General features: G+C 64.9%; 66 protein-coding genes and 1 tRNA gene. 32 read left to right on the top strand and 35 right to left on the bottom strand.

All coding sequences use genetic code 11. From position 1 onward, the window contains the following. Positions 1-174: 174 nt before the first annotated feature. The 5 genes from G8O24_RS23780 to pncA form a co-directional block, all read right to left on the bottom strand. A complete protein-coding gene (locus tag G8O24_RS23780) occupies positions 175-1374 on the bottom strand; it encodes a DUF1236 domain-containing protein (protein ID WP_244645968.1) in 1200 nt (399 codons plus the stop codon). A gap of 150 nt (positions 1375-1524) precedes the next feature. Further along, positions 1525-1908, bottom strand: coding sequence for a GrlR family regulatory protein (locus G8O24_RS23775; RefSeq protein WP_188103554.1), 384 nt, complete (start codon positions 1906-1908; stop codon positions 1525-1527). A gap of 37 nt (positions 1909-1945) precedes the next feature. Further along, a complete protein-coding gene (locus tag G8O24_RS23770) occupies positions 1946-3979 on the bottom strand; it encodes an NAD(+) synthase (protein WP_188103552.1) in 2034 nt (677 codons plus the stop codon). 143 nt (positions 3980-4122) lie between these two features. Next, positions 4123-5181, bottom strand: coding sequence for an alpha/beta fold hydrolase (locus tag G8O24_RS23765; protein WP_244645967.1), 1059 nt, complete (start codon positions 5179-5181; stop codon positions 4123-4125). Positions 5182-5254: 73 nt separating this feature from the next. Then, a complete protein-coding gene (pncA, locus tag G8O24_RS23760; protein WP_188103548.1) occupies positions 5255-5881 on the bottom strand; it encodes a bifunctional nicotinamidase/pyrazinamidase in 627 nt (208 codons plus the stop codon). A gap of 272 nt (positions 5882-6153) precedes the next feature. Here pncA and glk point away from each other — a divergent pair, with 272 nt between their 5' ends. From glk to G8O24_RS23745, 3 genes are all read left to right on the top strand, one after another. Then, a complete protein-coding gene (glk, locus tag G8O24_RS23755; protein ID WP_188103546.1) occupies positions 6154-7122 on the top strand; it encodes a glucokinase in 969 nt (322 codons plus the stop codon). A gap of 121 nt (positions 7123-7243) precedes the next feature. Beyond that, the gene (locus G8O24_RS23750; protein ID WP_188103544.1) at positions 7244-7447 is read left to right on the top strand and encodes a hypothetical protein; all 204 of its coding nucleotides are present in this window, start codon (positions 7244-7246) and stop codon (positions 7445-7447) included. Between the two features lie 158 nt (positions 7448-7605). Then, entirely contained in the window at positions 7606-7761 is a 156-nt protein-coding gene (locus tag G8O24_RS23745; RefSeq protein ID WP_188103542.1) for a hypothetical protein, read from the top strand. Positions 7762-7859: 98 nt separating this feature from the next. Here the strand turns inward: G8O24_RS23745 and G8O24_RS23740 are convergent, their stop codons facing one another. Together G8O24_RS23740 and G8O24_RS23735 are read right to left on the bottom strand one after the other, a co-directional pair. Continuing rightward, the gene (locus G8O24_RS23740; RefSeq protein ID WP_188103540.1) at positions 7860-8237 is read right to left on the bottom strand and encodes a response regulator; all 378 of its coding nucleotides are present in this window, start codon (positions 8235-8237) and stop codon (positions 7860-7862) included. 124 nt (positions 8238-8361) lie between these two features. Next, entirely contained in the window at positions 8362-9192 is an 831-nt protein-coding gene (locus G8O24_RS23735; protein ID WP_188103568.1) for a Spy/CpxP family protein refolding chaperone, read from the bottom strand. A 480-nt stretch (positions 9193-9672) separates the two neighbouring features. On the opposite strand from G8O24_RS23735, the gene G8O24_RS23730 reads away from it, so the two are divergent. The 6 genes from G8O24_RS23730 to G8O24_RS23705 all read left to right on the top strand — a co-directional run bounded on the left by G8O24_RS23730 (position 9673) and on the right by G8O24_RS23705 (position 15778). Further along, the gene (locus G8O24_RS23730; protein ID WP_188103538.1) at positions 9673-11013 is read left to right on the top strand and encodes an ABC transporter substrate-binding protein; all 1341 of its coding nucleotides are present in this window, start codon (positions 9673-9675) and stop codon (positions 11011-11013) included. A 133-nt stretch (positions 11014-11146) separates the two neighbouring features. Then, complete coding sequence (locus G8O24_RS23725) at positions 11147-12085, top strand: carbohydrate ABC transporter permease (protein WP_188103536.1); 939 nt, start codon at positions 11147-11149, stop codon at positions 12083-12085. Beyond that, positions 12082-12993, top strand: coding sequence for a carbohydrate ABC transporter permease (locus G8O24_RS23720; protein WP_188103534.1), 912 nt, complete (start codon positions 12082-12084; stop codon positions 12991-12993). The genes G8O24_RS23725 and G8O24_RS23720 overlap by 4 nt, the downstream gene beginning before the upstream one ends. Before the next feature lie 20 nt (positions 12994-13013). After that, positions 13014-14114, top strand: coding sequence for an ABC transporter ATP-binding protein (locus G8O24_RS23715; protein WP_188103532.1), 1101 nt, complete (start codon positions 13014-13016; stop codon positions 14112-14114). A gap of 34 nt (positions 14115-14148) precedes the next feature. Next, the gene (locus G8O24_RS23710) at positions 14149-15138 is read left to right on the top strand and encodes a hydroxyacid dehydrogenase (protein WP_188103530.1); all 990 of its coding nucleotides are present in this window, start codon (positions 14149-14151) and stop codon (positions 15136-15138) included. A 169-nt stretch (positions 15139-15307) separates the two neighbouring features. Next, the gene (locus tag G8O24_RS23705; protein ID WP_188103528.1) at positions 15308-15778 is read left to right on the top strand and encodes a hypothetical protein; all 471 of its coding nucleotides are present in this window, start codon (positions 15308-15310) and stop codon (positions 15776-15778) included. 71 nt (positions 15779-15849) lie between these two features. Here the strand turns inward: G8O24_RS23705 and G8O24_RS23700 are convergent, their stop codons facing one another. Then, complete coding sequence (locus G8O24_RS23700; RefSeq protein WP_188103566.1) at positions 15850-16347, bottom strand: DUF1993 domain-containing protein; 498 nt, start codon at positions 16345-16347, stop codon at positions 15850-15852. A 126-nt stretch (positions 16348-16473) separates the two neighbouring features. Between G8O24_RS23700 and G8O24_RS23695 the strand changes: the two genes are divergently transcribed. The 4 genes from G8O24_RS23695 to G8O24_RS23680 all read left to right on the top strand — a co-directional run bounded on the left by G8O24_RS23695 (position 16474) and on the right by G8O24_RS23680 (position 19391). Next, entirely contained in the window at positions 16474-17256 is a 783-nt protein-coding gene (locus tag G8O24_RS23695; RefSeq protein WP_188103526.1) for a transporter substrate-binding domain-containing protein, read from the top strand. A 4-nt stretch (positions 17257-17260) separates the two neighbouring features. Then, entirely contained in the window at positions 17261-17761 is a 501-nt protein-coding gene (locus G8O24_RS23690; RefSeq protein ID WP_244645966.1) for a hypothetical protein, read from the top strand. Positions 17762-17937: 176 nt separating this feature from the next. Then, a complete protein-coding gene (locus tag G8O24_RS23685; RefSeq protein ID WP_188103524.1) occupies positions 17938-18840 on the top strand; it encodes a DUF2147 domain-containing protein in 903 nt (300 codons plus the stop codon). Positions 18841-19034: 194 nt separating this feature from the next. Next, positions 19035-19391 (top strand): hypothetical protein, encoded by a 357-nt coding sequence (locus G8O24_RS23680; RefSeq protein WP_188103522.1) that lies wholly within the window; start codon positions 19035-19037, stop codon positions 19389-19391. 12 nt (positions 19392-19403) lie between these two features. Here the strand turns inward: G8O24_RS23680 and G8O24_RS23675 are convergent, their stop codons facing one another. After that, positions 19404-19808, bottom strand: coding sequence for a (R)-mandelonitrile lyase (locus tag G8O24_RS23675; protein WP_188103520.1), 405 nt, complete (start codon positions 19806-19808; stop codon positions 19404-19406). Between the two features lie 17 nt (positions 19809-19825). Next, on the bottom strand, positions 19826-20524 hold the full coding sequence (locus tag G8O24_RS23670) for a ribonuclease activity regulator RraA (RefSeq protein WP_036012452.1): 699 nt from the start codon (positions 20522-20524) through the stop codon (positions 19826-19828). A gap of 248 nt (positions 20525-20772) precedes the next feature. Here G8O24_RS23670 and pxpB point away from each other — a divergent pair, with 248 nt between their 5' ends. Genes pxpB through G8O24_RS23655 form a run of 3 tightly spaced genes read left to right on the top strand, consistent with a single transcriptional unit; the run spans position 20773 to position 23339 of the window. Further along, the gene (gene pxpB / locus G8O24_RS23665) at positions 20773-21504 is read left to right on the top strand and encodes a 5-oxoprolinase subunit PxpB (RefSeq protein WP_188103518.1); all 732 of its coding nucleotides are present in this window, start codon (positions 20773-20775) and stop codon (positions 21502-21504) included. Then, the gene (locus G8O24_RS23660; protein ID WP_188103516.1) at positions 21501-22538 is read left to right on the top strand and encodes a 5-oxoprolinase subunit C family protein; all 1038 of its coding nucleotides are present in this window, start codon (positions 21501-21503) and stop codon (positions 22536-22538) included. The genes pxpB and G8O24_RS23660 overlap by 4 nt, the downstream gene beginning before the upstream one ends. Before the next feature lie 30 nt (positions 22539-22568). Then, entirely contained in the window at positions 22569-23339 is a 771-nt protein-coding gene (locus tag G8O24_RS23655; protein WP_188103514.1) for a LamB/YcsF family protein, read from the top strand. Here the strand turns inward: G8O24_RS23655 and G8O24_RS23650 are convergent, their stop codons facing one another. The 7 genes from G8O24_RS23650 to G8O24_RS23620 form a co-directional block, all read right to left on the bottom strand. Beyond that, positions 23340-23510, bottom strand: coding sequence for a hypothetical protein (locus G8O24_RS23650; protein WP_188103570.1), 171 nt, complete (start codon positions 23508-23510; stop codon positions 23340-23342). Between the two features lie 262 nt (positions 23511-23772). Further along, positions 23773-25377, bottom strand: coding sequence for a sulfite reductase subunit alpha (locus G8O24_RS23645; RefSeq protein ID WP_188103513.1), 1605 nt, complete (start codon positions 25375-25377; stop codon positions 23773-23775). Continuing rightward, the gene (locus tag G8O24_RS23640; protein ID WP_188103562.1) at positions 25374-27149 is read right to left on the bottom strand and encodes a NirA family protein; all 1776 of its coding nucleotides are present in this window, start codon (positions 27147-27149) and stop codon (positions 25374-25376) included. The genes G8O24_RS23645 and G8O24_RS23640 overlap by 4 nt, the downstream gene beginning before the upstream one ends. Before the next feature lie 335 nt (positions 27150-27484). Continuing rightward, complete coding sequence (locus G8O24_RS23635) at positions 27485-28648, bottom strand: CmpA/NrtA family ABC transporter substrate-binding protein (protein WP_188103511.1); 1164 nt, start codon at positions 28646-28648, stop codon at positions 27485-27487. Further along, positions 28645-29235: an ANTAR domain-containing response regulator gene (locus G8O24_RS23630; RefSeq protein WP_188103509.1), complete on the bottom strand. Its 591-nt coding sequence runs from the start codon at positions 29233-29235 to the stop codon at positions 28645-28647. Before G8O24_RS23630 ends, G8O24_RS23635 begins: the two co-directional genes overlap by 4 nt. 176 nt (positions 29236-29411) lie before the next feature. Beyond that, positions 29412-30005 (bottom strand): hypothetical protein, encoded by a 594-nt coding sequence (locus G8O24_RS23625; protein WP_188103508.1) that lies wholly within the window; start codon positions 30003-30005, stop codon positions 29412-29414. Between the two features lie 92 nt (positions 30006-30097). Then, positions 30098-30739 carry a hypothetical protein gene (locus G8O24_RS23620; RefSeq protein ID WP_188103506.1) on the bottom strand — a complete coding sequence of 214 codons (642 nt, stop codon included), beginning with the start codon at positions 30737-30739 and terminating at the stop codon, positions 30098-30100. Between the two features lie 221 nt (positions 30740-30960). On the opposite strand from G8O24_RS23620, the gene rimO reads away from it, so the two are divergent. Next, complete coding sequence (gene rimO, locus G8O24_RS23615; RefSeq protein WP_188103504.1) at positions 30961-32280, top strand: 30S ribosomal protein S12 methylthiotransferase RimO; 1320 nt, start codon at positions 30961-30963, stop codon at positions 32278-32280. A 231-nt stretch (positions 32281-32511) separates the two neighbouring features. On the opposite strand, the gene G8O24_RS23610 is transcribed toward rimO, so the two are convergent. Continuing rightward, positions 32512-33453: a hypothetical protein gene (locus tag G8O24_RS23610; protein ID WP_188103502.1), complete on the bottom strand. Its 942-nt coding sequence runs from the start codon at positions 33451-33453 to the stop codon at positions 32512-32514. A gap of 123 nt (positions 33454-33576) precedes the next feature. Between G8O24_RS23610 and G8O24_RS23605 the strand changes: the two genes are divergently transcribed. From G8O24_RS23605 to G8O24_RS23595, 3 genes are all read left to right on the top strand, one after another. Further along, positions 33577-34734, top strand: a complete 1158-nt coding sequence (locus G8O24_RS23605) for a tetratricopeptide repeat protein (RefSeq protein WP_244645965.1) — start codon at positions 33577-33579, stop codon at positions 34732-34734. A 110-nt stretch (positions 34735-34844) separates the two neighbouring features. Then, the gene (locus G8O24_RS23600; protein ID WP_188103500.1) at positions 34845-35486 is read left to right on the top strand and encodes a hypothetical protein; all 642 of its coding nucleotides are present in this window, start codon (positions 34845-34847) and stop codon (positions 35484-35486) included. 278 nt (positions 35487-35764) lie between these two features. Beyond that, a complete protein-coding gene (locus tag G8O24_RS23595; RefSeq protein ID WP_188103499.1) occupies positions 35765-36955 on the top strand; it encodes an acetylornithine transaminase in 1191 nt (396 codons plus the stop codon). A 49-nt stretch (positions 36956-37004) separates the two neighbouring features. On the opposite strand, the gene metG is transcribed toward G8O24_RS23595, so the two are convergent. From metG to pcsA, 4 genes are all read right to left on the bottom strand, one after another. After that, complete coding sequence (gene metG, locus G8O24_RS23590; RefSeq protein ID WP_188103497.1) at positions 37005-38687, bottom strand: methionine--tRNA ligase; 1683 nt, start codon at positions 38685-38687, stop codon at positions 37005-37007. 242 nt (positions 38688-38929) lie between these two features. Beyond that, positions 38930-39904 (bottom strand): quinone oxidoreductase family protein, encoded by a 975-nt coding sequence (locus G8O24_RS23585; RefSeq protein WP_188103495.1) that lies wholly within the window; start codon positions 39902-39904, stop codon positions 38930-38932. A gap of 60 nt (positions 39905-39964) precedes the next feature. Continuing rightward, on the bottom strand, positions 39965-40711 hold the full coding sequence (locus G8O24_RS23580) for a TerC family protein (protein ID WP_188103493.1): 747 nt from the start codon (positions 40709-40711) through the stop codon (positions 39965-39967). After that, positions 40708-41433, bottom strand: coding sequence for a phosphatidylcholine synthase (gene pcsA / locus G8O24_RS23575; protein WP_188103491.1), 726 nt, complete (start codon positions 41431-41433; stop codon positions 40708-40710). The genes G8O24_RS23580 and pcsA overlap by 4 nt, the downstream gene beginning before the upstream one ends. 128 nt (positions 41434-41561) lie before the next feature. On the opposite strand from pcsA, the gene G8O24_RS23570 reads away from it, so the two are divergent. Next, positions 41562-42746: a UbiH/UbiF family hydroxylase gene (locus G8O24_RS23570; protein WP_188103489.1), complete on the top strand. Its 1185-nt coding sequence runs from the start codon at positions 41562-41564 to the stop codon at positions 42744-42746. 3 nt (positions 42747-42749) lie between these two features. Here the strand turns inward: G8O24_RS23570 and G8O24_RS23565 are convergent, their stop codons facing one another. Then, entirely contained in the window at positions 42750-43703 is a 954-nt protein-coding gene (locus G8O24_RS23565) for an AEC family transporter (RefSeq protein WP_188103487.1), read from the bottom strand. Positions 43704-43809: 106 nt separating this feature from the next. Here G8O24_RS23565 and hspQ point away from each other — a divergent pair, with 106 nt between their 5' ends. Continuing rightward, positions 43810-44142, top strand: coding sequence for a heat shock protein HspQ (gene hspQ / locus G8O24_RS23560; RefSeq protein WP_018317973.1), 333 nt, complete (start codon positions 43810-43812; stop codon positions 44140-44142). On the opposite strand, the gene G8O24_RS23555 is transcribed toward hspQ, so the two are convergent. Beyond that, the gene (locus G8O24_RS23555) at positions 44139-45476 is read right to left on the bottom strand and encodes a serine hydrolase (RefSeq protein ID WP_188103485.1); all 1338 of its coding nucleotides are present in this window, start codon (positions 45474-45476) and stop codon (positions 44139-44141) included. The genes hspQ and G8O24_RS23555 overlap by 4 nt on opposite strands. Positions 45477-45626: 150 nt before the next feature. Further along, positions 45627-46445: an invasion associated locus B family protein gene (locus G8O24_RS23550; protein WP_188103483.1), complete on the bottom strand. Its 819-nt coding sequence runs from the start codon at positions 46443-46445 to the stop codon at positions 45627-45629. Between the two features lie 257 nt (positions 46446-46702). Here G8O24_RS23550 and G8O24_RS23545 point away from each other — a divergent pair, with 257 nt between their 5' ends. The 3 genes from G8O24_RS23545 (at position 46703) to G8O24_RS23535 (ending at position 51378) form a co-directional block, all read left to right on the top strand. Continuing rightward, positions 46703-48562: an extracellular solute-binding protein gene (locus tag G8O24_RS23545; RefSeq protein ID WP_188103481.1), complete on the top strand. Its 1860-nt coding sequence runs from the start codon at positions 46703-46705 to the stop codon at positions 48560-48562. Positions 48563-48566: 4 nt separating this feature from the next. Continuing rightward, positions 48567-50069 carry an AMP-binding protein gene (locus G8O24_RS23540; protein WP_188103480.1) on the top strand — a complete coding sequence of 501 codons (1503 nt, stop codon included), beginning with the start codon at positions 48567-48569 and terminating at the stop codon, positions 50067-50069. 85 nt (positions 50070-50154) lie between these two features. Then, entirely contained in the window at positions 50155-51378 is a 1224-nt protein-coding gene (locus G8O24_RS23535) for a GGDEF domain-containing protein (RefSeq protein ID WP_188103478.1), read from the top strand. A gap of 116 nt (positions 51379-51494) precedes the next feature. Here G8O24_RS23535 and mfd read toward each other — a convergent pair whose 3' ends face one another. Together mfd and G8O24_RS23525 are read right to left on the bottom strand one after the other, a co-directional pair. After that, on the bottom strand, positions 51495-55013 hold the full coding sequence (gene mfd / locus G8O24_RS23530; RefSeq protein ID WP_188103476.1) for a transcription-repair coupling factor: 3519 nt from the start codon (positions 55011-55013) through the stop codon (positions 51495-51497). Continuing rightward, a complete protein-coding gene (locus G8O24_RS23525) occupies positions 55010-55300 on the bottom strand; it encodes an FAD assembly factor SdhE (protein ID WP_188103474.1) in 291 nt (96 codons plus the stop codon). Before G8O24_RS23525 ends, mfd begins: the two co-directional genes overlap by 4 nt. Before the next feature lie 185 nt (positions 55301-55485). Between G8O24_RS23525 and recG the strand changes: the two genes are divergently transcribed. Further along, complete coding sequence (gene recG, locus G8O24_RS23520) at positions 55486-57594, top strand: ATP-dependent DNA helicase RecG (RefSeq protein WP_188103473.1); 2109 nt, start codon at positions 55486-55488, stop codon at positions 57592-57594. On the opposite strand, the gene panE is transcribed toward recG, so the two are convergent. The 4 genes from panE to glmS form a co-directional block, all read right to left on the bottom strand. Beyond that, positions 57591-58520: a 2-dehydropantoate 2-reductase gene (gene panE, locus G8O24_RS23515; RefSeq protein ID WP_188103471.1), complete on the bottom strand. Its 930-nt coding sequence runs from the start codon at positions 58518-58520 to the stop codon at positions 57591-57593. The two genes, recG and panE, sit on opposite strands and share 4 nt — an antisense overlap. 55 nt (positions 58521-58575) lie before the next feature. Further along, positions 58576-59430: an NAD(P)-dependent oxidoreductase gene (locus G8O24_RS23510; RefSeq protein WP_188103469.1), complete on the bottom strand. Its 855-nt coding sequence runs from the start codon at positions 59428-59430 to the stop codon at positions 58576-58578. Positions 59431-59535: 105 nt separating this feature from the next. Next, a complete protein-coding gene (locus tag G8O24_RS23505; protein ID WP_188103467.1) occupies positions 59536-60306 on the bottom strand; it encodes a DUF502 domain-containing protein in 771 nt (256 codons plus the stop codon). Between the two features lie 79 nt (positions 60307-60385). Further along, positions 60386-62212: a glutamine--fructose-6-phosphate transaminase (isomerizing) gene (gene glmS, locus G8O24_RS23500; protein ID WP_188103465.1), complete on the bottom strand. Its 1827-nt coding sequence runs from the start codon at positions 62210-62212 to the stop codon at positions 60386-60388. 224 nt (positions 62213-62436) lie between these two features. Between glmS and G8O24_RS23495 the strand changes: the two genes are divergently transcribed. Then, entirely contained in the window at positions 62437-62655 is a 219-nt protein-coding gene (locus G8O24_RS23495) for a hypothetical protein (protein ID WP_188103463.1), read from the top strand. Between the two features lie 152 nt (positions 62656-62807). Here G8O24_RS23495 and glmU read toward each other — a convergent pair whose 3' ends face one another. Next, the gene (glmU, locus tag G8O24_RS23490; protein ID WP_188103461.1) at positions 62808-64163 is read right to left on the bottom strand and encodes a bifunctional UDP-N-acetylglucosamine diphosphorylase/glucosamine-1-phosphate N-acetyltransferase GlmU; all 1356 of its coding nucleotides are present in this window, start codon (positions 64161-64163) and stop codon (positions 62808-62810) included. Positions 64164-64344: 181 nt separating this feature from the next. Here glmU and G8O24_RS23485 point away from each other — a divergent pair, with 181 nt between their 5' ends. After that, positions 64345-65730 carry a hypothetical protein gene (locus G8O24_RS23485; protein WP_188103459.1) on the top strand — a complete coding sequence of 462 codons (1386 nt, stop codon included), beginning with the start codon at positions 64345-64347 and terminating at the stop codon, positions 65728-65730. Positions 65731-66123: 393 nt separating this feature from the next. Next, positions 66124-66504 carry a hypothetical protein gene (locus G8O24_RS23480; RefSeq protein ID WP_188103457.1) on the top strand — a complete coding sequence of 127 codons (381 nt, stop codon included), beginning with the start codon at positions 66124-66126 and terminating at the stop codon, positions 66502-66504. Here the strand turns inward: G8O24_RS23480 and G8O24_RS23475 are convergent. Further along, a complete protein-coding gene (locus tag G8O24_RS23475) occupies positions 66464-68023 on the bottom strand; it encodes a glycoside hydrolase family 17 protein (protein ID WP_311972321.1) in 1560 nt (519 codons plus the stop codon). The genes G8O24_RS23480 and G8O24_RS23475 overlap by 41 nt on opposite strands. A 330-nt stretch (positions 68024-68353) precedes the next feature. Between G8O24_RS23475 and G8O24_RS23470 the strand changes: the two genes are divergently transcribed. The 3 genes from G8O24_RS23470 (at position 68354) to G8O24_RS23460 (ending at position 72246) form a co-directional block, all read left to right on the top strand. Next, on the top strand, positions 68354-68950 hold the full coding sequence (locus G8O24_RS23470; protein ID WP_188103455.1) for a beta-1-3, beta-1-6-glucan biosynthesis protein: 597 nt from the start codon (positions 68354-68356) through the stop codon (positions 68948-68950). Positions 68951-69164: 214 nt separating this feature from the next. Beyond that, positions 69165-71834 (top strand): glycosyltransferase, encoded by a 2670-nt coding sequence (locus G8O24_RS23465; protein ID WP_188103453.1) that lies wholly within the window; start codon positions 69165-69167, stop codon positions 71832-71834. Between the two features lie 336 nt (positions 71835-72170). After that, positions 72171-72246: transfer RNA gene (locus tag G8O24_RS23460), tRNA-Lys, on the top strand. 123 nt (positions 72247-72369) lie between these two features. Here the strand turns inward: G8O24_RS23460 and G8O24_RS23455 are convergent. Continuing rightward, a complete protein-coding gene (locus G8O24_RS23455) occupies positions 72370-74025 on the bottom strand; it encodes a ShlB/FhaC/HecB family hemolysin secretion/activation protein (RefSeq protein WP_188103451.1) in 1656 nt (551 codons plus the stop codon). Beyond that, on the bottom strand, positions 74022-91964 hold the full coding sequence (locus G8O24_RS23450; protein WP_210324908.1) for a hypothetical protein: 17943 nt from the start codon (positions 91962-91964) through the stop codon (positions 74022-74024). The genes G8O24_RS23455 and G8O24_RS23450 overlap by 4 nt, the downstream gene beginning before the upstream one ends. Between the last annotated feature and the right edge of the window lie 110 nt (positions 91965-92074).

Genomic DNA, 92074 nt, shown 5'->3' with positions numbered 1-92074 from the left:
ACATGGGGCGGGGGATTGAAGGCTGGGGCAAGGTGACGAGGTCCGGACTCCTAGGCACTCCGGACCTCGGAACTTTCAAGATTGAACGCAATTTCGCGCCGCGGGCTTTATGAGCCACGCGGCGCGAAGTCGTTTTGGTATCACCTTGTTGGTACCGTCTTGCCGATCCAGCGCTCAGCGCGTTTGCGGCTCGATGGTCACCGTGCAGTCGCCCTGCCCTTGCGTCGCAACCACGATATCGCCAGCGGCGGCACCGAGCGGAATCGGCGCGGACGAGCCGCCCCCAGGCAACTGCACCGTCACGCTCAACGAATCCGTGCGCGCGCTCGAGCCGACCGTTGACGGTTCGGCCTCGGCCAAATTGCCCGAAGCATCACGCCGCATGATCCGGCAATTCACATTGCTACCACCGGCGCTACTGCCGGCCGCGGCCATGCTCGTCGATGCGCCGCCGCTCATCTCCGCGCGGGCTCGCGACGGATCGCGCGGAACCTGGCTGACGATGCGATGTGTCCGCGGCTCCACAATAACGACGTCATCATCCGTCGCGAAATACTCGTAGTCCCGATACTCCGGCTCGATCGAGACGATCTCGGGCGGCAGCTGATAGAGACGCACGCGCGGAGGTATCGTCTCGCCGACGCGGATCGAAATGTTCAGATTGCGCTCCGGCTCAGCCAGACGCTCGCGGCTCAGTCGTTCCGAGATCTGCACCTGCCTTTCGGGGTTCACACGGGTCTGCTGGCTGACCTGCGTGTTGGTCTGGGTGGTTTGATTGGCTTGATTGGTCTGCGTCCCGGTGGCGGGCGGTGCGCTCTGTGCGTTGTTGGTTGGAGGCGTCCGGTTTGCGTCGGTTGCGGTGGCCGGCCGATGGCCCTGTTGCGGCGGTTGCTGCTCCGCTGCGTTGCGCGGAGGTTGGCTCTGGTTACGCTCGCCCTGGTTGGCCGCCGCTCCCGTGCGCTCGTTCTGCTGGCCAGCCGGACCGCTCTTCGACTTCTCCGACTCGGCCGTTGATTTCTGCGGCGCGGACTTGTCCGACTTCGTCTCTGCACGGCTCTTGTCGGCGTCGTGTCCCGACTTGGCGCTCTCCGCCTCCCGGTTGCGATCCTTCGAGGGCTCGCGAGATTCTTGTGCCTGCTCCTTGGTGTTCGGCGCGCTGTGCCCGGCAGCGCTGGCCGGCTCGCGGCCTGCGCCTTGCAATTTTTCCTGTGCGCCCTGGGCACGCTCTTGAACGCGCTCTTGAACGCGCTCTTGGCCGTGCTCCTGGGCAGCGCCACCGCGCTGCGGCAGAGCGCCCTTCGCCGGTTCCTCGGTCCGCTTCGGCTCCTCCTTGCGCTCCGGCGCCTGCGCGTAGGCCACGCCGGATGCGAGCATAAGTCCGATCGCGGCGGTCGATAACATCAAGTGCTTATGCATGGTCCCTCTCCCGAACAAATCGCAATGACAGACGCGAACGCATCGTCGACGCGAATGTTCCTGAGCCGGGAACGGCGCTATTCACCCGAGGGACGATCAGATCGCGCCCTACATCGGATCCTGCAGCGTCAGCCGCGCCGTGAAGGTCACGGCGGTCTTGCCGACGAGTGCCATGCCTTCGACCTCCGCTCCGCCGGCCGAGTAGTCCCCGGAAAAGCCGCAGGTGACCTCGCGGCCTGCGAACGCCAGTGTCCTGCCGACCGCTTCGGTGTGCTGGTTGACGATCATGTCGCCGCGCCACTTGCCGTTTCGGAAGGTGTAGCTGCCCGTATAGTAGAAATAGCTGTCGCCACCCATGATGCGTCCGTCGCACAGCACGACCACGCCTCTCGCCTGGCCGCGCTTGCCATCACGCATCTCGATGTCGAAGATGTAGAGGCCGTTGACGACCCTCGCCTCCTCGCCCGCTTCCGACCCGTCCCCGGCCGACATCAGATCGTCTCCCCAGCCATGCCGATCCGTCACACCCTCAGCCCGGCACGTTTCGTTCCAGATCCTCGAGCCAGGCCGCCGCACTGGAATCCGACGGCGCACGCCAGTCGCCGCGCGGCGACAGCGAGCCGCCGGCCGAGACCTTCGGTCCATTCGGCATCGCCGAACGCTTGAACTGGCTGAAGGCGAAGAAGCGGCGCAGGAACACCTCCAACCAGCGGCGGATCTCCGCAAGATCATACGCCTTGCGCTTGTCGGCAGGGAATGCCGGCGGCCATTCACCCTTGGCGACGTCCTTCCAGGCCTGAAACGCCATGAAGGCGATCTTGGACGGGCGCATGCCGAAGCGCAGCGTGTAGAACAGGTTGAAATCCTGCAGCTCGTAGGGCCCGACCGAAGCTTCGGTGCTCTGCGGCTTCTCGCCCGGCTTGACCGGAACCAGCTCCGGCGAGATTTCGGCCGCCAGGATCGAGGCCAGCGTCCCGTTCACCGCGCCGCTGAACTGCTTTGACGCGATCACCCAGCGGATCAGATGCTGGATCAGCGTTTTCGGCACGCCGGCATTGACATTATAGTGCGCCATCTGGTCGCCGACGCCGTAAGTGCACCAGCCGAGCGCGAGTTCGGAGAGGTCGCCAGTACCGATGACGATCCCGCCGTGATGGTTGGCAAGGCGGAACAGATAGTCGGTGCGCAGGCCCGCCTGCACGTTCTCGAAGGTGACATCGTAGACCTTCTCGCCCTTGCCGAAGGGATGGCCGATATCCTTCAGCATCTGCGTGGCGGTGGTGCGGATGTCGAGTTCCTGCCAGGTCGTATTGAGCGCCTTCATCAGCGCCAGCGCATTGGTCTTGCTTTCGCTGCCGGTGGCAAAGCCCGGCATGGTGTAGGCCAGAACATTCTCCCGCGGCAGCCCGAGCAGATCGACCGCCTTAGCGGCGACGATCAGCGCATGGGTGGAGTCGAGGCCGCCGGAGACCCCGATCACGACCCGCATGGTGCCGGTGGCGCGCATGCGCTGCACCAGGCCGGCGACCTGGATGTTGTAGGCCTCGTAGCAATCCTGCTCGAGCAGGCTTTCATCGCTCGGCACGAACGGAAAGCGCTCGACCTTGCGCAGGAAACCGATATCGGCAACCGGCGGCTTCAGGGCGAAGCTGATCTTGCGGAATTTACCCTCACGCTGCCGCCTGTTGTCGTCGAACGTGCCCATCAGCGCGCGCTCCTGCCTGAGCAGGTCGAGATCGACGTCGGCGTAGGTGACCTGACCGCCCTGGCGAAACCGTTCGCCCTCCGCGAGCAGCACGCCGTTCTCGTAGATCGATGTCTGGCCGTCCCAGGCCAGATCAGTGGTGGATTCCCCAGCGCCTGCGGCGGAATAGACATAGGCCGCGAGGCACCGCGCCGAGGTCGACTGGCACAGCAGCGCGCGCGAGCGCGCCCGGCCGATGGTGATCGGGCTGCCCGAGAGATTGATCAGCACGCTGGCGCCGGCAAGGGCGAGCTCGGAGGCCGGCGTCACCGGGATCCACATATCCTCGCAGATCTCGACGCCGATGGTCAGACCCGGAACATCCTCGGCCGCGAACAGAAGGTCGACCCCGAACGGAGCATGCAGGCCGCCGAACGTGATCGTCTCGCCGGCGACCCCGGCGCCGGAGGCGAAATGGCGGCCTTCGTAGAATTCGCGATAGGTCGGCAGATAGCTCTTGGGCACGACGCCCAGCACGCTGCCGCGATGGATGACGACGGCGCAATTGTAGATCCTGACGCCGAAACGCAGCGGCGCACCGACGATCAGGACGGTCATGAACGCCGACGAGGCGTCGACGATCGTGGCAAGGCCGCGCTCGACCGCGTCGAGCAGCGGGTCCTGCTTCACCAGATCTTCGATCGCGTAGCCTGACAGGCACAGCTCCGGAAACACGGCCACCGCCACCGACTGGTCATGGCAGGCGCCCGCCGCCGCCAGGACGGCCTTCGCATTGGCCGTCGGATCGGCCACATGAGAGGTGGTGACGCAGGCCGCCACGCGCGCAAACCCATGGGCATAGATCGAGTGGAAGCTCATCGCGCAAAGGACCCTTGAATCTTGTCGGACCCGGCTGCTGCCTGCCGGCTCAGGACTCTATGTAGCCCATCGCCATGGCCGCGTGCAGGCCATCCGCCATCATGCATAACGGATTTGCAGCTTCGCGGGCCTGTTCGGCAGCATCAGGCGCTTCGTGCCAGCACGCTGGTGAGGTCGTCCCGCAGCCATTCCGCAATCCGGGGCCAGGCATGGACGTGCGTCCGCGCGCCCATGAACAGGCCGAGATGATCGCTGGGCTCGGACGCGGCGGCAACGAACGCCGGCGGCGTGCCGATGAGGCCGGCGGTTGCAAGCGCCTGCGCCGCCGGCACGACCTCGTCGTCGAGCCCGGCCAGCAGAAACACCGGCGCCTTGATGTCCTTCAGGTCGATGACCCGGCCGAGAGCGGTGAAATTGCCTGAAGCGATGCGGTTCTCTCGAAAGATCCAGTTGACGATCTGGAGATAGTAGGTCCCCGGCAAGTTGAGCGTTTCGCTGTTCCAGCGGTCGAAGCGCGCGAGCAGGACCGCCCCCTCCTCGTCCGAAAGGTCTCTCTGCAGCGCCGTCGCGATGTCGTCACGGCTTGGCGCCTTCGACCAGACGTGCAACATCTCCTCGCCGTTGACATTACCACCGCCGCGCGCGACGAGCTGGTCGTAGACCATCCCAGGTGCGCTGCGGGCAAGTTGCGACAAGCGGGAATCGATCGAGAGATCAACCGGCGCTCCGACCAGGACGAGCCGGCGCACCTTGGCCGGAAAGCGCGCCGCATAGAGCAGCGACAGCCAGCCGCCCTGGCATAGGCCGATCAGATCCACCGGCGCGCCAATCTCCTCGACGGCGAGGTTGAGATCGCCGAGATAGGTGTCGATCGAGAGATAGCGCATCTCGGGCGAGGCCGAACGCCAATCGGTGAGATAGACCCGATCGATGCCGCCCTGTTGCAGCGACTGCACCACGCTGTGGCCGGGCGCGAAATCAGCGATCTGGGCGCGATGCAGCGCATAAGGCGCGCAAATCAGCGCCGGCTGGCCCGATTGCGTCCGTGAGCAATCGCGCAGGCGCATGGTGGCCAGCTCCAGCGCCAAAGCGCCCGGCGTCGTCCAATCGAGCTCACGCTCGCCCTGCGCCACGGGGCCGCGTTCCAGCCACCAGAAGCAGGCATCCATGGCGAGCCTTGCCGCCGCAAACGGCCACAGCATGGGCTCGTCGGCAGCGCGTTCCGACCCGCGGGGCTGTGGTCCGCTCTTCTCCACCGCCATTATCGTGGGATCCTCACAGGAATGCCTCCAGGCTGACGACGGAAATGCCGAGCTGGCGAAAACTCTGATGGGTCGCCGCGATCGAGCCGTCGAGGTCGATGCCGCGGCAGGCGTCTTCGATCACGGCAACCTCGAACCCCGCCTTGCGCGCATCCTCCGCGGAAAAGCGGACGCAGAAATCGAGCGCGAGGCCGGCGACGAAAACATTCTTCAGCTCGCGCTCGCGCAAATAACCGAGCAGGCCGGTCGGCGTGCTCTTGTCGTTCTCGAACAGCGCCGAGTAGGAATCGATCGCGCGGCGAAAGCCCTTGCGCACCACGAGGCTGGCACGCGTGAGCTCGAGATCGCGGTGGAATTCGGCGCCGGCCGTGCCCTGGACACAATGCGCGGGCCAAAGCACCTGGGTGCCATAGTCGAGCTCGATGGTCTGGAACGGCTGACGGCCCGGATGGTTCGGCGCGAAGGAGACATGGTCGGGCGGATGCCAGTCCTGCGTCAGCACCACATTGGTGAATTTTTGGGCGATCCGGTTGATGGCAGGCACGACCTTCTCACCGCCGGGAACGGCGAGCGCCCCGCGTGTGCAAAAATCGTTCTGCACGTCGATCACCAGCAGCACGTCGCGGTCGGATATCTTCATGCGGGAGGCCCCATGGCGACCGTCCGGCGCAGATGGCGCCGGCCGGTCTTTGCAGTCTCGATCTTCCTGCGCTGCTTCGCAACCACCCGCGCCTGCAACAATGTCGCGCGAAGGCCCGGCAGCCCCGCCCCGGATGCAACGCTTTGGCTTCCTTCGTGTTGACTAGCCGCATCCGAGAGCGGATTCTGCTGATGTCCGCGGCATGTGGTGCGGGGTCAAGGAGTGGAGGAGAAGGTTCCCGCGGCCGACAAGGTCACGGCAGCCAAACGGTCATGAGTGTCGGCAAGACAGGAAATATTCTTCTCGCCGACATCGGCGGCACCAATGCGCGCTTTGCGCTGAGCAACGGCGAGCAGATCGGACCGATCGACTATGTGAAGGTCGCCGACCACCCGACGGTCCGCGAAGCCGTTGCGGACGTGCTCCGGCGCGCCGACGGCGAGAAGCCGACCAGAGCCGTTCTCGCCGTCGCAGGTCCCGTCACCAACAACCGCTGCGTCATGACCAACAGTCCATGGGTGATCGACGGCAACGAGCTGCAGCCGGCGCTCGGCTTCGACAGCGTCCATGTGCTCAACGATTTCGAGGTGGTGGCCTGGTCCCTGCCCGCCCTGCAACCGGCCGACCTGATTCCGCTCGGCGGCCAGGACGGCATGCCTGGGGAGCCGCTGCTGGTGGTCGGGCCCGGGACCGGCTTTGGCGTCTCTTGCCTGATCGAGCGGCACGGCGCGCGCCTCGCCGTCGTCACCGAGGCCGGTCACGCCACTCTGCCGGCAGAGAACGAGCGCGAGGAGCGGGTGATCGCCGCGATGCGCCGCCGCTTTGGCCACGTTTCCATCGAGCGCGGCGCCCTCTCCGGTTCCGGGCTGCAATCCCTCTATGAGGCGATGGCCGAGGTCGATAGCGCCCGTGTGCCGCAACGCGATGCGGCCGGCATCACCCGGGCTGCGCTGGACGGGAGTTGCGAACTCAGCCGGGCGACGCTGGAGATGTTTTGCGCCATCCTCGGCTCGGTCGCCGGCAATCTCGCGGTGACCTTCGGTGCGAGAGGCGGCGTGTTCATCGCCGGCGGCATCGTGCCGCGCTTTCCGGAGTTCCTCGCGGCCTCGGCGTTCCGCGCCCGCTTCGAGGCCAAGGGACGCTTCCAGGACTATTTGCGCAACATCCCGACACGCCTCGTCATCAAGCCCGATGCGAGCTTCCTCGGCCTCAAGCTGTTCGCCGACCACACCGCGGGCTGAGGCGGTCCGGAATTCACAGCTGATCGCGGCCGATGCCCGGTTCCAAGCAAGATCGCGCTTGCCCTGATGTTTCCGATGGGAAACAATTCGCACGTGTGTGGCGTACGTACAGGGGCGTGACATGCGTAAGCAGGATGTGGGCTTCGATTATCATCGCTATCATCGGTTGCTGACCGAGGCGGACGACGAGACCAAGCGCATGGCGCTGATCGAGCTGTTGATCGAGGAGAAGGCACGGGACCGGCTGGCCGCCCAGCGAGCCTCGGATCGCGCCGCCATGACGGCCCACACCATTGCGACAGTGCTGAAGGCCGGCCGCAACTAACACTTGCAAGATATAGAAGATTCCTTGGGGCGCCGCCGGCAGGACGCGCGATCGAGTTGCGATTCCGTTAAGGATCCCTGGCAATCCTGTATCAAACTTTTTGCTCTAGACGTTCCCTCACCTGATGCAATTCAGGATCAACAAAGGGGGGAATGAACATGAGCACGATTTCGCTCGCCGAAACGCCGTCTGCGGTCGAGGTCCGGTCAATCGACCATTCCTTCAAGGCCATTGTCATCTTCTGCTGCGCGGGCCTCGTCGCCTCGTTCGGCCTGATGGCACACGGCATCGACCTCAGCGCCGGCCTGATGTGAGACACTGACGGACCTCAGGTCCCGGATGGCCGCCCCTTTCGGGCGGCCATTTTCGTTGCCGATATCAGTGTCAGTGCGGCGATGTCAGTGCGGCGATATCAGTGCGGCGCTTCCGCGACCGCATCCGGAAACAGCGAGTCGATCATGGTCTTGAGCTGGTCGAGCGCAATCGGCTTGCGCAGAATCGGCCGGCGCCGGAGCAAGGACGGCAACAGTTCCGGCCCGTAACCCGTCGCGAACAGGAAGGGCTTGCCGCGACGCTCGATCAAATCGGCGACCGGATCGACGTAGACGCCCATCAGATTGATGTCGAGGATGGCGAAATCGTACTGCGCTGTCATCGCAAAGGCGCTCGCGTCGCGCACATTGTCCGCTTCTGCAACGACATGGTGGCCGAGTTCCTCCACCATGTCGGCGATCATCATCCGGATCAACGCCTCGTCTTCGACCAGGAAAACGGAGAGTCCGTCCGCCATATCAACCCCGCAAGCCACATGCGGAGATAATCATACCCGATCTACAAAAAGGATTCACGAATTCGTGGCCCTCAAATTCCGCGAATGCATGCAAGCCGATTCAAGCTTGATCGATCCAGGCGGGTCAATCCAGGCCTCGCTCATGACTGAGGCGCACCATTTCCTGAATGAACACCTGCTTCTGCTTGTCGTCGAGGCTCGAGAACAACGGTTCGGCAGCATCGGCGACGTTGCGCTGGTCGGCGGCGCGGTCGATCAGGAACTGCGCCTCGTTGCGCATCTGCTCGATGATGTCGTCGGGCGGATCGCGCTTGGCCCGCGCGATGCGCAGGTTGAGCCGCTCCGCGCCATTGTGGCCGAGATAGTGCATGGCGCTGGAGAAACCGAACCAGTGCTTCTCCTGATCGGGCGTCAGGTTCAGCTCGGTCTTGATCCGCTCGATATAGGAATCGCTGTTGGCAACGATTTGATCGGCCGTCTGCTGCGGCGCGCCGGGCTGGGTCAGGACCGTGACGTCCTGATTATCCTTGTTGGTGTCCTTGTTGTCCTGGGGCGCGTTCTTGGCTTCCTTGGTCGCCTTGGCACCCTTGCCAGCCTTCGCGCTCTTGGCATCACCCTTGTCCTTGGCGCCGCCCGGCTGCTTGGAATCCTTGCCCGCATCCTTGTTGGCATCCTTGGATGCATCCTTGTTGGTGTCCTTGGCAGCCGGCGCCTGGCCGTTATTGTTCCCGACGCCGAGCACGCCGGTGAAGACGCCGACAACGCCGCCAATGGCGCCGCCAAGCACGCCGCCGACGGGCCCGGCCGCCTTGTTGCCGGCCGCGGCCCCCTCCTGGACGCCTTTGACCAGGCCTTGTGCATTCGCAGCCGCGGCCGCGCCAACCAGCAATGTCAGTACGGACCCAAGTGCGAGCCATTGTCGCATGCGGAGCGCGCGCGGTGTCGGGGTGATCATTCTGGTCTTCATGTCGATCCGCTTGTCCTCTCAGAACGGCAGGCATGCTGCCAGTTGCAACTCTATCGTTTTCGCCGCACCTGGGTCTAGGCACGGACAGCAATCGTCCCCATCCGAAAGACCTTCTGCACGAAGCGGTTATGAAAGCTCATTTGGAACTGCGGCGTAATTGCGCTTGGAGCAGGCGCGTCGGCGCGGTTCGCCGTGTGCGTCGCAAAAAGACCAGGCGCCGGTCACGGCCGGCCGCGGTCGTCCCCGTCCCCTACGCAACGTTAGTTCTAGAGCGCCCGGCATTCGGTTTTCTCGACAGACGCAATCAATCATGATCTGATCGCGCTACCAATTTGCCGTGTCCCGCGCGTGATCGGCGCCCGAGACGACGCGGCCAACAAGAAACGTCCAACAACAATATCAAAGAACAAACTCGGGAAAGTCAGAGGAAACGACAGAACAATAAACACACCAAGGCGAGGAAACGAGATGTCACGCAAGACACTGACGCGACGTCAATTTGTAGCTGCCACTGCAATGTCCTCCACGGCGCTGATCGCAGCGCCCTATGTCCGAGGCGCTTACGCCGCCGGCAAAGTCTCGATCGGCTTCTGGGACCACTGGGTGCCCGATGCCAATAACGCCTCCAGGGCTCTCGTCGACGAATGGGCGGCAAAGGAAAAGGTCGACGTCTCGATCGACTACATCACCAGCAACAATAACAAGATCCAGCTGACGGTGGCCGCCGAGGCCCAGGCGAAATCCGGCCATGACATCCTGCAAATGCCGACATGGTGGCCGCACGCCTATTCCGAGAATCTCGAGCCGCTCAACGACATCATGGAGCCGCTCATCAAGCAGAACGGTGAGGTCAACGGCACCGTCAAATATCTCGGCCAGGCCGGCGGCAAATGGCTCGCCGTCCCCGCGACACCGGGCAGCCAGATCAAGGGGCCCTGCTCCCGTATCGACTTGATGAAGAAGCTCGCGGGCATCGACGTGCAGGAGATGTATCCGGCGGGCGCGCCCGCGAAGGCGGACAATTGGACGATGGACACGTTCCTGAAGGCGGCCGAGGCCTGCCAGAAGGGCGGCTTCCCATTCGGGATCGGCCTCGGCGAAACCACCGACAGCGTCGATACGGCGGGCGCGATCTTCCAGTCGTTCGGTGCCGAACTGGTCAACGCCAAGGGTGACGTCACGGTGAAAACCGACGCCGTTCGCCAGGCCCTCGACTACTACAAGAAACTGATCGCTTTCCTGCCGCCGGATGCCCCGTCCTGGGATGACGCTTCGAACAACAAATGGCTGATCTCGGGTCGTGGCGCGCTCATCTTCAATCCGCCAAGCGCGTGGGCCGTCGCCAAACGCGACGCCCCGCAGGTCGCCGAGCAGTGCTGGACCCACGGCATGCCGGCCGGCCCGAAGGGCCGTTTCGCGCCCTTCCTGCCCTACTTCTGGGGTCTGTGGAGCTTCAGCAAGAACAAGGAAGCCGCCAAGAGCCTGCTCACCTTCCTGTCGCAGCCGTCATCGATCGAAAAATTCGTCGCCGCCAGCGGTGGCTACGATCTGCCGGCCTACGCCAATATGACGACGCTGAAGACGTGGGCGGAGGAAGGACCGCCGAAGGGGACGCTCTATCATTATCCGAACCCCAACAACCATCAGACGCTGTCGATCGCGGCGTCCCCTGCGCCGCCCAAGATCGCCCAGCAGATCTATTTCCAGGCGACGCTGACCAAGATGGCGCTGCGTTATGCCCAAGGCGAGAAGATGGAAGACACGCTCGCCTGGGCTGAAGGCGAGTGCGAAGGCTTCATGCGGAGTTAGCCCGGGCGTGTGCCACGGCGGTTCATGCTCATTGAGCGTGAGCCGCCAAGGCGCGCATCGATCCGTCGCCATTCAGTGAAGCCGACAGGTCGCCGGCTTCGTCCTTCAAACGTCCCGTCAGAGAGTTCGCCCCATGGCCGACGTCGTCGTTGAGCAAGGTCGTCTCGGCAGTTCCGCCCGCCCGCGAAAAGGCGCGGGCCTGCGCAATGTGCTGGGCCGGAAATCGACCGTGGCGTTCTTCCTGACGCTGCCGCTGATCCTCCTGATCGCGCTCCTGGTGCTCTATCCCGCGCTCTACTCGATCCATCTCGCGACGCTGAACAAGTCGATGCAGAAATTCGTCGGCCTGGGCAACTTCACCTTCCTGTTCAAGCGCGACACTTTCTGGATGGTGGTGAAGCAGTCATGCATCTTCGCCCTCACTGCGGTTTTCTTCAAAGCCTTGATCGGCTTCATCGTGGCGCACTTCGTCAATAACGTTCCGGCCAAGAAGCAGCGGAAATGGCGCGGCATGCTGCTGGTGCCCTGGGTCATCCCGCCCGCCATGAGCACGCTCGCCTGGCTGTGGCTGTTCGATCCCTCCTACAGCGCCTTCAACTATACGCTATCCTTCTTCGGCATCGGCCCCGTCAACTGGCTCGGCGACACCTTCTGGGCCCGCTTTTCCGTCATTCTCGTCAACGTCTGGTACGGCGCGCCGTTCTTCCTGATCATGTATCTGGCGGCGCTGAAGTCGGTTCCGGATCAGCTCTACGAGGCCGCATCGATAGACGGCGCCAATTGGTGGCAGAAGATGTGGTACGTTACGCTGCCGATGATGCGCAACATCATCGCGATCACGACGCTGTTCTCACTGATCGTGACTTTCGCCAATTTCGACATCGTCCGGATCCTCACCTCGGGCGGCCCGCTGGACAAGACCCACCTGTTTGCGACCTGGGCGTTCAAGGTCGGCATCGAAGGCAGCGACATTCCGCTTGGCGCGAGCGTCTCGTTGTTCATGGTCCCGATCCTCGCGATCGCCGCGATCTTCATCCTTCGTGACGTCTCCAAACGCGGAAATGAAGCATGAGCACGCTCACGATCGACAAGGCCGGACCGACGCGAAAGGTCAAGTACGGCAGCATGAGCCGCGACCGCGCCTGGGCGCTGCGCTGGTCCTATTTTTTCCTGGTGTTGTTTGCGATCTTCTTCCTGACGCCGCCGCTCTACATGTTGATCACCTCGCTCAAGAGCAGCGCGGAGATATCGGCGGCAACGAATCCGTGGTGGGTGTTTCACCCCACGCTCTCGAATTATATCGAGCTCCTGAGCTCGAACCAGTTCCTCCGATTCTTCTGGAATTCGGCGATCGTGTCGACCGTGGTGGTGATCATCACCATGCTGATCAGCGTCCCCGCAGCCTTCGCGCTGGCGCGGATGAAGTTCTGGGGCTCGGCAACGCTCGCGACCGGCGTGTTCCTGACCTATCTGGTCCCGGACAGCCTGCTGTTCATCCCCCTCTTCAAGATGCTGGCGCTCGTCCAGGACTACACCGGCATCACCCTCCTCAACAGATGGTACGTGTTGCTGTTCGTCTACCCGACGCTGACCGTGCCGTTCTGCACCTGGATCATGATCGGCTATTTCGCCTCGATTCCGAAGGAGCTCGACGAGGCCGCGATCATCGACGGCGCCTCCTGGCTCCAGACCCTGCTGCGGATCTTCATTCCGGTGGCGCTGCCCGGGCTGATCGCCGCGACGATCTTCGCCTTCACGGTCTCCTGGGCCCAGTTCCTCTATCCCCTGGTGTTCACGACGTCGGTGGACCAGCTCGTGCTGCCGGTCGGGATCACGACCACGCTGATCAAGGGCGACGTCTTCAACTGGGGGCAGATCATGACCGGTGCGCTGCTCGGCGCGGCACCGCCGCTGATCATCTACGCCTTCCTGATGGACTATTACATTGCCGGCCTGACCGCCGGTGCGACAAAGGGTTGATATCGAGGGGTTGAAGTGCAATGGCCGACGTTTCCCTGCGTAAGGTGATCAAGCGTTACGACGATGTCGAAGCGGTGCGTGGCATCGACCTCGATATCGCCGACCATGAATTCATCGTGCTGGTCGGCCCTTCCGGCTGCGGCAAGTCGACCACGCTACGCATGATCGCGGGCCTCGAGGATATCAGCGACGGCGACATCATGATCGGCGGCGACGTCGTCAACGACGTGCCGCCGAAGGACCGCGACATCGCCATGGTGTTCCAGAACTACGCGCTCTACCCGCACATGACGGTCGCCGAGAACATGTCGTTCGGGCTGCGGCTGAAGCACTACCCCAAGGCCGAGATCAAGGCGCGGGTGACGGAAGCCGCTCGCCTGCTCGACATCACCGACCTGATCGACCGCAAGCCGAAACAGCTTTCGGGCGGTCAGCGCCAGCGCGTCGCCATGGGCCGCGCGATCGTGCGCAACCCCAAGGTCTTTTTGTTCGACGAGCCGCTGTCAAACCTCGACGCCAAGTTGCGCGTGCAGATGCGGATCGAGATCAAGAAGGTGCATCAGAAGGTGCGCACCACGACCGTCTACGTCACCCACGACCAGGTCGAGGCGATGACCTTGGCCGACCGCGTTGTGGTGATGAACAAGGGGCGGATCGAGCAGATCGGCACGCCGAACGAGCTCTATCACAAGCCGGCGACGCGTTTCGTCGCGGGCTTCATCGGCTCGCCCGCGATGAACTTCATCCCGTGCCGGCTGGAGGACGCCGGCGGCACGCTCCAGATCCGCCTGACCGATCGCATCGCCTTTGCGCTGCCGCCAGCCCGCGCCGCGCGTTACAACGTCCTGCCGCGCACCGACAAGCTCCTGCTCGGCATCCGCCCAGAGCATCTCACCGAAGCGCATGCGCATCTTGAGCCGGGCGTCGAGACCTTCGACACCGTGCTCGACGTGACCGAGCCGATGGGGATGGAGACCCTCGTGTATTTCACTCTCGACGGCACGCCGGTTTGCGGCCGCGTCAATCCCAATGCCGGCGCCAGGGACGGGGCACCCATGCGTTTGGCGATGGACCTCAACAACATGCACCTGCTAAACGAGGAAAGTGGCGTCGTGTTGTGACGCTGTCTTAAGAAGCTCGAAGCAGGCGGGAGCGATGGCGACCAACAAGAAGAAGATTTTCGTTACACAAACCTTGTCGCAAGGGGCGCGTGCCCTCCTCACCCAGCGGGACGATATCGAGCTCGTCGAGTTTGCCAACCTGATCTCCGCCAAGGACTTCGAGGCCCTGCTGAAGAGCCATGCGCCGGTCCATGGCGTGGCGCTCGGCGCCACCGCGTTCGGAGAAGCCGAACTCGAAGCCGCCAAGGACATGAAGGTGGTGACCCGCATCGGCGTCGGCTACGACGCCGTCGACGTGTCCGCCCTCTCCCGCCGCAAGGTGCCTCTGATGGTGGCCGGCAGCGCCAACTCGCCCTCGGTCGCCGAGCAGGCCCTGTTCATGATGCTGACGCTGGCCAAGCGCGCCAGCGAGATGCATGCCTGCGTCAAGGACGGCAAATGGGCCAGCCGGCTCGGCATGCTGCCGTTCGACCTCTACGGCAAGACCGTGCTGATCATCGGTTTCGGCCGCATCGGCACCCGCACCGCCAAGCGGTGCCTGGCGATGGAAATGAATGTGCAGGTCTACGATCCCTACAAGGGAGCTGCCGAGATCAAGGCCGCCGGCTGCGAGCCGGTCGCTGACCTCGACGCCGCGCTGCCAGGCGCCGACTTCGTCACCATCCATTGCCCGAAGACGCCGGAAACGGTCGGCCTGTTCGACGCGGACAGGATCGGCCGGATGAAGCCGAAATCCTATCTCATCAACACCGCACGCGGCGGCATCGTGAAGGAAGCCGCGCTGTACGATGCGCTCGTCTCCGGCAAGCTCGCCGGCGCGGGCATCGACGTGTTCGAGGTCGAGCCGCCGCCGGTCGGCAATGCGCTGTTCGCGCTGCCCAACGTCATCATGGCGCCGCACGTCGCCGGTGTGACCGTCGAGGCGGTCAGCCGCATGAGCGAGCAGACCGCGCGCAACATCCTGAGTGTGCTGGACGGCGATCCGATCCGGCAGAACATCATCAACCAGGATGTGCTGGGCTAAGGCAAATCCGAAGGCGCGCGGCGGCCAACGCGCCTTCGGATGGCCAGAATGCGTCCCATTTTGGTGCAGATCGGGCCCCAACTCAGCCTTAATCAAACCCGCGTAATATATCCGGCCGCGGCGGCAGTGGGACAGACTTGCCGGCCGCGTCGAGCTGGAGGATGGAGCCTTGTCAGAGATCGACCCGACCGACCACGCGCTGGCGACCATCGCCAGCATTCTGGAGCATCCCGAGCCCGTTCTCGTGGTCCGCGACACCGCGACGGAGACGGCGGCCGTCGATGAGTATTCGGTCGCAGACGAGCATCAGGCCTCCGACGAGCATCCGATGGTCGAGGAGCAGCCGCTGGTGCCGGAGCATCCGGCCGATGCCGACGGCTACAGCAAGGTCGGCCCTGGACCGATGGTGGCGATCCGCCTGAAATGGACGGTCCATCGCGGCGACGACGGCCAGTATTACGTGCACGAGACCATCGGGGAGCAGTCGGCCCCCGTCATCAGCGGACCCATGACCAGCGAAGCCGCGGTGCATTTCGTCGACGAGCATGAAAGCGAGGCGCACCGCCGCTTCGAGCTGCTGCGCAGCGAGATCGCCGGCCGCAGTTCGCTCGCCGACTACGAACGCAAGGGCGAAGCGTAAGCCAGCTTTGGGCCTAGCCTCTCCGTACCTCTCCCCGATGGGGAGAGGTCAACACCGGGCCTACTTCCTTCCTACTTCCTTCCAAGGAAATCCTTCTTCACGAGCTCGACGCCTGCGTGCCGCAACAGGTCGTAGGCCGTCGTGACATGGAAGAAGAACTGCGGAATGCAGTTGATGAGCAGCAGCGTCCGCCCGGTAAAGGGCAGCTCAGTCCCGTCCTTCAGCCTCCAGGCGACCTTTCGTTCCGCAGCCGCGTCGATCTCGGCGCGCGGCAGGCTCTCGATGAATTCAAGCGACGTTGCGATCCGCGCCTGTAGGCCGGCCATGTCGTGTTCCAGCGCCGGCAGCACGACCGGTTCGCGACCTGCCAGCAAGGCCGAGGTGGCCGTGGCGTGGCGGCAGGCCTCACCGACCTGCTGCGCCAGGTCGTACATGTTCGGCGCCAGGCGCATGCCGAGCAGGACCGCGGGATCGAACTTGCGCCTCTCGGCATAGGCGACGCCCTTGTCGAGCAGAACGGACAGATTGCGCAGGTAAGGCACGAAGAGGCCCACCGAGGCCTCGTACATCGAGATCGACACTTCGGCAGTCCTTTCAATTCCGCCTCGCCAGCGACGGGCATCTGGTCTAAATCCACCTCTCACGAGCTGCACAATGACAGCTCGGGCAGGGGTGGAAAAGAGATGATCGTTCGAATGACGGTTCGAATTCTTGCGGCCTCGGCCGTGATGGTGCTGGCAAACCTCTCGGCTTACGCCCAGCAGCCGGCGCCCTCGCGCCTCGACGAGATCATCAAGCGCGGCACGTTGCGCGTCGGCATGACCGGCGACTACAAGCCCTTCACCTATCTGGACAAGACCACGCAGCAGTTCTCCGGCTTCGACGTCGACATGGCGGAGGCGCTGGGCAAGGCGCTCGGCGTCAAGGTCGAATACGTCGCCACGGCCTGGCCGAAGCTGATGAAGGATTTCGAGGCCGACCAGTTCGACATCGCCATGGGCGGCGTCTCTGTCACCCTCGACCGGCAGAGGAAGGGCTTCTTCTCGATGCCGATCATGCGCGAGGGCAAGACGCCGATCGCGCGCTGCGCCGATGTCGGCAAGTACCAGTCCATTGCCGACATCGACAAGAAGGGCACCCGAATCATCGTCAATCCGGGCGGGACCAATGAGCGGTTCGCGCGCGCCAACATCAAGGAGGCCGACATCACCGTCTTCCCCGACAATACCGAGATCTTCCACGAGATCGCCAAGGGCAACGCCGATCTCATGATGACGGATGCTTCCGAGACCCGCTACCAGCAGAAGCAGAATTCCGGCGTGCTCTGCGCGGTGCATCCGGACAAGCCGTTCGACTTCTCGGAGAAGGCCTACTGGCTGCAGCGCGACATGGCGCTGAAGGCCTTCGTCGACCAGTGGCTGCACATCTCCATGGAGGACGGCAGCTACAAGAGGATCTACGCCGCCTGGTTCGACTAGCATCATGCGATACGTGATTGCGCTCGCTGCCGTGCTTGCGATGGCCGGATTTGGCGGTGCCTACGGGCAGACGCCCTTCACGCCTGCCACAGGCCCCGCCTGCAAGAACCAATCCAAGGAGGGATTCGGGCTCTGGACCTGCCCGGGCCCGGCCGGCTACGTCGTGCGCTTCGCCGATGAGGGCAACATCGTCTCGCTGACGATCGCGCCGAAGCGTGCAATCGAGAAGGTCCAGGGGCCGACGGCGCAATGGCGCGGCGCCGGCAAGGCCTTTGGCGACAAGGTGCAGTGGATCATGCGCGCCGGTGTCCCCAGGGCTGCGGTGATCCGCACCTGGAGCCGGGTTGGCGACGACGAGCGCGAGGTCCAGGAGCTCTCGGTGTTCGCCGTCAATGGCGAGAAGGCCTGCCTCTTCGGCGCGGTCGAGATTCATACCGACAAGGCCAACGAAGCCGCGCTGGCCCGCGCCGCGCAGGCCGCGGAGGTGGGGTGCCCCGAGAAGTAGGATGCGGTCGCGGCGGCTGGTCGCATCCGCCCCGTCCAACTCTGGACCGAGTTCGGCATTATTGAACCCGGGACCGCCGCAAGGCGACTCATACCGTGACAGTGATCTAGATCACTTTTCGCAGATGAACCGGGGCGTAAGCGTCGGTGCGGGGACCACCTGTTCGGGAGACGAAAATGAGGAAGCTGTTGGCCACGGCCGCATTCCTTTTGGCGAGCACAGCCGCGCAAGCGCAGTACACTTTCGAGTATGGCGGGCGGACCATCCGCATCGATCCCGATCGCGGAACGGTGCAGATCCCCGGCGTGTACGACAACACCGGCCAGGGCAAAGCCAAGAAAGCCAAGAAGAACGACACCAAGCCGGACCAGCAGGCTCCGCAACAAGCCAAGGTCGATCCGCAAGCGCCGGCCGTACCGGCGCCAGCTCCGGCTCCGGTCACCGTACCGCCCACAGCAGAACAGGCGCCTGCGGCGCCCGCCCCTGCGGCCGCCGCACCACCGCCCCCGGCGCCGGTTGCGCCGCCTCCGGCTGCGACCGCCAGCACCGCCCCGGCTGAAGACGCGATGGTGCCGCCGCCCCAACCGGCTCCAGTCGCCGCCCCGACGGCGGCCGCAGTACCGCCCGCACCGCCCGCACCACCTCCGGCGCCAGCTCCGACGGTGGCAGCCGCACCTCCGCCGCTGCCCCCGCCACCCGCGCCAGCACCCGCCCCTGCTCCCGTTCAGGCCGCTGCCGTCGCACCGCCGGCGCCCGCCGCCGCGCCCGCGCGCGATCTCAATTCACCGCTTGGCGTCTGGCTCACCGAAGAGAAGGAAGGCAAGGTTCGCATCGAGCAGTGCGGCAATAACCTCTGCGGCTATTCGGTCGACAGCAAATCAAACCAGAACGGCGAACAGGTCCTGATCAACATGAAGCCCGGCAAGGACCAGAAATGGTCCGGCCGCATCCTCGATCCCAACAGCGGCTCGACCTACGATTCGACGATCTCGCTGAAGGGAGGCGACCGCCTGCGCGTGCAGGGCTGCGCCTTTGGCGGCATGTTCTGCGGCGGCCAGACCTGGACGCGCGTGAACTGAGTTCGAACGCGACACCTTCGAGACGGACAATCGAGACAGATCAGGGGCCCGTGATCCGGGCCCCTTTGCTTTTGCGCCGGACGCCGCTCCGATGTGCGTCATCTCACAGAGCGCGCGGCGCGCGTGACAGCCCTCACATCAAAAGTTCCGCGCTGCTGACACGATCCCTACATGGTCAACCCAAGGGGCGTGTCATGAATGGATTTCACAAAAGTCTCTTTGCCACCATTGTCGCCATCGCCGTCCCGCTCACGCAGGCGGATGCCGCGGGCTCGACGTTCGACGGCACGTGGAACGTCCGCATCTCGTCATCGAGCGAGACCTGCGGCAACGGCGCAACCGTCGCGATCGGGATCAGCAACGGTCAGATCGCATCGAGCAGCGCCGCGGTGACGGCATCGGGCCGCGTCGCGGATGCCGGCAACATCAACGTCACCCTGGGGGCCGGCATCAAGCACGCCGTCGGCTCCGGCCGGCTCAGCGGCACCTCAGGCTCCGGCACCTGGCGCGGCGCCATGTGCTCGGGGACGTGGACCGCGGAGCGGATGTAAGCGCGCCGGACCTTACCCGAGCGCAGCATTGTACTCCGCGTCGGTGACCGGCTCGAGCCAGGTCGAGAAGACGCCGTCGAGCGCTTCCTGCATGGCGATGTGGCACATGCTGTTGCCAGGCGTGGCGCCGTGCCAGTGCACTTCACCCGGCGGGATCCAGACGGTGTCGCCGGGACGGATTTCCTTGACCGGGCCACCCTTGGTCTGGACGCGGCCGACACCGGAAATCACGTAGAGCGTCTGCCCGAGCGGATGGTGGTGCCAGTTGGTCCGAGCGCCGGGCTCGAACGACACGCGCGAGACGTTGAGCCGCGCCGGCGCGGGCGCCATGTTGATCGGGTCCTGGAGCACGGTGCCGGTGAAGTGTTCCTTGGGCGCGCGGCGGGTCGGCCGCGTTCCTGCGAGCGTGATGTCCATGGTGTCCTCGTTTCCTGTTACTTCTTGCTGGCGGCGTAGCGCGCCTTGGTCTCGGCGTTCATGGGATAGAGGCCCGGCAGCACGGCGCCGTTGTTCACCTCGTTGACGATCCAGGCTTCCATCCGCTCCTGCTCGACGCCCTCGTTGAGGACATGGTCGAGCATCGCCTGCGGGATCAGCACGCAGCCGTCCTGGTCGGCGACGACGATATCGTTCGGGAACACGGCGACGCCGCCGCAGCCGATCGGCTCGCCCCAGCCGACGAAGGTCAGGCCGGCGACCGACGGCGGCGCGGCATAGCCGTCGCACCAGACCGGCAGGTTGGTGCCGAGCACGCCCTCGACGTCACGCACCACGCCATCGGTGACGAGCGCGGTGACGCCGCGCTTGACCATGCGGGCGCAGAGAATGTCGCCAAAGATGCCGGCATCGGTGATGCCCATGGCGTCGACGACGGCGATGCAGCCCTCCGGCATCGCCTCGATCGCGGTGCGGGTCGAGATCGGCGACGACCAGGATTCCGGCGTCGCCAGATCCTCGCGCGCCGGCACGAAGCGCAGCGTGAAGGCCGGTCCCACCAGGCGCGGCAGGCCCGGGCGCAGCGGACGGGCGCCGCGCATCCACACATTGCGCAGGCCCTTTTTCAGCAGGACCGTGGTGATGGTGGCAGTGGTGATGCCGGCGAGGGTCTTGCGGGCTTCGGGGGACAGCGACATGGACGAGAACGAGCTCCGGGGGTAGCGGGAAAGAACGGGCGCATCTTGCGAGCCGCAGCCCTTGCGTCAAGGGCCAAGAGACTGACTGGAACGCAGGGCGCCCGCGCTGTTATGCGACGCGATAACAAGGCTTTATCGCCACCCCCTGCATTAATTTATTGGACTTGCGGGCGCATTTACGCGAAGCAGGATGACGCGGAGCTCAAGGTCGAGCCCGCGCTTTTCCAAAGGCCCGAATTCGACATCTCATGGCCGCGACGCTTCCCCCGCCCCGCCTTCTGCCCAGTGGCGACAGCGCCGTCACGGTCGAGTTCAGCCGCACCATCGACGACGCCGCCAACGAGCGCGTGCTCGCGCTCGACAAGGCCCTCGCAGCCAGCCCGATCGAGGGCGTCTCCGAGACGATCCCGACCTATCGCTCGCTGCTGGTGCATTACGATCCCGGCACGATCGGCTTCGACGCGCTCGGCGATAGACTGCTTGCGCTCGCCAGCCAGAAGCTGCCACCGGCCACGAAAGCGCGGCGCTGGCGCATTCCCGTCGCCTATGGCGGCGAGCATGGCATCGACCTCGAGGACGTGGCCAAGGCGCTGAACACCACGCCCGATGACATCATCGCCCGTCACGTCGGCGGCGACTATCGCGTCGCCATGATCGGCTTCACGCCGGGCTGGTCCTATCTCAGCGGCCTCGACAAGTCCCTGCACATGTCGCGGCGGCAATCGCCGCGGCTGTTCACGCCCGCTGGCACCATCTCGATCGGCGGCATCCAGGCCGGCATCCAGTGCCTGGCCGCACCCAGCGGCTGGCACCTGCTCGGCCGCACGCCGGTGCGCACCTATCAGCTCCACCGTAACCCGACCTTCCTCACCGAACCCGGTGATCGCGTGACGTTTTTCGCCATCGACCACAAGACCTTCGACGAGCTGGATCGCGCCGCCGAGGCCGGCGAGATCATCGCCGAGCGGGTGGACGCATGAGCCGGCTTGTCGTCGCCAGCATCGGCCCTGCCAGCTCCGTCCAGGACGGCGGACGTCACGGCGCCCAGCGCTATGGCCTCACGGTCAGCGGCGCGATGGACCGGCTGGCGCTGGGCGCGGCGAACACGCTTGTCGGCAACGCGCCGTTCGCAGCCGCCGTCGAGATCGGGCCGTTCGGCGCCACCTTCACCGCCAGGGACGGCGCCGTGCGCGTCGCGCTATCGGGGGCGCCGCGCAATGCGGACATCGCCGGCAAGCCGGTGGCGATGGATACGTCCGTCACGCTGAAGGACGGTGAGACGCTGACGCTGGGTTTCGCCCGCGGCGGCGCGTTCACCTATCTCGCGATCGAAGGCGCCATCAAGGGCGAAGAGGTGTTCGGCAGCCTCGCGGTCAATGCCCGCGCCGGCCTCGGCAGCCCCTACCCGCGCCCGCTCCAGGCCGGTGATGAATTCACCGTCGATGCCGCAAGCGGCGCGCCGGAGCTGCGGATCGAGCTGCCGAAGCCTGTCAGCGGTCCGATCCGGGTCGTGCTGGGTCCGCAGGACGACGAATTCGACGACGCCAACAAGGCGCTGTTCCTAGGTAGCGAGTGGAAGATCTCGGCGACGTCGGATCGCATGGGCTACCGGCTCGAAGGCCCCGCGATCAAGCATCTGCATGGCCACAACATCGTCTCCGACGGCACCGTCAACGGCAGCATCCAGGTGCCCGGCAACGGGGCGCCGATCGCGCTGATGATGGACCGCGGCACCTCGGGCGGCTATCCCAAGATCGCGACCGTGATCACGGCCGATGTCGGCCGCCTCGCCCAGACCTCGGCGGGCACGGCGTTCCGCTTCAAGGCCGTCAGCATGGCCGAGGCGCAGGACGAGGCGCGCAAGTTCCAGCAATTGATCCGCACCCTGCCCGATCGCCTGCGCTCGGCCGACACGATCGAACTCAACATCGAGGCGCTCAGCGATGCCAATGTCGCGGGCCAGGCGGTGAACGCCATGGATGCCGGGACCTGGCAGGTCGCGGCGGAACCGTAGCAACGACAAGACCAAACGCGGAGAGCAACCATGAAGACGATCGATCTGAATTGCGACCTCGGCGAAGGTTTTGGCGCCTGGGAGATGGGCAACGATGCCGCCATGATCGAGCTCGCAAGCTCGGTCAACGTCGCCTGCGGCTTCCATGCCGGCGACCCCGACATCATGCGCCGCACGGTCGAGCTCGCGAAAGCGCGCGGCGTCTCGGTCGGCGCCCACCCCGGCTACCGCGACCTGCACGGCTTCGGCCGCCACCCGATCGCAGGGCTCAAAGCGTCCGAGATCGAGAACCTCGTCGCCTACCAGATCGGCGCGCTGCAGGCGATCGCGACCGCCGCCGGCCACAAGGTCACCCATGTGAAGGCGCATGGCGCGCTCTCCAACGTCGCCTGCGAGGACGACATGACGGCCAAGGCGATCGCCGACGGCATCAAGGCGGTCGATCCCAGCCTGATCTTCGTCGTGCTCGCCAATTCGAAACTGGTGAAAGCCGGCGAAGCGGCCAACCTGCCGATGGTGCACGAGGTGTTCGCCGACCGCGCCTATGAGGACGACGGCAACCTCGTCTCGCGCAAGAAGCCCGGCGCGGTGCTGCACGATGCCAAGGCGATCGCCGAACGCGTGGTGCGGATGGTGCAGGACGGCGCAGTGGTCTCGGTGACGGGCAAGGTCATCAAGATGCGCACCGACACGGTGTGCATCCATGGCGATACAAATGGCGCCGTCGAGATCGCGCGGACCCTGCGTCAAGCGTTGAAGGATGCAGGCATCGAAGTCGCCCCGTTCAAGCGCGGGGCGTGATCAAAACGGGTGCACCGACAGCGTGCCGAGCACGATCGCGGCGATGACGGCGAAGGCGCTGTAGAGGCCGATATGGGGGGCGCTCGCCTTGGCCCTGCGCGAGACCGATCGCGCATAGAGATGGAGCCTGGCTTCCGCCGACAATTCCCGGATGGTCGATTTCCAACGCACCATCTCCCGAGTATGAACGATCCAACACGACGGCTGTAAGACCGTCGTGCAAATAGCGATGGAAGCGCTTCCGTCGCCCGCTTTGCAGGAGAAAATTCTCCGCAGGTGCAGGTTCCGGGAATCCTATTCGTTAAAGTCCAAGCCAAATGGAACCGGTTCCGGGTCCACCCAGGCCAAACCTCGAAAACAACCCCATGCACAGTAGAACGCCGCCGCCGGCGCGACGCGCGGAAGTGGCGATTAACGCAGGCCTCGCCGCGCTTTAGTACACGTCAGCCTGGAAGCGGCCTGTCTTCTTGAGGTCGGCGACAAAGCTGACGGCCTCGTCGGTCGAGCGCGCACCGAACTGGGCGACGATATCGACCAGCGCGCGCTCGACGTCCTTGGCCATGCGCTTGGCGTCGCCACAGATGTAGAGATGCGCCCCTTCCGCAAGCCAGGTCCAGAGCTCGCGGCCGACCTCGCGCATGCGGTCCTGCACGTAGAACTTCTTCTCGCCGTCGCGCGACCAGGCCAGCGACAGGCGCGTCAGCAGACCGGAAGTCTTCATCGCGTTGAGCTCGTCAGAATAGAAGAAATCGCAATCGCTGCGCTGATGACCGAAGAACAGCCAGTTCTTGCCGGGTGCGCCGGTCGCCTTGCGGTCGAGCAGGAAGGCGCGGAACGGGGCAATGCCGGTGCCGGGGCCGATCATGATGATCGGCGTCTTCGGATCCTGCGGCAGGCCGAAACCGTGCGCCTTCTGCACATAGACCTTGAGCTTGTCGCCCTCCTTGATGCGCTCGCCGAGAAAGGTGGAGGCGACGCCGAGGCGCTTGCGCTTGCCGATGACGTAGCGCACGGAATCGACCGTCAGCGACAGCTTGCCCGGCGTCGCATTGTGCGACGAGGAGATCGAGTAGAGCCGCGGCTGCAGCGGCTCCAGCGCTTCGACGAAGGCTTCCGGGTGCGGCCGCGTGCCCGAAAATTTCTGCAGCGCGGCCATCACGTCGAGCACCGCGGCATCGCCATCGGGATCCTCACCTTGCGCCAGCGCCCTCGCCTTCTCGCGCTGTGCGCCGCCGGTGATGAAGGAGATCAGCTCGAACAGCGTGTCGGGCGCCGGCGACAGCGAGACGTCGTCAATCAACGCTTCGCGCAGCGTCTTGCCGTTGACCTTGGTGGTGTGGGACGCGCCGAGCAGCGCGATGATCTGGTCGACGAGGCCAAGGTCGTTGCGCGCGAACACGCCGAAACTGTCGCCGACGACGTAGTCGAGCTTGCTCTCGGAGAGGTCGAACTCGACGTGATAGGTCTCCTTCTCCGACTTGCCCTTGTTGAGCAGACCGCGCGACAGGAAAGTTGCTTCGGTCGGATTGTCGCGCGAGCGGCCTGGCTCGGCGATGGTGACGGTGACGGCGGGCGTGGCCACCGCGGCCGTCTTCTCGGGCGCTTTCGCCGCCGGCGCCTTGTCGAGCTCCTCGTAGAGCGATTTCAGCATCCGCGCGGTCTCCTTGCCGCCGGGAACGCACAGATTGAGCCGCGCCTCGCTGCGGCTCGCGATCGCCTCCGAATAGTCGTGGCAATTGTAGCCGCACTGGCCGCAATCCTGCTGCGCCATCGCCGCCATCATCTTGCGGCGCAGGGGGCGGCCTTCGGCGAGCTTCATGCGATCGGCGATCGGCATGGTCTGGTCGTGCCACGGCGCTTCGCCGTCGTCGCCGTCTCCAGCCATGACGGCAGCGCCCTGCTCCGCCGACAGCGGCGTTGCCACATCGGGCGACAGCAGTCCGGCAAAGAAGCCGTTCAGCCAGGAGCGCTGCGCTTCGGAGAACGGCGCGCTGGCGGGAATGATGTCGAGTTTCGGCGGAGGCGTGATCTGGTTCATGCGGACACCTGTGCATCGGCAAGCTTGCGCAGCGTCTCGCCGTCATGGCGGCGCGCAAAGGAGAGGAAGGTTTCATCGGGCGACGAACGATGGGCGAGATAGGCCTTGAGCAGCACCTCGACCGTCTTCGGCACCTCCTCGGCCTTGAGGTCGTGATAGACCTCCTGCCCGACATCGGCATCGGGGCCAAACCCGCCGCCCGTGAACAGATGATAACCCTCGACCGTGTCTTCCTCGTTCACAGCTACGCGTGCGCCGATCAGGCCGATGTCGCTGATGTAATGCTGCGCGCAGGAATGATGACAGCCGGTCAGATGGATGTTGACCGGCTTGTCCATCGCGACGCGCGGCTCACACCAATCGCCGATCTCGGCCGCGTTGCGCTTGGTGTTGGACGCCGCGAAACGGCAGCCGGCATTGCCGGTGCAGGCAATCAGGCCGGCGCGGATATGCGAAGCCTCGACCGCGAGGCCGATCTGCTTGATCGCGGCAATGGCAAGCTCGACGTTCTCGTCGCGCACGCCCGAGATCAGAAGGTTCTGCCAGACCGTCAGGCGGATCTCGCCGTCGCCGAGATCCCTCGCAACCTTGGCAAGGCCCCGCATCTGATCGCAGCTGATCTTGCCGAGCGTCAGCGAGACGCCGATCCAGTTGAGGCCATCCTGCTTCTGCTTGTGCACGCCGATATGGGCCATGCGATCCGCGGCAGGCCGCGGCGCGAAGGCCTCCTCCGGCACGCGCGCGAAAGGCGTCTTCAGCCGTTCCTCGACCAGCTTGAGGAAGCCGTCATGGCCCATCGCGTCGAGCACATATTTCAGCCGTGCCTTGTTGCGGTTGGTGCGGTCGCCGTGGTCGATGAAGACCCGCACGATGGCGTCCGCAACTGATGTCGCCTGCTCCGGCCTGACGATGATACCGGAGTATTTGGCAAAATCCTTGTGGCCGGTGATGCCGCCGAGCCCGAGGCGGAACCAGATTCCGGGCTCGACGCCGAAACCGTCCTTCACCTCATACGCCGTGAAGGCGATGTCGTTGGTCTCTTCCAGCACGGCGATCTTGCCGGCGCCGTCGAAAGCGACGTTGAACTTGCGCGGCAAGCCGTAGAGCGAACGATCGTTGAGGATGTGATAGTGCCACTCACGCGCATAGGGCCGCGTGTCGATGATCTCCTGCGGATCGATGCCGGCGGTCGGCGTTCCCGTCACGTTGCGGATGTTGTCGGCGCCGGAGCCGCGCGAGCACAGGCCGAGGTCCTGGATGCCCTCGATCATTCTGATCGCATGCTTCGGCGGGATTTCACGCAGCTGGAGATTGGCGCGCGTGGTCACGTGGCTGTAGGGGCCGCAGATCTCGTCGGCGAGATCGGCCAGACCCGACAGCTGCCAGTGCTTCATGATGCCGTTCGGGATGCGCAGGCGGCACATGTAGGAGTCCTGCGTCGGCGCGACGTAGAAGATGCCGTAATAGCGCCAGCGGAAATTGTCCGCAGGGCTCGGCGGGGTGTTGTCGCGTGCCTGCTGGCGAAGGCGCGGATAGGCATCGAAGGGATGCTCGTCGCGCTTGACCTTCTCCTGGTCAGCTAGCTTCTTGCCCGAAGCAATGACCTTGTCCTGCGCCTTGATGTGCACGGCATCGGGGCCAACAGGCTCGGCATTCGCCTTGCCGCCGCCGAGGCCGCGACCGACGCGGCTGATCTGCAGGCCGGTCGTGAAGCCTTCGAGATAGCGTTTCTGCTCGTCGGTAAAGTCGACTGAGACCGGATCGATTTTCATGGTCGGTAACGAAGCTCCTGCGGCCACCTGGGTGGCATCGACGGACAATTGCGCGACCCGCGGGAAACTCGGCTGGCTCAAGAGCCTGCTTCGCACCCGGCGGTCCGATCAGCTTCGTTGCTGTGGGACTTGGCTCAGCGGGCATCAATGACAAGCTGGCCGCAGTGCAACATACAAGTTGCGTGCCAGCCGCCGTGAAATAAAAAACGATGTTATTTCAGATGATTGCAGGGCGCCCCGGAAAAATCCGGGGGGCCGACCGTCACGAAATTCGAGCAGCCAGCTCAAAGTTTAATCGCTGTTCCCGGGCGCCTAAAAAGTATGCTGACTGCGAGTCAGGCCTTCCACCGACAGACCTCGAAGGCTTCGAGGTGCCCCCTGATGTTGTCGGGATCGAAGGCCGGGCCGACAAACGCGCCGAACGGGGCAGGCGCTTCGGCAGGCTGCTGATGGCCGAGGGCCGCGTCGTAGAGATCGGGCCTGAACACAGCCATCGCCGTCTTGACGCCATCAGGCGTCAGCGCCGTTTGGCCCCAGCGCACCATCTGTGCGTAGAGCCAGGCGGCCTGGACCGGGTCCGGGCGCCCTGCCCCTTCGCGCCCGACCAACAGATAGCGGTCGCTTTCGCGGAACATGCCGTCGGGCGAGATCTTCAGGCGGCCATCAAGGGTACGCTGGATCACTTCGGCATCGACGCCGATCCGGTCGGGTCGCGCCAGGATGTGCGCAGCCTCGGTCCGATTCTCCGGTTGCTCGATGAAGGCCGCGCCCTTGACGGCAGCCCGCACGAGGCTCGCGACCACATCCGGATTCTTGTCGGCCCAGACATGGCGAACCGCCAGCACCTTCTCCGCCGCACGCACGAGAATGTCGGAGACGAAATGCAGGATATGGCCGATGCCGAGATCGACCGCGACCGAATTCCAGGGCGCGCCGACGCAGAACGCGTCGACATGGCCGTTCCTGAGGCTGTCGACCATGTAGGGCGGCGGCAGCACCACGAGGCGTACGTCCTCGTCCGGATCGACGCCGGCCGCCGCCATCCAGAACCGCAGCTGGTAATTGTGGGTCGAGAACGGGAAGGTCATGCCGAAGGTCAAGGGATCGGCGCCCGCCTTCCGCCTGCTCGCAACCACCTTCGCCAGCGCCTTGGCGGTCGCCAGCGGATCGAAACGGTCGCCATCGATCTCCTGCATCAGCGCCGCATGCAGCGCCGGCGAGACCGTGATGGCATTGCCGTTGATGCCGAGATTGAACGGCGCCACGATCGGCACCTTGACATGGCCGAGCCCGAGCGAGGACGCGATCGCCACAGGCGCGAGCAGATGCGCGGCGTCGAACAGGCCGATATTGAGCTTGTCGCGGACGTTGGACCAGGACACTTCGCGCACCAGTTCGACCTCGAGGCCTTCGGCAGCCGTAAAGCCCTTGTCGACGGCGACGATCAGGGCGGCGGCATCGACCAGCGGGATGAATCCGATGCGGAGGGGAATGGTCATTTCAGCATCTCCGACGCGGTGATGATCGACTGCGCGATCTCGCCGATTTTCTTCTTTTCGCGCATGGCGGTGGAGCGCAGCAGCACATAGGCCTCGTCCTCGGTGAGACCCTTGACCTTCATCAGGATGCCCTTGGCCTTCTCGATGACCTTGCGGTCCTCGAGCTGCGACTTGGTGCGCTCCAGTTCCTCCTGGAGCTTGGCGAAGGCGTTGAAGCGGGACACGCAGAGGTCCAGGATCGGCTTGATCCGCTCCTTCTTCAGCCCGTCGACGATGTAGGCCGACACCCCCGCCTCGACCGAGGCCTGGATCGAGGCGGAGTCGCTCTGGTCGACGAACATCGCGATCGGGCGTTTCACGGCGCGGCTGACCTGGAACATCGCCTCCAGCACGTCGCGGCTGGGGTTTTCCAGATCGATCAGGATGATGTCGGGATCGACCGCATAAATGCGCGCGAGCAGGCTCTGCATCTCGGCGATATGGACAACTTGCGTGAAACCAGCCTCCCGCAAGCCCTCCTCCAGGATCGCGGCCCGCACCGGGCTCTCGTCGACGATCACGATTTTGGGCGACTGTTCGGCGCTCATGGCTCACTCGCGGCAGACGATTCATCCATAGCACGCCGGAACGCCCTGCAAAGGGTTGTAATTATGAGCAATTGGGATTAGCTGAGGCCTGTCAATCAGGCAGATTTGGATATGGATCAGACGGCTGCGCCCAAGGTCAGCTGCGGATAGTCCTGAGACAACGTCGAAGTGCTGGGTCAGAGATTGGGGTTCGATTCAGCTGTTGGTTCTTCGACGTAAGGCTTGAGCGCCACTTCCTCGCGCAAAGAAAGACGCTTCGTCTTCCATACAGTCCGGTTGAGAGACGCAAGCCGCCGGTGTTGCGGCCATAAAAGCTGGGCGGATACGGCAGCACTGTACAGTAGCCGCGGATTCGCTACGCGTTCCAAAGCCCACACCCACCATCGTGGCATGACAACCGCCCACCACGTCCATCCGGCACCCAATGCGATCAACATGACGACAACAAGAGTCAGAAATTTTATCCCGTTGCTCGCGTTACCTTGAATCCATCCCTGTATGATTGGCCCCAAAAACCAGATCGTCAGCAGCATGAGACCGAGGGCGGGTATCTTCACCACTATCTCGCCGACAAGTATCGCCCGGCCAACGCCGATGGTCTTTCCCCCTCGCCCCGGCGGCGAGAGGCCGTCGAACATCTGCGCGACGACAATAGTCAAGAACACGTACGCCGATCCGATGAGGCCGAGAAAGAACAATTTCCACGGCATGCCGAAATAGACGGCGCCAGCGTGGTAAGCGACGAGCGCGAGCAGGAAGCCCACACTCATTGACCATTTCCGATTCAGCAATCGCAACATTCCCGAGTATGCCTCTCCGGCCGTTCTGAAGCCTTGTAAGCGACGAGTAGCTCGAACTGCGATCAGAAATAGGCCCTTATCGGATTCCCCCGCTCGCCCCAGAAAACGAACCAGCGGCCTGCGGCGCGGACAATTTCGAGTTGCTCTGACAACGGAAGCGGCTCGGTGGGTTTGACAAGGCCCAAACGCGAAAGAAAGCTTCGATGTGCGACAAGAGGGGTCGTCATGCCGGCATCAGCTGCGTCAAGCAAAGCACGCCCATACTCGATCGCGGCTTCCGGAAATTTGTGCTCCCACGCCGCGCTCAGCGTTGGTTTCTCGATCACGTTCCTACAACTCTTCAGGAAGTCTCCGCGAAAGCTTGTCTCATCGACTCCGTCATAATACCCGCCATTGGAGTAGCTTGGAACGCCATCGCATTTCACGAGTCTCAAAACGTAGTAACCGTGGAATTCCTTGAGAGTAGCCGCTACGTCCTCTGGCGTTTGCGCCGTCCGGGCCTCGACAATCCATGCGTCCGCGGCGGAATCAAAACCAACGCGTGGTGCGCCGATCCGCTCATGGCCGGGAATGCTGATCGCGTTGAAACGGGCGATTTCCGTCTCTGACAGTTCGTCGTCTTTGAACGCACGCTCCAGAAGGCGGCGCCACTCTCCTTCGTGGCCAGGCTTTGCACATCCCTCCACAACGAGGTCGAGACCCATAGCGCACTCCGCCGGTTTAACCCGCGTTAATAGCAGGCCTCAGTTAACGCAACCAATACTATCATTGCACGCCCAGGTCCTGGCCGCGGGTCCCCATTGCTGGTTTTTACGTACTTGACCGGAACTATCGCTAAAGCATGCGTATAGGTTGAATTTTTCCACCGGATCAATTACTTGGGTCGCAAATCCTGACAATTCAGAACTAGGCTCCAGGCGATATCATGGACAGAGCGCCGCGTATTTCTTTCACGTCACTCGGTTGCCCCAAGGCATTGGTGGATTCCGAGCGCATCATCACGCGGCTGCGCGCGGAGGGCTATGAGCTTGCCCGCAAGCATGACGGGGCCGACATCGTCATCGTCAACACCTGCGGCTTCCTCGACAGCGCCAAGCAGGAATCGCTCTCGGCGATCGGCGAGGCCATGGCCGAGAACGGCAAGGTGATCGTGACCGGCTGCATGGGCGCGGAACCGGAAGCGATCGAGCAGGCCTATCCCGGCGTGCTCTCGATCACTGGTCCGCAGCAATATGAGAGCGTGCTCGATGCCGTGCATCGCGCGCTGCCGCCGGCGCACAATCCGCATCTCGACCTGGTGCCGCCGCAGGGCATCAAGCTGACGCCGCGGCACTACGCCTATTTGAAGATCTCCGAGGGCTGCAACAACCGCTGCACCTTCTGCATCATACCGAAGCTGCGCGGCGACCTGGTCTCGCGACCGGCCGACGACGTGCTGCGCGAGGCCGAGCGTCTGGTCGGCGCCGGCGTCAAGGAGCTGCTGGTGATCTCACAGGACACTTCGGCCTATGGCGTCGATCTCAAATATGCCGAGAGCCCGTGGAAGGATCGCCAGGTCCGCGCCAAATTCCTCGATCTCGCCCGCGAACTCGGCGAGCTCGGCGCCTGGGTGCGGCTCCAGTACGTTTACCCCTACCCGCATGTCGACGAGGTCATCGCGCTGATGAACGAGGGCAAGGTGCTGCCTTATCTCGACATCCCGTTCCAGCACGCGAGCCCCGAGGTGCTGAAGGCGATGAAGCGCCCGGCGGCGCAGGACAAGACGCTGGCGCGCATCAAGCGCTGGCGCGAGGAATGCCCTGACCTTGCTTTGCGCTCGACCTTCATCGTCGGCTTCCCCGGCGAGACGGATGCCGATTTCGCCTATCTGCTCGACTGGCTCGAAGAAGCCGAGATCGATCGGCTCGGCTGCTTCAAATACGAGCCGGTTGCGGGCGCAACGTCGAACGCCATCGCCAATCCCGTGCCCGACGAGGTCAAGCAGGAGCGCTACAACGCGCTGATGGCGCGCCAGCAGAAGATCTCGGCGCGGCGGCTGAAGCGCAAGGTCGGCACGCGCCAGCAGATCATCATCGACGAGGTCGGCCCGACCGTCGCCAAGGGCCGCTCCAAGGCGGATGCGCCGGAGATCGACGGCGCGGTGTATCTGTCGAGCCGCCGGCCTCTTCGCGTCGGTGAGATCGTCACCGCGAAGATCGAGCGCGCAGATCAGTACGATCTGCACGGCAGCGTTGCGGGATTCTAACTCCGTCATTGCTGGCGCAGCGATGACCGCTCCGTCCCCGTCATCCTGAGGCGCTCGCGCTGCGGCGCGAACGCGCCGGAGAGCGAGCCTCGAAGGACGACGGCTCGGCTGCATCCCGGCCGCTCATCCTTCGAGGCTCCCCATGGGACGCCTTGCGTCCCATGCCTCGCACCTCAGGATGACGGGTCAGCTATCGCCATCGCAGCGGTCGCAACGACGAAATGGAGTCGATCACGCCAGCCATTTCGGCACCCAGCGCTCGGGCCGCGGCGCGCGGGCGAGATCGGCCTTGGCCTCGGCGAGCAGTGCCGGCTCGCCATCGATCACAGGCCGCACATCGTATTCGAAATTCGGCATGACGCGGCCGTCGGCGTAGAGGCCGAACTTCATCGCGTACCACAGCCCGAGCTCGGGCTGGGCACGGCGCATCTCCTCGCGCAGATCGCGCAGCAGGGATTCGATCGAGCCCGCTTCCTCGAACGGCTGCGGCCCGCGCGACAGAACGCGCGCCTGGTATTGCCGGCCGACGATCGCGACCTCGAAGTGCGTCTTGTCCCAGGCGTTCTTGCCCTTGGGCAGATGCGCGGCGAGCCGCCAGCCGAGCTCGGCCATCAGGCGGTGATTGGCCCAATAGTCCTCCCGGTCCCGGCTCCACTTCTCGACGAAGCCGCGGAAATCCGGCAGCTCGGACGTGCCGTCCTCGCACGTCATGGGCGCGCCAGGCGGCCGCCGGGCAAGCCATTGCGCCAGTTCGACCGTCTGCGGCTCGACCTCGTCATGCGGCCGCAGATCGTGCCAAGCCTTGTCGAATTGCTGCGAGGTCAGCTTCGCGAGCAACGCATCGAGAGATGGCGCCAGCAGCTCATAATCGCCTTCGGAACCAAGGCCCACGATCGGCGGATCGTCGCGGTCCAGGCCAGCGCCGTACCAGCCGCCGACGGCCGAGCCGTCAGGCAGGCGCATGAACAGCGCGAAGCGATCGCGCAAGGGACTGCCATCGAAGATCGGGGCCTGGTCGGAGAATTGGCCTTGCAGCGAGAAGCAGCCGACGCTGCCCCAGGGGCGTCCGTTCAACCAGCCGGCGAAATCCAGCAGCAAAGGCGGCGCCTCGATGCCCGGCGGAAACGCGCCGCAAATGCTGTCGAGGTCGATCGGGTAAGGCGTATCGGACAAGGCTGCAACGATCTCGGTGGTCCCGCCCTTTTGGTCTGAACCGACGGTCGGCCGGTTCGAACCAATTCGCGTCCTTCGATCACAAACGCGCTAGAGGCGCAATGGTTGCGGCTGGGCCGGCACATGAAACACCACGAAACATCAGCAATTTGCTTCAAGCTGTCCGCAGCCGCCCTGGTGATGGCGCTGCTCGCGCAGTCCGCCCCCGCCACCGCCCGCTCCCCCTCGGCCGCGCAAGCACGCCAATGGTGCTACAGCGAGGACAAAGGTGGCAGCGAGGACCAGCGCATCGCCGGCTGCTCGGCGGTGCTGCAGGCCAATCCGTCGAATGCGGTCGCGCTCGCGAACCGCGGCGAGATGTTCCGGCGCAAGGGCGAGACCGAGCGCGCGCTGGCCGATCTCAACCGCGCCATCGATCTCGATGCGGACAACGCCGCCGCCTGGTTCAATCGCGGCATCGTCTATGACGATCTCGGCGACCGCGACCACGCCATCATGGATTACACGCGCGCGATCAAGCTCGATCCCGATGACGCCTGGTACTACAACAATCGCGGCAATTCCTACAGTGGCAAGAACGACTACGCCCATGCGCTCGCGGACTACAATCGCGCGATCAAGCTCGATCCGAAATTCGCGCTTGCCCTCTTCAACCGCGGGACGGCTTACCGCGAACATGGGGAGACCGACCGTGCGCTGGCCGACCTCGACCTGTCGATCAAGCTCGATCCGACCTATGGCCCCGCCTATGGCAACCGTGCGCGCATCTTCCGCGATCGCGGCGATCGGGACCGCGCGCTGGCCGATTTCGCCAAGTCGATCGAGCTCGGCCGATACAACGACCGCGATTTCTACGCGCGCGCCAACATGTATTTCGATGCGCAAGATTATGCACTGGCGCTCGAGGATTACGATCGCGCCATCAACGCCAATGCGAGCAATCCCGCAGCGTTCAATTCGCGCTGCATGACGCGCGCGATCCTCGGGCGTCTGCAGGAGGCGCTGGACGATTGCGAGCAGTCGCTGCGGATGGCTCCGAACGATCCCTACACGCTGGACAGCCGCGCCCTCACCTATCTCAAGCTCGGCAATCTCGATGCCGCGATTGCCGACTATGACGCCGCGCTGGGTGCCAAGCCAGAGCTCGGCAGCTCGCTGTATGGGCGCGGGCTTGCGAAACGGAAGAAGGGCGACGCCGCCGGCGCCGAACGCGACATCGCCGCCGCGAAGGCGATCAATGCCGGGATTGCCGAGGTGTTTTCGCAGTATGGCATCGAGTAGCCGCCACAAGCAGCGTCACGCGCGCGCAATGTGACACTATAATGCATTCACGCAGGGGTCACGGACTCGTCCTAATTCTCGCGCGCCTTCAACGCGAACGAGGAACGATGATGAGCCGCCTCTCGGACATGCTGCGCACGCAACGCTTCGACGACTACCGCTTCTACCACCAGAGCACCGTCAACCAGACGCTGCACCTGATCAGCGCGATCATCTTCCTCGCCTGCTATGCGCTGCTGTTCAAAGACCCTGCGCTGGCCGGATTGGTCGGCTGGCTCGCGATGCTGACGCGGCAGACCGGGCATTTCTTCTTCGAGCCGAACGGCTACGACGCCGTCAACGACGTCAGCAACGAGTATAAGGAAGCGGTCAAGGTCGGCTATAACCAGACCCGCAAGATCATTCTGCTGCTGGTCTGGGGCAGTGCGCCGATCGCGCTCTATGTGTATCCGACGCTGTTCGGCCTGTTTGCCCCACCGGCCGACCGCATCGACTTCATCCGCCACGTCGGTGCGCTCTGGCTCGCGATCGGCATCGGCGGCGGGCTGGCGCGGATGATCCAGCTGTTCGCCACGCGCGGCGTCACGACCGGCCTCGTCTGGGTCTTCAAGGTGCTGACCGATCCCTTCCACAACATCGCACTGTATTGGAATTCACCGCTCAAGCTGCTGCGCGGCGAGTTCATCGACACGTCGATTGCGGGCGCGGACTGGGGCGAGGAGGAGGCAGAGGAAGCGGCTCATTCCGCCTGATCGATGCACGCTCGGCGGGCATTCGGGGAAACATCCGCTTGACAAACCCCGCCCTTCGGCTGTACCGACGCGCCCCATGATCAAGACTCGGACCCATCTGCGCCAGGCCATGCGTCGTCGCTCCCGCGACGATGATGGGTTGCGCCATGTCCGACGACGCCGCTGAAGCACTGAATTCAGCCAGTTTTCGAGAAGGCCGCACCCGCAAAGTGCGGCCTTCTTGCTTTTCGCGTCCCTTTTTCGCCCCGAGATCTTCGCCACCCCAAGAGGAGTTCGACATGACGACGCATCCGTATGACGCGCTGATGGACATCACCGCACGGCCCAAGGCCGTGTTCGTCCGCGGCGCCGGCTCGTACCTCTGGGACGATAGCCGCAAGCGCTATCTCGACTTCGTGCAAGGCTGGGCCGTCAACTGCCTCGGCCATTCGCCGCCAGCGGTGGCCGAGGCATTGGCGGCGCAGGCCAAGCGGCTGCTGACGCCGAGCCCGGCCTTCTACAACGAACCGAGCCTCAAGCTCGCGCAGTCGCTGGTCGAGACCAGCGCCTTCGACCAGGTGTTCTTTGCCAATTCGGGTGCGGAAGCCAATGAAGGCGCGATCAAGCTCGCGCGCAAATATGGCAGCCTGCACAAGGGCGGCGCGTTCGAAATCATCAGCTTCGAAGGCGGCTTCCACGGCAGGACGCTGGCGACGATGTCGGCCTCGGGCAAGAAAGCGTTCGAACCACTGTTCGAGCCGAAAGTATCGGGCTTCAAGAAGGCCAGGCTCAACGACCTTGCTTCGGTGGAGCAGCTGATCAACGGCAACACCGTCGCGGTGATGCTGGAGCCGATCCAGAGCGAATCCGGCGTGTGGCCAGCGACCGACCAGTTCCTGCGGGAGCTGCGCGCGCTGACCGAGAAGCACGGCCTGCTGCTCATCTTCGACGAGATCCAGACCGGCATGGGCCGAACCGGAAAACTCTTCCACTACGAGCACACCGGCATCGCCCCCGATATCATGACGCTCGGCAAGGGCATCGGCGGCGGCGTGCCGCTCGCCGCCCTGCTTGCGACCGAACGCGCCTCCTGCTTCGAGCACGGCGACCAGGGCGGCACCTTCAACGGCAACCCGGTGATGTGCGCAGCCGGCCTTGCGGTGCTCGATGAGGTCGGCAAGCCGCAGTTCCTGAAGCAGGTGGTGGAGACCGGGCTGCTGCTCGAAAGCGAGCTGCAAAAAGTCTCGGTGCGGCACGGCCTCGGCGGCGTGCGCGGCCGCGGCCTGTTGCTCGCGCTCGACCTCAAGCTGCCGATCGCACCGGGGATCGTCGCGCAGGCCTTCGAGGCCGGCGTGCTGCTGAACGCGCCGCAGCTCGACACGCTTCGCTTCATGCCGGCCCTGAACGTCACGAAGGCAGAGATCGCGGAGATGATCGGCTGTCTCGACGCGATCCTGACCAAGGCCGGCGCGGCACGACGGGTGGCGTAACGTTCGCGAGGTGGCGTGGCGGAATAAAGCACCGTCACGCCACCTCTGGTCATGCCGGGCCGAAACGTTGCACAAGATGCGCAGCCTTGTCGGGGCCAATCTTCGCAACGATCGGTGCGAGCCGTTTGACCGGATGGCCGGCATCCCGATCAAGTTGTTCGCGGCACCGCTCTGTCGGCCAACGCGGGATGACGCCGCCGTCGCCGAATGCATCCAGGACTTTGTCCGACAGTTCCGGGATGATGCTCCAGGCAAGAACCGCAGACAAACGCACAAGATTGAGGCCGGTCCGCGTCACAACGGCGGCCCTGGCACGATCGGATTTGATTGCGGTCCAGGGCGCAGCCTGCTGGAGATACGCATTTGCCGCACTCCAGATCGCGCGCGTCTCCGACGCCGCCGCACGAAACTCCAGCGCTTCGTGGTGACGACGCAACGTGGCGATGCGCTGGTCGAGCTCGGCTGCCAGCCCAGCCTCCTGCCCGATCGGCGTGCCGCCATCTGGAATGCACCCGTCGAAGACGCTATGCGCAAAGCTGATGATACGGTTGGCGAGATTGCCGAAGACATCGGCAAGGTCCTTGTTCACCTCGGCGACGAAGCGCGGCACGGAAAAATCCGTATCGGCACTCTCCGGCGCGTTGGCGATCAACCACCAGCGCCAAAGGTCCGCCGGCAGCTCTTCGAGAGCCGCATCGGTAAACACGCCACGCTGCCCGCTGGTCGAGAATTTCCCGCCCTCGTGTGTGAGCCAGTGAAAGCCCTTGATGACATCGACCGTCTTCCAGGGCTCGCCCGATCCGAGCAGCGTCGCCGGAAAGCTGACGGCATGGAACGGCACGTTGTCCTTGCCGAGAAACTGGACGTACCTGACGTCATCGGCCTGGCGCCACCAAGATTGCCAATCGCGGCCGGACGCACATTCGGCCCATTCCTGCGTGGCGGCGATGTAGCCGATCGGCGCATCGAACCAGACGTAGAACACCTTGCTCTCGAAGCCCGCGCGGGGAACCGGAATCCCCCAGGCCAGATCGCGGGTGATGCAGCGATCCCTCAATTCGGCGGTCAGCCAACCTTTTGCCGTCGATACCACGAAGGGCGGCCAGCCGTTGCGTTTGTCGATCCAACTCCGCAGCGTCTCGACCAGACGAGACTGCCGCAGGAACAAATGCCGTGTCGGACGGATCTCGAGCGCGGTATCACCCGAGAGGGCCGAGCGCGGCGTGACCAACTCATCGGGATCGAGCAGCGTTCCGCAGCCGTCGCACTGATCGCCCCTTGCCTCACCGTACCCGCAATGCGGACAGGTCCCCAGCACGTAGCGGTCGGGCAGAAATCGCTGGTCGGCTGGCGACCACACCTGCCGCAATTCGCGCTCGTCGATCAGTCCGGCCGCATCGAGCCGCCGATAGAAATGCTGTGTCAGCGCGGCATTCTGCGACGACGAGGTTCGGCCAAAATGGTCGAAGGACAGGCCGAAGCGGCGATAGATGTCGGCCTGGATGGCGTGCTGCCGCGCGCAAAATTCGCCGACCTCCTCGCCCGCCTTCAGCGCACCGAGTTCGGCCGGCGTGCCGTGCTCGTCGGTGGCACAGATGAACAACACGTCGTCGCCGAGCTGTCGTCTGAACCGGGCATGCACGTCGGCAGGAAGCAGCGAACCGATCAGATTGCCGAGATGTTTGACGCCGTTAACATAAGGCAAAGCACTGGTGATGAGAATTCTGGTCATGGGGAGCGCCCTTTCGCATTGAAAAGCGCTGAATCCGTTGGAATCAAAAAGCCCTCCCGCATGAACCGGAAGGGCTGAATTCAGCTCACATGCAACGCGCCGGACGCGCGCTATCCCCTCCGGCAAACCTCCTTGCGGTCGGGCCGGGGCATTCGATTGAGCACTCGTGCAATGGCAAGGTTCACTGCGATCACCTCTACCGCTGAAAGTGCATCATTTCAGCGGCGCAATCAAGCAACAACTCACGGCTTCAAGATCGACGCGCCCGTGGTCTTGCGGCTTTCGAGGTCGATATGCGCCTTGGCGGCATCCTTCAGCGCATAGGCGTGATTGATCGGCACGTGCAGCTTGCCGTTGATGACGGCGGCGAACAGCGTGTCGGCGCCTTCCAGCAGCTCCTTGCGCGTGCCGATATAGTCGTTGAGCTTGGGCCGCGTCGCAAACAGCGAGCCGTGATTGTTGAGCTCGGCGATCGAGAACGGCGGCACGGGCCCTGAGGCATTGCCGAACGAGACGAACATGCCGCGCGGCTTCAGGCAGGACAGCGAGCCCGGGAACGTCGCCTTGCCGACGCCGTCGTAAACCACATCGCAGCCCTCGTTGCGGCTGATCTGCTTCACCCGCGCGACGAAGTCTTCTTCATTGTACAGGATGACGTGGTCGCAGCCATTGGCCTCGGCAAGCTCGGCCTTCTCGCGCGAACCGACGGTGCCGATGACATGCGCGCCGAGCGCCCGCGCCCATTGGCAGGCCAGAAGGCCAATGCCGCCGGCCGCGGCATGGATCAGCACGCGGTGATGCGGCTCGACCTTGAAGGTCTTGTGCAGCAGGTACCAGACGGTCAGGCCCTTGAGCATCAGCACGGCGCCCTGCTCGTGGGTGATGTGGTCGGGCAGCTTGACCAGCTTCTCCCAGGGGATGTTGCGCTCGCCCGTATACGCGCCGAGATTGTGGTAATAGGCGACACGATCGCCGGGATGGAAATGCGTCACGCCCGGTCCCACGGCAACGACCTCGCCGGAGGCCTCGTTGCCGGCGATGAAGGGCAGCCCCGGCGCCTTGTAGAGACCGGTGCGATAGTACACGTCGATGAAGTTCAGGCCGACCGCATGCTGGCGAATGCGCACCTCGCCGGGGCCTGGCGGGGGCACCTCGACGCTCTCATAGACCAGGGCCTCCGGGCCCCCGACCTTGTGCACGCGCACGGCTTTGGTCATCACCTGACCTCCTCTTCCTCAGGCGAAGCGAAAGACATAGCGCCCGCCTTGTCAACTCGATCAGTCGGAACGGCTGGACGGGCCGCTTGCCGGCTTGCTGCGATTGCGCTTGGCCAGCACGTTGAAGAACTCGACCGCCGCGGAGAACGCAATCGCAAAATAGATGTAGCCCCGCGGAATGTGGAATTTGAATCCGTCCGCGACCAGGGCGACGCCGATCAGCACCAGGAATGCCAGCGCCAGCATCTTGGTGGTTGGATGCTCTGCGACGAATCGCGCCACGGGTCCCGACGAAATGTACATGATCAGGCAGGCGATCACGACCGCCGCGATCATGATCTCGATGTCCTGCGCCATGCCGATCGCGGTGATGATCGAGTCCAGCGAGAACACGATGTCGACCACCACGATCTGGAGGATCACCCAGAAGAAGGCGCTGCCGCCGGTGTCCTGCTTGCCCTCGCCGTCATCGGCTTCGACCTCGGCGTGGATCTCGTGCGTCGCCTTGGCGATCAGGAACAGGCCGCCGCCAATCAGGATGAGGTCGCGCCAGGAGAAATCGTAGCCTGCAGCTGAGAACACCGGCGCGGTCAGGCCGATCAGCCAGACCAGCAGGCTGAGCAGGATGATGCGGAAGACCAGTGCCAGCGCCAGCCCGATCTGGCGGGCACGATGGGCCTGCTGCTCGGGAATGCGCGAGACGATCACCGACAGGAAGATGACGTTGTCGATGCCGAGCACGATCTCGAGCGACGTCAAAGTGAGCAACGCGGCCCAGGCCTCGGGGCTGGTCAGCAAATGCATCACGCGAAGGATCTCGCCAGGCGGATCAGGGCATCGCTGAAGGCGATCCAGAGCGCGATGGCACAAAGTGCAATCGTGACGCCGGGGCCGGCATGAAAATCCATCTCCAGCGCATAGAAGGCGAGCAAGCCCCACAGCACGATCAGCGACATCGTCAGCCAGCGCAGCCGCACCACGCGAACCGGATGCAGCACGTGAAACGGCACGAAGGTCAGCACCACGAGGGCTGCGACCAGCAGCGTCGACGACAGCGGCGGCCAGTGCAGCAGGAACAAATAGAACGCCGCCGCATTCCACAGCGCCGGAAAGCCGCGGAAATGATTGTCATCCGCCTTCATGCGCAGATCGGCGAAGTAGAGTGCGCTGGTGACGATGATGGCGATGCCGAGCAGAGGTGCCGCCACCGGCAGCAACATGCCGCTCGCCACGATCGCATAGGCCGGCACGAACACATAGGTGACGAAATCGACCACGAGATCCAGCACGTCGCCCGACCAGTTCGGCTGCACGGTCTTGACGTCGAGCAGCCGCGCCATCGGCCCGTCGATGGCATCGATGACGAGGGCAACGCCCAGCCAGCCGAACATCGCCGCCCAGTGCTCGCGCACGGCCTCCAGCATCGCGAGCAGCGCGATCGCCGCGCCGAAGGCGGTGAAGATGTGCACCGAGAATGCCGCGGCACGGATCACGGGCGTCGGCTTGAGGGAATCCTCTTGGCTGTCCATAGCTCCTGCTAGCAGAATGGGACCGGTTTGCACATCCGCCGTCGCGGCATTGCGCCGCGCAATCGGTCATAAAATCAGGCAAAATAGGTGGGCTTGAATTTGCCGCAGGCCATGTCAAATGTCGTTCCATGACAGACGCATCGACACTCTTTGACGCCAGCGTTATCGGCGGCGGACCGGCCGGCCTTGCGGCGGGAATTGCATTGGCTCAGCGCGGGGCGCGGACCGCGCTGGTGGCCCGGCGCCTGCCCTATGCCGACAACAGGACCACGGCGCTGCTGGGTACCTCCCTCGATCTCCTCGAGAGCCTCGACGTGTGGTCGCGCTGCAAGGACAAGGCGGCCGCGCTCGAGGTGATGCGCCTCGTCGACGACACCGGCCGCTTGTTCCGCAGCCCCGAGGTCCGCTTCTCCTGCCATGAGATCGGGCTCGATGCGTTCGGCTACAACATCGACAACCGCTCGCTGATGCTGGCGCTCGAGGCGCGCGCGGCCGAATTGCCCAATCTCGTGCGTTTCGACGACGAGGCCGAAAGCGTCGTGATCGAAGCCGAAGATGTCGCGATCCGCACAGCCTCCGGCCAGTTCCTGACCGCGCGCCTCGTGGTCGGCGCCGATGGGCGGCACTCGCTGTGCCGGGAGGCCGCCGGCATTGCGGTGACGCGGCGCGACCTGGCCCAAACGGCGCTGACATTCAACGTCGGCCATGGCAGGCCGCATCGCAACGTCTCGACCGAGTTCCACACGCCGCACGGGCCATGCGTGTTCGTGCCCCTGCCCGGCGATCGGTCCAGCATCGTCTGGGTTTGTGCGCCTGCCGAAGCCGAACGGCTACGGACTTTAAGCGACGAGGAGCTCTCCGTTGCGATTGAGAAACAGTCGCATTCGATCCTCGGCCGCATGACGGTCGAACCCGGCCGCCATCTGTTTCCGCTGGCGATCGAACGGCCGCAATCCTTCGGGCGCGACCGCATCGCCCTGGTCGGCGAAGCCGCCCACGTGGTTCCTCCGATCGGTGCCCAAGGCCTCAATCTCGGTCTGCGGGATGCTGCCGACATCGCCAGACTTGCCGGCGACGCCATCGCATCAGGTCAGGATCCCGGCGCGCCCGACCTGCTCAAGCGCTACGACCGGGCGCGGCGGCCCGACATCTTGAGCCGCACATTTGCGATCGACATCGCCAACCGCTCGCTGCTCAACGATTTCCTGCCGCTGCAACCGGTCCGCGCCGTCGGCATGCACCTGTTAGGTGCCATCGGCCCGCTGCGCCGTTTTGCCATGCGCGAAGGCCTGACGCCGACGTGGCGGAGGTAGCCCTTACGGAAACGCCAGCCGGCCGGTCTGAAGCAGCCACATCACGCTGGTCAGCGTGACCACCGATGCAAACGTGCCGAGCAGCACGGCGACGGATGCGGATTCGATCCAGGCATCGTTCTGACGGGCGATCACGAACACATTGAGCGCCGGCGGCAGCGAAGCCATCAGGATGGCCGTGGCGGCCCAGGGCTGCGCGAACGGGCCGAACGCCAGCATCAGGCCGAACGCTGCGAGCGGATGGATCAGGAGTTTGACTGCGATCACACCGGGCACCTCCCAGGGCACGCGATCGAACGGGCGCAGCGCCACCGTCACACCGAGCACGAACAGCGCGGTCGGCGCGGCTGCGTTCTGGAGGAAAGTGATGGTGCGGTCGAGCGCCACCGGCAGCTCGATGTGAAGCGCCGCCACGGCCGCGCCGAAGCAGGCCGACATGATCAGCGGATTGAGCACGATCTGCTTCAGCACCACGCCGAAGGCATGCACGATCGAGGGATGATCGCGGTCCGACAGCTCGATCAGCAAAGGCACGGCCGTGAACAGGAAGATGCTGTCGCAGCAGAAGATCAGCGCGGTCGGCGCCGAGGCCTTGGGCCCGAGCACGGCGAGCGCAAGGCCCGGCCCCATGTAGCCGATATTGCCGTAACCGCCGGACAGGCCCGCGAGCGTCGCTTCGCGTAGCGTCAGCCCACCAAGCAGCTTGCCGACCACCAGCGCGATGCTGAACGCCGCGACCGTCGACAGCGTGGTTGCGACCAGAAACGGCGGGTTGTTCAACTCCGAAAACGGCGTCTTCGACATGATCGCGAACAGCAGCGCCGGCAGCGACACGTAGAGCAGGAAGAAGTTCATCCAAGCGAGGCCTGATTCCGGCAGCGCCTTCGCCTTGCCGCAGGCGAAGCCGACGAAGATCAAGCCAAAATAAGGTAGTGCTAGATTGAGGATATCGGCCATTGATGAAGTGTTTTCTGAAGACCTGCCGGCTATCTATCCCGCGGCCGAGGGTTAATTCCCAATAAGGCCACTAGCATCGGCCACAATCCTGGTCTATCGACGGGGAATGATTAAAGCGCGGACAGCCAAGTTCCAGATCGGACAGGTCGTGCGCCACCGGATCTTCTCGTTCCGGGGGGTGATCTTCGACATCGATCCGGAATTCAACAACACCGAGGAGTGGTGGCTGTCGATCCCCGAGGAGGTGCGGCCCCACAAGGACCAGCCCTTCTATCATCTGCTCGCGGAGAACGCGGAGTCCGAGTACGTCGCCTACGTCTCCGAGCAGAACCTGTTGCCCGACGAGTCCGGCGAGCCGATCCGACATTCCCAGGTCGCCGAGATCTTCATCAAGAACAAGGATGGCGGCTACCGCCCGCGCAATCCCTCCTTGAACTAAGCGAGGCGGATTCCCTGGGTGTCGCGCCCATATCGATGCGCAACCAGACCCGTCACGCGGCCGTCAGGACCGACCTGAAAGCTGATCTCGGTGTCATCGGCATCCCAGTAAAAATGATCGGGCGCATCCGGGTGAAGCTCATAGGCTGAGCGCTGCTGTTCGGCCCCATCGATGACAAGCTGCGCAAACAGCCGGTCGGCCTCGCGGGTGATGGACAGCACGGCCGTCGGTAGCACCCTGTATCGCCCCACATAGCGTTCGAGGGCGGCGGCACCGAGAGCAATCCTGACAGGCCTGTTGTCTTGTGCGAGCGGGCTGCCGGTGATCAGATGAAAGCCAATATCGCCGACGCCATTCATGGCGAAAGCATTGCCGAGAACCACGACGCCCATGCGTCGCGCCAGATCGATCCCCAGAAAGCTCTGATAGCCGGCGGTGCCGCCACCATGGAACGCGACTTCCCTGGTCGGAGTCTTCACAACAAACCAGCCGAGTGCGGTCTCCATGTTCTTCGTGTCGGTTGGACGACGCGGACGCAGTTGCGCCGACATTGCCCGTCCGAGAGAGATCTCGACGAAGCCGAGTTCGGCCGCCATGAACCGAACGAGATCGTTTGCCGTGGAGCGCAGGGCTCCGGCGCCGGCGAGCGCTGCCAGGGTCCAGTTGCGGACCGGCCGCAGACCTTGATCATGACCTCGCGCAAGCCGCGCGGTCAGCGCAGGTGGAAGGTTGATGGCAGTGCTGGCCATGCCCAGCGGCCCGGTGATCCGTTGTCGCACCAGCGTCTCGTAGTCGAGACCCGTACGAAGCTCGAGGATATGGCCGAGCAGGCCAACACCAAGATTGGAGTATTGGTAGGTCGTGCCGATGTCCCGGCTGAGGACGTGGCTGGTGACGAACTGATAGAGCCTGTCGATGGAATAATCCCCAAAAGGGTTGGCCAGATCGCCGGGGTCGAAATTGCTGGGCATCGCCGGCAGGCCGGATGTATGGGTCGCCAGGTCGAACAGCGTGATCTGTTTGCCGCCACGCGTTGGCAGGGTCACGCCCACGGGCAGATGCTTGGCGGCTGGATCATGCAGAGAGATTTCGCCGCGTTCCGCCATGTCGGCCAGCAGCAGCGAGGTGAAGGTCTTTGTCACCGAGCCAATCTCGAACAGCGTGTCGCCATCCGGGATCCGATGATCGCCTTTATCGACCTTTCCGTACCCGATGATCCGATGCCCGTCCTGGTCGATGACGCCGACGACCAGGCCAACGCCTCGGCGCCGGGCATCGATCCGATCCATCAGAATTGCGCGTATTTTCGCGTCGTCCGGAAAACCCGAGCCCAAGTCCGCCAGCTCCCGATTGCGACACCGATGTGGGGATCCCCATCGATTCATCCAGACCGGCGAGGTTCTGACCGCCAACAAAATCCAAAGCAGGCAGCAAAAAAGGCGCTCGAGACGAGCGCCTTTTGCATGTCCGGGAGCTGAGCCCGACTACTTCTGGCCGGCCACCGGCGCGCCCGGAGGCGTGCCCTGCTGCTGCTGCTTCTTCTGCAGCTCCTCGGCCTTCTTCTGAAGCTCTTCCTGCAGCTTCTTCTGCGTTTCCTCGAACACTTTCGGATCGGTCGGCGGACCGTCATAGGCCTTCTGGAATTCGCCGGCGAGCGGCAGCGGCAGGGTCAGCGGCGCACCATTGGCGTTGATCGCCTGCACCACGAGGTTCTGCCCCTTCTTCATGTTGGCGAGGAGCTCGGGGGTCGCCTCGTAGTCCGACATGCAGCCGTTCTGGAAGCAGATCACATAAGGGCTTTGCAGCGGTGGATTGTTGTCGACGATGATGCGGGTGCCGTGCACGAGCTGCATGCCGAGCGGCAGCGTCACGCGCAGGATCTTCTTGGGCTCACCTTCCGGCTCGATGATCACGGCCGCGATAACCGGCTGGCCTGATTCGATGCGGCCGTCCTTGCCGGTGAAGCAGACCTGCTTGGCGTTGGCGTCCTGGCCCTTGAGGCAGAACTTGGTCCAGGGCGCGTAGATCAGCTGGATCTGCTGATCGGCGGGCTGGCCGCCCTGCGCTGCCGGAGCACCCTGCTGGGCCGGGGCCTGCTGGGCCTGGGGAGCCGGTGCGGCGGCCGGAGCCGGCGCCTTGGGGGCAGCCTTCGGCGCGGCTTTCGGGGCAGCCTTGGGGGCGCCCGGAGCCGGTGCGGGGGTCTGGGCTTCGGCGGCAAACGGAATGGCCAGGGCCGTCGCCGTCAACAGGGCGAGAACTCGCCCGCGCGGCCGGACGGACGCGGCCAAATAACGGAAATTCATTGCAGAAAACCCTTTCTGAACGGGAAGTGCCCGAACCGCTCCGAAGCACCGAACCAAGCCGCCGGGCGCGGCTCTCTCCCCGTCAATTGAGGCAGTTAAGTGACGGGCTCGGCGCTCGTGCGCGATTGCGTGCCTTCTTAACGTGGCCGACGGAAAGATCAATGCCGACAAGCGCCTTTGGCCCCATCCGGACGGGCGCTCAGTGAAATCCCTGTGATAGGATTCAGGCCCACCGGCCCTCGAATCAACGTGTCCGAATGTTCATGTTCCAGCGCCCGTGCGAGGGCTCCGGTGTCCGCCTTTGCCGTCTCGCCTTGATCCTTCCGATCCTGGTCCTCGCCGCGTGGCGATCGGTCGGCGGCACCCAGGCTGAGGAGGTGCATGCGATCGCCATGCACGGCAAGCCGGCGCTGTCCGCCGACTTCACCCACATGCCCTATGCCAATCCCGATGCTCCCAAGGGCGGCCGCCTGACCTGGGGCATCCTGGGCACGTTCGACAGTCTCAATCCATTCATCGTGAAGGGATTGGCCGTGCAGCCGATTCGCGCTTACGTGGTCGAGAGCCTCCTGGCGCGCGGCCAGGACGAGCCGTTCACGCTCTACGGCCTGCTCGCCAAGACCGTCGAGACCGACGATTCGCGCAGCTATGTCGCGTTCCGCATCGATCCCCGCGCCCGCTTCTCCGACGGCAAGCCTGTTACCGCCGAGGACGTGCTGTTCTCCTGGCAGCTGCTGCGCGACCACGGCCGCCCCAATCTCCGGCAATATTACGCCAAGGTCGCCAAGGCCGAAGCGCCCGATCCGCTTACCGTCCGCTTCGACCTCACCGGGGCCAATGACCGCGAGCTGCCGCTCATCCTCGGCCTGATGCCGATCCTGCCGAAGCACGCGATCGACGTCGCGACCTTCGAGGAGACGACGCTGTCAGGCCCGATCGCCTCCGGCCCATATCGCGTCACGGCGGTGAAGCCCGGCGCCAGCGTGACCTTGACGCGCAATCCCGATTATTGGGGCCGCGACTTGCCCGTCAATCGCGGGCTGTTCAATTTCGACGAGATCCGGCTCGATTATTATCGCGAGGCCAATGGCCAGTTCGAAGCCTTCAAGCGCGGCCTCTATGATTTCCGCGTCGAGAACGAACCGCTGCGCTGGCACGACGGCTATGATTTTCCCGCCGCCAAAACCGGCGAGGTGATCCGCGACACCTTCAAGCCCGGCACGCCGCAGCCTTCCGAATTCCTGGTGTTCAACACCAGGCGTGCCGTCTTCGCCGACATCCGCGTGCGCCAGGCCCTCACGCTGCTGTTCGATTTCGAGCTGATCAACCGCAACTATTTCTTCTCGCTCTATTCGCGCGTCGCCGGCTATTTCGCAGGCTCCGAGCTGTCGGCCTATGCGCGGCCTGCGGATGCGCGCGAGCGCGAACTGCTGAAGCCTTTCGCCGCCCAGATCCCCGAAGACATCATGGATGGCAGCTACCGCCTGCCCGTCACCGACGGCTCGGGACGCGACCGGACGACGCTGCGTGCGGCCCTCAAGCTGCTGTCGGAGGCCGGCTACGATCTCGACGGCACCGTGCTGCGCAACGTCAAGACCAGGGCGCCCTTCACCTTCGAGATGCTGGTGACGACCCGCGACCAGGAGCGCATCGCGCTCGCCTTCCAGCGCGACCTCAAGCGCGCCGGCATCGAGGTGAGCGTCCGCGCGGTCGATCCGGTGCAGTTCGACCAGCGCCGGCTCGCTTACGAGTTCGACATGATCCAGAACCGCTGGGACCAGTCGCTCTCCCCCGGCAACGAGCAGTATTTCTATTGGGGCGGCGCCGCCGCCGATAATCCGGGCACCCGCAACTACATGGGCGCAAGGGATCCCGCCGTCGATGCCATGATCAAGGCCCTGCTGGAGGCCCGTGATCATACGGATTTCGTCGACGCAGTGCGGGCGCTCGACCGCGCCTTGATCGCAGGCTTCTACACAATCCCCCTGTTTAACGTATCCGAGCAATGGATCGCGCGCTGGAATCGGATAGAACGGCCACAGGCCACCGCGCTCTCGGGCTATCTGCCGGAGACGTGGTGGGCGAAGGGTGAGCCTCAAGCCAATCCAGCGAAGTGACGCCGTGAATCAGCCAGCCGTATCGCCGACGCTCGACACGCTGTTCCAGCGGACGCTGATGCGGCAACCGCACGCGCCGGCTCTGCTCGACCCGCTCAACAAATCCCGTATCACCGGCCACCAGCCGCGGCGGCTGACCTACGCCGAAGCCGATACCGCCATCGAGGCGCTGTCGGCGCATTTTGTCGAATCGGGCCTGCCCGCCAATTCCGTGATCGCGATCCAGTTGCCCGCAACGGTCGAATTCGTGCTGACGGTGCTGGCTGCCCATCGCGCCGGCCTCGTGGTGGCGGTGCTGCCGCTGCTGTGGCGGCAGGCGGAACTGGCAGCCGCGCTCAACCGCACGGCGGCGCGCGCCATCGTCACCATGAGCAAGGTCGACGGCGTCAGCTACGCAGATCTTGCGATGCACGCCGCCGCCGAGGCCTTCTCGATCCGCCACGTGTTCGGCTTCGGGACTGACCTGCCCGAAGGCATGGCTCCGCTCGACGAGGTGCTGGCGCGCCCGCCCGGCACGACGCGCGCAGTCATCCAGGATGGCCGCAAGGCGGCGATGATTTCCTTCGACGTCACGGCCGAGGGCTTCCGCCCGGTACCGCGGCCGCATTTCAGCCTGATCGCGGGCGGACTTGCGATGTCGCTGGAGGCCGATATCCAGCAGGGCGCGACCGTGATGTCGGCGTTCACGCCGATGTCGTTCGCCGGCCTCGCCTCCTCGCTCGCGGTGTGGCTGCTCTGCGGCGGCACGCTGGCGCTGCATCATCCGTTCGACAGCGAGGTGCTGGAGCAGCAGATCAACGAACACGCATGCGACGTGCTGATTGCGCCGGCCCAGCTCGCTTTGCGGCTCGGCGATTCCGGCCTGGCGGCGCGGATGCCGACCTTGCGCAATGTCATTGGGCTGTGGCGAGCGCCGGAGCAGGTGGCGGCGAGCGAAGCCTGGATCGCCCCGCACGCGCCGCTCACCGATGTCTATCTGTTCGGCGAGGCCGGCCTGTTCGGCGCCCGGCGCGGCGAGGACGGCGTGCCCGTCGCGGTGATGCCGGGCCCGCATGGCGCCCCCCGCGAGCAGTCCGGCTCCTCGATCGCGGGCGAGATCCTGCTGACGGCGAAGGGCACGCTCGGCCTGCGCGGCCCGATGGTGCCGATCGCTGCCTATGCGCCGCCGCAACCGGTCGGCGAGACGCTGACGGCGCAGCCGCCGCGCGACTATGTCGACACCGGCTATGCCGCCCGGGTCGATCGCGTCAGCGGTGCGATCAACATCACCGCGCCGCCATCGGGCATCATGGCCGTCGGCGGCTATCGCTTCCTCTCCAACGACCTGCAGGAATGGGCACGCCGGCTCGGCCAGGGCGCGCTGCTGACGGCCCTGCCCGACCGGCTCTCGGGCCATCGGCTGGCGGGCCGGGCCCAGGACAATGCCCGCGCCCGCGAGGCGCTCAACGAGCTTGGCCTTAACCCTCTGATGGTTGAGGCTTTTCGCGACCGCTCGGGGCCGATCTAGCCGCAGTTTCGCGTGATCCATTGACGCCGCATTAAGGCGCCCGGACTAGATTGCGCGACATCGATTGCGTGATCAGAGTTTCCTGATGTCCCAGGCGGGCCCGATCCTGTTTGTGTCCAACGCCGAGCGCCCCGCCTTTATTGCAGCGCTGGACGAGGCGCGTCTGTTTCCGGTGGTCGACAGCGATTGGGCGAGCGCCGCACGCGCCGTCGAAGAGGTGCAACCGGCCGCCGTCCTCGCCGCAATGTCCGGTGGGCACGAGCCGCATGTCGCCTTGCTTGCGAAGAAGATCGCCGATCAGCCGCTGTACCTGCCGCTGGTCGCGCTGGATCCGCAAGTGTCGCTGCCCCACAACGCACTGCCCTTCGCCACCCGCAGCAACGCCGCCGAACGCCTGATCGCACGCTTGCGCGCCGCGATCCGTGTCCGCACCCTGCATGCCACCGTGCTGCGCCGGCTGCCAGAGGTGAAGATCGCGCTGCCGGAGACCGATCCGGTGCGCGATGCCATCGTGCTCCTGATCGGCCGCGGAGCGGCCTATCCTGCGCTGTCAGTCACGCTCGGCGAGCGCACCGGCGTGGTCGGTGCGCTCTCGATCGAAGCCGCCGCAAAGCATCTCAACACCCGCGACATCGACGGCGTCGTGCTGTCCGACGGTTTCACCCCGCGCGTCACCGACGCCTTCCTCACGGTGCTCGCGGAGGATACGCGCTTCCGCAACCTGCCCGTGGTCGTCACCGCGCACCAACTGACCCAGAGCTACGACCTGCCCAATCTCGAGCTGATCGCGGGCGAGCCCGCGAGGGTTGCCGCCAACGCGCTGCCGCTGATCCGCCAGCGCGCGATGGAGGCGCAATTGAGCCGCACGCTGCGCTCGATCGACGCCGGCGGCTGGCTCGATCCGCGCAGCGGCCTGCTCACGCTCGAAGCCTTTGCCCGCGATTTCGCCAAGGCGGTCGACGAGACGCTTGGCCGCGGCGGCGGCCTGTCGGTCGCGCGCTTCGCCTTCGATCCTGGCAATCCCCGAGCGCAGCTCGATGCCGCGCGTATTTTAAGCCGTCTGATGCGGCAGATGGATTTCGGCGTGGCGCAGAAGGACGGTTCGGTCATCGTGGTGTTCGCCGAGACCGATTTCCGCACGGCGCACATGATCGCCCGCCGCCTGTCGGCGGTGATGAAGCACACCTCCAATGGCAAGCACGAGATGCGCAGCGATCCCGTGGTATCAGTGGATTCGCTGTCGCCGTCGGATACGGCGAGGTCGCTGTTGGCGAGGTTGTCAGCGGACGCGTCACGAGCGGCGTCGTAAAGTCTCTGATAGGGTGGGCAAAGGCGCCCTTGCGCCCTGCCCACGATCTCTCTCGATCGCAGCAGATGCGTGGGCACGCTTCGCTTTGCCCACCCTACGGCATCTCGCCCCGCTCCCTACGCCGCCTTCTTCTTCTGAGCGAGCTGCGCCAGTTGCCGCATGATCTCCGTGGTGCCGGCAAGGCGCTCTTCCGGTGTCTCCCAATCTTGCAGGAACACCACCTTCATGTCGGGGCGCACCTTGGCGGCCTGGCCGTAGCTCTTGATGAACGACACCAGGCGATCGGGATAGGCGAAGGAATTGTCGCGGAAGGTGATGACGGCGCCCTTCGGGCCGGCATCGATCTTCTCGACATTGGCCTGACGGCAGAACGCCTTGATCGCGGCGACCTTGAACAGGTATCGCACCTCGTCGGGCAGCACGCCGAAGCGGTCGCGCATTTCCGCGCCAAAGTTCTCGATCTCCTCTTCGCTGTCGAGATCGGCGAGGCGCCGGTAGAGCGAGAGCCGCACCGAGAGATCGCCGACATAGTCCTCCGGAATCAGCACGGGCATGCCGATGGTGATGGTCGGCGACCATCGGTCGGCGGCAGGCTCGGACACGCCGGCCTTGAGGTTGACGATCGCCTCCTCCAGCATCGACTGGTAGAGCTCGAAGCCGACCTCCTTGATGTGGCCGGATTGCTCCTCGCCGAGCAGATTGCCGGCACCTCTGATATCGAGGTCGTGCGAGGCGAGCTGGAAGCCGGCGCCGAGCGTCTCCAGCGATTGCAGCACGGTGAGGCGGCGCTCGGCCTGCGCCGTGATCTTCTGCTGCGAAGGCAGCGTGAACAGCGCATAGGCCCGCAGCTTGGACCGCCCGACGCGGCCGCGGAGCTGATAGAGCTGGGCAAGGCCGAACATGTCGGCGCGGTGCACGATCAGCGTGTTGGCGTTGGGAATGTCGAGACCGGATTCCACGATCGTGGTCGACAGCAGGATATCGAACTTGCCGTCGTAGAACGCGGTCATGATGTCCTCGATCACGGCGGGCGGCATCTGGCCGTGCGCGACCGCGACCTTCATCTCAGGCACGTTCTTGTCGAGGAAGTCCTTTACCTCGGCGAGGTCGTCGATGCGCGGCACGACGTAGAACGCCTGGCCGCCGCGATAACGCTCGCGCAGCAGCGCCTCGCGGATCATCAGCGGATCGTGCGGAGCGACGAAGGTGCGCACTGCAAGGCGATCGACCGGGGGCGAGGCAATGATCGAGAGCTCGCGGACACCGGTCAAAGCAAGTTGGAGCGTGCGCGGGATCGGGGTTGCCGACAGCGTCAGCACATGCACCTCGGAACGCAGCGCTTTCAGCCGCTCCTTGTGGGTGACGCCGAAATGCTGCTCCTCGTCGACGATGACGAGGCCGAGGTCGCGAAACTTGATCGCCTTGCCGAGCAGCGCATGCGTGCCGACGACGATATCGACGGAGCCGTCGGCGATGCCCTTCTTGACCTGGTTCAGCTCCTTGGTCGCGATCAGGCGTGAGGCCTGCGCCACGTTGACCGGAAAGCCCTTGAAGCGCTCGGTGAAGGTCTTGGCGTGCTGGCGCGCCAAGAGCGTGGTCGGCACCACCACCGCCACCTGCTTGCCTTCGAGCGCGACGGCAAAGGCGGCGCGGAGCGCAACCTCGGTCTTGCCGAAGCCGACGTCGCCGCAGACCAGGCGGTCCATGGGGCGGCCGAGCTCGAGATCCTTCAGCGTGGCTTCGATGGCGCCGAGCTGGTCCTCGGTCTCGTCATAGGGGAAGCGCGCGCAGAACTCGTCATAGAGGCCCTGCTGCACCGGCAGCTTGGGCGCCTCGTGCAGATGGCGCGCGGCGGCGATCTTGATCAGTTCGCCCGCGATCTCGCGGATGCGGTTCTTGAGCTTTGCCTTGCGCGTCTGCCAGCCGCTGCCGCCGAGGCGATCCAGCTCCACCGTGGTCTGGTCAGAGCCGTAGCGCGACAGTAGCTCGATGTTCTCGACGGGGAGGAACAGCTTGGTCTCGGCGGCATAGTGCAGCTCGAGACAGTCATGCGGCGCGCCGGCGACGTCGAGAGTCTGCAGGCCGATGAAGCGGCCGATACCGTGATCGACGTGAACGACGATGTCGCCCGCGGTGAGGCTCGTCACCTCCGAGATGAAATTGTCGAGCTTGCGGCTCGCCTTGCGCGGCCGCACCAGGCGGTCGCCCAGGATGTCCTGCTCGCTGATGATAGCGATCTCGTCGGTCTCGAAACCGCTCTCCAGGCCCAGCACGGCGAGCATGGTCTCGTTGCGCGGGGTTGCCTGCACCGTGCGCCAGGAATTGACGCTGGTGGTGTGCGCCAGCTTGTGGTCGCGCAGCATCGAAGTCATGCGGTCGCGCGAGCCTTCGCTCCAGAGCGCAATCACGACCTTCTTGCGGCTCGCCTGCAGCGCCATGACGTGGCTGACGACGGATTCGAACACGTTGACCTTGGAGTCGTTACGTTCAGGCGCAAAATCGCGGCCCTTGCGCGCGCCGGCGTCGACGACGCTGGTGCCGTCTGCCGGCACCGAGAATGCCGTCAGCCGCACCAGCGGGATGTCGCGTTCGCGCTTGCCCCACTCGTCCTCGGTCAGATAGAGCCGGTCAGGCGGCAGCGGCTTGTAGATGGCGCCGCCGCCGGGATGCTCCATCGCATCGCGCCTGGCCTCGTAATAGTCCTGAATCTGCTTGAAGCGCTCGCGGACCGCGTCCTCGGCCTGCGGCTCGATCGCCACAGTGGCCCCTTGCAGATAATCGAACAGCGTGTCCATCCGGTCCTGGAACAGCGGCAGCCAGTGCTCCATGCCGGGGTGGCGGCGGCCTTCGCTGACGGCCTCGTACAGCGCGTCGTCGCGCTCGGGCGCGCCGAACTCGGCGACATAGCCCATGCGGAAGCGGCGGATGGTGTCGGTGACGAGCTGGAATTCGGAGACCGGCACGAGGTCGAGCGAGCGCATGTCGAGCAGCGTGCGCTGCGTCTCGGCGTCGAAGGAGCGGATCGATTCCAGGCTGTCGCCGAAGAAGTCGAAGCGAACGGGCTGCTCGAGGCCGGCCGGAAACAGATCGAGGATGCCGCCGCGCACGGCGTATTCGCCGGGCTCGCGGACGGTTGACGAACGGTTGTAGCCGTTGTGTTCGAGCCAGACGATGATGGTGTCCATCGGCACCACGTTGCCCGGCGCGACCGACAGCGCTTGCGCCGCGACCAGCTCGCGCGCGGGCACGCGCTGCACCACCGCGTTGACCGTGGTCAGGACGATCAGCGGCTTGTCGCTGCCGGTGAGCGCGGCGAGCCGCGCCAGTGTGGTCAGGCGCTGCGCCAGAATGCCGCCATGCGGCGAGACGCGGTCATAGGGCTGGCAGTCCCAGGCTGGAAACGTCAGCACCGGCAAATCGGGCGCGAAGAATTGCAGCGCGCGTTCGAGCTGCTGCATGCGCCCGCCGTCGCGGCAGATCACCGCGAGGCTGACGGCGGGCTTCTTCGGCCGCGCCGCGATGGCGCGCGCCAAATCCGAGACGACGAGGCCTTCCGCTCCTTCCGCGACATTGGCAAGAGTCAAGGCACGGCCGGGCGCGAGCTGCTCGGCCGGCGACTTCATACCCTGCTTCATAGATCGCCGTCCGTAATCGGAAACGCCTTGATGCGGGCGAACAGCGCGCCGGTGACAGCTTCTGGCAGCAGCTTGTCACCGGTGATGGCGGCATAGAGATCGGGATCGTTGACCTCGAGCAGACGCTCCAGCTCCGTCAGCTCAGCCTCAGACAAATTGCCGATCTCGGCATCCGCGAAGCGGCCGAGGATCAGGTCCATCTCGCGCGTGCCGCGGTGCCAGCAGCGGAACAGAAGCCGCTTGCGGCGATCGTCCAGCCCGTTGCTCGATCGTGTCGTTCCCGTCATGTCTCAAATCCAGTCAAACGCCGAAAGCCCGGACGTGCCGGGCGGGGCTGATATAGCCATTGGAACCGGCTGTGTCAGCCCTCGATTTGGCATGGCCGCACCCGCTGGAGGCGCAAAGAAAAAAGCCGTGGATGCCGGGCATAAAGCCGGGCATCACGGGCCGAAACGATCCTAGATTCGCCCTCATGCGCCCCAGCCTGCTCAATCCGCTGTTTGCTCCCGTGACCAGCCTGCCCGGCGTCGGTCCGAAGCAGGACAAGCTGCTGCAATATCTGCTCAGCCGCAGCGAGACCCCGCGGCTGGTCGACCTGCTGCTGCACCTGCCGAGCCAGGTCATCGACCGCCGGGCCCGGCCGAAAATCCGTGACGCCGTCCAGGGAACCATGGTGACGCTGGAGGTCACCGTCGACCGCCACCGCCCGCCTCCGCCGCGCAATGCACGCGCGCCGTATCTGGTCTATGCCAGCGACGACACCGGCGACGTCGTGCTGACCTTCTTCCGCGCCAAGCCCGGCTATGTCGAAAAGCTGCTGCCAATCGGAGAGAAGCGCTACGTCTCCGGCACGCTGCAGATGTATGACGGCATCCCGCAGATCGTCCATCCGGACCGCGTCCTCGACGAGGAGGCGATCTCGAAACTCACGGGCATCGATCCCGTCTATCCACTCACCACGGGCCTTGCGCTCGGCTCGCTCCGCCGCGCGATCGCGCAGGCGCTTCAGAAGCTGCCGGCCCTCCCCGAATGGATCAGCCCGGAGGTGCTGCGCCGTTGCAATTTCCCGCCTGTGACCGAAGCGCTCCATCGCGTGCACCAGCCGGTCGAGCTCACGGACATCCTGCCCGACCAGCGCTACTGGTCCCGCCTCGCCTTCGACGAGTTGCTCGCCGGCCAGCTCGCGCTCGCTTTGGTCCGCGCCCAATTGCGACGCCCCGCCGGCGTGCGCAATGCCGGTGACGGCCATCTCCGCAACAGGATCATCGACGCCCTGCCCTACGCGCTCACGCCTTCGCAGCGCAACGCTGCGGCGGCCATCGCCGAGGACCTGAAGCAGCCGGTGCGCATGTTGCGTCTGCTGCAGGGCGACGTCGGCTCCGGCAAGACCGTGGTGGCATTGCTTGCGGCCGCCGCCGTTGCCGAAGTCGGCAAGCAGGCCGCGCTGATGGCCCCGACCGAGATCCTGGCGCGCCAACACATCAAGACCATCGCGCCGCTGGCTGAGCGCGCCGGCGTGCGCGTTGCGATCCTCACCGGCCGCGAGAAAGGCAAGGAGCGGCGCGAGATTGTCGCGCAGCTCGAAGCCGGCGAGATCGACCTGCTCGTCGGCACCCACGCGCTGATCCAGGACGACGTGATCTTCCATGACCTCGCCCTCGCGATCGTCGACGAGCAGCACCGGTTCGGCGTCCGCGAGCGGTTGGCACTGACCTCAAAGGGCGAAGCCGTCGACGTCCTCGTGCTGAGCGCCACGCCGATCCCGCGCACGCTCGTGCTGACCTATTTCGGCGACATGGACATTTCCGAGCTGCGCGAAAAGCCCGCCGGCCGCCAGCCGATCGACACCCGCGCGGTGGCCATGAGCCGGATCAGCGAGGTCATGGACGGCGTCGGCCGCGCGCTCGACGCAGGCAAGCTGGTGTACTGGATCTGCCCGCTGGTCGAGGAATCCGAAGCCGAAGGCACCGAGCATCTGACCAATGCGACCAAGCGTTTCGAGAGCCTGCAGAAGCGCTTTGGCGATCGCGCTGGCCTCGTGCATGGACAGATGAAGGGCACGGAAAAGGACCGTGTGATGGGCCAGTTCGCGGCTCACGAGATCGGCCTTCTGGTGGCGACCACCGTCGTCGAGGTCGGCGTCGACGTGCCGGCGGCAACGATCATGGTGATCGAGAATGCCGAGCGCTTTGGCCTTGCCCAATTGCACCAGCTGCGCGGCCGCATCGGGCGTGGCTCGGAAGCCTCGACCTGCATCCTGCTCTACAGCGAGCCGCTCGGCGAGATGTCGAAGGCACGACTGAAGGTGATCCGCGAGACCACCGATGGATTTCGCATCGCGGAGGAGGATCTGAGGCTGCGCGGCGAAGGCGACGTTCTCGGCGTGCGCCAAAGCGGCCTGCCCGGCTACCGCATCGCGCGTTCCGAGGTCCATGGCCAGCTCATTACGCAAGCCAGGGACGAGGCGCTGCGTATCATGAAGGAGGATCCGAAGCTGAGGGGCGAGCGCGGCGAAGCGCTGCGCTGCCTGCTGTATCTCTACGAACGGGACGAGGCGATCCCGCTGATCGGGGCGGGCTAACCCGCCGCCCTTCGGCGTCCGACTTCATATGCCGCCACATGCGCCCGTGCCAAATCCAACAGCGGCGTATCGATGCCAAGCGCGCGGGCGCGATTGGCCATGTCCCCGAGAATATGCTCCGCTTCGGTGATCGAGCCGCGCTCGATGTCGCGCAGCATCGAGGCCTTGAGTGGCGAATCCAGCGTGGTGAACAGTTTTCGGTCGAACTCGATGAACGGCTCGCGCGGCGCGAAACCTGACGCCGTTGCGACTGCGCAGCATTCCGCGAACAGACGGAAGATCGATTGCTCGCCGTTCGGCACGGCCAGGATGTCGCCGATGCTCGCGCGCATCAGGCAGGTGATGCCGGCCAGCGTCGAGAGCTGAACGAACTTTTCCCACATGTCCTGCATGATCGCCTCGCTGGCGCGCACGTCGATCCCGGGGACGTTGAGCAGCGCCTCCAGCGCGAGCACGCGCTCGCTTGAGCCGCCTCCGATCTCGCCAAAGACGATGGTCTGATTGGCCATGAACTGAACCACGCGGCCATCTGCGTCGAGCCCGGCACTGACGTTCGCCAATCCGCCGAGGATTCGCGCGGCGCCGAACTTCGCGGTCAGCGCGTCGATATGTTTCAACCCGTTGAGGATCGGCAGCACCATGCTGTCGGGGCCGACGGCGGGCGCGAACTGGTTCATCGCCTCGTCGAGCGAGTAGGCCTTCACGCCGACGAGCACGACGTCATAGGGCTGCTTCAGATCGTTGGCCTCGACGATTGTCGGCTGCACGGCAAAGTCGCCATGCGGGCTGACGATCCGCAGTCCGTCACGGCGCAATTGCTCGGCCCGCTTTCCGCGCACCAGGAAGGTCACGTCGCCGCCTGCCCGCGCCACGCAGGCGCCGTAATATCCTCCCAGCGCGCCCGCGCCGATCACCAAAACGCGCATTCGAACTCCTGCGTCATGTTCCCAGACAGGTCCGTCAACATTCAACACTCTAAAATCAGGCTTTCTGCGCAGCCCCCGCGGCGAACGCCTTCAGCAGCGACGCATCGACCGCCTCGCCCTTGGCGTCGGCGGCCAGATGCTCGAACCATTTGGCAAAGCCTTCGTAGACCTGGCTCGCTGGATGATCGGGTCCGAGAAAGCCGGATATCTCCCGCATCTCCGCCACCCAGCGATAGGCCTTCGGGATCATGTCGGGCAGCGCGACCTCGAGCCGCGCCAGGATCGCGGGCTGGCTGAGCGCGAGCTCGTCGCGGAGTGCATCCGCGGCCCCGGCTTGGGTCGCGGCCACGACCATGGCCGAGCCGATGCCGGCGAGACCCTTGACGATGCCGGCATAGGACATTTTTAGCGCGGAGGCGGCACCGACCGGACCTTCGACGATGCGGATGTCGAGCCCGAGCTGCTTCAGCACCGCAACCTCCCTGGCGTGCTCGCCGGCCATGTAGAAGGCCGGACTCTTGCCGCCCGGCTGCGGCGGGAAGCCGATGATGCCACCGTCGACGAAGGGCGCCTGCGCCGATCCGATGATCTCAGCGATGCGCTTCACCGTGTCGACATTGACGGCATTGCAGTCGACCACAACAGGTTTCTTGCCACGCTTCACGATCAAGGCGGCCAGCCGCTCGGCCAGCGCCACCGCCTCGCCCGGCGGCACGATCGACAGGATGATGTCGGCGTCCGCGATCGCATCGTTCTCGACGCCGACCATGCCGGCGTCGGCCGCCCGTTTCAACGTCGCCTCGCTGCGGCCCGTCAAGGATGTCAGCACGCGCGCGCCGTTTTCGCTCAGCCGGCGCGCGACTGCGCTGCCCATGGCGCCGGGGGCGAGGATCGCAATGGTTTGAGACATCGGGCACTCCAGTTCGAATTCCGCGCTTTGTGCTCGCTTCGACCGGAACAATAGCAGAGGACGCGAAGGCATGGATGACGCGCGGCCAGCCGTTGCGGAATGGCCCTACTCCGCCTTCGCAGGCTCGGGCTGCAGCGCCGAGGCGTTGGCAATGCGCGCGGCATTGGCCATGCCTGCCAGCGCAGCGGCCTTCTTCGGGTCAGGTGCCGAGCCGGGCTGCACCACGCCGGCCGACATGATCAGCGTCGCGGCATCCTCGGCGGTCAGCTCGACCTCGATGATCTTGCTCCTGGGCACGTAGAAGAAGAAGCCGGTGGTCGGGTTCGGCGAGCACGGCAGAAACACCGAGACATGTTCCTCCTGCCCCGGCAGGCTGCGCGAGATTTCTTCGTTCGGCGATTGGGAGATCAATACGATCGACCACATGCCGGGCGATGGAAACTCGACCAGGCCCACTTTCCGGAAACTCGAGCCCTTGCCCGAGAACAGCGTCTCGAACACCTGCTTCAGACCGCGATAGATCGCCCGCACCGCCGGGATCCGGCCGAGAAAGGTCTCGCCGACGTCGACCAGCGTCCGGCCGATCAGGTTCGCCGCGAGGAAGCCGACCAAGGTCAGCGTGAAGAATGCGACAATCAGTCCCCATCCGGGAACGCCGTAAGGAAGATAGGTCTCGGGCCGATAGGCCAGCGGCACGAACGGCCGCACCACCCCATCGACCCAGGTGACGAACCACCACACCAGGTACAGCGTGATCGCGATCGGTCCGGTGACGATCAAACCCGTCAGAAAATAGTTGCGAAAACGGCCCATCAGGCCGGTATGCGGTTCCGGGGCGGGATCAAGAGGCGCAGGCGCGTCGTCGCGGGCGGTCATTCGGGTTCCAGGTCGGTCGATTCCAGCAAGCTAGGGACTTCTAGCAGGTTTTGGAAGAGCGCGGCCCGGTCCCTTCTGCCTATTCCACGGTCACCGACTTGGCGAGGTTGCGCGGCTGGTCGACGTCGGTGCCCATCACCACGGCGGTATGGTAGGCGAGCAGCTGCACGGGGACGGCGTAGACCATCGGCGTGAAGGCGGCGGCCATGTCGGGCATGACGATCGTGACGAGCGAATCCACGGTCGCCTCCGCCGCGCCCCTGGCATCGGTCATCAGGATGATGTTGCCGCCGCGGGCGGCGACCTCCTGCATGTTCGAGACGGTCTTCTCGAACACGCGGTCGTGCGGCGCGATCACGACGACAGGCATGGTCTCGTCGATCAACGCGATCGGACCGTGCTTGAGCTCGCCGGCGGCATAGCCCTCGGCATGGATGTAGGAGATTTCCTTGAGCTTCAGCGCGCCTTCGAGCGCCAGCGGGAAGCTGGTGCCGCGGCCGAGATAGAGCACGTCGCGGGATTTCGCGATCCTGTGCGCGAGCTTCTCGATCTGGGGCTCGATGGTGAGCGCGTCCGACATCAGGCGCGGAATCTCGACGAGGCCGTGGACGAGCTTGGTCTCGTCGTCGGCGGACAATACGCCTCTGGCCTTGCCGGCCGCGATCGCCAGATTTGCCAGCACCATGAGCTGGCAGGTGAAGGCCTTGGTCGAGGCGACACCGATTTCGGGGCCGGCCAGCGTCTGCAGCACGGTTTCACTCTCGCGCGCGATCGTCGAGGTCGGCACGTTGACGACGGCGATCGTGTGCGCGCCCTCGGCCTTGGCGTAGCGCAGTGCGGCCAGCGTGTCGGCGGTCTCGCCGGATTGCGAAATGAAGATCGCAAGATCGCCCTCGCGCAGCGGCGCTTCGCGATAGCGGAATTCGGAGGCGACATCGACCTCGACCGGCAGGCGCGCAAAGCGCTCGAACCAGTATTTTGCGACAATGCCGGCATAGCTCGCGGTGCCGCAGGCCGTGATGTTGATGCGCTGGATGTTCTTGAAGTCGAACGGCAGCTTGACCGGTAGCGAAACCCGCTCGGTCGCCATGTCGACATAGCGCGCCAGCGTGTGGCCGACCACTTCCGGCTGCTCGTGGATCTCCTTCGCCATGAAATGACGGTAATTGGCCTTGTCGACCAGCGAGGTCGAGGCGGCATGCTTGATCTTGTCGCGCTCGACGGTCTGACCGTCCTTGTCGAAGATATCAGCGCTCTTGTGGGTCAGCACGACCCAGTCGCCATCTTCCAGATAGCTGATCGTGTCGGTGAACGGCCCGAGCGCGATCGCGTCCGAGCCGAGATACATCTCGCCATCGCCGTAGCCGATCGCCAGCGGCGGGCCGTTGCGGGCGCCGATCATGAGGTCGTCGTCGCCGGCGAAGATGAAGCCAAGCGCGAAGGCGCCGCGCAAGCGCGCCAGCGCCAGCTTCACCGCCTCCACCGGCTTGTTGCCGCGCGTCAGGAGATCGTCGACGAGGTGCAGCACGATCTCGGTATCGGTCTCGGTGTGGAACACCGTGCCCTTCTGCTCGAGCTCCTCGCGCAGCTCGCGGAAGTTCTCGATGATGCCGTTGTGGACGACGGCAAGGCGTTCGGTTGCATGCGGATGGGCGTTGTTGACGGTCGGCCTGCCGTGGGTGGCCCAGCGGGTGTGGCCGATGCCGGTGGTGCCCTTCAGCGGCTCGGCTTCCAGCCGCTTCTCCAGGTTCTTGAGCTTGCCCTCGGCGCGGCGGCGCGCCAGATGCTTGCCCTCGAGCGTGGCGACGCCCGCAGAGTCATAGCCGCGATATTCCAGACGTTTGAGCGAATCCACCAATTGCTCTGCAACCGGCTCGCGCCCGAGAATGCCGACAATCCCGCACATGCGGATCACTATCCCCCAAATCGTCGAAAAATCGCCTAAACGACGCGTTCGGTTTTTAGCGAAGTTCCGAAGGAACCAGATACTCAATAATTATAACGGATTGCGACAAAGTCCGATGATTGCAATCCGCCGGCCTGCGTCGATGTGGCCGGCCTTTAACCGCGCGCCTTAACTCATTGTCAACACTTTTGGCCAACGATTCGCGGTCAGGAGGTTCATGGCCTATGAAAGCTACGTCCGACCGAAAAGGTCTGTCGTCGATGTCGGTGCGCGCGAGCGAAACCTCGGGCACGCATCTTGCGCATTGGCCGCCACCCCAACGCGGCAAGGAAAGCAAGCCCGTCTTCATCAAGCATCCGCAAGGCGAGCCGGTGAAGCGCGCCAAGCCGCGCGGCTGGCGCCTGACCCGCGCCATCTTCTCGGAATTCGCCGACGACGAATAGCGGCGCGCCTCACCATCCCATCAGCGCTGCCCACAAGAGGAAAATGAGAGCCCAGAACGCCAGTCGATTCCGGTGACGAATGTGTCGATCAGAAAGCTGATCAGATCACGGACGAAGCGACCGGACACGGCTGCCAGCGCTCCCCTCTCCGGCTACTTCTCAGTTTTCTTCCCGCCCGTCTTCATCTCGCGATAGCGCGCCGCGCCGCCTTCCCTGATGGTCTGCTGGTTGCGTTCCAGCGCCATCGCATCGTCGGGCACATCCTTCGTGATCACCGAGCCTGAGCCGATATAGGCACCGTTGCCGATCTTCACCGGCGCGACCAGCGAGGAGTTGGTGCCGACAAACGCGCCCTGCCCGATCACCGTCTTGTGCTTCTTGAAGCCATCGTAGTTGCAGGTGATGGTGCCGGCGCCGATGTTGGAATTGGCACCGACGGTGGCATCGCCAATGTAGGAGAGATGATTGACCTTGACGCCGGCCTCCAGCGTCGCGGCCTTGGTCTCGACGAAATTGCCGATCCGCGCGCCGTCGCCGAGCGAGGTGCCCGGACGCAGCCGCGCATAGGGGCCGATCGACACGTTCTTGCCGAGCGTGGTCTGCACGATATGCGAGAAGGAGTGGATCACGGTGCCGTCGGCGATCGACACGCCGGGTCCGATCACCACGAAGGGCTCGATGGTGACATCCTTGCCGAACACGGTGTCGGCGGCGAGATAGACGGTCTCGGGCGCGATCAGCGTGACGCCGGCCTCCATCGCAGCCTTGCGCAGCCGCGCCTGCATCACGCTTTCCGCTTCTGCGAGCTGGGCCTTGGTATTGATGCCGCGCACTTCGTCCTCGCTGGTCTCGATCACCACCTGCTCCCATCCCTGTTCGCGAACGATGCCGACGGCGTCCGTCAGATAATACTCACCCTTGGAATTGGCGTTGCCGATCCGGTCCAGGATCGCGAGCGCGCGCTGCCCGTCGATCGCCATCACGCCGGCATTGCACAGATTGATCTTGCGCTCGTCCGCGCTGGCGTCGGCATGCTCGCGGATCGCGACCAGGCGATCGCCCTCGACGATGAAGCGGCCGTAGCCGGTGGGATCGGCCGCGCGAAAACCGAGCGCGGCGACCGCCGCGCCGCTGGCGAGCGGCGCACGCAGCCGTGCAAAGGTCTCGGCCGAGATCAACGGCGTATCGCCGAAGGCAATCAGGACATCATCCACGCCCCGCGCGATCGCCTCGCGCGCCGCCAGCACCGCATGCGCGGTGCCGAGGCGCTCGCTCTGCACGAAGATGAGCGCATCGGGGCGGATGCGTTTCGCCTCGTCCGCGACGACCTGGTGATCAGGACCGATCACGACCGCGAGCGCGGTGCCGGTTCCCTGCGGTGCGGCCCCGAGCACATGGGCCAGCAACGTCTGGGACGCCACGGGATGCAGCACTTTCGGCAGGCTCGATCGCATGCGCGTACCCTCGCCGGCGGCGAGAACGATCGTGAGGCTTGAGCGGGCGGTCATTGCAATCCTGTCAAATGCGGCCGAATCGATCGTCACCCCGCGGGGGCGATGATCGGGTATCGCCTGGACTTGTGGCCTTGCTACCCCCGCAAACGCCCGGAATTCAAGTGCGCGTGGGTTTTCCTGTTAATGTTCCTCGATTGATTCGGGGACGCCAGACAGGGCTGGGCACTCAACGTTCATGGCAAAGGATTCCGACCCACTGGCGGATGCCTTCGGCGACAAGGAGACCGGCGGGCTTTTCTCCGGGCTTTTGGCCGAGGAAAGCGCGTTCGATCGCCGCATGCTGTGGCGGCTGGGCTCATGGGGCGCGGCCGCCGTCGGCGCCGTCGTGGTCGCCGTGATGGCCAATCAGGCCCAGCTCGGCTGGCGGCGCGACCAGGTCGCCTCCGCCGATCTCGCCCGCCAATCCGAACGGCTCCAGGCACTGACCAGGGAGAGCCAGCTCGAAGCCCGCCGCCTCACCTCGGCGATCGAGACACTGAACACCGATCGCGACCGGCTCTATGCGCGCGTCACCGTGCTCGAGCAAGGGCTTGATTCCGTCACCGGCGCCATCGCCAAGCAGAACGCGACATCGGCGCCGGCCTCGAAGCCGCAGGATCCACCCGTCGCCGCCACGCAGCCTTCGGCGCCAGCGCCGGACGTCGCACCGGTTGCCTCGACCGCAGCCTCGCTCGTCGACAGGCCGCGCACGGGCGCCGGCAAGGAGCCCAAGGAGACTTCCCGGGAGACTTCGAAGGAAAGCTCGAAGGACAATGCGAAGGAGGCTGCGAAGGATCAGTCCGGCCCGCCGCCGCAGACTGCGTCCGCAGCCTCGCTCGTTCCGCAGTCCGTGACGGCGTCGGCGCTGCCACCCGTTCCGCTGGTGCCCTCGAAGTCGATCATGGCGCCGCCCGATCCCGCTGCGACGAAATTGAGTCAGCCGGAGCCGACCGACAAAGCCACCGAGAAAAAGCCCGAGCCGGCGCCCGCTCCTGTCGAGGTCGCCGCCGCGCCGGTCAAGCCGGCGGACGCTACTGACGCCGAGACGCCCGCCATTTCCGTTCAGCAGACGCGCTTTGCCATCGACCTCGGCGGCGCCAATTCGATCGACGGCCTGCGCGCGCTCTGGCGCGGCCTGACCAAATCCAATCCGGAGATCGCCGCGCTGCGGCCGATCATCATGATCAAGGAGGGCAACACCGGCCTCGGCATGCAGCTCCGCCTCGGTGCGGGCCCCCTCGTCAACGCGGCCGCGGCCGCCAAACTCTGTGCGGGCCTTGCCGAGAACGAGCGCCATTGTGAGACGACGGTGTTCGACGGCCAGCGCCTGTCGATGCGCGGCGGCTCGGACAAGGGATCGGAGAAGAGTTCCGAGAAGAATCAGGACGCCGTGCCCCAGGCGGAGACCGCGCCGACAGCGCCGGCCGCTGCCAAGCCCGAGAAGCACCGCCGCGGCTATTCCTCCAAGCGCTCGTCGAAGCGGGAGGAACCTGCGCCCGCCCCTGCGCCACAGCCGGTTGCTCAGGCCAAGCCTGAGACGGCGTCGGCGAGCTCGACGATCTCGTCGTTCTTCAGACGGTAGGACCGTCAGGGCTTCCAGTGGAATCGCCGGTGCGGCTCATGTGAGGCTGCGCGGCTCAAAAAGCTGCTGCCAAATGGCCGATCTTGACGGCAGCGCAGATGATCATGCCCCAAAGCGCAAAATTGATTTGCAACGCATCCGCCATTGCCAACCTCGCTCGCATCCTCGTCGCCGCGCTCTTGAACGGCGTGATCTGCTCTTGATCGAATCAGCAATCACGCCTGCGCTTCGGACCAACATTAGGCGACACCGGAACTCGCGCAAATCCGTATGGCTACGGTTGTGCAGCATTTGGATTGCGACAAAAGAGTGCAGCCGCCCGGGTCATGCCGTGCGGTGTAAAAATGCCCTGCCCCTGTTGCTCCCTTCCGCCATCCCGACCATATTGCCCGCATGACAAAAAAGCCGTTCCGTCTCACGCCCTATCAGGTGCAGTTTCTCATCGTCGTCGGTTTCGTCACCGTCGGCTGGGCGCTCTATGTGCGCTATCTTGCGATCGAGTTCTCGCAGGTTGCGCTGGCCTGCGATGCCGGCTTGCAGACCATGATCTGCAAGGCGCGCTCGGTGTCGACGTCGCTGTTCAAGAATTCGGTGTTCGGCATCGTCGCGCTCGTGATCGCGACGCTGAACCTGATGCGGCCCTCGATCGTGCTGCTGACGCTCGGCGTGGTCGCGGCGGGCCTTGGCATCGTGCTCTACAACATCGTGCTGGCGGGCCTTGCGATCGGCCTGCTCATCCTTGGCTTTGCTCGGCCCGCGCCCGCCACAGCGTGAGCGCGAACAACAGATAGATCGCGCAGGTCCACATCGCCTGCCAATTGTCGCGGCCTTCGTTGAGAAACACGTAGGCCGCCGACAGCGCCAGCAGCCCCGCGAACACTGCCTCCGCGATCGGTCGCACGCCGATCTGCGGCCGGTTCAGCATCAGCAGGGCGAACGGCACCACGGCCATCGTCAGCGCGGCATAGGGGAAATCGCGATAGCGCGGATCGAACACGAAGCCGAGCGCGGTCTCGGCCGCGATCACTGCCGTGACCGCCAGGGTCAAGCCAAGCACGGCGGACAGCTTCGACCATTTCCGGCCCTCGCGCGGACCGAGCAGGTCGAGAAAGCTCGGCAGGTTGCGGCCGATGACGAGCGCCTGCGCGCAAAAGATCGGCGAGAGGATGCCGGCCAGCAGCAGCGCGCCCCATTGCAGCCAGCCGCCCCAGCCGTAGCTCTCGTAATACATCTTGTCGGCGGCGATCCCGAGCAGGATGCCCGCCGATGTCGCGGAGATGCCGACGGCGAGCCAGGCCGAGAAACGCGGCGTCCAGGGCCGGCGGCGCAGCGTGATGAGGGCAACCGCGAACACCAGCACGCTGAGGCCCATGCCTGATCCCATGTACCATTTCCAGTATGGGAAATTGCTGATCGGTTCACCCGGCGGATATTTCAGCTGGCGCCGCACGGAATCGAGCAGGCCCCAATAGCCCCCGACGGTGCCCTCGAGCCGCCGCTTCCACGGCTGGTCGTAGGCTTCGATCAGGTTGACGCGAAACTTCTGCGCCTTCGCGAGGGCGAGGATCTCCGAGACGACGCGCGCCTGGTTGGTGCGCGACGGCAGCGCGCCCTCGCGCATGCGGCCCTCGCTCGGCCAGCCGGTTTCGCCGATCAGGATCTCCTTGTCAGGGAACGCCACCGCCATCCGCTCGCGGATCGCCTCGACATGGGACGAGGCGAATTTCGCCTTCACCGGGATGTCCTCCCAGTAAGGCAAAATGTGAATGGTGACGAAGTCGACGGCGTCATAGACCTCGCGGTTTTTCAGCCAGTACTCCCAAACGTCGGCGTAGGTCACGGGCACGGTGACCTGCGCCTTCACCGAGCGGATGATCGCGATGAGGTCCTGCGTCGTCATCTCGCCGCGCAGCAACACCTCGTTGCCGACGACGAGCGCGGAGACGGTGTCGGGAAACTCCTTGGTGAGGCGGACCGCGGTCGCCACTTGCGCAAAGTTCTTGGCGCGGTTGCTGCCGAGCCAGATACCCTGGATCACCTTCAGCCCGCCGACCTTGGTCGCGACCGCCGGCACCTGGTCGAGTCCGTTTTCAATGGAGTAGGTGCGGACGCAGTCGGTGATCCCCTTGAGCTGGCGCAGATCCTGCTCGATCTGGTCGGCCTCGATCTGGGTCCATGCGTTGAGCGGCGTCTGCTCGCCGCGGAACGGCGCGTAGGAGACGCATTGGACCTTGTCATTGGGGTCGATGGGGGCGCGCGCCAGCGTGATCGGCGTGGCAAGCCACCACCACACGGCAGCAATCGCACCCAGGGAGACGAGCAGGAGCGCCAGTGGCGTACGAAGTGAAATCGGTTCCGTCCTCCGCGAAGGGTCCGTCGATTACCTGCTCACACGCCGTCTGCCAAGGGGGGATGCAGGGCGCGCGGCGCCCTCTCCCTAAGGAATCGGGCTGCGGCCGTTCGACCATCCCATAGGATCGTGACTTTGCTGGACAAAAATCCAAATACAGGTCATGGGATTCCCCAGGGCTTTTCCGCCGCATTGGAGACCCATTTGGACGCCATCACCGACGCGTCCGCGAGGTCCCTTTACGCGGGCGGTCATTGAGGCATTGGGGAATTCATGCGGCGACGGGTGTTCGAGTTACGAAATGTGGTCCTGCGGCAGTTCGCCGCCTCGTTGGCCGTCTCCTCCCTTGTCCTCCTGGCCAGCCTCGGTGGCGCCTCCGCCCAGAGCGGCACGCCCGCCGCTGACCAGGGCAAGGCCGCCGCCCAGCCCGCCGATGCCGCCAAGGACGCCACCGCCCAGAACCAACGCCGCACCGACGAGTTCGCCGAGGCCGCCCAGGCCATCAACGGTCCCGCCGGCAATCCCGAATGCGTCTGGCTCGGCCGCCGCGTGGTGCGGCTGATGTGGCGGGATGACCTCGATACCGCGTTCCGCCATCTCGACCTCTATGACCGCTTCGGCTGCCCCGGTGGCCACATCCAGGCTGCGTTCCGCTGCCTGACGCGGTTCGGTGCCCAGATCGACCCCAAGGTCGCCGAGACCCTCGATAGCCGTGTGCACGCCTGTTGGATCAATCCGGCTTCGCAGCCGCAGCAGGCGGCCGCCGCAGCGTCACAGCCGGTGGCGCCGGCCGCTGGCAATGCGCAAGCGCCCCAACCGGCCGCGAGCCCGGCGCCTGCCGCAAGCCCGGCGCCCGCACCCCAGAAATAACGGCGGGTCGTTTCACCTGCCGTTCAGGAACGATCGGCGATATCTGCTGTTGGCACTGCCGCGCGTCGAAAAAGGCCATGCCCTCAGAAGGACATGAGGCCATGACAGTTGTGAAACCGCGCGGCAGAGGTATGCTCCATTTGCCGCGGACTTGGTCGGATCTCGGGGTCGGATCCGCTTCCCTGCCCCCTCAGCCCCTTTTGGTTTAGCCGCGATGCGCGTTGTCGCCGCCGTTCTGTTGCTCGTGTCGGTGCTCCATGCCGGCATCTGGGGAGCCTTGCGCGACAAGGAGCCCGCACCTGATTTCAAAGGTCTGTTGCCCAGCGTCTCCTATGCGCCGTTCGAAGGCTCGGCCCATCCTGACATCGACAACATCCCGACCATCGAGAAAATCCGCTCCGACCTGAAGACGCTGTCGACGATGACGCGCGCGATCCGCCTCTATTCGTCGACGGGCGGCGTGGAACTGGTGCCGCCGATCGCCGCCGAGTTCGGCCTCAAGGTCACGGTCGGCGCCTGGATCGACAAGGACCCTGACCGCAACGAGCGCGAGATCAAGGCCGCGATCGAACTCGCCCGCAAGAACAGCAACGTCAACGGCGTCGTCGTCGGCAACGAGGTGATCTACCGCGGCGAACAGAAGGTCGAAGACCTCATCGAGATGATCAAGAAGGTGAAGAGCGCGGTGCGCGTGCCCGTCACCACCGGCGAGATCTGGAACATCTGGCGCGACAATCCCGACCTCGGCTCCAACGTCGATTTCATCGCGGCCCACGTCCTGCCCTATTGGGAGAATTTCCGCTCCGACCAGGCCGTCGATCAGGCCGTCGACCGCTACAATTTGTTGCGCAATCAGTTCCCCGGCAAGCGCATCGTGATCGCCGAATTCGGCTGGCCGAGTGCCGGCTATAATCTGCGCAACGCCGATCCCGGTCCGTTCCAGCAGGCGCTGACCTTGCGCAATTTCGTCAGCCGTGCCGAAGCCCTCGGCATGGAATACAACATCGTCGAGGCGATCGATCAGCCCTGGAAATATTTCGAGGGCGGTGTCGGTCCGTACTGGGGCATCCTCAACGCCAGCCGCGAGCCGAAATTCGCCTGGACCGGCCCGGTCGAAAACCCTGATTACTGGAAGCTGATGACGATCGCGCTCTTGGTCGGCATCCTCCTGTCGCTGCCGATCCTGCGGATCGAGCAGCCGACCGTCAGGCAGGCGTTCCTGCTGTCGGCCAGCGCCAACGGCGTCGGCGCCTGGGCCGCGACCGTGTTCGCGTTCTGGAACGGGCACTACTTCATCTTCGGCTCGGCCTTCGCGCTGACGCTCGGCATGATCCTGCTTGTGCCGTTGGTGCTGATCGCGATGGCCCGCATCGACGAGATCGCCGCCGTTGCCTTCGGCCGGCCGCCGCAGCGGCTGCTCTCCAAGGGCAAGCCGATCTCAGGCGTGCCCGAGAATTACTACCCCAAGGTTTCGATCCACATCCCGGCCTATTTCGAGCCGGTCGAGATGCTGAAGCAGACGCTCGATGCGCTGGCGCGGCTCGACTATCCCAATTACGAATGCGTCGTCATCATCAACAACACGCCGGATCCCGCGTTCTGGCAGCCGATCCAGGACCATTGCCGCGCGCTCGGTGAGCGCTTCAAGTTCATCAACGCCGAGAAGGTGCAGGGCTTCAAGGCCGGCGCGCTGCGCATCGCCATGGACCGCACCGCGGTCGATGCCGAGATCATCGGCATCCTCGATGCCGACTATGTCGTCGAGCCCGACTGGCTGAAGGACCTCGTGCCTGCTTTCGCCGACCCGCGCGTCGGCCTGGTGCAGGCGCCGCAGGAGCATCGCGACGGCGATCTGTCGATCATGCACTACATCATGAACGGCGAATATGCCGGCTTCTTCGACATCGGCATGGTCCAGCGCAACGAGCTCAACGCCGTCATCGTGCACGGCACGATGTGCCTGATCCGCCGCGCCGCGATGGACATGGCCGGCGGCTGGTCGTCCGACACGATCTGCGAGGACTCCGATCTCGGGCTTGCGATCCAGGAGCTCGGCTGGACCACCCATTACACCAATCACCGCTACGGCAAGGGGCTATTGCCCGACACCTACGAGGCCTTCAAGAAGCAGCGTCACCGCTGGGCCTATGGCGGCCTGCAGATCGTGAAGAAGCACTGGCGCCGCTTCCTGCCGGGCGCAAGCCGGCTGACGGCGGACCAGAAGCGCGAATACGGCCTCGGCTGGCTGAACTGGCTCGGTGCCGAAAGCCTCGGCGTTGTCGTGGCGCTGCTCAACCTCGTCTGGGTGCCGATCGTCGCCTTCGCCGACATCGCCATCCCCGACAAGATCCTGACGCTGCCGATCATCGGCGCCTTCATCGTCTCGCTGGCGCACTTCCTGTCGATGTACCGCGCGCGCGTCGCGATCAAACCCGGCCAGATGCTGGGCGCGATGATCGCGGCGATGAGCGTGCAATGGACGGTGTCGCGCGCGGTCGCGCAAGGCCTGATCACCGAGCACATCGCGTTCGCGCGCACCTCCAAGGGCGGCCTGTCCAGAATGTCGATCGAGTTCCAGGCGTTCTGGGAGGCCGTGATCGGCACCCTGCTCCTGGTCGGCGCCGGCGTGCTGATCGCCTCCAACAGTTTCAGGCAGATCACCGAGATCTACATCTTCGCCGGCGTGCTGGTGTTGCAGAGCCTGCCGTTCCTGGCTGCGGTCGCGATCGCCATCCTCGAGCTCAGCCGCATCAACTCGTTCCAGTTCTGGCGCGACAGCGCGATCCGCACCGCCGAGCTGATCGGCCTGCGCCCGGTGGCGCTGCCGACCCCCGCCGGCACCGCCCAGCCGGTGCCGAGCGAGGTGCGGCGGGAGGCGAACTGATCCCGACCGGCGCTGGGCCCGACCGCCCAGCGCCGCCGGATCAGCGTTTCCCCGGGGATCCGCCACTCTTCGGCGTGGATGAGCGGCCGTCAATCAGCTTTAAAGTGTCGGGCCAAGCGGCGGATACGACGGACGAATCCCCGCCATTGGCGCGATCTTCGGCAACCATGCGCGCTATTGACCTCGGCGCCCCATCCCCCTACACAGCCCGGGCCGAGAGCATGATCCGGAAACAGCCGGTTTTCCCCGCAGCGCAAGCCTGAAGCGCAGTGGCAAGACATGCTTCTCGAATGTCCGGACACGATGGCGATCTCTTCAAGCCATCAGCGGCCATGGGAGCGCGTAGCTCAGCCGGTAGAGCACGTGACTTTTAATCACGGGGTCCTGGGTTCGAGCCCCAGCGCGCTCACCAAAAAGATCAATAGGTTAGCATTTATTTTGGCCTACGCCACAAGCTTACGCACGGGCGCTCAGGACTTACTGCGCAATCGTCCGGGCATGGCGATGTGATACCGCGGAGTGCAGCTCGCTGCGCTTACCTGAAATCCACGCTGCTGATCTTGGCCGTCAGGCGGAAGTAAACAAAGTAATTGGGGTGATCAGGGATGGCGCCCGTCAGCGGGGTGCCAGCTGAAATGTCTGCAACCAGATGGCTCTTCGTCACATAGCTCAAACCCCCACCGACCGATGTCAGATAGACTGATTTCGGGAACGTGCTGTAGACCGCGCCGTAGTCGACGAAGCCGAACGCGTCGAGACCATCCAGCAACGCGTTCACATTGTGATGCAGCTCGACATTGCCGTAATAGCCCGCATAACCCGCGACGCCGCTGGTCGGATAACCGCGCACCGTGGTGGGGCCACCGATCTGGATCAGTTGGTCGCCCGCCAGCAGCTTCTGGTTCGCCCACTGGCCGACATCGAACGCCGTCGCGATGAAATCAAAGGGCAGCTTCAGGACGGCGGAATAGGTCGCGTTGACCTCCTGGAAATTCTGGGAGGTATCCACCACTTGGAAATTCGTGTGCGCGAACGAGTAGTTCGGCGAGAACGTCGCCGAGAATTTCTCGCTGGTGTAACTGACCGTGAAGCCGGCGGTTTCTTTCCGCGTATCGTTGTGCGTGATCGAGATATGGCTCTGATTGGAAACCGAAACAGCGTCGGAGACCGCGCCATTGAGCAGGAACGCGAAGGCGGATGTGACGACCAGGGGCTGGCTGAAATTGACGGCCAGGTTTTGCGAACGGCCGTCGATGTCGAGATCTCGATAAATGCCCTTGTACACGAAGATCGAACCGGTCGAGAAACTCACGCCGGCGCGCCCGCTCCACGGATTGATCGGGATGTCATAGGCAAAATTGTAGTTGCGGTTGCCGTGCGCTGCGATGCCGTAAAACGTGAACCTGTCGTCGATGCCGAGCAGTCCGTAATGCTGGAAATTGATGCCGCCCTGGAGCTCGCCGACCGAGTAGACGCCCTGGTTGTCGACGAACAGCTGAAGCAGGTTGGTCGGCGGCTCCAGCACCGAGAGATCGATGTTGGTCAACCCGAAGCTCACGCCAGGCTGCAAGGATGCCTGGATTTGAGCGAGGTGTCCCTTGTTGTACCAGGCCACCTGATTTTCCAGCTTGGGTACGTCGACAACCTGGCCGGGAAGCAGCTTGACGGCGTTCGTCAGCCACTCCGGCTTGGTGTTCCTGGTGCCGTGCACGGTGACATCACCGAGCTTGCCTTCAACGATCCCGATATGGAGCACGCCGGCGTTGAGTTGCTGCTTTGGCAGATACGCGATCGCGGTGATCTGGTGACGCTCGGCATAGAGATCGTTGACCGATTTCACCAGCCGCTGCAGATCCGCGTTGTCGACCTTGCGGCCGATGTAGGGTGCTGCCAGTGCATCCAGTTCGGCTGTCGACAGGAACTCCGAGTGGTCGAACACGACCTTTTTCAAAAAAAAACTGGGACCGCCGCTGGGACCCACCGTGCCCGGGGGCGCGCTCGGCCCCACCACGCCAGGCCCTTCGAATTGATTTTCGCGTTGCAGCTGTTGCTGCTGGCGCAGCGTTTCGTTCGAAATGCGACCGGGGTCCGGCAGCGGCGGTACGATCTGCGCCTCGACCGGGGCAAGGGTCGCCCCGCCCGCAGCAGCCCAAACCAGGATCGCGGCCCACCGGCCCCATCCGCGCGTCACTGAGTCGCTCCCCTGATCACGACCTGGTATCCTTGGCCGATCCCCCCGCGCCAAGCAAGCCCTTTGAGGTTCAAGGCCGGGCCGGTCTTCGGTACATGGATGCTGCGGTCGCGCAGGGAATCGAGGAAGCGCGCGAAGGAGTCGCCGCGGAAGAACGGACCGCTGGAGTCGGGCGAGTCGTTCGGCAGTAGGACCGAAGCAAAATTGTTGAGTCCGAGCAGGCGGTCGATGTCGCGGACCAAGCTTGCGCCCTCAACCACCTCGCCGTTGCGCTCCTCGATGACCTCAGCCTTTTCGCTGAACTGAATCACGACGGCGTTCGTGTCGGTACGGAAGCCATTTTGATACAGGAAGAACGATTTGGAAGGCTGGAATAGCTGCACGTCGAAGCCGCGGACCGGCCGCGGCGACCGGTTGTCGTCCCAGATCACCTCGACGGGCGTGGTCAATTTCAACCATTCACCGATCGTGGCGTTCGAAATGCCGTAATCCAGCGCGTTGGTCCCGATCTCGGCCTGTGTCTCCCGCAGGAGCGGCATCAGAACTCCGTTCGGCGCATCGACAAAGACTTTGGCCCGCAGCCCCTGCCCGCCCTGATAGCCCGTCAGCGTGAAGAACAACGGGCTGTTGCCCGCCGCACTGCGAAGCACGCCAACCTCGGTCACCTCTGCGGCGAGGGCCGCGGCGTTGTCGACGGTGAGATCGCCGAAGCTGATGCTGGTCGGAGTCTGAGCCTGGGCCTGGGCGGCACGGCTATGCAGCACGTTGATCTCCGCGCCGGCCGTTTCGCTCAAAGCGGCCCCGCTGGTGATGCTATTGCCGTGGATGAAGCCCCCCGATGACAGGTCGGCGCTTCCCGCCGCGGTCACGCTGCCAAAAGCGAGGCTGTCGTTGGCGGTCAGCATCACGCGGCCGAGATGTCCTGCCGGATCGCTGGTCGCCGAAACATTGGTGACCGTCACTGCGCCGGCGCCCCTCAGCGCCACATTGCCCTGTGTCGCCGACATGGTGGCCAAGCTGAAATCCTGGTTGGCCACGATATTGATGCTGCCGAGGCCGGTGACGACGGAGCCCGCCCTGATTGCGGTCGCGGTGATGAGATTGACGTCGCCTCTGGTCGCATTGACGTCGATGGCGTTGGTGCGAAGGATCAGCGGATTGGCGGCCGCTGTGATCTGGTTGGCGCTGCCCGGCGGCCTGCCCGCCTGGTCGACGGCAACGTCGTCGGCCTCGCTCTCGTCGCCGATGCCAAGACCGGCCACCAGGCGGATGCCGGCTCCCGTAGCCGTCGCAGCCAGATCGAACGGGCGTGCAGGGTTGGTCGCCGCCAGGATATGGCCACCTGCGTTGACCGAGATCGCATTGGCATTGCCGCTGCCGGACAGAATTCCAGTCACCAGCGCGTCGTTAATGGTGTTGATCTGCACGGTCCCGAGGCTGGCGGTGATCCTGGATCCGTTGAGCATCTTCAGTGTGTCGGCATCGACCTGCACCTGCCCGGCGCCGGAGAGGATATTGGCGCTCGCGGTCAGCACCAATCGCCCGCCGGCCGACATCGCGATATCGGTCCCCGCCGTGACGGGGCCGTCGATCGTGCCGTCGACCGCCGCGACCAGTCTGGTCGAGGTGCCCGCAAGGTCCGATCCGATGGTGAAGTCAAGACCCGCAACGCCGTAGAGATCGACGAGACCGTGGCTCGCCGTCGCGCTGATGCTGCCGCCCGGCGTCGTGCCGACGTTCAGGCTGCTGGTGAGGCTGCCGATCGAGCCGGTGTCCGCCGTGAGCACGACATTGCTGCCCAGGACGTTCACCAACAGGTCATTGTTGGCATTGAGGATCGAACCGGCCGCGCGGATCGTGACCAGATTGGGCGAGTATGCGGTGTCGACGATCGCATCCTCGGAGCCGTTCACGCCGCCCGGGACCTCGGACAGATTCACGCCATTGAGCGCTCGCGCGGTGATGGTCGCAGCAGGCCGCAGGTTGAGCACGAGAGGCGAGACGCCGCCGATCGATCCGGTCGCAGATTCAAGCACGAGGTTGCCGGTCTGGATCGACGAGTTCGCGGCATTGGTCAGCGAGCCGATGGCTTTGATCCTGGTTTCGTCGGTGACGGCCACCTGCCCGAGCACCAGGTCGCCGCGCGAGGCAATGAAGGCCTTGCCCTGATCGATATTGGTCTGCGACGTTTGATCCGTCACGGTCGCGTTGAAGGATTGCGACGCCGCGACATTGAGGGGGCGCTTCGACTCCACGGTAAGGAAGGTGCCGGCGTTCTTGGCAATTCCCGCGGCTGCGGCATCGAGCGCGGCGCGCTGAACTGCGGTCATCTTGGCTTCTTCGGTCCCGAGCGGGATGTCGGTCGGACTATTGGCGATGCCCAGCGCCACCGCGGCGTTGTAGGCGGCGATCTGCGCAGCCGTTGCGTTGGCCGGCAGCTGCACGCCGCCAATGGTGAGCACGAGATCCGACCGCTCCGCGGTGGCGAGCGCAACCTTCTGAGAATCGCTCAGATCTCTCACCGGGTCAGTGGTGGGATTGATCCTGATGCCCGGCGTCGAATTGCCGGCGATGACCACCGACTCGCCGATGCCGGCATCCGCCAGGATCGTGACGTTGCGGCCCGATACGTTCGGATCCTTGATCACCGGGTTGGTGTCAGTGACCGTCTTCAGCGCGCCGGCGGACAGCGAGAAGCCGAGCGCAGTCTTGCTCCACACCGCCCCCTGGGTGAGGCTGGCCTGTTCGGCCGCGGTCGCCGTGTAGCTGAAACTCGCGTTGAAGGTGGTGGTCAGTGAGCCCACCTGCGTATTCAGGGCGCGATAACGCGCGGTGTCGGCGGCGGCCTGCTTGGCGATGTCGCTGGCGACGCGGGCCTCGATATCGGATGGCGCGACGCCGCCATTGTTGGCGATCTCCAAGTTGCGGTAGTAGGTGTCCAGATTCTGGTACTGAGCCGTGCCCCTGGTGTAGGTGACCTGGAAGCTGGGATCGAAGGCCGCGCCCTTGTTGGGCTGGCTGTCGCGGATCTGCCAATATTGCCTGTAGGCCTGAGTCTGGCTCTGCTCGAACGCCTTGATGGAGGCCGCCTGACGCGCGGCGTTGGTGGTGCCGGCAGTCAGCCCGAGCGCGTTCCAATAGTCGACCAGTTGCTGGTAGGTGCGCTTGTCGAATTGCTGAACCGGATTGCCGTCCAGCACCTGGCCCGCCGTCGTCAGCTTGACGTCTCCGCCCTTGGAGACGATCGAATTTGCCAGGATGGTGCCGTCGGCATTGTCGGTCCAGCTCCCGGCGCGGACGTTGATGTCGCCGGCGGCGGAGGCGCTCAAGCCGTAATAGGCGGTGATGCCGCTGGTGGTTGCGGGATCGCCGAACGGCCGCAATGCCTGGTCGGTGGTGAAGCCGGTGTTGACGGCGAGTTGGGCCCCGCCGGAAACAGAACCGATCGACCCCGTCAGTGCCGTGAGCGAGATACGGTCCGCCTGGATCAGGGAACTCCCGGACGCGGCGCTGATGTTGGTGCCGGCTGAAAGCCTGACACTTGAGAGACCGGCCGCGACATTGCCTGCGGCCGTGACCTGGCCGACGATCAGATCGCCGGGCGAGCTGACGGAGACGACGCCATTGCCGGCGTGGGCGTCGAGCTGGCCGCGCGAGCCGTTGATGTTCGAGAGCACCACCGAAACCGGCAATGCGACGAACGTGTCGCCGGGATTGACCACGCCGCCGACAGATCCGCCGGCAGTGAGGTTGACCGATTTGGAGGTGATGATCGGGTTGGCCGAGGACTGGATGATCGAGGCACCGTTCGTCGCGGTGATCGTAGTCGTCCCAGTGACGTTATTGATGTTGCCTTTGAGAATGACATTGCTGCCGGACGTGACGTTGATGCTGCCGACATCCGCGCCGATGAAATTCACGTTGATCGGGTTGTCGGCCTTCAGCGAATTGGTGACGATCTCGCGGTACTGCGCCACAAGCTCGTAATACACCGTCACCTTCGAGGCGATGCACAGCGTGTACCAGTTGCAGTGCTCCTCTCGGCCGGTCTCCGTGAGAGACGCCGGGGCTTTCTGGTACTTGACGTTGTTGCTCGTCAGCAGCGTGTTCTCGAGCGTCGAGTTCGCGACAGAGCTGTTGATCGTGCCGGTGACAAGCTGGGTCTGGCCGTCGATCGTCTGGGTCGTGGTGTCGGTGGTGGCCGACACGTAGGTGCCGTCGAGCAGCCGGATCGGCACCGACCGCGAGGCGCTGACGCCTTCCCAGGTCGATTGCCTGTTCACCGCCAGATCGCCGCTGTGGAAGATGTTGTCCGACGTGACATGGAAGTTGTCGGTGACCGTATAGTCGTCGGCCGTGGTCCAGACGTAGCGCTGCGCCAGCATCGGATTGTAGGTGCCGGTTCGAGCGCCGGTCGAGGATGCCGTGCTGGTCAGCGGCGAAGTTCCAAGCACGAATGCGCCGGTGGTCGGATCCAGCGTGCCTTGCTGCTGGGTGACCTTGACCTTGCGCGTGCCCGAAACCGGATCGAGATCGCGGGTGAAAACGGTATGGGTCGCGTCGACGACGCTGGCGTTCAGGCTGTCGATGTGAACGTCTGTGATGTCGATGACGCCGGCAGTCCCCCTTCCCGTTCCGGTGGGATCGGCGCCGGTGTTGAGGGTCGACAGCACCACCGGAACGTTGATGTTGTTGGTGATGTTGATGGTCCCGAAGCCATCGAGCACGTTCAGATTGCCGGCGCCGGTAGACGAGGTGTTGATGATCTGGCCGAAGATCTGGATGTAGCCGCCGTGGACCGAGGTGCCGTCGATCACCACCTGCTTGGCGGTGGCATCGTAGCTGGCGCCGACCTGGGCACTGTAAATCCCGCCCGAGAGACCGCTGCCGCTGTCGACGAACTTGAATGCCCCGGCGAAATGATCCGCATCGGCGGTGGCGATCGAGAAGGTCAGCTCGCCCGTGGCAAGATTCAGCGTCACCCCGTTGCCATAGCTGAACGTGCTCGGAATGACTGTCTTGTCCGGTGCCAGGCGGTAGTCGCTGATCTTTTGAGCCACGTCAGCGGCGCTCTGGCCGACGCGTGTCGCGTCGGTCGTCACCAACTGCGTCGTTGGATTGAGGGTCAAGCTCCAATTGGCGATGCCGCTCTGTACGGTGCTGTTGATGTTGAGATAACGCGCGGCGAGGAAGATCTGGCCGTTAGCGATGATTCCAAGCCCGGTTACGACGGGGTCGGACGGGGTCACGGCGGAGCCTGGCACCTGCGTCTGGCTGGCGGGGTCACCGCCGACATGGTCGAACCCGTTGACGAAGCTCGTCACCAGATCGCCGTTGCGCGCGATGACGGAGACCGAGCCGGCGTTGATCGCACCCTGAACGTAGATGTTGCCGGCCTGGCTGGTCATCGCGACCGAACCATTCAGGTTGTTGATCGCCTTACCCGTCATCAAGATAATGTCGGGCGCAACCTGCAGCTTGTTCAGGTAGTTCTTGGGACTTGCCGGATCGTAGTAGGTCAGACTCTCCGGATTGTAGTTGCTGGTGATGTTGACCTGCGGCTGCCCGGTGGCCGCCGCGGTCAGGATGTTGCTGGCGCCAAAGCCGGAGGCGGCCCCGGTGATATGATCGATGTCGGCGACCGCATAAACCGCGGCACTGTTGAGCGTGATGTGACCCGCGTCGTTGGTCGGAATGTTGAGGTTCTGGATCTTGAGCGTTGCCGCGGTCTCGTTGACGATGTCGATACGGGCGTCGCCCGGCGCATAGATCTTGCCGGTCCCGGTGCTGGTCATGACCCGTTTGCCGCCGAGATTGACGTTGCCGAGCTGAACGGAGACATCGTTGAGCTGCACGAAGGGACTGGTGGTCGAGACTGCGCCCGCCGTGCCGGACCCGGCCGACGCCTGCGCCTTGGTGTTGAGATCGGTCTGCCAGGCCGAGATCGATTTTCCGGACGGCGGCGAGGCGACCTGGGCCGCGTAGCTGCTGATCGACGACGACAGGCCGGTGATTACCGTGGGAGTCGCCCCGCCAGAACTGACTGTCCCGCCATTGATCTGAAGATTGATGAAGCCGACGCTGTTGTTGAGACGGGTGATCGAGCCGGTGTTCGCCGGGTTCGGATCGGTCCGCGTCATGGCGGTGATGGTGTTGTTGTCGCCCGAGGTGCCGCCGCTGGCCGCGGACTGAATGTAGGACAAGTCGCTGCTGATGTTCGCAGCGGCCGTGCCAATCGCCTGCACCGACGTCAGGAACGACGAATTCTTGCTGACGATGGTAGTCTGGTCGGTCGAAATCGCGGCAAACGAAGTCGCCAGCGCCGACTGCACCGCGGAGAACTGCTTGTTCCCTTGGGCGACGTCCTGCTCATTGCTGATGATCGCCGCGACCTGCGTGCTTATGTCGGCGGCCGACGCCTTGATATCGACGAGCTTGCTGGAGGCGCTGGAGAGCGCGCTGTTGCCGGCGCCGATCTGGCTGCTGACGTCGCTCACCTTGGCGCGGAAGGCGATGCCGCCGGCACCGGTGTCGCCGTTGATGGCCGAATATTTGCTGAGTCCGGCATAGCTGGACAGCGCCGAACCGGCGTTGGCAACGACGTCGTAGGATTGCGCTCCGGCATTGGGATCGGCATTGCCATTCAGATCCTTGCCGTTCCAGGCGAAGGCGATGTTGGTCAGACCGGTGTTCAGCACCGTTCCGATCGTCGTCGTGACCTCGCTCTGGAACGCACTCAACGCATCGGCAAGCACCGCTCGGTTCTGTGTGGCACTGGTGGACGGCGATCCTTCGGTCACGCCCGGGTTGAGGTGGAACGAGGCACCGCTGCCGGTGCCGAGGCCGAGCGCCACCAGTTTGGCCTGCAGGAAGGTCTTTTCGCTCTGGTAGGCGGCGGTGGCGATGATGTCGCTGGAATATTGCGTCAGCAGGGCGTCGATCTGGCCGAGGCGATCGAGGATCGCACCGCCGGCCTGATAGGTGCCCATCGTCGAACCGATGTCGCCGGTTCGCACGATGCAGGCGACGCTCGACGGGTCGCAGGTGTCGGAAGCATAGGTGATGGTCAGGGATTTGGTGCGGCGAATGCCGGTGTCGACCATGCCGTCGATCACCAGCGTGCTGGTGCCGTTCTGCTGGGTCGAACCGCCCTTGATATCGAAGCTGACGTCGCCGCCACCGAACAGGTTGCTGATGGCGGAGCCGATCTTGGACAGCGCCTTCAGATAAATATTGGTGCCGGTCCCGTCGGCACGGGTCGACATGGTGCCCTGGTCCGCGAACACGTTGATGTCGCCGGCGGCATTGACGCCGTAATGGGGATCCGGTCCGCCCGCCGGCGCCGTGTCGGATTGCGCTATCGAGATGACCGAATTGCTGGTCAGGTTGGATTGCGCGTCGGGCGCGGTCGGAATCGGGATCGCCGTATTGTTATAGAGATCGACGATGGTATTGAGCGACAGCGAACCTGGTTGGCTGCTGAGGTCGCGTCCCGCATTGAGCGTCACGGTGCCGTTGGTCGGCACCGTTCCATCGACCGGGAACACGCCATTGCTGGCTTCGATCCGAACGTTCGTGCCGGCCGAAAGCAGGTTGCTGACCGTCACATTGGCCTTTGCCGAACCCGTCGGGGCGCCAGCCACACCGTAGCTCGAGACCGAGGTCCGTGCCTCCACGGCAACGTTGCTCCAGGCCGCGGCCTTGATATCGCCGACGTCGACGACCAGGCTGCTGGACCGGTCGAATGCAACGGTGGCGGTTGCCAGCACGGTCACATTGGACTCGCCGCTGGCGATCGAGATCGCGCCGCCGGAATCGACCTTGGTCTTCTGGTGGATCAGAACGTCGTTGGCGGCGCTGACGCTGGCGAGCCCGGTACCGCTGACCGGGGCAATCAAATGGACGTTGGTGTTCTGGCCGAGATTGGCCGAGGTGACGACCTGCACTGTCGTGGTGCCGGTCGCGGCCGGGGCATCGACGAATCCGCCAGAACCCGACTGGACGTCCCAGCCCATCAGATCGACGGCACCGGGCGCAATGCCGCAGCCCGTTTCGCAGACGAAGAACCGCCGGACCGTGTTGGTGGCGCCGATCGTCAGGTTACCGGCACTGGCGTCGACATTGTCGCCGAATCCGGCCGCAACCGTGCTGCCGACGCTGTGCGAAAGCCTGGCGCCGCTGGCCCCCACCACGGCGGCCTGGGTGCTGTCGACGCTCCCCTCGAACGTATCGCTGTGTTGTGCGACCAGCGACAGCGAACCGCCCGTCGCGTCCACGACCGTTCTCACCCCACCGAGCGAACCGGATATCTGGGCGACGGTGAGATTGCTAGAGATCGTCTTGGCCGTCGAGGAGGCTCCCGAGATCACCCCGCCGCTACCTGACGTGGACGTCGCGACGTTGGAGTCCGAGCTTTCCGCATCGAGCGAAATCGAACCACCGCCAAGCTTCGACATGATGGTGAAAGTCGACTTGGTCTGCGTATTCGAAGACGCGGTCGAAATGTTGGCGCCCACGGCCACGATCCCGATGGCGAGACCGGTGGCGTTGGAATTGTTGTTCTCGACGGATTTCGCGTTGAAATTCAGCGCGCCGCTCGTGTTGATGATGCCGCCGCTGCCGTCGGCGCGCGCTGAGGAGGAATCGCTCGCCGACGCCTCGGTCGCGTTGACGCCGATGAAGGCGCCGGAAGCACCGGATGCAAAGGCGGTCGCCCCGCCCGACAGCACCTGCGCATCGGATTGCAGCGAGGCCGCCTCGATGTCCCCGCCGGTAATCGTGATCTGGACCTGCGGCGCGAGGCTGGCGTTGGCAATCGAGGCGCCGACCGAGAGGCCGCCGGCGACAGCAACGCCTTCCGAGTGGGCGGTCGCCGAATCCGTGGCCCTTGACAACAAGGTCACCGCACCATTCGAGTAGATGGTGTCGCCGCTCAGGGTCAGCGTTACGTTCGGGTTGACCGTCGCGGTGGATTCGGCGCCGCTGCCCGCACCACCCAGCCCCCCGGCGGCCGAGGAGGCGGTTGCGCTGGCGGAATCGTCGGACAGCGCTTCGGCCGTGACAAAGCCGGACGAATTCGTCGCGTTGCCGACCGCGAGATGCTGCAACGTCGTCGTCACCGACCCGCCGATCTCGGCCTTCGCCTCGGACACGCCAACGCCGGCGCCCAACGCCGCCGCGACGCCAGAGGCGGTCGCGCTGAGGTGACGGCCGGATGTCGCTTCGACGGACAAGCCGCCGGTGTCGGTGATCGCGGCATTGACGACGCTTGCCTGCGTGACGGAGTTGTCGGTCACCAGCGCCACGTCGGCTTCCAGTGCCCCGAGCAAAGCCACCGAGCCGGCATAGGAGGTCAGGTTCGCCGTGTGGGCGGTGTTGGCGAGGAGCGAAACCGAGCCGGCGCTGATCGTGGCAGCCCCCGTTCCCCCGATCTTGGCTGTGGTGGTGGCAGCATCGGTGAAAATTCCGATGCCGGCGCCAACACCGAAGCCGCCGGCGGAAAGCGCGCCGGTCTTTGCCGTGTAGGCGACCTGATCGGCACCGTTCAGCGTGACCGCACCAGCGGCCGTGATGTTGGCGTTGCCGATGGTCGCCGACGTGCCGGCGACCGCCGCGTTCTGCGCGGTCATCTTGCCGGAAACGTCGATCGCACCGAGCTTGGCGCTGAGCGTGCCGCTGGCACTGCTGGCACTCGACGTCGCCGTCGAGGAGCCGGAATTCTTGCTGTTCGAGGCCGACGTCGTCGCAGTTGCGGAACTGCCAAGCTTGCCACCGACCGACAGACTGTTCCCGGCGAAGTTGGTGACGCTGCCGGAGGAATCCGACGTCTTGAGTTCGTCGCTCGCCTTGCCGTTCGGATCGACGCCGTTGCCGATCGAATAGACCGAAACGCCCGCCGACAGGGCGATCGCGGAGGCCGCGGCGCTGACCGCGGTCGAATCGATGGCCTTGCTGGCCACGGCGTTGACGAGGACGTCGCGGCCCGCATTCACCGTCGCATCGCCGATCGATGCGCCGACATTGCTGTTCAGCACGCCGACATCAACGCCGCCGGCGAGGCTGGCGACGCCGGAGATCGCAACCCCGTAATTGGTGGTGACAATGCCGGTCAGGTCTCGCGCCGTCACGGCGACGTCCTGAAGCGCCGAGCCGCCGGGAACCCCATTGACGACAGCGCCGCTGTTGATGGTGGCGAAGGTATTGGTGTTGAACACCTCGACGGCGATGGCACCGGCCGCAGCGACAATTCCTGCGCCACCCGCCCCCAGCGCAAAGACATAGGCGCTCTCGGCGGATTCGGCGTCGACCAGCACGCCCTGCCCGTTACGCGTGGCGACGGCATTGGCCCCGGTCAATTCCTGGAACTGGTCTGAGCCTTGGGCGAGCCCCGAGACATGGGCGTTGCTGTCGATGGTGGCGTCGGTTTCCTTGCTGATCAGCGCCACGCTGACTGCGGCCCCGATCCCGGCGGTTCCGGACAGAACGATGCTGCCTGCGAACGTCGCCTCGCGGGTGATGTCGCTGGCGACCACGACGACGTCATTGTTGGCCGTGACCACGGCGCTCTTGTCGATCAGCGCGCCGGTGTGGTCGTCGATCGAGATCAGCGACAGACCGCCAGCGACGCCGGCGATGCCGCCCGCGGCGCCCGCGGCCGCGATCATGGCGAAATCCTCGGCGGCGAGCGCGGTGACGGCGACGTTGTCCTTCGCTGACACCCGCGCGCCCTGACCGATGGTCGCATTGGTGGTGTTCGAGACGATCGCGGTCGAAATGCTGGCACCTATGCCAGCGGCGCCGCCGCCGGCAATCGCACCGACGATGTTCAGCGAATAGGTATCGCTGGTGGCGCCGACGATGACCGACTGCAGCGAACCGGCCGCACCGACATTGCGCTGGTTGATCAGCGCGCCGGCCCCGATCGTTGCGGTCGTCGTGTCGGAGATCACAGGGACGTTGCCCGACAGACCGACCCCGACAAGCCCGCCCAATCCGCCACTGACCGCGATAGAACGGATCGACTGCGCCTTGGCGGCATTCACCACCACGCCGCGGCCGGTCGCCGTAGTGGCGGAGATCGTGCCCTTCTTCAACAACAGGTCGGCGCCGCTCTGGCGCACGTCGCTGGTCGTGACCGGCATCTGGATGTCGGCGCCGCCCGACACGCCCTGCAGGGTCGCCGCCTTGATGGTGTCGTTGGCGCCGTAAGCGCTGAAGCCGGTCTGATAGTCCTTGACGTAGGTCAGATCGGTGCCAAGGCCGAGCGCGGTCACGTCGGCGTTGGCGTCGATCGAGGCGGTGACCGACGAGGACAGCACGGTGACCCCGAGCGAGCCGCCGACGCCGGCGCCGCCGCCGACCGCTGCCCCGCCGATCGCGAGATCGTCGGCGCTGGTCGACGTCGCAGTCACGCCGACATTGCCGGTCGCCGTGACGGTGGCGGCCCCCACTTCCGCGTTGGTTGTCTCGGTTCGCGTGACGACGCTGAGCGCGCCACCGATCCCGTCGCCAAGCGAGGCACCCGCACCGAGGCTGATGACGGATTCCTGGGTGGTCGCGCCGACGAGCACGTCTCCGGCCGTCGCACCCGCGCCGGTCTTCCCCGAGTTGATGGTATCGCCGGCGCCGACCAGCGCCCGCGCCGTCGGCGATTCGACGACGATCGTGAGCCCGACACCGCCGCCGCCGACGGCCACACCGGCCGCCCCCGCATTGATGTTGACGGTGTTGTTCGAGGTCACCTCGACGTCGCCACTGACCGCGGTCGCGGCGGTAACAGTGGAACTGCCATCGATCCTGGCTTCGGTATCGGGTGTGACCACCACCAGGCTCAGACCGCCGGCCGCGCCCGCTGCCAGCGTCGCCGTCGCGATGGTGATCTGCTCATTGTTGCTGGCGTGGACCTGCGTGCTTCCGCCCGTGCTCACGGTCGCGCTTCCGATCAACGCCGTCGTCGACGTCGTATCGGTGAGATTCATCAGGGCGGCCGCGACCCCGACGGCAGTCGCCGCGACTCCGTAGCCATTCAAGGTCCGGTCCGACGATGCCGCGACGTCGAGCGCACCGGCCGTGATGCGGGCACCGTTGGTCACGGACGCGATGTTGTTGACGCCCACGACGGCTATGCCGATGCCGGCGCCGCCGCCGATTCCGAGCGTCACAGCCCCGTCTGCCATCGCCGCGTTGACGATGTCGCGCGCGCGCACGTCGACGTCGCTCCCCGCATTGATGGTGGCATGACCGATCGTTGCCGAATTGCCCGGCGGAACGTGGGTCGGCAGCGTCGGCTGCAGATTGAGCGTGCTCTTGTAGCGCTGTGCCTGGGAACTGGCACCGCGGACATTGCTGTTGGTGGAGGAGGACAGAAACTTGCTATCGATGGTGTTGTCGGAAAGCTTCTGATTGGCCGAATCCGTAAACGAGCCGTTGCTGTCGGTCTTCGAGGTCTGATCCGCATCCGGACCGTTTGCCACGGCGAGAACCGAGATCGCCGCGCCGACGCCGGCAAGGCCGCCCGCGATGCTTGCGACCGTTGACGAGGTCTGCCGGTTGGTGAGCGCGTCGACCGTCACATAGCGGGCGGCGTTGATGGAGGTGTTGTCGCCGATGAAGGCGCTGGTCGCGTTCGTGATGACAGCAACATCGACGGCGCCGCCGATGCCGGCGAGGCCGACCGCCACGGTGCCTTCGGTCATCGACACCACGGTGCTGTCGCGCGCCGTGACGGTGACGTCCTGGTTGGCGTTCGCCCCACCGTTGCTGCCATTGATGGTGGCGCCCTGATCGATCAAGGCGCGGGTCTGGTCGACGAAAACTTCGGCGGCGACCGCTCCGGCGACGCCGGCATAGAGGCCGCCGGCACCGGCGACGACGATGCCCGTCACGCTTTCTCCCGAATTCGCCTGCACCAGCACGCCGCGCCCGGACCGGCTGCCGCTGAAGTCGGCACCGGTATATTCTGCGAGGTCGTTACCGGTCCCGTTGCCCAGTCCCGTGACATTGGCGGAGGCGCCGATTTCGGCCTCGGTATCCTTGATGACGACGGCAAGCCCGACGCCGATGCCGACACCTGCCGCAGCGCCGCCGATGGCGATGGTTCCGCCGGTCACGATGGCTCGCGTCTGGTCGTCCGCGTCAACCACGACGTTGCCGCCGGCCGATACATGCGTGACGCTCGCCCCGCTGCTGTCGATGGTGGCCTTGGTGGTGTCGGTGGACACGAAGCCGGAGATGCCGCCGGCGACCCCGGCTGTTCCTCCCACGGCCGCACTGACGGCGGCTCCGGCGAAGTTCTCGCTGGCCTTGGCTGTCACCGCAACATCGCGCGCAGCATTCACGGTTGAGCCCGCGCCGATGCCGGCAAGCGTGGTGTTGCTGAATACCGTGGTTTCGGCGCCGGCGCCGACGCCGGCCGTTCCGCCGACCGCGACCGACCCTGCGATGCCGAGGTGGTAGAGATCGCTGCTGGCGGCAACCGTGACCGACTGGTTGACGCCGGGCGCCAGAGCGGATGACATGTTGACATTGGCGCGCGCCCCGATCGTGGCCTCGGTGTCGCTCACCACGACGGGCACGTCTCCGGATATGGAAATCCCTGCCGTGCCGGCCACCGAGCCGCTGACCGCAAGCGAACGGAGCAGGCTGGTGGCCGAGGCCGTAACCGCGACGCCGCGCACCTGCTGGACCACGGGCGTGGTCTTGCGCTGGAGCACGAACAGCGAGCCGCCCTCGACCAGACCGTCCGCGACGGTTACCGCGTTGACGTCGTTGCCGAGCGTGCCGGTGAGATTGGACTTCGCCGGCGTCACCGACAGCGCATCTGCGCCATAGACCGAAAATGCGCCTGTGATGCCGGTGGTGACGCCGAGCGTCCCGCCCAGTCCGAGGCCTTCGACCGAGGCACCGTCGGCGACAACCGCCTTGGTGTTCTGCAACGCCACCGAAACGCCAATGGCGCCGCCGACGCCGGCGGTTCCGCCGACCGCGCCGCTGCCGACCAGCCGATCGAGTTCATCGGCATCGTTGGCGATCACGCCGACATTGCCGTCCGCGCGGACGTCCGCACCGCCTGCGATGGTTGCAATTGTGTTGCCGGTCAGGACGAACGCGCCGACCGATCCCGCGACACCGGCGTCGCCGCCTGCCGCCAAGCCCGCGACCAGAGAGAACACGGTTTCGGCGCTCGTAGCCTGCACGACCACGTCACCGCCCGATTTGACGACGGCGTTGCCGCCGATCGTCGCCGTCGTGGTCTTGGTGAGAACATTGGCATCGACGCCGGCGCCTACGCCGGTTCCGCCGCCGGCGCCGATCGTGCCGGCCAAATCGACGATGAGGCTGGTGTCGTCGGCTGCCACCCGCACGCCGCTGGGCCGCAGGATCGTACCGACCTTTGCGCGCTGACCGATGGTCGCGCTGGTCTGGTCGGTGATGACGGACGATGCGATCGCGACCGCGACGCCGACATTACCTCCTCCGCTTCCGGACACCACGTCGTCGCTGACGGTCTCCTTCGCGCCCGCCGTGACGATCACGGCGCCGGTGGCGTCTACCGTCGCGTCGTCGCCTATGCCGGCCCTGATCGTATCGGTGAGGACGCCGACCGCGGCCGCGCCGCCGACGCCGTTGTTGCCGCCGAGCGCTATGACGCCGCCAACATTGACGAGAAGGGTATTGTCGGCCGCGGTAACGGACACGTCACCCGCGCTGGCTCTGATGGTCGCGCTGGCGCCGATGGTTGCTTCGGTATCGAGCAGCTGGACCAGCGGCGTGGCGACGCCCGCGATGGCATTGGAGCCCGCCCCGGCCCCGGCTACGCCGACATTGATGAGCTTTTCCGCCGTTTGTGCCGATACCGAAACCGATGCGGCGTCAACGGTCGTCGCAGAAACCGCGCTCGAATCGATGGTTGCGGTCGCGCTGTTGTTGACAGTGGTGGAGATCGCAACGCCGCCAATGCCGTTGTTGCCGCCGACTGCGATGCCGCCTGCCAGATTGAGAGCGCTGATCGAATTGGTTGCAGCCACGCTGACCGCGCCAGACGACGTCAGCGAACTGCCCGTGCCTGTCTGTGCGCTGACCGAGGCCTGCGAGTAAACCACACCGAGAATACCGGCGATGCCGTTGGCGTCGGCTGCCGCGGCGCTGATCTCGAAAAGATCGATCTCGTGCTGGGCTCCGGCGTTCACACCGATCGAGCTCGACCGCGACACCAGGGCGTTAGAGCCGATATGGGCGTCGACGCTGCCTGAATTGACGATGATGCCGAGCGAAATGCCGGCCGCGCTTGAGCCGCCGGATGCGCTCAGCGCCCCGACCAGGGTGCGCGAAACCGCATTGTCATGCGCATCCAGCGTTACCGCGCCGGTCGAATTGATGTTGGCGCCGGTGCCGATCGAGGCGGTCGTGTGCTCCAGCATGATCTGCAGCGCCAGACCGCCAGAGATCGCAAGCTTCGAGCCCGAAGCCGCCCCCGCAACCACCTCGGTGTAGAAATTATTGCTGCCGAGCAGAGGCAGGTCGCGCGCCAGCGCTGCCGTGGTTTTCAGACTGTCGAGAATCTTCTTCTTGTCACTGGTGATCTGATCGGCGAAGCCGGCTTTGAAACTGCTGACGGCGTCGGATGCGCCGGAGGCGCTGTCGACGTCGCTGACGAGGGACTTTGCGTTGTTGGCGTTCGCCGTGAGTTCGGAATTGATATCCGACAGGGTCGTCGTGACCGGCTGAGCGAGCGTTCGGATCGTCGCGTAGATGTCGTCGACCCGCTCATTGATCGCCTGGACGTTGACGCTGGCGGCGTTGATGGTCGCGGAGTTGCCGATCGAGGCGGTGTAGCTGTCATTCGAAATCGCCGCCGCAATCGAGGCGCCGATACCATTGCCCTGCGACGAATAGCTGCCGGACCAGGCCTTCGCGGCCAGCGAGGTGGTGTTGTCGGCCACGACCGATATCGCGCCGGCCCGGTTCAGCGCATCGCCAGGCAGGTCGACGCTGAAATTGTTGCCGATGGTGGCGTTGGTGATCGATGTGGAAATACCGATCGCCAACGAGCCCGCGACCGAGAGTTTCTTGCCGGAGGCGCCGGACATCGCCTCGGCGGTGAGGCCGCCGAGGTCCTTGTTAACGGTCGACGTCGCTTGGACCGTGATCGCCCCACCCGATATGACGTGCACGGAATCGCCGATGCTCGCCTTGGTGGCGTTGTCGACCACAGTCAACGCGGCGCCGATACCGATGCCATTGTCCTGATTGCTCGAGGCCGCCGCCGCGCTGCCCAGCGTCTGAACCTGGTCCGCGCTGGCGGCGGAGATGGTGACATTGCGCGTAGCGCTCAGCGTCAAGGAATCGGCGATGCTTGCCTTCGCAGTGTCGCCTATGATCGCCGCACCGAGCGCCGCCGCGACCGACAGCTTGCCGCCGCTGCTGCCGCCGCCGTTCGCGCTCAGCCCGGATTGCTCCTGGTTCATGGCATCGCTGGCCGGCGCCGAACCGAGCGTTTTCGAGCTGACCGATTTGCTGCCGCCCGCCGCGCCCTTGTCCTCGGCCGATCCACCGCCCGCCGTTGCCGTCGAGGACGCGGCATAGGTGTGCGCGCCGGACGCAGAGACGCTGAGATCGCGCGTCGAGCTTACGTTGCGCGCGATCCTGGCCTCGGTGTCGGTTGTGATCGGGCCGCCTGCCCCGGAGATGGCGTCGAACAACCCGGTGCCGGTGATTAACGCGACCGAACCGCCGATGGCGGTGCCGCCGCTTCCCGAACTTGCGGCGGAGCCTGACGCAATCGCGCTATGTGCTCCCACGCTGGTGGCGCGGACCGTGACGTCGCCGCCCACGGATACCAGTCCGCCGGATTCCATCGAGGCTGTGGTCTTCTCCGACAGGATGGTGAAGGCGACCACCGCGTCGAGCGCGGTGCCGCCCGATGCCCCGGCCTGCGCCATGGCGTCGGTGTCCAGGTGCGAATCGGCCGTGATCGCCAGTGAATTCGCGCCGGTCAGAGCCGCATTCTGTGCCAGCGACGCCTCGCTGGTGTTCTGCACCGTATTCAGAGCGACGGACGCGCCCACGCCGACCTTCGCACCGCTGGCGCCGTCGGTCGCCGCCAGGGCCGATCCCGCGACATATGCCTCATTGTCCGAGCGGAGGACCACTCCACCATCGCTCGGAGCCAGCGGGACCACATGCACTGTGGCGGCGGAATCGATGTCGGCGACGCTCTTGCTGGTGACGACGTTGACGGCCACGGAACCGGCGATACCGACCTTGGCACCGCTCGATCCCGACTTTGCATAGGCGACGATCTGGTCCACCCGTCCCAACGCCGTGGTGGCGGAGGGCGCGTGAGGTAGATCGGCCGCGCCAACAGCGGTCGGTGAAGCCACGCCAAGGTCCGTCTTCAGTGCGGTGAGTTGCACCGCCGCGCCGTCGTAATGGCCTGCCGTGACTCCGGAAATCTGTCCCGCGGCGGTCGCCGCTGCAGCCGTACCGAGCTCGGCGCGATCGTCGGCCGTGACGACATTCACTGCGACCGCGGCGCCCACACCCACCTTGGTCGGTGTCGAGCCGTTGCCGGAAGCCGCCGTGGTAGATCCGTCCGCGCTGGTCTTCGCGTCGACGTTGGCGACTGAATGGACGGAAAGCGCCTGGCCCGCCTTGACCCCGACCGATGCCGGCACATAGGCCTTGACCTTCACCGTCGACACGTCGACGGCGATCGCGGCCGCAACCGCCACGCCGCCCTCGCTGGTCGAGGCCTTGCCGTTCGCACTGCTGCCTTCGGCGCCGACCGTGCTCTGCTGGTCGGCATCGCCGATCTTGGCGTCGCTCATCCGCTGATTGCTGTCGCCCGACTGCTTTTGCACCTTGTCATCGACCGAGCCGTCCTTGTCGGTCGAGTTGCCATTGCTGTCGGTGCCGTTGCCACCGGAGGCACTCGCCACCGCCGCCGTCGCCGCCAGCGCCGCGCCCTCCGCCGTGAAGCTCACCGCGCCCGGCGTGCGGATGCTCGACGACGTCGTCGCGATCGTCTCCTCGTCCAGCACCGCGATCG

The sequence above is a fragment of the Bradyrhizobium campsiandrae genome, assembly GCF_014529705.1.
Lineage (GTDB): Bacteria > Pseudomonadota > Alphaproteobacteria > Rhizobiales > Xanthobacteraceae > Bradyrhizobium > Bradyrhizobium campsiandrae.
Note: the sequence above shows the minus strand (reverse complement) of the source record. Positions and strands in the feature narration are given on the sequence as shown.

Coding starts and splice junctions, on each gene's coding strand:
- G8O24_RS23780 (WP_244645968.1), bottom strand. CDS start 1,374: ATGCTCGCATCCGGCGTGGCCTACGCGCAGGCGCCGGAGCGCAAGGAG.
- G8O24_RS23775 (WP_188103554.1), bottom strand. CDS start 1,908: ATGTCGGCCGGGGACGGGTCGGAAGCGGGCGAGGAGGCGAGGGTCGTC.
- G8O24_RS23770 (WP_188103552.1), bottom strand. CDS start 3,979: ATGAGCTTCCACTCGATCTATGCCCATGGGTTTGCGCGCGTGGCGGCC.
- G8O24_RS23765 (WP_244645967.1), bottom strand. CDS start 5,181: ATGCTGTGGCCGTTTGCGGCGGCAAGGCTCGCCATGGATGCCTGCTTC.
- pncA (WP_188103548.1), bottom strand. CDS start 5,881: ATGAAGATATCCGACCGCGACGTGCTGCTGGTGATCGACGTGCAGAAC.
- glk (WP_188103546.1), top strand. CDS start 6,154: ATGAGTGTCGGCAAGACAGGAAATATTCTTCTCGCCGACATCGGCGGC.
- G8O24_RS23750 (WP_188103544.1), top strand. CDS start 7,244: ATGCGTAAGCAGGATGTGGGCTTCGATTATCATCGCTATCATCGGTTG.
- G8O24_RS23745 (WP_188103542.1), top strand. CDS start 7,606: ATGAGCACGATTTCGCTCGCCGAAACGCCGTCTGCGGTCGAGGTCCGG.
- G8O24_RS23740 (WP_188103540.1), bottom strand. CDS start 8,237: ATGGCGGACGGACTCTCCGTTTTCCTGGTCGAAGACGAGGCGTTGATC.
- G8O24_RS23735 (WP_188103568.1), bottom strand. CDS start 9,192: ATGATCACCCCGACACCGCGCGCGCTCCGCATGCGACAATGGCTCGCA.
- G8O24_RS23730 (WP_188103538.1), top strand. CDS start 9,673: ATGTCACGCAAGACACTGACGCGACGTCAATTTGTAGCTGCCACTGCA.
- G8O24_RS23725 (WP_188103536.1), top strand. CDS start 11,147: ATGGCCGACGTCGTCGTTGAGCAAGGTCGTCTCGGCAGTTCCGCCCGC.
- G8O24_RS23720 (WP_188103534.1), top strand. CDS start 12,082: ATGAGCACGCTCACGATCGACAAGGCCGGACCGACGCGAAAGGTCAAG.
- G8O24_RS23715 (WP_188103532.1), top strand. CDS start 13,014: ATGGCCGACGTTTCCCTGCGTAAGGTGATCAAGCGTTACGACGATGTC.
- G8O24_RS23710 (WP_188103530.1), top strand. CDS start 14,149: ATGGCGACCAACAAGAAGAAGATTTTCGTTACACAAACCTTGTCGCAA.
- G8O24_RS23700 (WP_188103566.1), bottom strand. CDS start 16,347: ATGTACGAGGCCTCGGTGGGCCTCTTCGTGCCTTACCTGCGCAATCTG.
- G8O24_RS23695 (WP_188103526.1), top strand. CDS start 16,474: ATGACGGTTCGAATTCTTGCGGCCTCGGCCGTGATGGTGCTGGCAAAC.
- G8O24_RS23690 (WP_244645966.1), top strand. CDS start 17,261: ATGCGATACGTGATTGCGCTCGCTGCCGTGCTTGCGATGGCCGGATTT.
- G8O24_RS23685 (WP_188103524.1), top strand. CDS start 17,938: ATGAGGAAGCTGTTGGCCACGGCCGCATTCCTTTTGGCGAGCACAGCC.
- G8O24_RS23680 (WP_188103522.1), top strand. CDS start 19,035: ATGAATGGATTTCACAAAAGTCTCTTTGCCACCATTGTCGCCATCGCC.
- G8O24_RS23675 (WP_188103520.1), bottom strand. CDS start 19,808: ATGGACATCACGCTCGCAGGAACGCGGCCGACCCGCCGCGCGCCCAAG.
- G8O24_RS23670 (WP_036012452.1), bottom strand. CDS start 20,524: ATGTCGCTGTCCCCCGAAGCCCGCAAGACCCTCGCCGGCATCACCACT.
- pxpB (WP_188103518.1), top strand. CDS start 20,773: ATGGCCGCGACGCTTCCCCCGCCCCGCCTTCTGCCCAGTGGCGACAGC.
- G8O24_RS23660 (WP_188103516.1), top strand. CDS start 21,501: ATGAGCCGGCTTGTCGTCGCCAGCATCGGCCCTGCCAGCTCCGTCCAG.
- G8O24_RS23655 (WP_188103514.1), top strand. CDS start 22,569: ATGAAGACGATCGATCTGAATTGCGACCTCGGCGAAGGTTTTGGCGCC.
- G8O24_RS23645 (WP_188103513.1), bottom strand. CDS start 25,377: ATGAACCAGATCACGCCTCCGCCGAAACTCGACATCATTCCCGCCAGC.
- G8O24_RS23640 (WP_188103562.1), bottom strand. CDS start 27,149: ATGAAAATCGATCCGGTCTCAGTCGACTTTACCGACGAGCAGAAACGC.
- G8O24_RS23635 (WP_188103511.1), bottom strand. CDS start 28,648: ATGACCATTCCCCTCCGCATCGGATTCATCCCGCTGGTCGATGCCGCC.
- G8O24_RS23630 (WP_188103509.1), bottom strand. CDS start 29,235: ATGAGCGCCGAACAGTCGCCCAAAATCGTGATCGTCGACGAGAGCCCG.
- G8O24_RS23625 (WP_188103508.1), bottom strand. CDS start 30,005: ATGAGTGTGGGCTTCCTGCTCGCGCTCGTCGCTTACCACGCTGGCGCC.
- G8O24_RS23620 (WP_188103506.1), bottom strand. CDS start 30,739: ATGGGTCTCGACCTCGTTGTGGAGGGATGTGCAAAGCCTGGCCACGAA.
- rimO (WP_188103504.1), top strand. CDS start 30,961: ATGGACAGAGCGCCGCGTATTTCTTTCACGTCACTCGGTTGCCCCAAG.
- G8O24_RS23605 (WP_244645965.1), top strand. CDS start 33,577: ATGAAACACCACGAAACATCAGCAATTTGCTTCAAGCTGTCCGCAGCC.
- G8O24_RS23600 (WP_188103500.1), top strand. CDS start 34,845: ATGAGCCGCCTCTCGGACATGCTGCGCACGCAACGCTTCGACGACTAC.
- G8O24_RS23595 (WP_188103499.1), top strand. CDS start 35,765: ATGACGACGCATCCGTATGACGCGCTGATGGACATCACCGCACGGCCC.
- metG (WP_188103497.1), bottom strand. CDS start 38,687: ATGACCAGAATTCTCATCACCAGTGCTTTGCCTTATGTTAACGGCGTC.
- G8O24_RS23585 (WP_188103495.1), bottom strand. CDS start 39,904: ATGACCAAAGCCGTGCGCGTGCACAAGGTCGGGGGCCCGGAGGCCCTG.
- pcsA (WP_188103491.1), bottom strand. CDS start 41,433: ATGGACAGCCAAGAGGATTCCCTCAAGCCGACGCCCGTGATCCGTGCC.
- G8O24_RS23570 (WP_188103489.1), top strand. CDS start 41,562: ATGACAGACGCATCGACACTCTTTGACGCCAGCGTTATCGGCGGCGGA.
- G8O24_RS23565 (WP_188103487.1), bottom strand. CDS start 43,703: ATGGCCGATATCCTCAATCTAGCACTACCTTATTTTGGCTTGATCTTC.
- hspQ (WP_018317973.1), top strand. CDS start 43,810: ATGATTAAAGCGCGGACAGCCAAGTTCCAGATCGGACAGGTCGTGCGC.
- G8O24_RS23550 (WP_188103483.1), bottom strand. CDS start 46,445: ATGAATTTCCGTTATTTGGCCGCGTCCGTCCGGCCGCGCGGGCGAGTT.
- G8O24_RS23545 (WP_188103481.1), top strand. CDS start 46,703: ATGTTCATGTTCCAGCGCCCGTGCGAGGGCTCCGGTGTCCGCCTTTGC.
- G8O24_RS23535 (WP_188103478.1), top strand. CDS start 50,155: ATGTCCCAGGCGGGCCCGATCCTGTTTGTGTCCAACGCCGAGCGCCCC.
- mfd (WP_188103476.1), bottom strand. CDS start 55,013: ATGAAGCAGGGTATGAAGTCGCCGGCCGAGCAGCTCGCGCCCGGCCGT.
- G8O24_RS23525 (WP_188103474.1), bottom strand. CDS start 55,300: ATGACGGGAACGACACGATCGAGCAACGGGCTGGACGATCGCCGCAAG.
- recG (WP_188103473.1), top strand. CDS start 55,486: ATGCGCCCCAGCCTGCTCAATCCGCTGTTTGCTCCCGTGACCAGCCTG.
- panE (WP_188103471.1), bottom strand. CDS start 58,520: ATGCGCGTTTTGGTGATCGGCGCGGGCGCGCTGGGAGGATATTACGGC.
- G8O24_RS23510 (WP_188103469.1), bottom strand. CDS start 59,430: ATGTCTCAAACCATTGCGATCCTCGCCCCCGGCGCCATGGGCAGCGCA.
- G8O24_RS23505 (WP_188103467.1), bottom strand. CDS start 60,306: ATGACCGCCCGCGACGACGCGCCTGCGCCTCTTGATCCCGCCCCGGAA.
- glmS (WP_188103465.1), bottom strand. CDS start 62,212: ATGTGCGGGATTGTCGGCATTCTCGGGCGCGAGCCGGTTGCAGAGCAA.
- G8O24_RS23495 (WP_188103463.1), top strand. CDS start 62,437: ATGAAAGCTACGTCCGACCGAAAAGGTCTGTCGTCGATGTCGGTGCGC.
- glmU (WP_188103461.1), bottom strand. CDS start 64,163: ATGACCGCCCGCTCAAGCCTCACGATCGTTCTCGCCGCCGGCGAGGGT.
- G8O24_RS23485 (WP_188103459.1), top strand. CDS start 64,345: ATGGCAAAGGATTCCGACCCACTGGCGGATGCCTTCGGCGACAAGGAG.
- G8O24_RS23480 (WP_188103457.1), top strand. CDS start 66,124: ATGACAAAAAAGCCGTTCCGTCTCACGCCCTATCAGGTGCAGTTTCTC.
- G8O24_RS23470 (WP_188103455.1), top strand. CDS start 68,354: ATGCGGCGACGGGTGTTCGAGTTACGAAATGTGGTCCTGCGGCAGTTC.
- G8O24_RS23465 (WP_188103453.1), top strand. CDS start 69,165: ATGCGCGTTGTCGCCGCCGTTCTGTTGCTCGTGTCGGTGCTCCATGCC.